The sequence below is a fragment of the Bacillus sp. FSL W7-1085 genome (assembly GCF_038595035.1).
Lineage (GTDB): Bacteria > Bacillota > Bacilli > Bacillales > Bacillaceae > Bacillus > Bacillus altitudinis.
Genome location: NZ_CP152000.1, coordinates 880,001 through 995,343, shown reverse-complemented (window position 1 = coordinate 995,343; position 115,343 = coordinate 880,001). Strand labels below are relative to the sequence as shown.

Below are 115,343 nucleotides of genomic sequence, written 5' to 3'. Positions count from 1 at the left end.
AAAACCCAAAGTTTCCTCTCTTTATTCCATATGAATGTAACAATTTATTTTTTTTCTTGAAAACCATTGATTTTTATCCTCAGGAAGAGTAAATTATCTTGAGATATTCAATTAGTTTTTTTGAGATTGGAAGGATGAAAAATGAATTGTTGGAAGACCATTAATCTTGAAAAGGATTATGGTTATACGAGAATGATGATTTCAGCCATATGTCTGACTGTATTTTTTTTCATTATGGCATTTTTATGTTTTCAACTGACTCATCCTGAAACGAGGCTCAGCAGTCACAATGCACCGCTTTTTATCGTGCTTTTACTTGCGACATTGCTTGTCCACCGCGTGGTTCACTTGATCCCAGTCATGAAACATAAGAAAAAAATGACGTTATTTAAACGAAATTGCTGGCAGCGCGTGCCTAAGAGAGTGATGCTTTTCTCACTGCTCAGCCCGTTTTGTGTCATCTCACCTGTTTACTTTGTTTTAGGAATGGCATTTCCAATGTACGCACACTATTTTATCATGATCGCAAGTATTCATGCAGGCTATTGTTTGCCTGACTTTTTATTTGCTTGGAAACTGCTAAAAGCGCCAAAATCATGCATCATTGATCAAGCCCAAGACGAGTTTGATATTTTAGTTGACCCAACTTCCTCATCATGAGGTTTTTAAAGCCAACTTCTATCTTTTTCATAAAAAATTTGGTAATGTAGTATGGGAATAGCATAGAGAGGGGGGATCTCCGATAGTTTTATTTTACTTCATCGTCTTTGCCGCGTTTATTGTGTATTCAATAAACAGGCTTACTAATACATTATGCCTTGTCAGAGAGATTCCTGAAGAACGGCAAGATAAGGTGTTTCGCTTTATCAATGTATCGATACTGATCTTACTGATCTCATCATTTGTTGAAATTACCATATCTATTTAAGATCAAAGCAAAAGCTGCCTGTTTGATGGCAGCTTTTTGTGTATGATGATCTATTAGTAAATCCAAGATGCACCGATAATGATCAATAAGATGAATAACACGACGACTAGTGCAAAACCGCCAGCAAAGACTTCTCCTCCCATGTGAAAACACCTCCTGCCAGTTCTTCCTCTGTTCTAAGCTCAGTGTATGCAGAAAATTTTAAAACGTTTAGGCACTTGTCATCGTTTTAAAAAAGAACCGCCCGCACGCATGGCAGGACGGCTCCTTTCTGTCACAGCGATTTAATTAATAAAGATATGCTGCACCAACGATGATCAGCAAAATGAATAGCACGACCAATAAAGCAAACCCATTAGAATATCCTGCTCCCATATAATTCAGCCTCCTTTTTGTGATCAATATATGTGTATGTTGGTCGCAAAAATTTGACTAGACGAATGCCCTCCCATTTGCATTTCTTTTTACAGCATGTCACAATATGTTATGATACAAGCAATGATAAATAAATTGGAAAGATTAGGAGTGTTTTTTGAATGAAAAAAATGGCTTTAGCAGCTGTAACAGCAGTAAGTGTTTTAACTCTTGGCGCATGCAGTAGCGGTGACAAAGAAGTGATCGCAACAACAAAATCAGGAGATGTCACAAAAGAAGAGCTTTATACAACACTTAAGAAACAAGCAGGTGGAGATGCTTTAAACCTACTTGTTCAACAAAAGGTTCTTGCTGACAAATACAAAGTATCAGATAAAGAAATTGATAAGAAATTGGAAGAATATAAAAAGACACTTGGTGAAGATCGTTTAAAACAACTTCAAGATGAATTCGGAAAAGATTACATCAAAGATCAAGTAAAATATGAGCTGCTGACTCAAAAGGCTGCCAAAGCTAACATCAAAATCACTGACAAAGAAGTAAAAGCATATTACGATGACCTAAAAGGAAAAATCCGCGCAAGCCACATTTTAGTTGCTGACAAGAAAACAGCAGATGAAGTAGAAAAGAAATTAGATAAAGGCGAAAAATGGGATGACCTTGTATCTGAATATTCAACTGACACTGCTTCAGCAGCACAAGGCGGCGATGTAGGCTGGTTTGCAAAAGAAGGCCAAATGGATGAGAACTTCAGTAAAGCTGCCTTCAAACTAAAAGTAAATGAAATCAGCAAACCAGTAAAATCTCAATTTGGTTACCATATCATTAAAAAGACCGAAGAACGCGGTAAATACGATGACATGAAAGCAGACTTGAAAAAAGAACTGCTTGATCAAAAACAAGCAGACAACAATGAAATTCAAACGATCTTAAACAAATTGGTGAAAGATGCTGATGTGAAAGTAAAAGATAAAGAACTTGAAAATACATTCAAAGAAAAATCTGAGCAAACCACACAACAAACACCAAACCAATAATGAACGAAAAACCCCTCTACATGAACTTGTAGAGGGGTTTTTTTATTCTTATTGATTATGCAATCGAATGGTCCTCATGCTTCGCCGTTTCCTGGGATCGTTTCATTTGCTGTCCTTGACGTCTACGCTCTCTCTCCTGCTCCATTCGTTCGATAAAGATTTCTCCCTCTTTTTCAATAAAGGATTGATCAATCTCTTGCTCCTCTTTGGCTGTCGTCATTAATTTATAGGCACAAAAGATAATACCAATGATACATGCATATACCCACCATGGAAAAAATAACATTGTCTTCGCCTCCTTTTTCAGGACTAATCTCTCTTCCTTTGTGTTACATGCTTATGCGAAAAGAAGACAAGTTATGAAAAAAAACGCCCGCATCAAACGGGCGTTTTATCATGAGGATTCATTGTGAAAGGTTGGTTTATAAAACGAACGATTCTCTAGTGCAAAAATACGCTCTGTATATTCTCCTGGCTTCACATGCTCAAGCGCACGATCCATCATGTTCATTTTTGCATCTAAATTATCTATATAGTGGAGAATTTCGGCTTCCTTCACCATTGGTGGTTTAGGACTGCCCCACTCCCCTTTTCCATGATGACTCAGCACTAAATGCTGCAGAATCAGAATTTCCTCAGAATCAATGCCAAGCTCCTCTGCGGCTTTCGCAATTTCTGTCACCATAATAGAAATGTGGCCAATTAAGTTCCCTTCTACTGTATATGTGGTGGAGACAGGACCCGAAAGCTCTTTGACTTTCCCTAAATCATGTAGAATGATCCCTGAATATAAAAGATCTCGATCTAGTGATGGGTATAGATCAACAATGGATTTCGCTAAATGAAGCATCGATACCACGTGATAGGCAAGACCCGAAACAAACTCGTGATGGTTTTTCGTAGCTGCTGGGTAATCAGCAAATTCCTGTCCATATTTCTTCAGCAAATGTCTTGTGACACGCTGAATATTAGGGTTTTTCATATCAAAAATATATTGCATGATGGTATCCATCATATCGTGCTTTGGAATAGGAGCTGTTTCTAGAAAATCATCAATGCGGATTTGCTCGTTTTCAGCAACAGGACGTATATTCCTAAGCTTCAGCTGATTCCTTCCGCGATAATGATGAATATCACCTACTACCTTCACAATGGTTTGCGCAGCATATGTGAGTTCATCGTTCTGCTTTGCATCCCATAGCTTCGCCTCAATATCTCCACTTTGATCTTGAAGAATTAACGTTAAAAATGGTTTGCCATTACTCGCAATCCCTTTAGTAGATGATTTAATTAATAAATGCAGGTCAACTTGTTCGCCGACGTCATAGGTCATGATCCCTTTAGCCATTCAATAAATGCTCCTTCCATGTTTCTGCTCATATAAGTATAACATAAGTCATAATTTGTCAATCATTCCACTGCTAAGCTCGTAATCTGCCCGTCTTCCGCTGCTTGTTTCATATAATGATGACAAGTGAAATAAAACAGCTGTGTTTCAAAACGAGTGAGTTCACTCATCAGCTCCAGCACCCTGTCTAGACGGACATGATCAAAGTGAACGAAACTGTCATCCATCATAAATGGGAGCTGACAATCTTGCTGGTGGGACAAAGCAAGTGCAAAACGAATCGAGAGATAAATTTGCTCACATGTTGCTTGTGAAAGCTCCTCCGGGCGGAATAGGCGTCCATCCCTCCGTTTCACAATCAGCCGGTCATCTTCGGCAGAAAATAAAATCACTTCATATCGATCATTCGTTAACGGCTGAATAAATCGGGAAGCTGTTTGGAGGAGTGCTGGTAGCCTCGTTTCTTTATGCTCATTGAGTTTCTCTCGAATGACGGAACGAACGAGCTGAATAGCCGCCCATTTTTTCGCTAGATGCTTTGCCTGCTCCTGCTCTACAGCAAGCTGATGAGTCAAATCAGACACTGTACCTGATGCTTCTATTTGGCGTATTTCTACTGCTAATTCTGCCAAGCGTTTTTTCATATTCGTCACATTCTCTTGCATGTCATTCAGATGTCTTTTTGCTTGTGCACACTGCTCCTCAAGGGTGCGTAAACCTTTACGGACAATGACCTCTTCCTCATCTATATAACCGCTTTTGTGTAGCTCTTGGTTCAGCTGCTGCAAATTGTACAGCCGCTCCCGGTATTCTTTGGATAGATGAGATAGGACATGATAATCTTCTTTTGACGCTGCTTCTACTTTTCGAAAAAGCTCGTCCGTTTGTTTTTCATAATATTGAACTTCTCCTTCTAATGTTGTCAGCTGCTGCTCTACATGTTGAATGGATACGTGCAATGTCTGACGTTCTTTTTCTCTTTTTTCCTCATCTTTCAATATCTCTTGAAAGGCTGAGATATTCTCTTGAATGGTCCCTTCTTTTCTTTGAAGGAGACTCATGAGCGCTGAAACTCTTTGCTCGTAGGTCGATTGCTGCTGTGTGAGCATCTCTATTTCCTTGTTAAGCGCCTCATATGCCGCTGTATTCGCTTTTAATTGTTTCAAGATATGGAAAGCTTCCACAAGGAATGAGAGCTCTGAGGACAAACCCAGCTGCCTTCTCATATCTTCTACTTGTTGCTGTACAGGTTCCAGTTCCCGCTCCCAGTCTTCATATTGCTGTATCATTCTTTCGTATAAAAGCTCCTTTTGCTTCACTAGCGTTTCAGCTGAAGCTGTTTGAACTTGAAAGGAATGATAGGCGTTACTGTCGTTTGCTTCCTTCATCTGAGTCTGTTTAAGTACTGGATAAATAGCGATCAAGACAAAAACGGAAAATCCTGCAAACAGCAACGTCACCCAGCTCTCTGCTAAAACGAATAAGACCGTGAGAATGACAGCACATAGCACGAACATCAGCGGGAATAACCACACTCTGGAATGATTCTGTTTCACTGTAGCCCTTGTGCCCCTGACATCTTCTGCATCTTGCTGTTTAACGGGCTGCTCCTTTAATCCTTTTAGAGCGGTTTCCGCTTCTTCCAGCTCATGTCTTGCATGATCAAACCGGTCATCGAGCTGCGTTTTCCTATCCATTAAACGAACGTATTGGCTCACAGCCTCTTTTAATTCCCACTCAAAGTCAAGTGAATCATCCAGCTGGTCAAGCTTGATTGGACGCTGCCACTTCAGCTTCGCTGATGCTTCTTCTATTTTTTGTTTCAAAGAATTCTGCTCTGTTTTCCCTTCTGCTAAGCGTTTCTTCACAAGTTCAGCATCAGATGATTCAGCTATGACTCGCTTCATCTCCAATACCGTATCCTTGTCATAGAGTGGCTGAACTTGCGTGAGCGACGTTTGCAAATGATCTAATTTTTGTTTCAGTGCCGTCACTTGCGCCTTTTTTGGGTGAAGGTGTGATTCTAATTTATCAAGTTCATGTGCGGTTTCCGGTCTAAACCTTTTGACTCGTTCTGGATAACTAGCCAAATCTTTTTTTAACTCTATCTTGTTTTCTATCATAGGATAAAGTCGAATATGTTCCGTCAAAAGCTGAATCTCTTCTTTAGTCTGTCTCATTTCATGCTGAAGCATTTCTACCTTCTCGGTTAATTCAGCTTGTTCTTTTTTCTTTTCCATATAACGACTTTCTACCAATTTGGCCTGTTTCAACTTACCTGACAGCTCTTTTACATGATCAAGCTGCTGATTTAATTCAGGCTTACGTCCATTCGGTTTAAAAAGCTGCTCCTGCTGTTTTAGCAGCCTGCTGTCCATTTTGGATGCCGCATCTGAGCCAAACAAACTTGAAAAGAGTAGAAATTCCCCTATTTGATCTTGATTTAATGCTTGTACATTTTGCAGACCAAACACGTCAAAAGAATAGATCGATTGGTATAATCTGCGATCTGTTCCCTTTAACATCGCATGTAGAAACGCTTCATCTTTCACTTCACCATTTGGCAGCAACACCTGAGCTTGGCCGCCATGATCAGATGTTCTTTCAATATGAATCTCACCTAATTCCTCATCTAAACATGTAAGAGACCCGCCATAAAATGAGCCATGCTTTGGCTTATACATATGGCTTTTGGAAAAACCAAATAACATCGATTCAATAAACGCCTTCAATGTCGTTTTCCCCGATTCATTCAGGCCGTAAACTAACTGAAAACCGTCATCAGAAAAGTGGAAGGTTTGATTGGAAAATTTCCCGAAATTCGCAATATGGAGTGAACGTATTTTCATCATGCCTCTCCTTCTCTCATAAATGCTTCAGCTGTTCTGCCAGCAGCCTTTGTGCCTCTTCTTTAATATCGATCTCGTCCTCTTTTGTAAAAGCTCTTCCTGCCTTTCTATAGGTTGGATGACGCTTGATCGGTGAAAGCAGCTCATCATACGCATCAAACTCGGCAATTTCTGCTGTTAGTTCTGTCAAAAAAGAATCTTCTGGATAGACGGCATCTTCATGTGTCCGGCAGTCAATCGACATCACCCAAACGAACAAGTCTTCATCTTCCTCCTGTTCATGAAGAACAGCCATCAGCTCCTCAAGCACTTCAAGCTGCGTGAGCTCCATATAAGCAGGAGCATCGCCAGTTAGTTCGATTTTCACAAAATGAGGAACACCTCTCTCTTTCAGTCCACTCATCTTTTTGTCCACAAGTATTACAAGATCGGTCATATGAGCGGTATGTGTGATATCTATTGTCAATGTCTCAAAGATGACATCTGAACAGCTCATAAACTCCGCTCTTTGAGCATCTTCAGATAGGTAAACGACATAACAGCCTTTCTCTCCTGTTTCTTTTATATGTCTTCCTTGCACGTTTCCAGGATAGATCACCATTGGGTCTTCATGCAGAAGAGCCCGCTTATGAATATGTCCAAGCGCCCAATAATCAAAATCCCGCGCTAGAAGCTGCTGAAGCTGAAATGGTGCATACGCATCATGCCCTTCTTGACCTGCTAATGTGCCGTGAAGCATTGCAATATGATAGGGGGCATTTGTTGTTTTTTCATAATAAGGTGTCATATTTTCATGGACAGCTCGCTCTTTGTAGCTGAACCCGTAAATACTTGCCACAAGCTGACCTTCTCTATAAAAGGCTTGCTCACTTGGCGTACTGCTCAAAAAAACGTGAACATTCTCTGGCCACTCAATTGGTGTCCATTCACCACCTAAATGATCATGATTACCATAAATAATAAACACTTCAATCCCGTGTGATTGTAGCTGAAGAAACTGATTTCTTAAAAAAAGCTGTGCTTTTAGGCTGCGATTCGATTCGTCAAATATATCTCCGCTCAGCAGCATAAAGTCTACTTCTCGATCAATCGCAAGTTCAAACATGTTCTTGGCACTTTGAAATGTACTTTCTTTCAACCTCTTAAAAATTCGGTTCGGTATATTGGACATTCCCGCAAACGGACTATCTAAATGAAGATCTGCGGCATGAATAAAAGTGAGCTTCGTCAAACGTCTATCTCCTTGTACGTTACTGTAGTTGTCCATATTTTATCACGCCGTTTTTACGAATGCACGTTCTATCGCTCTCATTCTAAAAAACACATTTTTAGGGGTGAAAAAAGAGGTTTTAACTTCCTCCTTGTATAATTCATTAAAAAACAAGAAGAAAGGGAAGATCAGAGATGGAGAAAACCTACTATTTGACTGTATTTGATTCGTCAGGTGAAACCTTATTAAACGAAAAAATCACCACAGATAGTGATGAAAAAGCAAAAGAATTAGGACGTCATCGTTTAATCGAACAACAATACACAAAGCATTCTCACCGGCTCGTAAATGATGCAGGTAAACTTCTTTTATTTGAACGTTAAAAAAGCCGGCATCTGCCGGCCATTCATTCTTCTATTTAATGAAACACAGGACGTCTTTTTTCCAAAAATGCTTGAACACCCTCCTGATGATCACGGCTTTGTCTCAGTCTAGCTTGTGCAGCACGCTCTTTTTGAAGAACGGCTAACAGCTGTGATTCTGACTGCTGAAAATAAATCATCTTTGTTTCAACAAAGGCTTGAAGTGGCATATTTAAAAATGGCTTGACGCACGCTTTTTGATACGTATCCACCTCATCTTGAAACACGCCGTCTGCAAGGCGAAGCTTGAGCGCTTCTTCAGCCGGTAGCTTTTGTCCGCTCCAAATCAATTGTTTAGCGGTTTGTTCACTAACTCTTTTGGTGAGGAAAAAATGCCCTCCGCCATCTGGGATTAACCCGATTCCATTAAAGTTCATGGCAAGTTTAGCATCTTGATGCATAAACAAATAGTCACAGCTAAGGGCAAAGCTAAAAGCAAGACCAGCCGCTGCCCCGTGGACAAGTGCAATCGTCACTTTTTTCATACTGGCTAAAGAAAGTGTAATTCCCTCGATCAAATCCATCACGCGATGAAAATCTTCTTCACGATCTTGCTTTAGCATCATGCCAATATCTCCGCCTGCTGAAAACCCTTTGCCCATCCCCTTGAGTACAACAATTTTTGCGCTGCTCTCACTCGCTGTATCACACGCTTCCTTCAATTCAGCAAACATGTCAACATGAAACGAATTATACGCTTCAGGTCTATTGAAAACGATTTCAAAAATATCCCCGTCTACCTGACAATTGATATATGTCATCATCCATTCCCCCTCTTTCTTTTCAAGCTCATGACTTACTTCAATTTCCATCAAGTAATTCCTTTTCCTCTACACAAAAAATTTCAAGATCAACTGATACTAAAATAAGCATAATTGTTGAAACGAGAAATATATTTTTATATAGTAAAATAAGAAATAAAACATCATTTGAAAGGGGGAGGATGATTGATAAGAAGTTCCATATGTATATTGATTAGCTGCATCGTCATGTTTTCTCCCTTTTCAAATGTCGTTTTTGCTTCACAAGCAGAAGCGAGCACACCCAGCCTGATTTCTCCATCGATTTATGATGAAGAAATCAACGCTGTGAAGACACCTCCATTTTCAAAAAAACATGCATCATCTCTTCTGTTAAAACAGAGGTTATCAATAGGCGCTTCAAAAGCTTTTCTTGTAAAGTTTGCATCAACCACAGCGTTATCTATTGATTTATGTTTTTTAGAAATGAAGTGTGCAATCCCCATTATGTACCAATCAAATTACCTCGACTGATTCATTTTATTTCATCCGTACTCACTATATGAAAAACAAAACCTATCATATTCGGAGGGATAAAATGAACATTAAAGAAAATGATCTTCCTGGGATTGGAAAGAAATTTGAAATTGAAACGAGAAATAGAGAAAAGATGACGATTGTGATTCATGATGATGGCAGACGGGAGATTTATCGTTTCGACGATGAAGATCCAGATGAAGTACTGTCCACCATTTCTCTCGATGATGCTGAAGCCCGGCAAATTGCTGCCATTATTGGCGGTATGGTGTATAAGCCGCAAGCACTTGAAACGATTGAAATGGCGTTCAATGATTTGATCATTGAATGGTTTAAGGTAGAAAAAGACGCAAAAGCGGTTGGACATACACTCGGCGATTTAGATGTGAGACAAAATTATGAAGTCACCGTCATTGCGATCATTAAACATACAAATGAAAAATTACTCAACCCCGGTGCCGATTCGATTATTCAAGCAAATGATACGATGGTCATTTCAGGCGAAAGAAAACACTTGAAGCGATTGATACGTGATTTTCTTTCTAGAGGGGGAGAGTGATGAATGGATCATTTAGTCTTTGAAGTTGGAACGGCGCTTATTCTCATCGCCATTGCCAGCTTAATCGCCAATAAAATTAAATTTTCTATCATTCCTTTTCTCATTGTCCTCGGGATGATTGTTGGTCCGCATGCACCAACCATCGGGATCATTGATTTGAAGTTTATCGAGAGCACCGAGATTATTTCGTTTTTTGGTAGAATGGGTGTCCTGTTCCTTCTATTCTACCTTGGGCTTGAGTTCTCTGTCGGCAAACTCATAAAATCGGGTAAATCCATTGCAGTCGGCGGATCTATTTATATTTTGATCAACTTTAGCTTAGGATTGCTTTATGGGTTTATCACAGGCTTTGGATTCCTTGAAGTCCTCATTATGGCAGGCGTTATCACCATTTCATCCAGCGCCATTGTCGCCAAAGTCCTTGTCGATTTAAAACGGACAGCGAACCCTGAAACAGAGTTAATTCTTGGGATTATTATGTTTGAGGATATTTTTCTCGCCGTCTATTTATCTGTCGTATCCGGTCTTGTCCTTGGAGATGCCACGTCCGTTGGCGGTGCCTTATTATCTATTTTAATCGCTTTTGGTTACATGATGATTTTCTTTATCATCGCACGTAAGCTACCAAAACTATTAAACAAACTATTCGATATCCGTTCAAATGAAGTATTTATCATTGTCATTTTTGCCGCTTTGTTCTTCGTGGCTGGTTTTTCAGAGACGATTCATGTCGCAGAGGCCATTGGCGCTCTCTTACTCGGTCTTGTGTTTTCAGAAACAGAGCACTCAGACCGCATTGAACATCTCGTTGTTCCTTTTAGAGATTTCTTTGGCGCCATGTTCTTCTTCAGCTTCGGATTGAGTATTGATCCATTTACATTAGGAGATGCCTTCTGGCTTGCGATCGGCGCTGTCATTCTCACCTTAATTGGGAACTTCACCGCCGGGATGTTTGCTGGAAGAAGAGCCGGTTTCTCTCATAAAGCTTCTTCTAATATTGGATTTACCATCGTATCAAGAGGAGAGTTTTCCATCATTGTAGCCGAACTTGGGATTGCAGGCGGGCTTGCCGCTACATTGAAGCCATTTGCTGCATTATATGTATTAATCCTTGCGATTTTAGGACCGCTAGTGACGAAAGAATCAAAGCGTATCTATCAAATCCTAAACAAAATCTTCAAATGGAAAACTGAAAAACCAAAAGTAAAAAGAGAAACAACCATTTAATTGAAAAGGGCCCAGTGCTGGGGGCCCTTTTTTTATATCTATTCAAATTGCTGAAATGCTGTTTCTTGCTTCACTTGTTCTTTCGTATCCCCGCGAATGGTTCGGATGACTTTCTGATTGCGGTAGATCGATAATTTTAAATTGGTCGCCGCTGTTCCATGAGAGTGATCGAGGTTCGTGAATGTAAAGAAATGATGAGACCGTTTGTCTTTAAACACAAGCCTGAAGTCGTCTGTCACTTTAAAATGCTCATCGCTTTCCCATTCAATCAATGGTTCATATGCGCTAAACCATTCCGGAATATTAGGCGTATATCCTGTAGCCAATACCACATGATCGGCTGTCATTTTCTTTTCTTTCTTGAGCTGCCATTGTTTCAAATGCAGCTCTAACTGCTGCTCATCCTCCATATGTATCGCTTCAAGCTCAGTCATTGGCTGAATGAGTACAGAAGGCTCTTCTCCTGAAACGGAGCGATGGTACAATTCCTGATAAATACGAGAAAGCGTCGATGCATCTATGCCATTCCTTAATCCTGCCAGTCTAGGCAATGTGTTCATCCGTTCTTCATAAGGAAGGGAATGAAAATATTCAACATACTTAGGTGTAAATAGCTCCTGACCAAGCTCCGCTGTCTCTAGTTCTCTAAATTCACTTGAACGTGTAAACCACGAAAGCTGCTGTCCTTTCTTCTGATGCTGAAGCAGGTCTAAGAAAATTTCAGCTGCACTCTGACCTGAACCAATCACCGCCACCGTTTCAGCTTCATGAAGTTCTTTTTGTTGATCTACATAACGACTGCTATGGGTCACATGCGGCAACGCAACTTCTGGCACATCGACAGGAATCATCGGCTTGCTTCCAGTTCCAAGGACGACATGCTTTGCACGATATTCAGAAAGCGCCCCATCTTTCAACCGCCGAACTTTTACAAGATACCCGTCTTCACAGTCGGTCACTTCTTCCACCTTCATCCCGAACTGACAGCTATCTAATTCACCTGCAACCCATGATAAATACTCATTGAATTCTCTCCGGGGGATATCAAATTGTTCAAATGTATAAAATCGGTGAAGCCTGTTTGATTCATGTAAATAATTTAAAAATGTATACTTGCTACTTGGATTAGCCATTGTCACAAGGTCCGCTAGAAAGGAAACTTGTAAGTCCGTTCCTTTGATGAGCATACCAGGATGCCAAGCAAATTCGGTTTCCTGTTCAAAAAAACAGCATGTCACATCTTCATACTCCTCTAATAAAGCGGCCAATCCTAAATTTGCTGGCCCAATCCCAATTCCGATCACATCCATCATATGTACACCTGCTTTACCTTTTTACCCCCTATATACCCTTTTACAAATGAAAAAAACACTGCGTCACCGCAGTGTTTACATGTGAGAAACAAATAATGACTCAAGAAACTGAATCTTCTCTTCCGTATAGTGCTCATAACGATCATTATAAGACTTTGGATCTTTTGGATTGGCATACTGCGTAATTTTTCCGGTTCGCGGATCAATGAATTTACTCGCAGCGCCGCATCCAATGCCAATGATCGTCTGCACCTCTTCCATAATGATAATATTATACAAACTTTCCTGTCCATCTAACGAATACCCGACATTTTCGAGATTCCCCAAAATGTTTTTTTGTCTGTATAAATAGTACGGATGATAGTCATGTGCTTTTGTCCAAGCAACCGCTTCATCCATCATACGTGTGATCTCTTCTCGGTCTGCCACTTGATACTTTTCCTTATTGCGGGTCATTTCAGACGCTCTCTTAAAGGAAAGGGTATGCACCGTTAAAGATTCAGGCTTCAGTTCTTCTGTCTGCTGCAAGGAATGTTGGAATTCCTTTAGCCCTTCTCCTGGCAGCCCAATGATTAAGTCCATGTTAATATTATTCATGCCATACTGCCTTGATAAATGATACTTCTCAATCGTTTCTTCCACACTATGGTGCCGGCCAATCGCTTTCAATGTTTCATTCTCATATGATTGCGGATTGATACTAATCCGGTCAATATGATAACGGTTGAGCACTTCCAGCTTATCAGGTGAAATCGTATCAGGTCGTCCCGCTTCTACAGTGACTTCCCGAATATGTTTCACATCTGGAAAAGAGCGATACATCTCCTCATACAGCAAATCCATTTCTTCTGCTGTAATACTCGTTGGAGTACCTCCGCCAAAATAAACAGTCGTCACTTTAATCCCATGTTCCTTTAACCATTCGCCCATTTTTTGCATCTCATAATGCAGCCCAAAAAGAAACGTTCCCACTCTTCCAGCTTGTCCTTGAATGGCATAAGCAGGGAACGTGCAATAAGCACATTTTGTTGGACAGAAAGGAATACCGATATAAATACTCACTTCCTCCTGTAGATCGTACAGATCTGGAATGGCTTTGATTTGACGATCAACAATTTCCTGCATCAAATTGATCTTTTCATCATGAATCAAGTAATCGCGCTTTAACGCTGCATGTGCTTCTTCCTTTGTCATGCCTTCTCTTAGCATCTTATGAAGTAATTTCGTAGGGCGTATCCCCGTAAGAATCCCCCATTTTTGCGTCATTCCTGTATATTCCTGAAGCAGATGTAAATAAACAGACAGCACAGTGTTTTTGATTTGCTTCCAGCGCTCTTTATCGTTCAAGCCCTCCGGCATCTCTCTTGTAAAACAACTCGTCATATCTGATCCAGCAATATGGCCAGAAGCCTCCACCATACCGCCAGTTTCTTTCCAATCAAACACCATAACCAGGCCATCGTTTGCTTCACCTGAATCAAACAGCACTTCACTATCTTCCTCGAATAAATTGGCTATATTGACAAGCGGTCGATGAAATCGTTCATTAGACAGCCCTTTAACTAAAATTCGCATCATATCACCTTTATCTTCAAACTTGTTTCATTTTACAAAATTCATCTAGGAAAAGCAATGAAGAGAACAGACGAAGGCCCTTCCATTTCTTAATAGACAGGGCCTTCACTATATTATCGTTTAATATCAAATTGATGTAAAAAACCTTCCCTTTGCTGCATTCTAAAGTATTCTTTGATCATATAAGCAACACCCTGTTCATCATGAGAACGTGTCACCCAATCGGCTTTACGTTTGACCGAAAGAGGTGCATTCCCCATCGCAACGCCTAAGCCAGCTAACTCAAGCATCGGGATGTCGTCTGTCCCGTGACCGATCACGACCGTATCTTCTAATGTAAAACCTAGTGCTGAGGTTAAAAGAGAAAGTCCTGCTTCTTTCGATACCCCTTTGCATACAATGTTCATTTTCTCATCACTGATCTTAATCAGATCAACAGATGGGAATGCTTGTTGAATGGTTGTGTGGATTTCAGGCTGAAGTGCTGCCGTCGAATACACTTCAATGACAGGTGTGCTAACCGGTTCATCCATGAGCATATCACTTAATGATTCAACAAATTGAACGGGATAGAAAATTGGATCAGACGGATGAATCAACGTTTTTCCCATCAGTTGAGACTGTGTTTTTTTCCGATTGCCGATTGAGAATTTTTCATGTAACAAGCGAACATTACAATCAAAGCTTTCAAGGATCTGCACAAGATTAAATGTTTTCTCTTCCGTTAATTTCTTCACATGGAGCGGCTCATCAAGCTTATCAGCGATAAATGCACCACTATGCGTCACAAGAGTTGAAGTTGGTATTTTCAACGCCTTGGCAATTTTTTGTGCAGATCGAAAATGACGGTTGGTGACAATCGTCACGTAAACCCCTTTTTTCTTAACATATTCCACAGCTTCTTTTGTAGCGGAATGGATTTTCCCATTGGAACGAAGCAACGTTCCATCTATATTGAGTGCAAGTAGCTTTTTTGACACTGAGGCATCCCCCTTCTTGATGACTGTACTTACGATGAGGATATGCCCTAGCTTAGCGCTTTAGAACATGCAGTTGAAGCAGCCCTTGTTTTATGCCTCAATCGCAAATAAAAAAAGCCTACCCCTAGGCTTTTTTTTATGTATGGTTTGGATGCGTAACAATGGCGTGATGAAGCTCCCCATGATCCCCTCATCTTTCACACACCAAAGCATTGCTTATATCATATCCCCTTATGCTTTGCTTTTCTCCCAGAAGCGCTTCTCTCTCATTTGGCTCATCGCCGTAAATCCAAAGTGGAACGCACCCAATTCATCACGATAGCGCTTTTTGAAAGCACTTTCAATAAGTATTATCGCAGAATTTACGAGCTTCGACAACCCTTTTTTTAAAGATATACAAGCGGCGATATGAATGAAAAAAAGGGCGAATATGATCGCCCTTTCAATTAATTTTCTTCAGTATTTCCATAAAGCTCTTCAAGAGGCTTCATGATAATTTTATTTAATTCACCGATGAGAACACTTACGCGTTGTTCTGCTTCCATCAACTGAGAGATTTTATCGTGCTGCTGCACAAGTGCAACCGTTTTTTGCGCTTGCTCTACTTCTTCTTGTGTAATCTCTTGCCCAGTCATTTGTTTTTGTTGAAGGTTTACTTGAATGTCACGGAAGTTCTCAAACATTCTTTTAGAGGATTCATCCCCGTTTACCTCATCATAAAGATTTCTTAACGCTGAATATTCTTCGCTATGACGCAGTGCTTTTTCAAGGTCATATGCAACATCATAAAGATTTACAGACATGTTATGTCTCCTTTCTATCCGTTATCACCGATATGGATCGGCGGACACCACTCCACTATAACAAACTATGGCTTTCGTTTCACATATATACAATAAATTCACCGAAATTTCTCGATCTTGCCTTAGAATAAGGTGACAAAAATCGCTTGTACAGCACCGATCAATCCACCTAAAAGACCACCTAAAAATGTGATCATCTTCAGCTCCTTATTAGATATGCTGATCACAAGCTCTTCCATTTTTTCAAGCGGGAAACGTTCAATTTGTTCACGAATAATTTCTTCAAATTGGAGCTTTGCGAGCAGTCCCTCAAGCGCATTAGATGCGGCTTCAACCCCTTTATCAATGAGAGATGGAGCAAATTTGGTCTTAAGATCATCCGCTACTGCACTGATGTAAACTCCTACTGGTCTATCTAACAGCACCTTTGTAGAAAAATGTGAAAGCAATTGCTTTTTCACACTAAATAGAAGCTCCTTCACATTCCATTTTTCATCAAGCTCATGTAAAGAAAATTGCTTTACCTTGTCCCATTCTTGAACAAGTAAATCTGATAAAAACCTTTTTGTCTCTGCATTCTTTAAGAACTTCATCATTTCAGGATGTACGCGATCAATTAAGCTTGAATTCCCTAAAAACATTTGGACCATACTGCCAAGCATTCCTCGTTCTTTTAAGAAATCATCTATCATATGACCGAGTCTTGCTTTTCCCTCATCACTTTCAAAATAATGAATGCCTCTCTTTAAAATATAATCTGCGGCATCTGGAATTTTTGATGCAATCTTATTTTCTACATCCTGTGGCAACAGCTCAGACAATGTTTGCTGATCATACTTTTCAAGCAGTGAGTGGAGCTTATGATCAGTCCACTGATGAAGCCATGCGTCAGCTCTAACGTCAGCCTGTGAAAAACCGTATTTTTCTAACATGGAGAAAACCGTCATTTCCATATTAGCACCTTTATCAATATATCGGTGCACTGTCCGCAATATCTCTTGCTTTGCCTCTGATGATTCAAATCGTTTTTTAATACCCTCTGGCGTTAGTAAATGCTCCATCACCATGACGCCAACCTGCTTGGCTACTTCATCTCTTCTTTTAGGAATGAGACCCGGTGTAAATGGGAGCTGCTTCCCAAATAAATAATATGGCTTATACGGACGAAAAAGCATTTTAATCGCGAGATGGTTTGTTGCTGCCCCTATCACTGCACCTATCACAATCATAAAGATAAACGTTGTGAATATATCCAAAGTCGTCATCTACCTTTCAAACAACACCTGAAGTTTATTGTTTTTATCTATACGTATTATAGTTGTTGTCAAGAGTCCAAGCAAATGAAGCATTCAATGTGACATATGAGACAACGATCTGTCGTAATGATATAGGAACGCCAAGTTTATGTAAAATCAACAAAAAGTGTTTTTCAGATGTTAAAAAAAGAATTTGAAAAGTAGGTGTTGTTTCATGACGTCAACGCTCGGCATTGTCACTCTTTCTCCGAAGCATGAAGAAGCATTCACACATCAGCTTGCCAAAGCAGCCTCTTCTTTTGATTTAGAAGTTGTTCGTTTTTCACCTCTAGATTTAAAGCCTGCTTCAAATATCATTCACGGTCAAAAATTTAAGACTGGCAAAGGATTTGAAGCGTCAGAATTTCAGATTCCTGACTTGATTTATGATCGTTGTCTTTATCAGCATGACGCACAATCTAAAAAAGCAAAACCTATCATGAATTGGTTAAAGAAGTATCCAAAAACCCTTTTTTTGAATACTGGAATTTCAAATAAAATGCGGCTATTCGAGCAGCTCCGTCTCCTCCCTTCTTTACAACCATATTTACCTGTCTGCTCTCTATTGACAAAGCCTTCAGACCTTCTCAACTTGGTCAGAAAGGGCGGATATTGTAAAATACAGCCGCTTTCTCAACAGCACGCAGCACCCTCTTGCTTCATTTCTTTAAGAGACAAATCACTCATTACTGTGCAGCTAAACGCTAAGCAAATCATCACCTTTTCACATTCAGAAGAGGTTGAGCGTTGGTGCAAAAAGTATATCGGCCGATCTTTCCTTCAATTTTTTAACACGAATGATCAAAAAGACGTTATATTCAATGAAATTAGGATTTTTCTTATAAAAAATTCACCAAATCAATGGAATAGCATGGGAATTCATACAAAACCATCAGTAGAAAACAGCCTTTTAAGCAATACACAAAATTCCATTCATGTGGTAGCCTTTGATCACTATTTAAACTCATTAAAGCCACACATCAAGGAGCTGTTGTTAGATGATATTGCCTCCATTCAATCATCTCTTCCAGCGTTTATAGACAAAACTTTCTCACCGTGTATTGAATTCGCTATAGACTTGCTTCATACAAATGAAGGCAGGCTTTTCATCTCAAATGTAAGATCAAAGCCAGGACGATCCTCTTTTTTAAAAGCTTACCCTGAGAGGGAGAATCAATTGATTCAGACCATACTTGAACATGCCAAATCGATGATGGCTGAAGAAAAGGAGGTTCCTTATGAAGAGAAAACGCTACATCATCGCTCCTCATTCAGCAAGTGAAAAAACAGTATATCTCCCTGCTCAGTTTAAAGAGCAGGAGGCAATTTTATCTATTGCTTTAGGTTCTTGTTTAGTAGATGATTTCGCCATTTCCTATCATCATCAATCTCAAATGATTTTATTATCAGAAGACCTTTATCGCGCTTTACTCATTCCATACAAAACGAAAGCTGATGTCATATTAGTTCAACATACACTCTATATAGGACCTCTCATCGGCATTTTCACTGCAGGATTCGAACAAAATACAGCACCTTTAGGCGCAAGATCTTCCTATTTTATGAAATTGCTGCAATCTTGCAGGCAGCATGCTGGTTTTGCATATCTTTTTGGTACTCATTCTATCGATTGGGATAAAGGAATAGTAGAAGGTTTGCTTTACCAAGAGGAGCGCTGGGTAAAAAAGCAGATGCCCCTCCCATCCGTTGTTTATGACCGGCTGCCTAATAGAAAGGCTGCTCAGTCGGCATTCATTCAAGAAACAAAACGAAAACTCACTCAAGATTACGATATCCCTTGGTTCAATCCTTATTTTTTTAATAAATGGGACATTCATGAACAGCTATTAACAGATGAAAAAACAAGCTCTTTCTTGCCACATTCTATACGATTAGATCCTGTTGATGCTTTAAATAAAATAGAAACACTCCTTCATCTGCATCATGTCATTTATTTAAAACCAACAAACGGCAGTCACGGAGACGGTATTTATCAGTTAAAGAAGGCGGAAAACGGGATCACTGTCTGCTCAAATAAAGGGAAATCCACTTCATATCATTCCGTAGACCATTTCGTGAAAAAACTGCGGGAAGATTGTGCAATTCAAGACTTGATTGCACAACAAGGCATTGAGCTTCTTCAAATAGACAATCAACCACTGGATTTTAGAATTCATACGAATAAAAATAAGTATGGTCATTGGACTGTTACAGCCGCTGCTGGAAAAGTTTCAGGAGATCACACTGTCACAACCCATCAACTGCATGGTGGTTCAGTAAAAACACTGTATGATATCTTTCCTGATGCAGAGAAACGTTTGAAGGTTTTGCAAGAGCTCTCTGATACTGCCCTCGCACTTAGTCGTGTGATAGATGAAAAAATGCCCGGTCTGATTGGGGAAATTGGTTTTGACTTAGGTATTGATCACTTAGGTGCTATCTGGATGTTTGAAGCCAATTCTCGTCCAGGCCGCGAGATTTTTCTGCATGCACCATTGAAAAACTCAGAATGGCTGATTGGGAAAAGAATCGTTGAATACGCATCTTACCTAACACAAATGGCTCTTACTCCTATAGACCATGCAAACGCCTACTGATGTTTTCTTTTCATGTCTCTGAAATCTGTGCTTTCCCTATGCTCTTTTCATCAGATGAGATACAATAAAACCAAGTTCAAGGTTGTTTCCGTATTGTCGTGTGTATTTATTGTTTCATCAATAAAAGCAAGGAGGCAATGATGATATGATTTCTCATTTTCAATGGAAACCTCTCTTTAAAAAAGCGCAATTACCTGGCTGGAAAATATCCTTTTTTCATAATGGTTCACACTATGAAGGCATTTATCACAAAACGGGTGATATTGAATGGGGCTCTCAGCTTCCGCCTCATGAAGTTGAGCCAACCTTAAAAGAAGAAATCCACGAATTAATGCTATTCCATGTGTATGATTAAACTGTTTAAGGAGCCTCGCCATGTTAGAAAAACTAAAACTTGTTTACGGACACCATATCATCAGTTCACCAACAAATGATAAACAAATTCTCTGGTATCAAACAGACGAAGGCGAAATTTTTGGAGTAAACAAAACGGAGCTAACAGAAAGGGAAGCGCTTCTTCTCAATTCATTCCTCACACCAATTGATGTACCTCATACGCAGGAAACGGAAGAAGAACAGAAATGGTACAGCTATCTCTTTGAAAACAAATCAATCACCATCGATCAATCCGTCCGTGTTTATTTTTTCAAAATGGATCACCAAGCAGAACAAAGGCAGCAAATAAAAGAGGCTGTGAACAGCAGCCTCGAACATATTCATTTCATATGGACAGGCACTGAAACAGCTATGCTCATTCAAACAAACGCTACATCAGAAAATGGTCAACTTGAACAGCTACATGATTTGTCTCAAGCCATCACAAGTGATTTTTTAACAGACGTTATCTTCATGCAAGGACAGCTGCATTTGCCGAATGGAAATTTAAAAATGAGATTATTAAATGAACATCAGCTCTTTTTATGGCATCTGAAGCAAGGAAAACTTAGGTCAGGGGTTGCAACATTTTATCAATGTTTACCTGCTTTCATTCGCCACGATACAGACATGGTTTCTGCCGCTATTTCAGATGCATTTATAGAAACAATCTTTGATCGGGACGTTTACCGGACTCTCACGACCTATATGCAGTGTAATTTAAATGCATCGCAGGCAGCAAAAGCGTTATATGTTCATCGAAACAGCCTCCAGTATCGGATTGATAAATTTATTGAACGGACAGGACTAGATATACGGCATTTTCAAGAAGCGTCAGCTGCTTATTTCATGATGAATCTTCTCGATCTTTCTTAAATGATCCTATCATGAGCACCTTGCCTAAAAATGAAAATAAGATGTTGTGCACGTTGTCCATTTACAGACACCCTTCCTTTTTATACACTTCATTTATAAGTAAAGCGCTTTCAAAAAGGACTGGGAGGCTACCACCTATGGCTGAAATGATGCTAAATCAAATTTATAAAGTGTACGATAACAAAGTAACAGCAGTAGATAACTTTAATCTACATATTGAGGATAAAGAATTTATTGTGTTTGTTGGTCCATCTGGGTGCGGAAAATCAACAACCCTCCGCATGATTGCAGGCCTTGAAGAAATTTCACAAGGGGATTTTCTATTAGACGGCAAGCGAATGAATGATGTGGCACCAAAAGACCGGGATATTGCGATGGTTTTCCAAAACTATGCCTTATATCCTCATATGAATGTGTACGATAATATGGCTTTTGGATTAAAGCTTCGAAAATTTCCTAAAGCAGAAATTGATGAGCGGGTACGAAACGCTGCAAAAATATTAGGGCTTGAACAATACTTAGATCGAAAACCTAAGGCATTGTCTGGAGGTCAAAGACAGCGTGTTGCACTTGGAAGGGCCATTGTACGCGATGCAAAAGTCTTTCTTTTGGATGAACCTCTCTCTAATTTAGATGCTAAGCTTCGTGTTCAGATGCGTGCCGAAATTTCTAAACTTCATCAGCGGCTGCAGACGACATTCATCTATGTCACACACGATCAAACAGAAGCCATGACAATGGCTACTCGGCTTGTTGTCATGAAAGATGGCTTTATTCAGCAGGTTGGCGCACCAAAGGATGTGTATGAAAACCCAGAGAATGTCTTTGTAGGAGGATTTATTGGCTCTCCAGCGATGAACTTTTTTACAGGAAAACTGTCTGACGGAGCCATTGCCATTGGGAATACGCACATTCGTATACCAGAAGGAAAAATGAAAGTATTACGCAGTCAGGGCTATATCGGAAAAGATGTGATTCTAGGCATCAGACCAGAAGATTTCCATGATGAGCCTGTGTTTATAGAGGCTTCTGAAGGAACAAAAATTGAAGCAAACGTAGAAGTGGCTGAATTAATGGGAGCCGAAACGATGCTTTATTCTTCTCTCGCTGGTCAAACGTTTATTGCACGTGTTGATTCTCGCACAGATATTCAGGCAGGTCAGACGATCCCTCTTGCCATTGATATGAATAAAGCGCACTTCTTTGATACAGAGACTGAGCTGCGCATCCGCTCAGCTGAATAAGAAGACGTTCCACAAACCATCACCATTGGGTGGTGGTTTTTTGTATGTGAAAACAACATTTACCATGTTCTTTTTCCGTATTTTTTTTTCGTAGCGAACCATAATATTTAGTACAAAGCAGTTACCGCATTGGGTTTCGCCAAGTGGCAAATGACTTGGTCATTTCGCTGGTGCGACTCCAGCAAACCCAACCAAAAAAATCTTATATAAAAAGGAGATTCACATCATGGCAAATTCTAATAGTTCAAATCAATTACTAGTTCCTGGAGCAGCGCAAGCAATCGATCAAATGAAATACGAAATCGCTTCTGAGTTTGGTGTAAACCTTGGAGCAGAAACAACAGCTCGTGCTAACGGTTCAGTTGGTGGAGAAATCACGAAACGTCTTGTATCTTACGCTCAGCAAAACCTTGGCGGAACAAAAGCTTAATTTCATATCTGGATCATAGAAGGCACCTCTTATGGTGTCTTCTTTTTTTGGTTTTATCCCTCACCGATTCCTTTTGAATTCATATGATGTATTAGAAAGGAGCGGATCTTCATGGACATTATTTCAGGTGTGAATTTTGAACTTCTACAATTTGTCGGTCTCTCTCTATTATGTGAATATGCTCATAGTATTCGGTCCTTTCATCTTTATAAAAAAAGCATGACATAAAACTGTACCATTTTAAGTTCTTTTCACTTATAGTATGTAGTGGAGGGATCGATCAGATGAAAATAGCTCTTTTCGGTGCTCATGGACGTGTAGGACAAGCATTTCTTCGTTTCGTAAAAGAAGATGATCGTTACATGGTTCGCTCGTTAATTCGGACAAACCGGGAAGAAATGCTTGCGGGTATGTTTCAAGTCACCGGCAATTCCAGAAATCAAGAGGATGTGCTTGAAACAATTAAAGGATCAGATATTGTCGTGAGCTGTCTATCAACAGATGGTGATGATACTTTATCTGTTTCAACGGAGCATATCGTACAAGCCATGAAGCAAACAGGAACATCAAGAATTATAACGATTGGCACTGCGGGGATTTTGAAAGCAAGGCAGCAGCCTGAGCTTTACCGCTTTGAAACAAATGAATCAAGGCGAACCACTTCCCGAGCTGCTAAAGAACATGCCAAAGCATTTGAAATTCTTCAATCAACTGAACTAGATTGGACAATCATTTGCCCAACCTATTTACCAGATGGAGAAGTGACACGGTCATATCGCTATGAAAAGAATTTTCTCCCTATAGATGGACAGAAAATCTCAGTTGAAGATACCGCACACTTTTTGTATCAGCAGTTAAACTCAAAAGAATTTGTGCATCAACGTGTTGGTATCGCCTATTGATGGAAACACACCCAATGTAGCCAGAGAAATTCAAAAAGTCGAGGTGAAAATCACCTCGACTTTTTAATATGAGTATAAAAATAGATTAAATTGAACATTCCAAAAAATCAATTAAAGAGTAATCCAGCCTGACTTTGAATGAACTCTTTTTACTACACCTTTTCCTGTAACAAATCTAATTCTTTTTCCTTTTACTTTGTACTCAATGAAAGGCAATTGAACATCTATAAGATCATATTTTTTATTCTTAGTTAAAAAGTCTTCTAAATACCCCATTTGCCAATATCCATTATATACCATATTTTTAAGAGTACCTCGAGCACTAGGAGCTAAGGTAGTTATTAAACCAGACACTCCCGCAACTACTCCTGCAGGTGTACTAGTTACAAATACCAATCCAAGTACAGTCGCACTTGTGCCTAGTGCATCTTTTAGCTTGCTGTAATCTTTTTTATTAAATCCTTTATCAAAAATATTACGCTGAGCAGATGTCATTTTTCTAACTTGGCTTAAATTAAGAGTAACCCTTGCAGCATATTCTGAAGAATCAATATTACCTAAAGCATGAACTTGTCCAACCTGATTAGCAGTCTTAAATGATTGAATTTGTGATGATAAATCCGTTTTTGTCTCAACTACTTGTTTCTTTGGTACTTTTTGTTCAGCTGCTGATGCAGATGATGTAATTTCACTAAATCCAGAAATAATTAATGTTGTTGCAGCAATCAAGATGACGTTCTTAAATAACCTTTTTCTACTCTTCATATTCAATCCTCCTGTTTTTTGATACAAGAATATAATATCACAAATAAGAGAAAATCATATATTTTTGGATAAAAAAACTAAAAAATATATATAAAAATTCATTAATTAACCATTTTACATATCTTATTTCACATATGTGATATTGATTCATAATTACAAAAATATATATTCCTATTAATATTAAAGTTACTTGAGTTTCACCACTGAGAAAAGCCTCTTTCAGTTGAAAGAGGCTTTCTATATTAAAATACTTAATCAGCCGCTCGTCACAGCTCCCTTTTGTAATTCGTACATTTGCGCATACAGTCCGCCTTGCTCCATGAGCTCTTCGTGGCTGCCGCGCTCGACAATCTCACCCTTTTCTAACACCAAAATCATGTCAGCTTTCTTAATAGTAGATAATCGGTGCGCAATGACAAAAGTGGTTCGTCCTTCTTTGACGACATCCAGTGCCCGTTGAATGATGGCTTCTGTTTCTGTATCAATGTTAGCCGTCGCTTCATCTAGAATTAAGATCGCTGGATCGTATGCCAGTGCACGGGCAAATGAAATCAATTGACGCTCCCCAGAGGAAAGAGTACTCCCCTTTTCAACAACTGGTTCATCAAAACCTTCAGGCAAATGCTTTAATAGTTCTGCTGCGCCCACTTGCTTTAACGATGTTTCAATCGTTTCTCTTTTAATGTCTTCATTTCCCAAACTAACATTGGATGCGATCGTTCCAGAAAATAAATAAGGATCTTGCAGTACAATGCCCATTTGTTTACGCAGCGTTTGGCGCGACTGATCATAGATGCTTTTTCCATCAATGAGGATGTCCCCATGCTGAATATCATAAAAACGTAGCAGCAAATTCATGATCGAACTTTTCCCAGAACCGGTATGTCCAACGAGTGCTACCGTCTGACCTTTTTTCGCCTCAAAGGTGATGTTCTTTAATACATTTTTCCCTTCATTATACGCAAAGGTAACATCCTGAAATTGGACGTGTCCCTCTAGTTTCTTCTGAATTGGTTCTTCCACTTCAGTACCTGGCTCATCTAATAATCGAAAGACCCGTTCAGATGAAACCCTGGCTAATTCTAATCTAGAGAATTGATTCACAATGCCTGTAATCGGCTGGAACAAACGATTTAAATAATCGACAAATGCATAGAGCACCCCAATCGACACAATGCCCGTCGCACTTAAGGACGCGCCGCCAAAATACCAAATGAGTGCGACATATGCTAAGTTCCGAAGCAGATTCACCAAGTTATGTGAAAGCAGTGAATTTAAATGAAGCATCTTTCGCTGATATCGAAAGTGATTGTTATTCAGCTCATCAAATTCTTCTTTCGTTGCTTGTTCATGTCGAAATGCTTGAATAATCGTCATTCCTTGAATGGCTTCATTTAGCTTGGCATTAATTTCACTAATGATGGAACGAATGCGGTGATTGTAAACCGACGCAAACTTTCGATAAGTCATCGACCATAGGAAAATAATCGGAACAGCCACTAAACAAATGAGCGCCAGCTTCACATTTAATAAAAACATGGCTGTATAAATGCCAATCATGTAAATGGCACTTGTAACGAAATTCGCTAGTACTGTAACATATAAATCACGTATGGTTTCTGTGTCATTCGTAATCCGCGCGACAACCTTTCCAGCCGGTAAATTATCAAAATACCGAATCGGAAGCGTTTGAATATGTTCAAATACATCCACTCGCATTTTTTGAATAATGCGATTTGCAATACGCTGGAGTAAATAGTGCTGCCCATATTGAAAGAAAATCGCAATGACGAGCATCCCAAAATAAAATAGAACAAGCTGTACCAAACCACTGATTTCCGGCTGATAAAAAGCAAAGATTTCCTCTTTGGATAAACGCTGTACCTGATACGTCTCACGCTCGCTCCCATTTTCAATGGTGAGCTGATCCCCTTCTATTGTCCGGCTCCCGTCAAATCGAATCGGTTCATTCACAAAATAGTACCCAAATCCGACTTGCACGACATTGATTTGCTTTCCAGCTTCATTTTGATTCTGTAGCCGGTCACTTCTTATATAGTTATTTCCCTGGTAATAAACCGTTTTATCTGTTTTTTCATTTACCTCAACATACGGTTTTTCTACACCTAAAATATGATCATCAATCATTTTTTTCCCAATGAAAGGTCCTGTCAACTCAGCACCAACTGCAATGATCAGAAAGATCAAAGCAACAGACAATACTTTTTTATACAGGAGTGCATAGGCAAGAAGTCTTCTCCCTGTTGTCATGCCTCATCCCCTCCTTCCAGCTGATTTGTCAGCTGCTGACGCAGAAATTGCTCTTTATACCATCCATCTTGCTGAATAAGCGCTTGATGGGTTCCCTTTTGAACAATACGTCCTTCTTCCATGACAAGAATGAGATCCGCATGCTCTACAGCTGATAGACGGTGGGTTGTAATAAATGTCGTTTTTCCATGACGATTTTGTCTTAAATTCTCTAAAATAGCCGTTTCTGTTTTTGCATCAACTGCAGATAACGAGTCATCCAAAATCAAAATGTCTGGATCAATTAATAAAGCACGTGCAATGGAAATCCGCTGCTTCTGTCCTCCTGACAGCGCCACTCCCTTTTCTCCAACCATGGTTTCCAAGCCTTCTGGTAAAAGGCGTAAATCCTTTTCAAAGTAAGCATCTTTAATCGCTTGTGCTAATTCAGCTTCTCTTGCGTCTCTATGACCGAAACGCATATTCTCTTCTACACTTTTTGAGAAAAGGACATGATCTTGCGGAACATAGCCAATCCATTGGAACAGTCGATCCAATTCAATGTCCTCAATTGGAACACCTGAAAGCAAGATCTTCCCATCACCTGTCGGATACTGACGAAGAAGCTGTTTGACAATCGTTGTTTTTCCGCTTCCCGTTTTTCCTGTAATACCAATCGTTTGCCCTTTTCGTACAGTAAAGGAGACATCCGTTAGATTATCTTTAGAGGAAGTTGGATACCTAAATGTCACATGTTCAAATTGAATATCGCCAGGCTCTTGTAATCTTTTTGGCTTGGCTGCGTCAGTTACATCCGGTTGATAACTGAGTGTATGATTCAACCGGTCTAATGAGGCATTTCCTCTTTGCATGATATTAATCAATTCACCAATGGCAAACATTGGCCAGATCATCATCCCCAGATAGACGTTAAATGCGACAAGCTCACCAATGGTTAAATCACTTTGGAACACAAGATATGCGCCGTAACCGATACCGATTAAATAACTGATCCCCACAAGCAATTTCACCGTCGGCTCAAACAATGAATCAATGATCGCTACTCTCATATTTTTTTGAAAAACATCATCTGTCATTTCTCGAAAGCGATTCACATCTTGTTTTTCCTGTACAAAAGACCGAATCACCCGAACGCCGGCAACTGATTCTAATACACGATCATTCATATCACCAAATGCATCTTGAGCGACTGTAAAGCGTTCATGAATTTTACTGCCATAAAACGCTATCAAAATCGCCATCAACGGCATCGGGATAATGGCCATTAAAGTTAATTTCCAGCTGATCGTCAACCCCATCGTAAAAAAGATCATCAGCATGTAAGCAGTGGAATCGACTAATGTTAAAACGCCAAAGCCCGTTGTTAAAGCCACAGCATTCAAATCATTTGTACCTAGCGCCATTAAATTTCCGGTTTTTTTCTTTTCATAAAAGGTGGGTGTCATCTTAAGTAAGTGGCGCATTAATTTTCCGCGCATCACACGCTCCATGACATTCGCGCCACCAAATAACTGATACATCCAAAAGTAGGTGAGTGCATAGACACTGACACCAAGTAAGCAAAAAATGGTTACGTAAAATAAGATACTGGATGTTGTAAATTGACCCGACCAAATGTCATCAACTGCTTGACCTAGATACCTTGGTGGCAGCATTTCAAGCACATTCACAATGAGCAGCAGCGTAATGGCGATTGTATAGCGCCTCCACTCTTGTTTAAAGAACCAGCCTAATTTCACAAATACTGAAAACATGTTTGTCTCTCCTTTTAAAGCTAGCCGCTTTCTATATTTTCCTGATTGTCACCTTGTTTCGTTTTTTGAACTTTTGTCATTTGTCTTGCCTTTGGCATGTTCACATGCTTTCACTCCTCTTCATTTAGTTGTTGATGCATTCCATTATTTCGAGATGCGAAATGTATACAACAAAAAAAGAGGCAACCAGCTAACTGGTACGCCTCTTTTATACATGATAAAAAGGCGCATGTTGACAAATACGCAACATACGCCTTGATTCATCCGATCAATTGGAACATACGAGTCCCTTTTCAATGACCAATGAAGGTGTAATTGTCACGTGAATCAACCCATTCATGCAGTTTGATTTCATTCTTCCAATGATGTTGCACATGACATTTCCTCCTTTTGGCTCTTGAATCTTTTTTTATCTTATAGTGGCTGTCACCATTTTGTCAATAAATATTTTTCAATAAATGAAATTTTCTAACAAAAACACAATCGTTTTCATGTGTATCTTTTTCTCATAACGGGTATACCATGAACGTATAGACTCCTTTTGAAAGGAATGAGGACATTGTTTCAAGCTGATCGGATGGTCGTTGCGTTTGATGGACATGAAGACAGTAAGAAAGCATTAAAGAAGGCAATCGCTTTAGCCAAAACGTTGAATGCCAAGCTGACCGTTGCCTACGCTCATGATGGGAAATCCAGCAGACAGGTGTTTGATGCACCTCGCCCAATGACTGGCGGCGCTTATATCGGAGGCGGCATGGCAGACCTTCAAACACCTCCTGTGTATGTACCTCATGATGAACAGCAAAGTCCCTTGATTTTTGAAGATCATACAGAAGAGGTCGTTGCAGAAGCAAGAATGCTGTTAAATGAAGAGCAGTTTGAAGCTGCGATTGAAATTGTTGAAGGGGAGCCTGCAGAAGCGATTATCGAATACGCTGAAGAGATTTCAGCAGACCTCATCGTCATGGGAGCACGTGACCAAAGCAGATTGAAAAAAATGCTCTTTGGCAGTGTGAGTGAAAAGTTATCGTCCAAATCAGATATACCTGTACTGATCGTGAAATAAATGTCATCACAAAAGGCTGTAAACATTAGTTTACAGCCTTTTTCCTTTTACGAAGAAATAGATGCTTCGCTTTCATGCTTAATTTTTTTCTGGAACCCTTCCTGTACACGCTTCGTGATCTCTCCTGGAACACCTTCCCCAACTGGCTGACCATCTATCTCTACAATTGGAATCACTTCAGCTGTCGTTGAACTGATGAAAATTTCCTGTGCATGCAAAAGTTCGTCTTTACTCATGCGGGTTTCTTCCACACGACATCCTTCTTCCTGACAAACCTCTAGCAGCTTTCTACGTGTAATGCCGTTTAAAATCAGGTTATTTGCTGGGTGTGTACGAATGACACCGTCAATGACGGCATATACATTCGAGGACGTCCCCTCTGTCACAAAGCCGTCTCTTATTAAAATCGCTTCAAACGCACCAGCTTCAGACGCTTTCTGCTTTTCCATGACGTTATATAAAAGGTTTAAGCTTTTAATATCACATCTTAACCAGCGAAGATCTTCAGACAATAGAGCTTTCACACCAGCTGTCTGCTCTTGAATAGGCTTTTTCACTTGAAATGTATATGCCGTAATCTGAGGGGTAAGTACACCATATTGATGTTTACGAGGTGCGACGCCTCGCGTGACTTGAATATACACGCCGCCATCAATCACTTGATTATCTGCGACTAGCTTCTTCAAATTCTCTTCCATATCGGATACTGTACCTTGCAGATGAATGCCGATTTCCTTTGCACTCTTGAATAGACGCTCAGTATGCTCTTTTAATGTAAACAAAGTCCCATTATATACGCGGATGACCTCATAGACTCCGTCGCCAAATTGATAGCCTCTGTCTTCAATATCAACATGTGCATCTTTTTTTTCAATAAAATCCCCATTGTACAATACTTTCATATGGAATCTCCCCTTCGCTTTGCTTAATGGTTGAATCTGATGCTATCTTAGCGGATAAATGTAAACGTTTCAATGATTATTCAGAATTATTTCATATCCATTTGACTGGATAACCTTCTATTGTAACAAATATAGATTCATAACCAAAAAGATTCCAATTTTTTAGCATCTTCTATATTCATAGGCTCTTTTTTCCTGTATACTTACTCCATATGAGCACGACAAAAAACAGCGAAAAAAGACAGAATCCACTACATGATTCGACACAAACTACTGATTTATTGGAGCGATTGTAATGCAACGGGTTACGAAAAAACAGACACCTTCAAACACGATGCTGCTCTCAAAGGCGATTGGTCTAGTCATCCTGATATTGATCCTTTTTTTCATTTGGGATATGTCTAAAACCAATATGCAGGCAGCAGATCAACCGAATGAAGTGTCTGCGAGCAGTCCATTTCGAGACACAAGTACAAGTCTGAAAGCAAAAGATGATTCGCCAAAAACATTAGATGCACATTTTAAGATCAATCCAAACAAACATGTAACGGATCAAACGATCTTTTTGACCTTTGATGATGGCCCTTCTGCTACATCAAATCAGCTGTTAGATGTGCTAAAGTCACAGCAAGTGAAGGCCACATTTTTTATGCTCGGGCCGCAAATCAAAGAACACCCAGCAGCTGTGAAAAGACTTCATCAAGAAGGTCATCAATTAGGACTTCATGGCATCACGCATGATGTGAAACGCTTTTATCAAAAAAGTGATTCTCCTGTAAATGAAATGAAAGAAGATCAACGTATATTGGCTTCTGTTACTGGTGAATATACACATCTTGTGAGAACACCTTATGGCAGTTCTCCAAACTTAACAGACCAGCAAAAAACACGTTTAAAACAAAAAGGCTTTGTATACTGGGACTGGACCATTGACAGTCTTGACTGGAAATATAAAAGCTCAAAATATGTACCAGAAGTATTAAATCAGCTGCAGGTACTTGAAACCAAGTACCCGAAAGAGCCAAAAATCATCTTAATGCATGATCAGCCAGCTACTGCAAAATACTTAAACAGTCTGATCACACAATTAAAGGCGAAGGGCTACACGTTTGAAGTCCTTGATGAAACAATGAAGCCACTTCAACAATAAAGCAAACCCGCACCTATTGGATGCGGGTTTTTTATGATTTATAAAGCATTCACAAGCTCGCCAATTCGTTCGTGAAAGACAAGATCAAACAGCGGATCGAATTCCGTTTCACTTAAATTCATCATGACCTTAAAGATGGAAGGATGATGAGCAGCATCTTCTGGAATATATCGGGCTGGTGCCACTTCTAAGGACGTTCCCATGACGAGTAGCATGTCCGTTTGCAGGAGCGATTTCTCCACTTGATCAAAGTGCTTCACCATGTCCCCAAAAAGGACAACATCTGTTTTAAGTACTCGTCCACATGTACGGCCGTCTGATGAAATCCGCTCACAAACCGGTACCTCTTCTTGTAATAAATAAGGCAGTTCGTATGTTGACCCGCATGATGGACATGTAGCTGTTTGAATGGAACCATGCAGTTCATACACATGCTGGCTTCCCGCTTTTTTATGCAGACCATCGATATTTTGCGTGAAAATATCCACGCGTTTTCCTTGCTTTTCTAAATTGGCTAAAAAAGCATGTCCAGCGTTTGGCTCGTACTCTCCACTCATCTTCATTTGAAACAATTCTTTGAATTTCGGCCAAAATTGATGCGGATGTGATAAAAAGTAGGACCGGCTCATTGCCTCCATGCGAGAAGTATCTTCTGTCCATAGTCCACCCGTTGATCTAAAATCGGGAATTCCCGATTCTGTGCTCATCCCAGCACCTGAAAGGACTGTAATATGTGAGGCCTTTGATAATCTCTCTCTTAGCGCTGCCACTTTTGTTTGATCCAACCACCATTCCTCCTTTATTCACCGAGCTGTTTCTCACCTTTTTGTTTCATATAAATGGTCTGTCCAGGGAAAGCAAATTCTACCCCTTCTTCATGGAAAATATCAATAATGCGATAGTTAATATCCTGCTTAATATCCAGGTTTTCAGACCAAGCCGTTGTGTTTGTATAAAAGTTAAAGAATAAGTTTAAATAGCTGTCTGCCAGCACATCGAAATTCACCATAATCGTTTCCTTATGAACCCCATCATGATCATAAAGCATTTGCTTCAGACGTTTGATGCACTTATCAATGTTTTCTTTCGGTGTATTGTAAGATACGCGAACGGAGAACGTAATTTGACGTTTATTCATTCTCGTCCAATTTGTGATCGGCTCCTTTGAAAGGGTCGAATTTGGCACGGTCACCACCGCTTCAGCAGGTGTTCTAAATTTTGTGCTTCGGAAGGTAATGTCCTCTACAGTCCCAAGTACACTTGGAGTCTCTACAAAATCGCCCATTGTAAAAGGCTTCTCTGTAATAATCACAATTCCTCCAAAAAAGTTCGCCACTGTATCCTGCGCAGCGAGCGCAAAAGCAAGACCACCTAGGCCAAGCCCTGCCACAAGTCCGTTCACATCATAATTAAATTCTTGTGCAATGACGCTAATACTCAGTGCAATAATCATAAACCGAAGAACCTTTGATAAAAATGGGGCTAAAATATCATCCATCTCTAATTCAAATTTTGAATTCACTTTTTGAAATAAGAAGGAAGAAGCTGCGGTTAGATTACAAAGCCCCCACGTCAGCATCAAAATAATAGAAGATCTATACAATTTGACAATGACATCCATATGGTGCTCAAAGTATGGGGCTTGTCTTAACGCAAAATATAAACCTAGTGCCACAAAAAACAGTCTCGCAGGTTTTTCAAACGCCACGACAATTTGGTTAATGACTTCGGTTTTAGACCGATTTGTCAGCTTAAAGAGCAGGTGAAACAAGTATTTCGTAAATACTTTTCGAAGTAATAAAAAAAGCAATAAAATACAAAGGCTAATGCCTATTTGGATCGCAATATCGACTGTAAAATATGTATCCATCCATTTTTGTGTAAACATCTCTGTCTCTCTCCTTTAAAACAATCCTCTCTAGTTTATAATATAACCTTCGTTTATGTCCTCTCTTAAATGTCTGACCTCTATATAAAAAGCCTCGGGACCTATCCCGAGGCATGATGTTCAATTATGAAATTTTGGCTTGAGACATATCGACGGGCAGCAAACTACTTTTTCTTCTGAGCCTGATCAAGGAGAGTCGCTTTAAACATTTCAGCATCCGTTTCGACCTTAATACGTTCTTCCACTCTAATTCTCCCTTTACCCAATCATCTCGCCTCCTTTTCATCATTATAAAACATCAGAATTTTCAGTCAACATGACGAAAGCACTAATATTTTGACGAACGCTGACGATTTGGACAAAATTGATCGAAGAAAAATTGATGTAATTCAGGTTTACTCAATCAAAGCTTGCTCTATTCCTGTAAATTTTTCAAAATGATACATCAAGCTTTTTCGGTACATGAGGTTCCATGATAATACGGCGCTCTTCTTCTCCATATAGTAAAGAAGGAAAACCACCAAAGCATTTGATATGATAAGACCAGAACTTATGTCAGGGAGCTGGAGCAAGTGTATATTATCGCACATAGAGGGTCATCAAGCGCAGCCCCAGAAAATACAATCGCTGCGTTTGATGTAGCTGTCGAGCAAGGAGCAGATTATATTGAATTAGACGTACAAATGACAATGGATCAGCACGTCGTCGTCATCCATGATGATACCGTTGAGCGAACGACGAACGGAAACGGCTTAGTCAAAAGCTATACACTTGATCAGTTGAAAAAACTGGACGCAGGAAGCTGGTTTGACCAACAGTATACGAATGAACGAATTCCAACATTACAAGAAATTCTTGAAAGATACAGTCAGCGGATTGGGATATTGATCGAGATCAAACACCCAAAACGGCAGATAGGAATCGAAAAGGCCGTTGTCGACATCATCAATCGGTTTGCCTATTCTCGTCATATCATCATTCAATCTTTTGATGTTCATGCACTACAAAGAATCAAAGCATTCGCCCCTTCTCTTCGCACAGCTTTGATTATCAAGCCTGATGCATTTAAACTAACGAAACGAAAGTTAACGACATACAGCTCGTTTGCAAATTGTCTTAATATGAAGAAAACGATGATCAATAGATGGTGGATAGACCGCATCCACACATTCGAGATGGATGTGTTTATATGGACTGTAAAAGATCAAAAAACAGCGGATCGAATCAAAAAATATCCAATTGATGGTGTGGTAACCGATAACCCGCTATTTTTTCAAAAGGAGAAATGATGCAGATGAAAACTTATTTCGCCGTTTTTATCGGTGGATTGATTGGTACACTTTGCAGATATGAACTAAGCCAAACTGTCATCAGCCAGACATTCCCCTATGCAACGATGATTGAAAACATTTCCGGCAGCCTGCTTCTTGGTTTTGCGACAGGATACTTTCTATTTCAGAAAGGAAAAAAATATCTTGCAGCTTTGATTGGAACAGGGTTTTGCGGCGGGTTTACGACCATGTCCACCTTTTCTAAAGAGACAGTTCTTCTGTTACAGGCAGGGCAGTTCAATTTAAGTATGATGTACATCCTGCTCTCAGTCATTGCTGGAGTAGCCGCTGCTTTAGCAGGCCTGATCCTTGCTGAACGGCTCTTTCATCAAAATAAGCAGCAGAAAGGAAGCAGATAAATGATTGTTTTTTGTACAGCTGTAGCTGGAGGGATCGGTAGTGCATGTCGTTTCTTCATCAGCCAAACAATCCAGAAAACTCCATCCCATGCCCTTTTCCCGTACAGTATTATTTTCATTAATTTATTAGGTGCAGCCGGTTTAGGTTTTCTCACAGGCGCTGTAACGTCCAATCATCCACTGCTAGTGATCATAGGAACTGGTTTTTTTGGCGGCTTTACCACATTCTCTACGTTTAGTGTAGAATCTGCGACGATGCTGATGCAGCGTCAAATAGGAAAGCTTGCTGCCTATTTACTTGTGACAATCATCGGCTCTTTATGCCTTTTTGCGGCGTTTTATCAAATAGGACAACTTCTGTTTTAAATATCTGTGATGGCAGCTAGGCTGATGAGCAGTTGATCCATCAGCTGGCGCTTCATTAAAAATAGTGTCTTCTCACTATAGCCGATTTCGATTGCACATTTTGCCATGCGCCAATCTCGAAAATACTTATAATCAATGAGCTGCTGCTCTATTTCATCCAATTCTTTTAAAGCCGTTTCAATACAAGCAACAATCAGTTCATACTGACTTTTCTGCTCTTCTAATTTTTGACGTGCCATATGATGATGTTGGAGAGAACTTCGCTTTTCAAGCTGTCTTTCAATATTTAAAATGGCTGCTTGATAGTTCTTGAAATTTTTTAAATGAAACTCAATACGTTTCATTGAGGTTTTTTTCTCCGCGATACTTGCTGTTTCATACCAGAGCATGTCCATCCCCCTTTTACGAACGTTTGTTCTTATTATATACGAACATATATTCTCAAAAAAGAGGCTAAATACCTAAAAAAACCTTGAGCTTATTTTTCGCTCAAGGTCATTTCATTTACTAACAGCGGCTCTTTTATATCAAGCCCTGTGCGTGTATTTTCTTTTTCTGATGATATGACGCCTTTTTTCAGGTCGATCTTTTTCACATAGCGTCCATCCATCTCCAAGACCTTCATCCGAATATCATCAAGATAAATGGATTGTCCTTCTCGGATATCAATGTTCTCATTTAAGATTAGCCCGCCTATCGTATCAATTTCTTCATCATGATATGACATTTCGATCAAATCTTGAACTTCCTCTAATCTCACTTTTCCATCTAATATATAATGATGCTCCGCTCTCTTTTGAATGACCGGCTGCTCATCTTCATCGAATTCATCTCGAATGTCTCCAACAATCTCTTCTAAAATATCCTCCGTTGTGACAAGTCCAGATGTCCCGCCATATTCATCCGTTAAAATCGCCATATGCATTCGATCGCGCTGCATCTTGACGAGAAGCTCTTGAATTGGAATCGTGTCAATCACTTCAATCACTGGATAAATATAATCTTGAAGCTTCAGTTGATCTTTTTCTCCTAGATACACAATATCTGCAAAGAGCTGCTTTTTGTTGAGCATGCCAATGACATGGTCTTTATCCCCTGAAAACACGGGGAAGCGTGTGTACTTTTCCTTTGTCATGATCGCCAGTATTTCGTCTAACGGCATATCTTCTGGAATTGCACAAATTTCTCTTCGCGGTATCATAATTTCTCTTGCGATTCGATTATCAAAATCGAATATCTTGTTCATATAATTATACTCTGATGAGTTGATTTCCCCATTTTTTAAGCTTTCAGATAATAAAATCTTTAATTCCTCTTCGGAATGGGAATGTTCTTTTTCAGACCCCATATCGATACCCATCATTTTCGTTAGTACACGGGCTGACCCGTTCAACACATAAATGAAAGGGTACATAAGGATATAAAATGCATGCAGCGGTCCTGACAGCCAAAGCGTCATTTTTTCTGCCTTTTGTATGGCAAATGTTTTTGGTGCAAGCTCGCCAACAACTACATGCAAAAAGGTAATAATAGAGAACGCAAGTGTTGCTGAGATCAGGCTGATTGCTGAATCAGGAATGTTTGTCAAACCAAAACCTCGAACTAAAAGTTCTTTTACTGCCGGTTTACCGATCCACCCTAAACCAAGGGATGTCACTGTAATACCGAGCTGACAGGCTGACAAATATTCATCTAGCCTTGATGTCACCTTTTTCGCCATGATAGCCTTTTTGGACCCTTCGGCAACAAGCTGATTAATTCTTGAACTTCTCACCTTTACAATGGCAAATTCAGATGCAACAAAGAAAGCTGTTAAAGCAATCAAAACTCCGACTATACTCAGATTAACAATATCGTCCATTTAACCTTGCTCTTTCTTAGAAGAACAAGGAGTCACCTCCTGATTGATGATGTTGTCTTTTGCAAAACGGTTAACTGATTAAATAAGACTACTTTGAGGGCCCCACTTAACCACCTCCGGTTCACGTAAAATCCGTCTCTCTACATATATATGAAACGGTATTCATTTTATCTTACCATAAATAATCTGAAAATTCCTGTATCGCTACAGTATTTTAGAGATGACAACCTAAATTGATGGAAATGCCCTTTGTTTCTTCATATTGGCAGGAAATCTGAACAATTATCTTGTATTTCAGACTCGAATTATATTAAACTATTTTCATAAACTATAACGTGACGGTTAGGAGGAGATGTTCAGATGGGGCTGAGAAAAAGTATCGTATTGGTGAACTAGCACAGATTGCACAGGTGACGAAACGAACTGTAGATTATTATACGAATCTAGGGTTGCTTGCGCCTGTTAGATCTTGCTCTAATTATCGTTATTACGATGAACATGCTTTAAAACGATTACAATTAATCGTTCTTTGCAAACAGCAGAGATTGGCTCTTTCTGACATCAAATCCAGATTAGATGAACAATTCCCTTCTCAAAAGGAAGATCCTGATGAACTTGTCCATTTAACCTCTGATATCGATCGGATGAATGAGCATATGGACCGCATTTTGGTACGTTGTAAGCAGCTTCAGCCAGAACAACGTGAAAAATTAAAAGAACAGCTTACACCTGAGAAGATGACGGCTGTCCAATCATTTTTACTGCTGTTAAGTTAAAATTTTTACTAAACAGGAGGTGTTACCTTCGTTCTCAAAGTCAGAACGAAGGCCTTAATTGGACATAGTTAATTTACTTATAGTTGCTTTGCTTATAGCTTTAACCGCATTTTTCGTTGCATCAGAGTTTGCGATCATTCGCTTAAGAAGCTCAAGAATTGATCAGTTAATCGCAGAAGGTAATAAAACAGCAGTTGCTGTCAAGCATGTCACGACTCACCTTGATGAGTATCTGTCGGCCTGTCAGCTCGGTATTACCATTACCGCCCTTGGGATTGGTTGGTTAGGGGAAGAAACAATTGCACACATGCTTGCTCCACTATTTGTAGAGCTGTCCATTCCTCAATCAGCTAGTTCTATTGTCACTTTTATTATTGCGTTTAGTATTATGACGTTTTTACACGTCGTGGTTGGAGAGCTTGCACCAAAAACACTCGCCATTCAAAAGGCTGAGCAAGTGTCCCTTCTATTTGCTAGACCGCTTATGATTTTTTACAAAGTGATGTTCCCTTTTATCTGGGTATTAAATGGATCTGCTCGTTTGTTAACAAAAGCGTTCGGTCTTCAGCAAGTTTCTGAGCATGACATGGCGCACTCTGAAGAAGAATTGCGGATTATTTTATCAGAGAGCTATAAAAGCGGCGAGATTAACCAGTCTGAATTCAAATATGTGAATAAAATTTTTGAATTTGATGACCGTCTGGCGAAAGAAATTATGATTCCTCGTACCGAAGTTGTCAGCTTCCCGCACGATATTACCATTGAGGAAATGCTGAAAGTGACCAAGGTCGAGAAATATACACGTTATCCAATTGAAGATGGCGATAAAGACAACATCATCGGTGTTGTGAATATTAAAGAAGTACTCACTGCATGTATTAGTGGTGAATGTTCCACAAGTGATACGATCGAACATTTTGTAAACCCGATTATTCATGTAATTGAAACAGTTCCTGTTCATGATCTACTGCTTAAAATGCAGCGTGAGCGAGTACACATGGCCATTTTATCAGATGAATATGGCGGTACAGCAGGACTTGTAACAGTTGAAGACATCCTTGAAGAAATTGTCGGTGAGATTCGTGATGAATTCGATATTGATGAAATCAACGAAGTGCGTAAATTGGGAGAAGACCACTACATCTTTGATGGAAAGGTCCTTGTAGATCAAGTTAACCTGCTACTAGGTATTCAGCTTGATAACGAAGAAGTCGACACAATCGGCGGCTGGTTCCTTACACAAAAATATGAAGTCGAGAAAAATGACGCGATTCGTGAACAAGGCTATGAATTTATCATTAATGAAGTCGATGGACACCATGTGGCATACATCGAAGTCAAAAAACTAAACGAACAACTATTAGAAGCAGCTGAAGAAGGCGCTTCTTAAGAAAAAAAACGACCCTTGCCTAAGCAAGTGGTCGTTTTCTTTATCCCTTTTCGATTAACTTAGCTTCAAGTTCTTTGATTCTTGTGTTTAATACTTCTGTCATCGCACCTAATCTTTCTTTTGGCGGCAGATGATCAAATTCAGACTGCTCAATCGGTTCACCAATGATTAAGCGCATTTTCCCCTTCTTAAAAAGGCTTTTTGCATTAGAAGGTCCTTTGTACGCTGCTGGTACGATTGGTGATTTGCCGAGCTGCGCAATCGTAACTGCCCCTCTTTTTAAAGGAACATCTTCCGTTGTACGTGTGCCGCTTGGAAAAATCCCCACGATCTTTCCCTCTTTTAATAATTTAATGGGCGTTTTAATACTGCTTGGCCCAGGATTCTCTCGATCAACTGGAAAAGCATGAATCCTCTTTAAAAATCCGCCGATCCATTTATTTGCAAACAATTCTTTTTTCGCCATGTAGTGGATCTCAAACGGAAGAATTCCTGCGCCTAATGCAAGAACATCCACAAAACCCTCATGCGTACAAGCAATGACAAACCCCCGGTCTGTTGGCAGATTCTCTTTTTGATATACTTTGATTCCGCCTCGGAGAGCAAAAAATGCTTTGACGGTATAGCCTGAAAATTTATACATAGTGCACTTCCTTTGTTTGAAGAATGAAGGATTTGTTTCTATTATAACAAATTTTTTATTACCTGGTACTAAAAATTTTCTCCTGCTGATAAAATAGAGACGGTTCACTAAAATCATCTTTTCACTTAAGATGACCGCTCCTTCTGTATTCAAGCATGTGTTTTTAGGAGAGAATAGAGGGAGAAATGTGTCCAAAATTGTCGTTTTTTGAGTTTTTTTCCTGATTTGTTCTATTGAAAACACTTTATAAATGATGCAAATTTCGCTATGATAAGGAGAAATGATTTTGATTCGGGTGAAAGAGATGAGTAATGTACGGCCTATGAGAAGTTTCGTGCAACTTTATGCCTTTCTTATGCGTGTATAACATAGAGGGGAGAAAAATCAGTGACGATCGATGAAATTTATCAAATGTATATGAACGATGTTTACAGGTTTCTGCTCTCCATGACAAAAGACAAACATTTGGCAGAGGACTTATTGCAGGAAACCTTTATGCGTGCTTATATACATATTCATTCCTACGACCATAGCAAAGTGAAACCTTGGTTATTTCAGGTGGCACGAAATGCTTTTATTGATTATGTCAGGAAACATAAAAAAGAAGTGACCATATCGGATGATCTCATTGGCGGCCTTTTACAAACGTCTGTACAAAGTCCTGCTGAACAGATTGAAATAAAAGAAGTTCTCAACATGTATTTGGAGCAGCTTCCAGATAACTACAAGGAAGCGTTGACATTGTATTATTTAAAAGAACTGAATTACAAAGAAGCATCCAAGGTCATGAATATTACTGAAGCAAATTTTAAAAGTGTTTTATTTCGTGCAAGGCAGCGCCTAAAAGCACTATATAACAGAGGTGTTAATGATGAATGAAGAGTTTAATAAGCGATGGGAACAATATAATAATGGCGAGATGAATGAAGAAGAAATGATGGCGTTTGAAGAAGAGCTCGAAGAAAATGAAAAACGCTTAAGCCAAGAACTGAATGACTCAGATTGGACAGACTTCTCCATCAGTCCTGAAAAACAAAAAGCCATTTTACAATACGGAAAAAGAAAGTCCTATTTACGTATTTCTGTGCTTGCTGTCATATCTACACTGATTATTTTACCGCTTTGTACACTAGGTAGTTATCTATACTACGGCGTTGGCGGAGCAGACAGTAAAGGCAATCATTTTATGGAAACGGCCGCTGTAACAGTCGCCCTAACAAAACCGAATGTCGCCATTGATATGAAGGATTTAAAAGGGCAAGTCAAACTGTTTGGTATGAACACAGAACTTAAGCTACAAAAACAAATTGGCAATAAAACAGAAGCCATCGGCAGTGAACAAATCGAAATGTTTTTCGATAAATTAAAACAGCCTACGATCTCTTATTATGGAGACAGCGCACGTAATACGGAGGATTTCTTTACGCACCCTTCGTCTCAGGCAGATACATCTAAAAAACAAACACTCACTACTTTAGACAAGCTGCCTGAAGGAACAGTGAGTGAAGTGTATGTATCCTATGACAAAGCATACACACCGAAAGACGTGTATTCATTTGCTAAAAAATATGATATGAAAGTGCTTTGGAATGCGATAAAGACAGAAGATTCATTAAGTGGAAATCAGCGTCCAATCGGTTACCCCGGGAAAGACTCTGAATTTTTAAAAGAGCTTCAGCACACATCAAAAACAGAGGTTGATCAGTTCAAAGATGCCCTCGCCTATGTCAACCAGCATCCAACCTGGGCAAAAACGATCTCTGGCAGACCTGAACTTGACCTCTCTAACCGAATACGCTACATCAATCAAAATGGTGTCACGGTTTACGGTTCTGTTGTCACAGGTCCTTCTAAAGAAATAGAGAAATTTGTGAAGACAAAACGCATTAAAACGGCCAAAGTGAGCGAGGTGGAATTATGGAATTGGTAAGAATTTTTAAAGAGCATAATGTGTTTGGCTGGATTTCAGTCGGCACCGCTATTTTATCGCTGCTCATGCTGAACCTCGCCATTATTAGCAATGTGACATTTTATTCGTTTCAAATGCTTCCTTTTGCAATGGCCGCAGTTCCATTCGGTGTGATTGAACTGTTCATTAAAAAAGGCCGCACTGGACCAGGTTTCCTAGGCGTCGTTCTGAATATTTTTGTCATCGTTTGTGTCTATGCGATCGTCTCGATTGATGTCGATCTTCAATTAGGTTTTTAATACTAAAAAGCCAGTCATACTTGACTGGCTTTTTCTGTACACTCTTATTTTTTGTTTAATTCGGAGTGCTTTCTTGAATATAAGAAATAGACAACAAGCCCAATGGCAAGCCAGATTAAGAAACGAACAAATGTGATGGTGCCAAGCTTATAAATGAGCAGTCCGCAAGATAGAATAGCCAAGATTGGAATGAGCGGCACTGCGGGGCATCTGAATGCTCTCGGTAAATCAGGCTGTGTTTTTCTCATGACAATGACAGCAACTGAAATCAAAATGAAAGCTGAAAGTGTTCCGATGTTCACTAGACTTGCCAACTCATCAAGCGGAATGAATCCACCCATTAATGCTGACAATGTCCCAAAGAAAAGAGTATTGATATAAGGTGTTTTATGTTTTGGATGAACCTTTGAAAGAACCTTTGGTACCAAGCCATCACGAGACATGGCAAACATGACACGTGTTTGGCCGTACAGCATGACAAGCATGACCGTGGTCATCCCTAAAATCGCCCCAACATCTACAATACCCGCCACCCAATTTTGACCGGCTACTTGTAAAACAAGAGACACTGGATGGGATACTCCCTCAAAGTTCATAAATGGAACAATGCCTGTCATGATGGCACTGACTACCACATACAACATGGTACAAATCAATAAGGAAGTGATGATTCCTCTTGGCAAGTTGCGGGATGGATTTTTTGTTTCCTCTGCCGCAGAAGCAACTGCATCAAATCCGATAAATGCAAAGAATACGAGAGCTGCTGCACTTAACACACCTGAAGTTCCAAAAGGAACGAATGGTGTCCAGTTTTCAGGTTTTACATATTTCACAGCGACTAAAATAAAGAGCAGAATCACCGCAATTTTCATAATGACCATGATGTTGTTGACTCGTTTTGATTCTTTAATACCGAAGTACAGCAAGAAGGTGATGATCATTAAAATAATAAATGCAGGAAGATTAAAATATGTCACTTGACCCTTTAAACCACCTGGTGCTGCTGTTAATTCAACCGGTATATGAATCCCTATCCCATTTAAAAACGACACAAAGTAGCCTGACCAGCCTGCTGAAACGGCACTAGCGGCTAGCATATATTCTAATATCAAATCCCAGCCAATGATAAACGCTAAAAATTCTCCCATAGATGCGTACGTAAATGTATAAACAGATCCTGATACTGGCACTGTGGAAGCGAATTCCGCATATGACAATGCCGCAAATAAACATGCAAGACCTGCAATCACAAATGATAAAACAAGTCCTGGTCCTGCTGTGACGGCGCCTGTACCTGTCAGAACAAATATCCCTGTACCGATAATCGCTCCAATACCAAGCATCGTTAAGTCAAATGAACCTAATTCCTTTCTTAACGCTTTTTCCCCTTGTGTTGCCGCAATTAGCTCTGAAATGCTCTTCTTTCTAAACAACGAATTGCTCATACCATCACTCCCAAAACTTAGTATCCGTCTAAAGACGCCACCACTTCGTAATTCACTTTATTTTCTGAATATTTAGATTTAATTTAGCGCAATAAATTGGTGGCGTAAAATTATTATATATGAAAATTAAAAAATGAAAACACTTTTTTTCAAAATAGAGTGAAAATTCTTATTTATCAACAAAATACTTGTCAATATTCATGGTAGATTTTCTTCAATCTTTATTCAAATCATAGCTTGGCCTCTTCTATTTATTATACAACATACAAAATTATACTTTTTTGATATAATTTTTATAAAGTGAAAATAAAATTGTTCTTTTGATAACTTGTCTTCACTTTTGCTTATTTAAAAGCCTTTAGACTCATAGAGAGCTATGATAAAGGACTGTTTTAGCTGCGCAAACGATATACAAAAAAAAGAGACTGCCTAGTAAGCAGTCTCTTAAGATCCATTATTAATTTACAAATGTCTTTGCGCCAAGGTAAATTGGCTTCCAATAGCTTGAAGTCATATCGCTGATCGTCACACCATCAGAAGCAGCGTGGATAAACTTGTTGTTCCCAAGGTAGACACCCATGTGAGATGGGCCAGATTTATAGGTTGTAAAGAAGACAAAATCTCCAACTTTAGGTGTTGAGACGCTTTTCATTGATCCCCAAAAACCTTCAGTCGTTTGTCTTGAAATCTTTGTTTGTTTGTTAATGATATACCACATAAAACCGCTGCAATCAAAGCCTTTCGGTGTCGTTCCACCCCATTTATATGGTGTACCGTTTTGTGCTTTCGCATCTGCTACGAGTTTAGACGTATTTAAAGAAGAAGTAGCAACTGTTTTTTCTTTGACAGGTGTTGGTTTCACTTTGGATGTCTTTTTCACTTTCAGCTTTTGTCCAATTTTAATCAGATCTGTTTTGAGTTTATTTAACGATTTCAGCTCTTTCACTGTCATTCCATATTTTTTGCCGATTTTAGATAAAGTATCACCTTTGACAACTTTATGAGTGGCTGTCGTTGAAGACGCTTTTACTTTTGTTGTTGTTTTTGATGTTTTCGTTACCTTTTTTGAAGAAGTACCATTCACTTTTAAGGTTTGTCCAACATAAATCGTGTTAGATTTCAGTTTATTGTCTGATTTAATCTTACTCACGGTTGTTTTGTATTTTTTCGCTAGAACAGAAAGAGAGTCACCTTTTTGAACCTTTACTGATTGTGCTGAGGCAGCTCCGGCAAATAATGTCGTCCCAAGTAGAACTGCACTTGCAGCTGTGATCAATTGTTTTTTCATTTGTTCCTCCTGTATGTATCTATCGTGATCCGAATTTTTATCTACTTTCTATTATAAGGATCGAATACCAGAAGAAATAGTCTTGACTTCCTACGACATTATGCTTATTAATTCGGCAAAAAATATTTTTTTTTAGGGTTCTTTTTATTTCATTTTTATTACACAATCATGACAAATCAAATGCATCTTGTCATAGATAAATCATACATTCATTTCTCTTTTTGGTTCATTCTATGTAAAGTGGACCTTTACAATTTTAAAGTGAACTTTACGGTGCTGTCATTTGGAATCCACACTTCTGTTCTACCATTGTAAACGTGAGAGCGATACATAAACAATGAGGAGGCAAAATGAATGAGTGTGTTGAAAAGCTCGAAAACGAAAATAGCTGCAATCGCAGCCGCATCAGTGTTATCGATTGGTATTTTTTCAGGAATTGAATTTGGACAGGCTGACAAAGCTGAGGCTAAAAAGAAACCAAAAAATGACGTACAAAATGTGATCGTGCTCATTGGAGATGGCATGGGAACACCTTACCTTTCAACTTACCGCTCATTTAAACACAACGGTGATCTTTCCAAGCAAACAGCGTTTGACCCTTACCTCACTGGCATGCATAAAACATACCCTGATGATTCTAAAAGTAACATTACTGATTCAGCAGCAGCTGGGACAGCCATGGCAACTGGTCAAAAGACATACAACAACGCCATTGGTGTAAACAAAAATGGCAAAAAACTAAAAACAGTATTGGAAGAAGCAAAACGCAAAGGAAAGTCTACTGGTCTTGTCGTCACATCTGAATTAACCAATGCGACACCTGCTGCGTATGCCGCCCACGATGTTTCTAGAAAAAACACAGCAGCCATTGCTGATGATTTCTTCGATGAGAAAATTGGCAAACAGCATACAGTCGATGTCATGCTTGGCGGAGGACTGATCGATTTTGTCCGCAAAGATCGTGATTTGACGAAAGAATTTCAAAAAGCAGGCTATCGTTACGTAACCAATAAAGCGGACTTACAAAAAAACAAACAGCAAAAATTGTTAGGCATTTTTGCTGACGGTGGTCTCGATAAAGCAATTGATCGTGATAAAACGACCCCTTCATTGCAAGACATGACATCCTCAGCCATCAAACAGCTGTCTAAAAACAAAAAAGGATTTTTCCTCATGGTTGAAGGCAGTCAAATTGACTGGGCTGGACATGACCACGATATTGTCAGTGCGATGAGTGAGATGAAAGATTTTGAAAAAGCATTTGAAGAAGCCATTCGTTTCGCAAAAAAGGATAAAAATACGTTAGTCATCACGACAGCAGATCATTCAACTGGCGGCCTTTCCTTCGGGGCAGACGGCTCGGGCAGCTGGGATTATCAGCCTGTCAAAGCAGCAAAAAAAACACCTGATTTCATTGCAAACAAAATTGTAGGGGGTATGAAGGTCGAGACTGCGCTCAAACAATACATCGACCTTGATTTCACAAAAGAGGAAATCGCCTCTATTCAAAAGGCAGCTGAAACAAAAGATCCTGTTCAAATTGATGATGCCATCGAAAAAGTCATCAATACAAGGTCTCATACAGGCTGGACCACATCGGGTCATACAGGGGATGAAGTACCATTTTATGCTTATGGGCCAACAAGCGAACAGCTAAAAGGGCTCATGGAAAATACAGATCAAGCGAAACACATTTTCAAACTGCTGAAAAACCAATAAAGTGCTAATCACAAAAAAAGATGTCTATTCGTAGACATCTTTTTTGATTATTAAGTGAGATACTTCCTATGAACCCCTTTTCCATCGTATGAAAACATCACTTCTTTTCCTTCAAGAACTGACTCGATGTGCACACTTCTTCCCCATAGCTGATACAAATATGGAAGCACCTTTTCTAAGTATTTGAGATCGAGCTCAATGCCTTCATACCAATGTTTAATATAGAGTTCATTGTTTTTTAAATAGTCGCCATCGATGACTGTCAAATACGGAAAGCCGCCATTGACCCTCATGCTGACTAGCTGATCACGGACTGCCTTCCATTCTTTATCAATGACTTTATAGTCTCTCCCCTGCTTTTGAAACAAGTACAAATCTTCCCTCATCACAAGGTCTTTCGTTAAGTAATTTCGAATAAAAGAAATGTCTGATTCAATTTCCCGCACTTCAAACATTTTGCTGCGACCCGACCCTTCCGTCACTCCTGCTTTTTTTAATTCCTCGCATGGATGATCGTAGCGCTCTTCAATATCTTCAAAAATCTTCAGCCCTAAATAGTAAGGATTGATTCCTGTCTTAGATGGCTGCACGACACCTGCATTTAATTTGGCAAATTCAATCGATTCACTTGAATCTAAATCAAGTTCACGCATAATCCGCTGGTGCCAATACGATGCCCAGCCTTCATTCATGATTTTCGTTTCTAGCTGTGGCCAAAAATAGAGCATTTCCTCTCTCAGCATCGTCAGCACATCCCGCTGCCAAGGCTCTAGCTCCCGGGAGTGTGCCTCGATAAAGAGCAATATATCTTTTTCTGGCTTTGGGGGGAATTGCTTGATCGTTTTCTTTTTCTCACGTGTTTTCGGTTCATCCATTCCCCACAAATCATCATATGGCGTTTGACGTTTTGGTTTGTCCTCTTCATATTCATCTTCATCGTCGAGATTCCAGCTTAATTTTGAACGAACAAGCGACGGATCAATATGCTCCTGCAATGCCAATACAGCATCTAAAAAGGACTCGACTTCTTTTGTACCGTGGATATGTTCATATTCTTTAATTCGCTCTGCTGCCGCTGACATACTTTCCACCATATCTCGTTTTGTGTTTTGGAAACGGCAGTTGTTTTTAAAGAAATCGCAGTGTGCCAAGACATGAGCCACAATTAGTTTATTTTGAACAAGCGAATTGTTATCAAGGAGAAAGGCATAGCAAGGATTTGAATTAATCACCAGCTCATAAATTTTGCTTAATCCTAAATCATAATGAAGCTTCATTTTGTGAAATTGCTTTCCAAAGCTCCAGTGGCTAAATCGTGTTGGCATGCCATATGCACCGAATGTATAAATAATCTCCGCGGGACAGATTTCATACCTCATCGGATAAAAATCCAGACCAAATCCTTCTGCAATTTCTGTAATTTCATCAATGGCTCGTTGTAAAAGACGCTTTTCAGATACGCTCAAGGAAACCATCCCTCCTCATCGGACTTATCCCTACTATATGAGCGTACCTAATAAAACATGATGTTCAGCCAGTTGTTTAGACGACTTCCATCTCTTTCATGGACTGCCCGCCGAACGCTTCAAAATGGATATTCTCTTCCGGAATGTCCAACGCTTTTAGAATAAGGATCATTTCCTGTGTAAATGCTGGGGAACCGCAAACATAAAATTGGCCTTTTCCTTCACCAATGACTGATTGAAGGAAAGGTCGGTCAATCCGCGTAGCCACCTTCTCAACCAGCTCACTCTTTACACTCTTTTCAAATTGTTCGTTACAAAGGATAATACGCCCCTCTGGAGATGAAGTGAGGACGTGTTCAAACTCTTGTTCAAAAGCAGTTACATCCTCTAGTCTGTCTGCATGAATCATCGTGAATGGCTGATTGTTATGCGACGCTGTTTTCACTAAACCAATCATTGGTGTGACACCAGAACCGGCACTAATCAAATAAACGGGTTCTTTTGTATCATCTTGCAAACAGAACATTCCCTGCGGCATACTCACGTGAAGAACATCGCCTTCTCTCATTTCATCATGCAGGAATGTGGAGACATGCCCATCTCGTTTCACTGTAATGCGATAGTAAGATGGGTGATATTGATCTGATAAACTGTATTGTCTGCTGCATACATAGGCTTCACCCGGCATATCTACCTGCAACGTAATGTATTGACCAGCTTCATACATTGGTAGCTCAGATTCATCCTCTGGTACTAAATAAAAGGAAATGAGTGATGGAGATTCTTGTTTCTTTTTCTTCACAATAAACGGTTTGACATCTGCCCATCCACCAGTTTGTTTCACATTTTCAGCCATCATTTCTGCCTCAATGGTGATGAATATATTCGCAATGATGTCATATGCAGCCTTCCAAGCCAACAATGTGTCATCTTCCTCTGATAACCCAAATACCTCTTTCATTGCTTCAAGAAGGTGATATCCGACGATTGGGTACTGCTCTTTTTTCACCATGACACTGACATGCTTATGGGCAATTTGTTTCACAGCAGGAAGCAAGTCTGCCAAGCGGTCAATGTGCAGTGCAGCTTGATAGAGTGTTGCGGCAAGCGCCTCTGGCTGGCTTCCATTCATGAGATTTGTTTTATTAAACTGATTGAGTAGCTCTGGATGCTGTCTAATCATATTTTGATAAAAAACTGTCACAAGTTTTGTTCCCTCAGCTTTTAGAAGAGGGGCTGATTGTTTAATGGCATTCATTTGATCTGTGGATAACATCGTTATTCCTTCTTTCAAAAGATGTATTTCAAATACATCTTTATCGTAATGGAAGACAACGTATAAAAGCAATATTTATAATACATGTTTTAAATGTTGTCACATTTAGCACTTTCTCGAACAGTTTTTGTCTAAAATGTGTTACGATGATACAAAACTCTATTAGGTTTAGAGGTCGTCCAAATGAAACTTACGAATTATACAGATTTCTCATTAAGGGTACTCATTTATTTAGCTTCGAGAGAAAACAATGAACTGTCAAATATTCAGCAGATTGCCGATATTTATGGCATTTCGAAAAATCACCTGACAAAGGTAATTTACCATCTAGGAAAACGTGGTTATGTAGAAACGATCCGCGGAAGAAATGGTGGGATTAGGCTGGGGAAAAGCCCAGAAAGCATTAATATTGGTGAGGTTGTCCGCTATACAGAGGATGATTTAGTCATGGTTGAATGCTTTGATCCGAAGAAAAACAGCTGTATTATCTCCCCGATTTGTTCATTAAAGCACGTACTTCATGAAGCACTCACTGCTTATTTACGCGTTCTTGACCAATACACATTAAATGATTTAACACAAAACAAAGATGCTCTAAGAGAGCTTCTGCTCTAAGGCGAAAGAATTTATTTCTTTCGTCTTTTTCTTTACCTCCTTGTAATAATAATTTATTTAAAATTATTATAAATAAATATTGACTATCATGTTTGATTCAATATAATTAGGGTATATAGATTGCTAGAAACCATTTTTTGTTTACAGGAGGAGAAAAAGAATGACAAATTCTAATCATAAAAATTTGACAACGAATCAAGGCGTGCCAGTTGGCGATAATCAAAACTCTAGAACTGCTGGTCACAGGGGACCTTCATTTCTTGATGATTACCATTTGATTGAAAAACTTGCACACTTTGACCGTGAACGTATTCCAGAGCGTGTCGTTCATGCAAGAGGCGCCGGCGCTTATGGTGTATTTGAAGTAGAAAATAGCATGGAGAAACATACAAGAGCAGCCTTCTTAAGTGAAAAAGGAAAACAAACAGACGTTTTTGTCCGTTTCTCAACGGTTATTCATCCTAAAGGTTCGCCTGAAACATTACGTGACCCTCGCGGCTTCGCTGTCAAATTTTATACAGAAGAAGGCAACTATGATCTAGTTGGGAACAACTTGCCGATCTTCTTTATTCGTGATGCACTCAAATTCCCTGATATGGTTCACTCTCTCAAGCCAGATCCTGTAACAAACATTCAAGATCCTGACCGTTATTGGGATTTTATGACGTTAACACCTGAATCCACTCACATGCTCACATGGCTCTTCTCTGACGAAGGTATTCCTGCGAACTACGCTGAAATGCGCGGTTCTGGTGTTCATACGTTTAGATGGGTAAACAAATACGGAGAAACAAAATATGTGAAATACCACTGGAGACCATCAGAAGGCATTCGCAATTTATCGATGGAAGAAGCTGCAGAAATTCAAGCAAACGACTTCCAGCATGCGACAAGAGACTTGTATGATCGTATTGAAAAAGGAAATTATCCAGCATGGGATCTTTACGTTCAGCTTATGCCGCTCAGTGATTATGATGAACTAGATTATGATCCATGTGATCCGACGAAAACGTGGAGCGAGGAAGATTATCCGCTGCAAAAAGTGGGCCGCATGACACTGAACCGCAATCCAGAAAATTTCTTTGCTGAAACAGAGCAATCTGCTTTCACGCCAAGTGCCCTAGTACCAGGAATTGAAGCATCTGAAGACAAACTGCTTCAAGGTCGTCTGTTCTCTTATCCTGACACGCAGCGTCACCGCCTAGGTGCAAACTACATGCGCATCCCAGTGAACTGTCCTTATGCGCCTGTTCACAATAACCAACAGGATGGCTTTATGACAACAACTCGTCCAAGCGGTCATATTAACTATGAACCAAACCGTTATGACGATCAGCCAAAAGAAAACCCTCACTACAAAGAAAGTGAACCGGTTCTTCACGGTGACCGTATGGTGAGACAAAAAATCGAAAAACCAAACGATTTCAAACAAGCTGGAGAAAAATATCGAAGCTACTCTGAAGAAGAGAAACAAGCATTGATCAAAAACTTGACAGCTGACTTGAAAGACGTAAATGAAAAAACGAAATTACTTGCGATCTGCAACTTCTATCGTGCAGATGAAGATTATGGACAGCGTTTAGCGGATTCACTCGGTGTGGATATTCGCTCATATCTTCAAGGAAGCATGAAATAGATCTTCTTTTCAGCTGGAGCACCTCTTTTTAAAAGAGGTGCTTTTTTATAACCGAAACACGTTAATACTAATCAAATGACCCGTCACCGGATGAAAATAAATTTCTGCATGTGCTGCAAATCGTGTGGAGCCTTCCTTCACGGTCACGCGAAACACATCTTTTGTTTGATCTTCATTCACTTGTGTACGTCCAATGTAATGATAATCGTTTAAAGCGGCGCCTTCATATTCATCTTGCAAGGCAGTATACGCAAGCCTTTCCCAATTCTCTGCTGGCTGCACAGCTGCTTGTGAAGATGGATGAATCATGAGACTGCCAAATAAAACAATTCCTGCTGCAAAAAGCATCCATAATTTCGGGTGCATGATATCAATATTCTCACTTTCATGTCTATTTTGTTTAGGTTTTGCTGGTTGGTTCTTTTTCATACATCAAGCATTTATTCAGCCTATAATTCCCGGTACCCTGTTTATGCAGACACCAACTTTTCCCCTGAAAAAGTCGATCTGATCCGAGCAAACTAAGTAAGACTTCTCAAGGGAAAGGAGAAGGTTTAATGAATGTGGCAGATTATGATAAGGCACTTTATTATACGCATCGCTCGCAATGGGATAATTTACTTATTCTTATGGTCCGTACGCAAGATGATTTGCTCTCGAAACGTATTGAGCATTTCTTACATGCGTATCAATTTAACCGGAACGATGCAGATGTTGAAAAATGTTTATATGGACTCCTGCAGTATATTGACCATGCTTCAGAGGCTGCCGTTGCTGAAGCATATGCTGAACCGATGTACACATAAAGAAAAAGGCTGATTTTCTTTCAGATTGTTGACATAGGGCTAGAATGAACTTTATTTTAGCTCTTTGTTTTCACCCTTTTACTGACCGCCTTTCATAAAGAAGAAAAGACTTCATGAGAAATACTCATGAAGTCTTTTGAAATGTCCACCATGACTGTTACAACAGCTCTTTCGGCTGATTTTTTTGATAATCTACCGCATATAGAGCGGCCTGAGTTCGATCTGCCAGCTCTAACTTTGATAACACATGAGACACGTGAGTTTTCACAGTCTTTTCAGAAATAAAAAGCGATGAGGCAATTTCTTTGTTACTTTTCCCTTTTGCGATTTCAAATAAGACATCACGTTCTCTATTGGTCAGTTCGTTCATCAATGCCCATTTCTGCTCTTTAGGTTCAGTTAGATGCTGGACAAGAAAAGCTGTAATATGACCATCTAGCTGGTACGTACCATTTTGCACCTCAATCATTGTCGTGAGAAGCTTTTCAGGTGCTACATCTTTGAGCTGATAAGCCTTTGCTCCCGCTTGGATAGCAGGGATCACATAGTCCTTATCTGCATAGCTTGTCAGAATGACAATGCGGACATCCGGCATATCCAGCGTCATTTGCTTTGTCGCCTCAATCCCATTCATTACAGGCATAGAAAGGTCCATCAAGACAATGTCAGGCTTTGTCTGCCTCACTACCTGTAGTGCCTCTTCTCCATTGGATGCTTCACCAACGATGTCTACATCTGGCTGGGTTTGCAAGAAAAAGACCAGCCCTTTTCTGACAATGTGATGATCATCTGCAATGACTACCCTCATGACAATCCCTTCCTTTCTTGAGAAAATGGTACTTTCACATCAATCGTCGTTCCCTTCCCTAGCTCAGAATTGATGCAAAATGTACCTCCTGCTCTTCGGATACGGTCAGCCATCCCTTTCAACCCAAATGAAGGAAGACTCATTTGTTCATCATACTGAAATCCCTTTCCCTGATCGATGATTTTCATACCAAACGTGTCTCCTGATTGCTCCAGTTTGACCTCTACTTTCTCAACGCCCGCATGCTTTTGGCAATTATTTAGAGCTTCTTGGCATACGCGAAATAAGGTTTCGTGCTTTGAATGATCTATTTCCATACAGCCTGATAAAGACAATGAACAATTTAGACCTAAAAGCTGTGCATACTCTTCAATCGCTGTTGTAAATCCTTTTTCAAGCCCTTTTGGTCTTAACTGCCAGATGAGTGATCGCATTTCAATGAGGGCATCTTGTGATAAATGCTGAATAAAATCAATCATTTCACCTAATTTTTGATCACTTGTCATTTGACGCGCTGCCTTTGCAGTCAAACTCACGGAAAACAGCATTTGATTCACAGAATCATGTAAATCCTGCGCAAGCCGGTTTCGTTCTTCTAAAAGTGCATGCTGCTGCTCATTTTGCACAAGCTTCATGCGCTGAATAGCCGTACCAATTTGCAGTGCAATACTTTCAAGCAGATTCAGCTCCTCCTGTGTAAATGTGACCTTCCCTTTTGCCGCCACATTTAATAAGCCAAACGTACGCTTACATGCTTGGAGCGGAACGGTTGCATGATGGGTAATTCCTTCTGTATCTCCAAGCTTTTGCTCAATCGCCGTTTCAATCCGTTTACAATTGATGATATTGGTAGCTGATTGCAGTGAGCCTTTCGTGTAGCGGTTGATGCAATAGCAATCGTTTTGACACATCAATTGCTTTCGATCCTTTGCCAACGCTTCAGGTAAGCACACTTCTGCCATTAGTTCATACGATCCGTCTTCTTCTATAAAATAAATCCATGCTGTTTGAAAGCCTGTCACTTCCATAAGCATATGAAGCACTTCATGAAGCGTTTCCTTCATTTCCATCCCTTCATTTAGCTTTTCAGCAATTTCTTTTAACGTTTTTAATGTTTTGACTTTTTCTTGGTAATCTCCCATCGTGTGTACCCCCGGCTTTTACTGCCTCTCTTATCAATATGTTGATTATACCATGAGCATCTGTGCGGCTCTTTCTCAAAAAGGATGATTTTTTCTCATCCTTTTGACTGAGAAAAAGCCATCATGCATGACATGATGGCTTTGTGATATTTTATTTAGCTGTTTCTTCCACAATGTCATAGACGACTTTCATGACTTCTTCTGATAAGTGTTTCAGCTTTTCTTCGCTGTCTGTTAAAGATGTGCCTTTGACTGCAATATAAAATTTGACTTTAGGCTCCGTACCAGAAGGTCGTAAACAAAACCATGAGCCATCTTCAAGGAAATATTTCAGGACGTTTGATGCCGGCAGATGAATCGTTTCTTCTTTCTTTTCAGCCACAAGGTGCCTTTGACTTGATTGATAATCCTCAATGACCGTAATGCGCTGACCAGCGATAGAAGCTGGCGGGTTTGATCTAAAGGTATGAAGAATAGCAGAAATCTGCTCTGCTCCTACTTTCCCCTTTAAGGTTAATGACTTTAACCCTTCTCTGTAAAATCCAAATTCCTTAAAAATATCAACAAGCGCATCATATAATGACTTGCCTTGTTTCTTATAAAAGGCTGCGACTTCAACTGCTAATAATGCCGCTTGAACTGCATCTTTATCTCGTGCAAAATCACCGATCAAATAGCCGTAGCTTTCTTCATAGCCGAATTGAAACGTGTATTCTCCGCTTTCCTCGAACTGCTTGATTTTTTCTCCGATAAATTTAAAGCCAGTGAGCGTATCAATCGTGTCAGCTCCAAATGCTGAGGCAACAGCACGCCCAAGCTCACTTGTCACAATCGTTTTCATCACAACAGGGCGAGGCGGCAGCTGACCTAGTTTTTGTTTTTCAGATAATAAATAATGAAGTAGTAAGGCGCCTGTTTGGTTGCCGGTCAAAACGGTAAATTCACCATCATGATTTTTCACAGCGATACCTAATCGATCTGCATCTGGATCTGTCGCAATCAAAATATCAGCATTTTGCTTTTCGCCAAGCTTGATGGCGTATTCAAAAGCGGCATGCTCCTCTGGATTTGGAGACGTAACCGTCGAGAATTGCGGATCTGGTTTTTCCTGTTCAGGTACAACCGTCACATGCTTATAACCAAAGGCCTGAAGTCCGTTTCGGACAGGTTTATTCGCCGTCCCATGAAGCGGGGTAAACACCACTTTGACATCGACTTCTTTTGCAAGCTCAGGGTGCACACGAATCGTTTTTAATTTTTCCATATACGCTTGATCGATTTCTTCACCAATCATGCGGATCAAACCATTTTGCTTCAATACTTCTTCTGATTCCACTGAAATGGCTAATTCATTTTCGATGGCATCTACTTCTTTAATGACTTGATCTGCTTCAAATGGGGGCATTTGGCCTCCATCTTCTCCATAAACTTTATAGCCATTATATTCTGGCGGATTGTGACTTGCTGTCACAACAATCCCTGCAAAGGCATTCAGTTCTCGAACTGCAAAAGAGAGTTCTGGTGTCGGACGCAGTTCGTCAAATACGTATGTTTGAATGCCATGTGAAGCAAGTGTTTTGGCCGCTTCCATCGCAAATTCAGGAGATTTATGGCGTGAATCATAGGCAATGGCGACGCCTCTTTTTTTTGCATCCTCTCCATGTGCTGCAATATACGCAGCAAGACCAGCAGATGCTTTTCGAACAGTGTAAACATTCATTCGGTTCGTTCCAGCACCAATTTCTCCGCGCATTCCTCCAGTACCAAACTCAAGGTTTTTGTAGAAGCAGTCTTCAAGCGCTTGATGATCATCTTGATGTGCCTCCAGCCATTCCCTTAGTTCAGTATCCAGGTGCTTCTCATTGATCCAACGCTCATAATTCGTAATCCAACTCATGTTCGTCCTCCCAGTTCTTATCATCAATAAAATAATATCTACTGTTATTTTATATGGAATTATCCTTTATGTCATGTTATATCATGAACATATGAAAAAACGATGTACAAAATAAAAAAAGCCGATACACGATCGGCTTTTTACTTATTCAGCATCAAGCGGTACGACTGCTTCATGGAATAGTCGGTCTAATTCAGTTTGATGTTTCTGTTTTGTCGCTTCATCCCAGCCAAAACGATCTGCCATATAGTCAACAACAGGCTGTGCATACGTTTTTGCCCAATTGATATTAAATAATAGGCTGCCTGTTCTTCTCAAGAAGAAATCGACAGGTGTTACAGCCAATTCTTCTTCGATCGCATAGACAAGTTCAGCCAACACATATGCGGGAATGTTTCGTTTGTCTGCTTCCCCTTGAAGCTGCTCCACACGCTTGAAGACATTGCTGACGTTTGAGCCATATTTCTCAGCTAATTTTTGTGCAATCGGTTCTGTCAAACCAATGGATGCTCCTTCTGCCGTTTTCGCTTGAACAAAGGATGCCATATTTTTTGAACCGCCTACATGTCCGCCTGAAATTGGCATATGTTTCGTTTTACATGGTCCGAAATCTTTTCCAGTTTCCTCTTTAAGTCCATCACGTACAAGATTCACAATGTGTTCAGCCATTTTACGGTAACCTGTTAATTTACCGCCAGCAATCGTGATTAAGCCTGAAGATGATGTCCATACCTCATCCTTACGAGAAATTTCTGAAGGATCTTTTCCTTCTTCATGAATGAGTGGACGAAGACCAGCCCAGTTAGATTCAACGTCTTTCTCTGTAATATGAAGATCTGGGAACATATATTGAATGGCTTTGATCACGTAATCACGATCTGCTTTTGTCATACGCGGATGTTCCAGCTGTTTTTTGTAAACTGTATCTGTTGTTCCCACATACGTTTTTCCTTCTCTTGGAATCGCAAAGACCATTCGTTTATCAGGTGTGTCAAAGTAGATTGCTTGTTTTAATGGGAAAACAGATTGGTCAAATACTAAGTGAATTCCTTTAGTATGCTGTAAATGTTTCCCCTCTTTTGAGTGATCCTTGTCTCTTAGCTGATCGACCCAAGGACCAGTCGCATTGACAATCTTCTTCGCATATACGTCGTATGTTTTTTGCGTCATCACATCTTCAATGACAACACCGACAACTTTGCCTTTATCATAAATAAATTCTTTTACTTTCGCATAGTTGACCGCTTCTGCCCCGAATTTCACAGCCTCTTTCATGACTTCAATTGTCAGGCGTGCATCATCTGTACGGTATTCAACATAGTAGCCCCCGCCTTTTAAGCCATCCTTTTTCACAAGTGGTTCTTTTGCAAGTGTTTCTTTTGCACTTAGCATACTTCTGCGTTCACTATGCTTAACGCCAGCTAAAAAGTCATATACTCTAAGTCCGATTGAAGTTGAAAACTTACCGAATGTCCCGCCTTTATGCATCGGAAGAAGCATCCATTCTGGCGTTGTCACATGAGGACCGTTTTCGTATACGATGGCACGCTCTTTACCGACCTCTGCGACCATTTTCACTTCAAATTGTTTTAAATAACGAAGTCCGCCGTGTACAAGTTTCGTTGAGCGGCTAGACGTACCTGCTGCGAAGTCCTGCATTTCCGCAAGACCGACACGCATTCCGCGTGAAGCCGCATCAAGTGCTGTACCTGCGCCTGTAATACCCCCACCAATGATAAACACATCATATGGTTTTTTTGTCATGTCCTGAAGCATTTGTTCTCTTTCTAAGCTAGAAAAAGTCATCTCTTGTTCCTCCCATGTTGTACGGTAAAGAAAAAGAGACCGCAAACACCCAAAGCGTATTTCTACACTTCGGTGCTTGCGGTCTCTCCAGTTCTCCAACCGTTCTATTAACTTACTTGAAGTATACCATACTTTTTGTTTATTTGAAAGCTTGAGCTGCTTTTACAGCCTTTTTCCACCCGCTGTATAACGAGTCACGGCTGTCTTCTTCCATTTTAGGTTCAAAGCGCTTGTCAAGGTTCCATTGTTTTGCAATGTCTGAACGGTCGTTCCAGAAGCCAACTGCTATTCCCGCAAGATAGGCCGCACCGAGTGCCGTCGTTTCATTAATTTCTGGACGTTCTACTGGTACATCGAGCAAATCACTTTGGAAGCCCATTAAGAAATCATTCTTTACAGCCCCGCCATCGACACGTAATGTTTTAAGTGAGATGTTTGAATCTTTTTCCATCGCATCTAAAACATCTTTCGTTTGATAAGCAAGTGATTCTAACGTTGCACGAACAAAGTGCTCTTTAGAAGTACCGCGTGTTAAACCGAATACAGCGCCTCGGACATCACTATCCCAGTATGGTGTGCCTAAACCAACGAATGCTGGTACGACATATACGCCGTCTGTTGACTCAACGCGCTTAGCATAAGCTTCACTGTCTTTTGAGTCTTTAAACATTCTAAGTCCATCACGCAGCCACTGGATCGCTGAGCCAGCAACGAAAATACTTCCTTCTAAAGCATATTCAACTTTGCCGTCAATGCCCCATGCAATCGTCGTTAACAATCCATGATCTGACTTAATTGCTTTTTCCCCTGTATTCATCAACATGAAACATCCTGTACCATATGTGTTCTTCGCCATTCCTTCTTCAAAGCAAGCCTGACCGAATAACGCAGACTGCTGATCTCCTGCCGCTCCTGCAATCGGAATATTTTTACCGAAGAAGTGATAGTCTGTTGTTTCACCATAAATGTGTGATGATGGTTTGACGTCTGGCAGCATGGAAGCTGGAACACCTAAAATATCAAGTAGTTCTTCATCCCATTTCAGATCGTAAATATTGAACATTAACGTTCTTGATGCATTTGAATAATCTGTCACGTGTGATTGACCGCCAGTCATTTTCCAAATGAGCCATGTATCGATTGTGCCAAACAGCAAGTCACCATTTTCTGCTTTCTCACGAGCACCTTCGACATTGTCTAAAATCCATTTCACTTTAGTACCTGAGAAATAAGCATCAATGAGTAGACCCGTTTTATTTCTAAACGTTTCATCGTGCCCTTGCGCTTTTAGCTCATCACATATACCAGATGTTTGTCGTGACTGCCAAACAATTGCATTGTAAACGGGTGCGCCTGTATGTTTATCCCAAACGACAGCTGTCTCACGCTGGTTCGTAATTCCGATACCGGCGATTTGATCTGCTTCAATTCCTGATTCGATTAAAGCAGTTGAAATAACTGATAGAACAGAGCTCCAAATTTCATTTGCATTGTGTTCTACCCAGCCTGGGTTCGGAAAATATTGATTGAATTCCTTCTGAGCTGTATGGGCAATTTTACCTTCTTGATCAAATAAGATCGCTCTTGAGCTTGTTGTCCCTTGATCTAATGCGAGAATATATTTTTCTTTTGCCATGATGTTTTCCTCCCCTTACATACTTTCATTGACAGCATTTGTCTGGTTTTTCGTAGAAACATAGAGTCCTAACAATACCACAACTAAAATAACGCTTACAATCCAAAAGGCTGGTGTGACGTTCGCTTTAAAGGCTGCATTATAGAAAACACCGCCAAATGCACCGCCCAAAATTGGACCAACAACAGGAACCCAAGCATATTTCCAATTTGATGGACCTTTACCTGGAATCGGCAGAATGGCATGTGCGATTCTTGGACCTAAATCACGTGCAGGGTTAATTGCGTAACCAGTTGTACCACCTAATGAAAGACCAATTGCGACAATTAAGAAACCAACAATCAGCGGATTGACTCCGTCTGCAAATTTATTTGCACCAATCGCTAAAATTCCTACCACCAATACAAATGTACCAATGACTTCACTGAGCACGTTTGCAAAAGTATGCGGAATCGCAGGACCAGTTGAGAATACGCCTAGTTTTGCACCTGGATCGTCTGTCGCTTTCCAGTGTGGTAAGTAATGTAAGAAGACAATAATAGCTCCGAGTAATGCGCCAAGCATTTGACCGACAATATACAATGGAACATCAGCCCAAGGAAAACTTCCTTCTAATGCAAGACCTATTGTCAGCGCCGGATTTAAATGTGCACCGCTAATTCCTCCAGTGGCATAAGCTGCAATCGCTACTGCAAATCCCCATCCGAAAGCGATTACAATCCAGCCGGACTGGTAAGCGAGCGATTTCTTTAAACTGACTGCCGCACACACACCGCCTCCGAAAATAATCAGAAGCATTGTACCAACGACTTCACCCCAAAATGGTGTCATGAAAAATTCCTCCTCTGGTTCAGTTGCCATCCCCTATAAATGTGTAGAAAAGATAAAGAAAAAAGATCCACAACAAACATACTTTACATCAGGGTCATTTGTCACCTAGTAAAGCGTCGTTGTGGATCTCCGTTTCTCCATCACATGATATTAACTTAGTGCTATAGTAACAGAGGATGAAAACGTTGTCAATCAATTTTCACATTTTATCTTTTTCACTTTTGGAACGCTTTCCAAAGCTCTGTATTCGATGTGGTGACAGCTGTCGCCCCTGCTGCAAGTGCCCTTTCTACATCTTCTTTTGTTCGGATAAATCCTCCTGCAAATATTGGTATTCCAGCTCTTTCGCGCACTTCTGTAATTAAATCTGGCACGACACCCGGCAATACTTCAATAAAATCTGGACGATGTTTCCCGACAAACTCCATGCTTTTTTCCATCGCACTTGTATCAAGTAAAAACATTCGCTGGATGGCATATACCTTTTTCTGCTTGGCTTTTACTATGACAGAAGACCTAGTAGAAATAATGCCAGCTGGTTTCATTTCCTGACAAATAAATTCCGTTCCGTACTCATCATGTTTGATTCCGTGAATGAGATCGACATGGACAAACATTTTTTTATGATGCGCATTCGCCTCATTCATGATGCCCTTAAGCCGCCCTAAGTGAACATCCAGTAAGACCCCATATGTAAATGGACTTTTTAAAAATTCCTCAAATTGCTTCATATTGCGAACAGCAGGTAGAATGGGTTGATCATGAAAACTCATATGCCGTCTCCTTCTCGTGTGTATTGGTTCTATCTTCTCCTTACAGTAATAGAATCGCATGTTTTTTTCAATACACCTAGTGTACCCATTGACCATTCAGCCTAGCAGATCGATTCAGACCTGATCCTTTCAGGGCATAGAAAAAAGCAGAGAAATCTCTCTGCTATAATTGCGCCATGCTTTCTTTTAAAGTATGAATAATGAATGAGGCGTCTTCATCAGTGATATTTAGCGGTGGTGCGAGCTGTGCCACGTTATTATAGCCAGCCACTGTATCGCCATTTTTCCCGATGATCAATCCTCGTTTTTTACATTCTGCAATCAATTGACCGACTACACTTGGATCAGCTGGCTTTTTTGACGCCTGATCCTGCACAAGCTCAATCCCAAACAGCAGGCCTTTTCCTCTCACATCACCGACAAATGGATGCTCTTTTAACTCTTGCAAACGTTCGAGCATGTCTTGGCCAAGCGTGCCTGACCGCTCCACTAATTGCTCGTTTTCCATGATGTCTAGGTTAGCAAGTGCCACCGCACAGGAAGCAGGGTGACCGCCAAATGTATTCACATGCCGTAGCCTGTCATACGTATCTTCTCCTGCATACGCTTCATAAATGTCTCGTTTCACGCACGTTGCAGATAGCGGTAAATATCCACTTGTGATCCCTTTTGCCATGGTGATGATATCTGGCTTCACTTCCTCATGCATAAATCCAAACCGCTTTCCTGTCCGGCCAAATCCGCAGATGACTTCATCTACAATGAGAAGCGCTCCATGGGCTTCACAGATATCTTTGACCTTCTTCAAATACCCTTTTGGCGGCATTAGGATACCTCCGCCCGTAATGATCGGCTCCATAATGACCCCAGCTATCGTCTCACTTAGTTCCCACGTCATGGCCTGATCTATTGCCGCAGCACTCGCCAGATTCTCTTGATCCTCAGGATGACGATACATATCAGGCGGTGCGACATGGATAAACCCCTGCCCTAACGGTTCATATTTGTACTTACGCTGCGCTTGACCCGTTGCGGCTAGAGCTGCTGCTGTGTTGCCATGATACGATCGATATCGGGAAATAAATTTTGTGCGTGTACTCTCTCCCTTTTGCGCATGATATTGTTTGGCAATTTTAAATGCCGCTTCATTCGCTTCAGAACCACTGTTAGAAAAGAAGATCACATAGTCCCCGTCTAGCCATTCATTGAGCTTCTCAGCCAGCTGAATCGCTGGCACATGGCTTTGTGTCAGTGGGTAGTAAGGCATCGTATTTAATTGCTTATACGCCGCTTCTGCAAGCTCTTTACGTCCATATCCGGCATTTACACACCACAGTCCTGACATTCCGTCTAAATAACGATTTCCATGAATATCTGTCACCCATGCGCCTTCTGCCTCATGAATCACCATACTTTCATTTTCTTTGTTTGTCCCTTTCATATGATGCCAAATGAACTGATCATCTTTCGCCTGAAGATCTTGTGCGTTATGTGTTTTCATCTTCCCACGCCCCCATGTATCCGTTTTCATCATAAAAGAAACTTAAACCGGTCCTGCATATGACCTCTCCATTCATTATATGGATAAAAAGTGAGGCATATGAAACTGAAACAAGACCGCTCGTGTCGTTACTCTCATTATAAAAAAGGGGCCAGACACATTACATTAGACAGATCGTCAACTGATTGAAAAGAACCATGAGACACTCTACTTGATCCCTTAGCAAATCTAACATATACCATTAATGGCGATTCCCCTGTAAAAATTCATAAGCAAGGATCGCAAATTCAAGCGCTTGACGTTTTGGCGCTTGCATCATATCCTCACCAAGTAAAGCATGAAGCTTATCCAATCTGTGATAAAGCGTCTGCCTCACAATATAGAGCTGGCTTGCGGTTTCTTTTTTAGAACCGTTTGTCTGTAAAAAGATATTCAGCGTCTGATAGAGCCTGCCGCTATTTTGTTTATCATATAAAATCACCGGCTCTAAATACTCTTTCACCATGCATTCTAATAACCCGCTTTCTTTCATGACAGGCATCAACCGAAGCATATGTAAATCTTGATAAAATGGGCTTTTTATCCGTTGCGGCATCACTTTCTTTAAATGCAGCACTTCTTTCGCTGCTTGAAAACTTTTTCTCATGCGCTGAAATTGCTCACAATATGAACCGATTCCATAATTGATGGCTGCCTCGCCGGGCTTCTCACGGTCATATAATTGCGTGATGTCGTTTGCCGCTTTTTCTGCACGCTCTTTCCAGTCCTCAACTTTTCTTGTATTCAATAAAATAAATAAGGTTTGTCCTTGATGCTCGTACACAATCAAATAGAAACCAGCACGCTGAAAAATAGAACGGCAAGAGACAAGAAAATAAAGATTCCCTGCGATTTCTTCTATTTGGTGGTTTTTTTGAAAGAGCATCACCACACAGCCGGTCGGTTTTTTCAGTCCTTCTGTTTCCTCAAGGTGTTCTATGATTTCTCTTTCTGTATGCTCTTCATGAAACCATTTTTGCAGCCATTCATTCTCTTTTGTCTTCTTCAGCTCTTCTGTATACAGCTCTCTTAAAGTTTGCTGGGCAAGGGCATTCGCTCCTTTATCCATCACAAGCAGTTCAAATTCCGAGAGCGTGTTCGATTGATGAATGAGGACGAGGTCTGCAAAGGTTTGTTTGAGTGCAAGGACTTGTTTTTGCGTCACTTCATATCCTTTTGGTAATGAAGCATACTGCAAATAATTCATCACAAGCTCTTCTGTTTGTTTGGATGAATCACATAAAATAATCGGCTCACCTTGAACAGGGATCAGCAGTAGTATCCCTCTCACGTGCTGATACACTTGATCCAAAATATCCATCTGCGGATGAGGAGTCAATAAAAGCTCATTCAACTTGGACGACAGTGTTTCTAAATCCGCCATCATCTGATACTGACGCTCAATCATCATCGTATGGAGATGCTGTGTAATATTGACGAACTTCACTTCTTTTGTAAACAGAATAAGCGGAAAATCACGTTCTTCTGCATAAACAATCAGTTCTTCCGGTACATCAAACCGGAGCGGTACAAATTCAATACATAGTCCAGCCGCACCTGAGTCAATCAACTGCCTTAAAAACGCCTGAAAGACTTCCAATTGATCATGGAAGCCTGCGGCCGTCGTTAAGATCAGCTCGCCTCCGTTTAACAAATCCTCTACAGCAGGCACTTCAAGTACATGTACCCATTTTACCTGCCGAAACAATCCCTTTTCCCCAGCTAACACTTTCGCATGCGTAAAATGCTTCGTTTTTAACACATCACTTACTTGAAAATGAACATCTACATTCATTCATAAGTCCCCCTTTGTTTGCCGTCCCCTATCCCAGAGGGTGCATGGATAAAATCCATAATAAAACAGGTAAAGTCACAATACTTAAAATCGTACTGAGAAACGTCGTGCTTGAGACAAACTCAGGCTTCGTTCGAAATTGCACAGCCATCAGCGTTGTATTCGCCGCTGTCGGCATCGCTGCAACTAAAATCATAATTTGTTTCACCAAATCATCTACAGGTAAAATAAGTGTAAAACCAAAGGCGATGAGAGGTGAAATAAACAGCTTGAGCAGCACCGCATAGGAAATATTGCGATAATCCACTTGTTTAAAAGAAATCACTGCGAGCTGCATACCTAAAATCAGCATAATCGTTGGTATCGCTGCATCCCCGACCAGCTGAACACCTGTCATAAGCTCTTTAGGTAATGAAAGGTCAATGAGCTGAAATAATAAACCAAGAAGAGCCCCGTAAGCAACCGGCATACGCAGCACTTTTTTTAGAACGACCTTCAAGTCTCCCGCGTCCTCTCCACCTTTTGCTGCATAATACATGCCGATCGTACTCATGACGAGCTGCTGAAGGACCATTAGCACAATCGCAATATCTAAACCAGCTGCTCCAAAAACAAGAAGGACAACAGGTGTGCCGTAATTTCCATTATTCATAAATGCTGATGACAAAATCATGGCACAATACGTTTCATTCGAATACCCGTAAATTCGAGATAAAATGAAGACACATAAAACAAGTGAAAGACAAAGCCCTACGACAAATATTGATAAGTACACATAGTCCATCGATACTTTATTTTGATAAAAGGTTTCAAACGCAAGAAATGGTGACATTAAATATAAAGACATTGATGAGAGCGTATGTATATCAAAACCAATTGTCTTCTGCCCAATATACCCTATAAGGAATATGCCGAACACTGGCATTAAGACAAGTAAAAACTCCATGCAGCACCTACTTTTCTCTAGATGAATTCCTTATTTTTTACCCTCTTATCATACCACTGATCATCAATAAAAAAGAAGCACCCTTATGAAAGGTCGCTTCTCTCCTCATCCATATAAAACACTTCCCATAAATGACCATCACGATCCTGAAAGCTCCAGCCATACATGAAATCATGGTCTTGTTTTTCCTTAAACGGTGAACCACCAGCTGCGATTGCACGCTCTACAAGCTCATCAACCTCTTCCCTCGTCTCGACCTGTAAAGAGATAATGACCTCTGCGCCATTTCTGGCATCTACCAATTCCTTCTCTGAAATGGATTGGAAATGCTTAAGTGATAACAGCATGACTGTGATCGTCTCATTCATCACAAAACAAGCAGCATGTTCATTCGTCAGTTCTTGTTGAAAGTCAAAACCCAGCTGTTCAAAGAAATCCTTTGACTCATTTACATGCTTAACCGGCAAATTGATATACAGATGTTTAGATTCTCGCCCCATATCCCTCTCCCTTTGTAAAACATCATTTCCATTCAGTATATTCGTCTTTTCATTTGGCATCCCTTTGTCGCATGAAAAAATAAGCGGTAAGCCTCATTACCTTATTTTAACAAAAATATATAATAAATCTCGTGCACAATACTAAATGAACTAGGAGGTTTTCTTAATGAAAACAATCGCAAAATCTTTGATGCTCTCCACCTCTGTCCTTTTATTCGCTTCACCTATTACACAAACAGCTGATGCTGCATCTATTCAAACGAAGCAGGTGACAGCAGAAAGTGATTTTCAGCTTCCTTCAACAACAGACACCATTAAACAAAACATCGAACAATCTTTCCAAAAACAAGAAAAGTGGCTACAAAAATTAGAAGTGATTGCCGGACAAGAAAAACGTGAACAATTTGAACAGTTTTTCAACCAGCATGTAGGACCTGATTTAAAAAATCTTTTAGAAGAGCCTGCTCTTACATGGAAACAAGTAGAAAAAACGATTTATCAATCTCTTGTCAAATCAGACGTTCCATTTTTAGCTGCCAAAAGCATTGCCCACTTTGCTACACTCGCATTAAAGAAAATGTAAACATAAAGAAAAGCGCCTCGCATAATTGCGGGGCGCTTGTTTTGGTTATTTCTTATATTCAATATGGTACACGTCTCTTCTTCGGTCTTTCAGCTGACGAACCGTCCCATCTTGACGCTGTCTTCTTAATATTTCTAAGTCGACATCACCGACAACCACCATTTCAATATTCGGGTTGCATTCCCCTACAATGCCATCTCTTGCGAATTCAAAATCAGATGGTGCAAAGATTGCTGATTGTGCATATTGGACATCCATGTTTTCTGTTTGCGGAAGGTTTCCGACCGTTCCAGAAATGACCGTATATATCTGATTTTCAACCGCTCTCGCCTGCGCACAGTAACGTACTCGTAAATAGCCTTGACGGTCTTCTGTACAGAATGGAGTGAAAATAATTTTCGCTCCTTTGTCAGCTGCAATTCGAGCAAGCTCAGGGAATTCAATATCGTAGCAAATTTGGATCGCAATTTTACCGCAGTCCGTATCAAATACCCGGACTTGGTCACCAGCTGAAATCCCCCACCATTTTCTTTCATTCGGCGTGATATGCAGCTTATATTGCTTTTCAATCGTTCCATCACGTCTAAATAAATAGGCGATATTATAGATTTTCCCTTCCTCTTCAACGAAATGAGAACCACCGATGATATTAATGTTGTACTTGACCGAGAGATCTGTAAACAAATTGATGTAGTCCTCGGTATATTCTGTGATCCGCTGCACTGCTAGACTTGGTGATCTCTCTTCTAAATATGACATAAGCTGCGTTGTAAAGATTTCCGGGAAAACGGCAAAGTCAGCTGACGCATCTGATGCCACATCCACGTAATACTCCACTTGATTCATAAACTCCTCAAAGGAATGAATTTGCTTCATTGCATATTGAATGACACAAATTCGTACTGGGAACGCCGATTTATAATATCTTTTCGATTGCGGGCGATAATCGACATTGTTCCATTCCATTAGCGTTGCGTACGTACTGGAAGCTTTATCATCCGGCAAGTAATTCGGATTGATCCGCATCAGGCTAAATTCATTTAACAGCTGAAAAGATAGCACAGGATCATAAATTTGGTGCAACATGACTTGCTCTACATATTGGCGAGGCGTCATTTCCTCTTGATATTTATGATAATTCGGGATACGTCCGCCAATGATGATGCTTTTTAAATTTAATCTTCTCGCTAAGTCTTTTCTTGCTTCGTATAAACGATGACCGATTTTCATCCGGCGGTACTCAGGACTGACCATTACTTCAATTCCGTACATATTCATCCCATCTGGATTATGGTTTGTGATATATCCATCATCTGTGATGTCCTGCCATGTGTGACGATCATCGTATTCATCAAAGTTTATTAATAAACTTGAACATGAGCCAATGATTTCTCCCTCGAATTCCGCACAGAACTGGCCTTCTGGGAAATGTTCAAGGTGGCTTTCAAGGTGCTCTTTTTTCCAAGGGTCCATGCCTGGAAAGCATACCTCTTGCAATGCAATGATTCGGTCGATATCTTCTTCTCTAATATTTCGAATCACCATTCTTTTTTCAAATCGCGTTAAATCTAGTTTTTCTGCCATGATGTATTGCCCCCTTACTGATCCTCTTTTTCAAGCTGATGGAATAGCTGGAGCAATTCGATTTCAGCCATGGATTCTAATCTCGCATCATATTCTTCAAACTGCAGTGTGCTCGTCACTTTATTTGGCACGATGACACATTTCATACCCGCTCGTTTGGCAGCGATTGACCCATTCACAGAGTCCTCAAATGCCACGCAATCTTTTGGCTCAACGCCTAAGCATTGTGCGGTTTGCAAATAAAGTTCTGGGTGAGGTTTCACTTCTTCCACATCGTCTGACGTGCGGATACATTCAAAGTAATCGAAAAGTCCAATTTGTTTCAGGTGATCAGACACCCATTTATAATCTGAGCTGGAAGCAAGTCCAATCTTAATTCCAAGCTCCTTTGCCGCTTCTAAATAAGCTTCTACACCAGGTCTTGCTGCTTCGTCCTTCATTCTCTTTTGAAAACGTGAACGCCGGTCTTCTGTGAGTGCCTCATGATCTAATGTCTTCCCTAACTGCTCTTCCAAATATTCAAAAGGCTTAAAACCTGCCTGCGTTCCAATCACATTTCCCCATACAGACAGAGGCAACTCCGATTCATGCTCCGCAAACATTTCCTGCAGAACCTCATATTCATGTGTTTCTGTATCTAAAATTAATCCATCAAAATCAAATATAATCGCCTTTACCAAAGAGGCCACTCCTTTTTTCCGAAAGTCTGAAATATCTTCCATACTGCTATCATATCGTGAATAAAATTGACTTTCAAAGATGAATGTCTGCTAAAATGATTATGTATAAAAGGAGCCTGCATCGTTTTGTCAGGCTCCTGTCATGTTCGATTCTTTCTGCAAGAGATCCAAGCGCTCCGATTCGTGGAGAATAGACATTGTTGAAAAAGAGCGGAATTGGTATTACAGATCTTGAAGGTTTCTCCGTTCCCTTAAAAATAGTATGTGCGACGACCTTGTAAGTTAACAAGGAAGTTCACACCAACTTTTACGCATTTTGAAGGTGACGGCCTGCAAAATCATCTAAATCAAACGGGAAAGAAAAGCCGCACGCATTAACTTGTTCACGGTTGAGTTCAAATAACTCACGATCTCGTTTTGTGATATGTCGCTTCGGCTTTAAAATAATGGTATGTAATAGCTGAAGACCTGATAAGATACGAAAAGCATCATCCATTGTCCCGTTATACACACCATCAATGAATGTAAGCGGGGGTTGTTTTTCCTGCGCTTCTCCATTGACAGAATGGGATAAGAGATCTTCAATTTCCTTTGATACTTCTTCAATTGCCTGCTCTTGAAGGTCTGTCGCAGCTTTCATTAATCTCACGTGGCATCTACCTCTCTGTCGTTATTACTCCATTCAGAATAGCACAGAAAAAAAGTCATTCGCTAAGGTAAGTGTTTCCTATATATACCCAAAGAGAGGACGAATATCATGATCATAAAAGGACACATGCTCTCCCTAAAAGTAGGTGAGCAGCAAAATGGCATTTCCTTAAGTCAATTTTTAAAAGACGAAGTGTCTGCCTCTAAACCAATTATCCATTTTTGGATGGAGCACCAAAAAGTCCGTCTCAATCAAAAACCTGCCCACCATGCTGCAAAAGTGAGTACAGGTGATCAGATTCTCATTGATTTATTTGAGACGGAAGAAAGTGATGTGACGCCAGAATACGGTGAATTAGAGGTACTCTTTGAAGACGAGCATTTATTAGTTGTCCAAAAGCCTGCTGGAAAGCCGACGCATCCAAATGAAAAAGGACAAACAGGTACGCTGGCGAACCTAGTCGCTTTCCATTTTCAAGCAAATGGAGAAGAAAAGCGGGTCAGACATATACATAGGCTGGATCAAGACACAAGCGGCACCGTTATTTTTGCCAAACACAGGTTGGCACATGCTGTACTCGATCAAATGCTTTCAAAAAAAGCGATTAACAGAACGTATCTTGCCATCGCACAAGGACTGTTTAAGAAAAAGAAAGGAACGATCCAAGCAGCCATTGGACGTGATAAACACCATGCCGTCAGAAGGAGGGTTTCTCCTACTGGTCAAAGCGCCAAGACTCATTATGAGGTCTTCCATCTCAATAAACGTTTACAGATGACGGCCGTTAAGCTGCGATTAGAAACAGGCAGAACGCATCAAATTCGGGTCCATCTTAGCAGTCTCGGGCATCCTTTAGCTGGCGATACATTATATGGCGGGAAGCGTGACCTGATAAACAGATGCGCCCTTCATGCCAAACAAGTAGACATGAACCATCCATTCACAGGTGAAAAGCTGACGATAGAAGCACCGCTTCCACCTGATATGGCTGAATTAATGGACAATATGTAGAAAAAAGAGCCTGATCATACAGGCTCTTTTGACGTTAGACAGATGCTCTTTTCGCATAAATAATGTACCGCTCTGGTGCGTTGCCGACAAAATGAAATGGATAGCATGTGGTTAACACAAGCTCTTCCTTTTTATTTTGTAAGGTAATAATGGATGTATCGTGCTGATCCACAATTTTCGTATGCGTAATTTCATAAACAAACTCGCCATACGGTACAGTGATTTTCAGCTGATCCCCAATATCCAGTTCACCAGTCCGGCGGAAGACCGTATCCCTGTGTCCCGACAAAACGATTTGTCCATTTTGATCAGGGTAATAACTGCCTTTGTAATGACCGACGCCTTTGGCAAGGTCGTCCGCATCTGTCCCTTCAACAATCGGCAAATCGGCTTTTAATTTCGGAATGGTCAGGATGCCAGAGGCTTTCCCCATTTCAGGTGAAAATTTTTCCTTTGTCATCCCTTGATCAGTTTCTACGACCTTCTTTGCTTCCTCTAAAGAATGTGCTGTTTGTAAGTGAGTAGAAGCGATTTGCCAGATTCCCCAGCCAAGCACCACAATCCCCGCTGACATGACAATCACTGCAAGCCATTTTTTCATGCGTTAACTCCTTTGTCTTTGCTGATGATTCTTTAGCTTGCTGCTGCCTTTTCTTCTTGTTTCGCTTGTTGAATTCGGCCCTCTTTTTGATACACAATAGAAGCTCCCTCGAAGCTTTTTACAAAAGCGACCGTTGCTTCTAAATCTTCTGGGCCTGTTTCCGGATTTTTCCCTAGCCGCCCAATCGGTGCATACTTACTTCCAGTGGCAGTCGCCATGAAGTTGTTCACTGTGAGTGTATACGTTTTATCGAAATCAACGGAAGAACCATCAGGCAGTTTTAAGTCGACTACTTTATATGTTAACGGATTGTACGAATAAGAAAAGCCTGAAATGCTATAATCCGGTCCAAATTGAGGAGATATTTGAGCTTCAATGATATCAACTAAATCTTTCCCCTTGATGTCCAGCTTCACTAACACATTTCCAAATGGCTGAATATTAAAGAGGTCCCCCCAAGTAATGGGTCCTTTTTCGAGATTTTGTCTGATGCCGCCACCATTCATCATGGCAAAGTCACTTTTCATTGAATATCTCATGCCATCCGCAATGAGATTGCCAAGTGGTGTATCACCATCATTTGAATAGCCGCCCTCCATCTTGACCCCTGCTTCTCCAACCACCTCACTAATAATCGGCTCCACTTCTTTTCCGTAATGAGCTAAAATGTCCGCTGCCTCCTGATCCTTTTCAATACCAGCCTGGTCTACATACTGGATCTTTGCACTCTTTTTGACAATATCTTTTGTTTTCCTGTCAAGTGTGACATTGACTTCTCCAATTGCCTTTCCGTATTCAAAGGCTTGGACAATTAATTTTCCATTCACCTCTCCATTGACCACTTCGTGATTATGGCCAGCGAAAATGACATCGATTTCGTCATCACCTTCTTTGGCCAGCCTTGCACTTTCTCCAGTAATGGTATCACCATTTTGAGAGGCGGTCATATGAGCCAGAACTGCGATCGCTTTAATCCCTTTTTGCTTTAATTCCTTCGTTGCTTCATTGACAGCTTGGACTTCATCAGTAAATTGAATGTCTTTAATTCCTTCTGGCATGACCATACCTGCCGCTGATGTTGTCACAACCCCGATAAAAGCCACAGGAATTCCTTCGACATCCATGATTTCATAGGCCGGTAAAAGTGGTTTGCCAGTATCCTTGTATTCACAGTTTGCACAAACAAGCGGGAAGTTCTGCCCATCATATCCTTTTGTGCCTTTCGGGTGATCTCCACCTTTTAAGATTCGTAATAGTTCGTCTACACCTTCATCAAACTCATGGTTGCCAACTGTCCCAACGTCAAAGCCGATGTTCTCCATTAGTTCAACCGTTGGTTCATCTTGTAAAAGAGAAGATATTGGCGAGCTTCCGCCTATCATATCTCCTGCATGAACTGTCAGTGTATTTTTTTGCGCAGCTTGCTTTTGTTTTATATAAGCCGCCACATAATCCATCCGTCCATATGTTCCTTTACTGCCATCACCTTTTACATCCAGCTCATATTGCTGATCAATTTTCCCATGCAAATCATTCATGCTTAAAATGGTTAATGGGACTTCACTAGATGATTCTGACGCCTGATATCCAGCCTGCTCTGCCTCTTCTTTAGAAGCAAAAAAGACACGTTTATCTACATCGATCTCATTCCAGCTGTCAGGTGATACGTAGGTTTTTGCAGATGAATCCCCCACATAACGTGTGAGCCCTTTTTTCTGCTCGCGTGCTCTAAATTCAAACGGCTGTTCTAACAGAGGATCTTCTTCATTCCAAATACCAAGCCCTTTTTCCTTGGCATCTTTCACTGCTTGCTGGAACATCTGATACTCTTTTTCATCTCCAACAGGCCAGATGAAATAAGTAGGGGCATATCCTTTTTTCACAAGCTCTAGGTTCGTATTCAGCCCTTTTTTGGTTTTGACTTGAGCTAAAAGACGTCCATATCCATCCTTTGCTTCCGGGCCAATCTTTAATGTGACTCGATCACCACTTGAAAGAAGCGTTTTTAAATAATCCGTTGCTTTTTGTCCAAAGCGCAGCTGGTTTTGATCTAATTCATTCTTTGGCTTGTGGTAGGTTTCTGGTGTGTCCATATTCACGAAGCGTACCTTTGTTGTGCCGAGCACAGGCTTCTTCAAATGAATGGTATCTCCATCCACAACACGATCTACCGTTGCCTCATATTCTTTTTTGATTTTTGGCGGCTTTGGCTGGTACTTCAGCAATTTGACATCGGTTTTGTGTCTTGGAAGTACTTGCAGCGTATCATATCTGCTTAAAACGCCAGTAAACTCATACCATTTTCCGGTCTTCACTTGATCAATGGCACCCGTATCAACCATGACTCTAAGGACTGTGCTATGATATTTTTTATCAATGATGACCACATTGTATCCACCGCCAGCTGGCTGATCTGGCGCTTGTTCTACATAGCCTTTTACCTTCACTAATCTTCCTTCATATTTGCTTGCTTGATCCGATTCCAATTGTTTAATGGAAACTTTCTTTGGCGAAGGCAATGGCTGATTCACAGCATCTATCTTCAGACGATCTTGATCTGGCACAATTTCAACGAGCCCTTTATAAGTCGTTACCTTGCCAGTCACCGTGACCTTCATGCCTGCTTTCAGTTCTGGAAAATTCTTAGGCTGCGCAGAATAAATATTGAGACCAGCTGTTTTGTCTTGAATATATGTTGATAGTTTCCCATTCCCTATAGCGGATTGATCTGCTGTTACGATTCCGCTCACCGTTACCGTTTCTCCTATCAGTTTTCGGGCTTTTTTTATGTTCATCGGCTTTGTTTGTTTCCATAAAGTCTCCTTTTTCTCAGAAGAAAACGCCTCAGCTGTCATCATACTAGGCAGTAAAGATTGCAGACTAAATATCACCAAAATCAAACAACAGACCATTCGAACGGATTGTATACGTTTCATTAGATTTCTCCCCTTTGAACTTCATCTCTTCTAGTGTACAAAGCAATTATTAAGACTGGATGGATTTCATGTAAAACTGATCTCAATTACTTGGAAACGTAATAATCACACGTGTCCCTTCAAAGCTTTTGCTCTCAAAACGAATGGTACCGCCATGGCTTTCAATAATCTTAATGGTCATCATTAATCCAAGACCCGTGCCTTTTTCTTTCGTTGTGTAAAAAGGTTCACCTAATTTCCCAATCTCATCTTCTGGTATGCCCTTTCCTTGGTCTTCAAATATCAGCATCATTTGGTCGTTTTTCAATAATGAAGTCACTTGGATCACACCTGTTACTCCATCCATCGCTTCAATTCCATTTTTAAGAATGTTAAGGAACACTTGTTTTAGTTCATTTGGAATGCCTTGAATATGTGGCAGTGAGGGCGCCAGATTCTTTTGAATCGACACTCCTTTTAAGACCGCCTGAGATTCAACGACCATAATGACTTCTTCGAGCAGAAGATTCACATTCACCGGTTCAAATTTAACAGATTTACTTCTAGAGAGCACAAGGAATTCGTTAATAATAGACTCAAGCCGATTAAACTCTGACATCATCACATCGGCATAATCCTTCTGATACTTTTTACTTTGAATCATTAGCTGTAAAAAGCCTTTTAACGACGTAAGTGGGTTACGTATCTCATGGGCAATACCAGCTGCAAGCTGTCCAACTGCTGACAGCATTTCAGACTTCATCAGCATTTTCTCAGACTGTTTTTGACTTGTAATATCCTCTGAAACCCGCATGACAGTAGACTGCATTTTGTCAGGGTCATCGATTCGGTGTAAAGAGACTCTTTCCCATCGCTCACGCCCTGATAAGTCCTGAAAATACAGCTCACCTGTCCAGCTACCCTCTCTTAAACACATGTCCCATTGTTTCGCTAGATCATCACATTGACACAACGCATAATAGACAGAAAAAATATCTTTTCCGATCAAGTCATATTCATGCTGTTGTACAAACTGACAAAAGCGCTGGTTGACACACTGAATGACACCTTCTCCTGTTGCAACCACAATATGAATATGGCTGTTATCAAGTGCTGTCACCGCAAGATGAAGAGCCTGCTTCAATTTCGTCATTTCGGTCATTTTGATCCAGGTCATCACTGCTCCCTCGCGATCTTGATCATAGAAAGGCGTCAAATGAACCGTGAATTGTTCTCCTTCGTTCGTTTCAATTTCACGTTCGATCACGCGCCTATCTGAAATGACAGATTGAATATCATGATAGAGCATTTCCTTCGATAACTTCTTCACCATCGACTGAAACGTTTGCTGGTGCCGGGTTTGAGCTGAAGTGAATAAAGAGGTAGCTGAAGGAGTGTGATAGCGAATATTCATTTCCCGGTCCACAAACAACGTGGCAAGTTCTGGCTTCACAGACGGCCGGTACAGTTCTTCTCTTGTCACCTTTAAATTGTTTATAATATTAATAAAATGCTCGTTTGTTTTCTCGCGCACTTCTATTTGCTTGTTTTTTTCTTTTAATTGAGCCCTTGCTTCTTGCTCCTTTTGTTTGACCTCATTGAGCTCGTTTTCTAAATCGACAATTCGCTGTTGATAAACCGAATTCTGCTCTAACATCCCTTTGTCCCTGCCGTTCTTTTGATTTTTTCCTCTCTCACTCTTCCGAATGAGAATGACGTATACTCCTTTAAAACGGCGATCAAAATGTTTCACTGTAAAATCTGCATACTGCTTTCTTCCATTTTCCGAAATGAGGACATGTTGAAAAACAACCTCAGTCTCTTCAGTCCATACCTTTTCAAAGCTTTGACTTAGTATCTCTTTCATATAATCAGGGGTTACATATTCACATAATTCATCTGAGACTTCTGCATGCGCTAAGAAAGAATAGGCACCGTTTGATATCGCGAGGATTTTCTCGCAATCGTCTATGATGAAACATGCATCATACTCCTGCTCTACTTCTTTCATATATTGGACAGCTCGTTCTTTTAACTCCGTATGACCTGCATTGTATTTAGGAACGTTTGAGTGGGTGTAAATGTTCCACTTTTCATTTAACAAATGAAATAAACGAGGGATATTGGGTACCTTTTCATTCGGTCCTAATATCAACATCCCTTGATCCTTTAGTGCATATTGGAATCGAGATAAGACTCGTTTTTGTACTTCTGGCTGGAAGTACATCAGAACATTTCGGCAACTGATAAAATCGAGGTGGATAAAAGGTGAATCGATCAATAAATTGTGAGGAGCAAAGACTATATGTTTTCTAAGCGACTGCTTCACAATAAAAGCGTCACCTTTTTTTTCGAAATATCGCGCCCTCCATTTTTCTGGCATCCGTGCCATAGACTCAAGCGAATAAACACCTTTGCTTGCACTTTGGATGGCTTTCCGATTGATGTCTGTTGCAAACACTTGAAGTTCAATGGACACTTGTCTTCGTTTCATTTCTTCTAAAAATAACATCGCAAAAGAATAGGCTTCTTCACCTGTAGAACATCCTGCAATCCAAATGCGGCATCGAGATTTCCCATTTTTCAATGTATTATCAATGATCGACGGAATGATGTGATGTTCACATACTCGAAAGGCTTCCATATCTCTAAAAAAGGAAGTCGTGCCGCTTAAAAGCTGTACATGCAGGCGATCAAGCTCATCTGGTTCTCTCTCTAATAAACGATCGTACTCGGACAATAAGGAGATCGATTGGTTCGCACTCCTCATTCTTTTTTGAATGACAGAGAGCAGTCTGCGCTTCTCATAGGTTGAAAATGCAATTCCTTTATGCATTTCAAGACGTTCAATGATTCTGATCAAAACAGGGTCTGCAACATCTGTATGCGGAACGTTGATGATGTTGGCTATATATGACGCAAGTGCAGAAGGGTCTTGAAATGTTTGATGATACATACGATCAAACCCACTATTTGTCTCACTGCACGATATGGCTGTACCGCCTTGCTCAACGATTTGAAGTAAACCACTTCCTACACAATAGCCTTTTTGAAAAAAGATCGCATAGGCCTCTTCCTTTTGCACATTGGCAAGTGACTGAAACAACGAATTTACAGCACACGCCTTGTTCGTAGGAGGCTGCTCTGTTATGTGTAGCCGTTTGTCTTCTGTCAATGTCATAGCTGCATGCTGCGGACAAACATAAATCGTATTTTTCATGACTTTCTCACCATGCTTAATCGGCTTTGCCCGGTAGCCAATCGGTAAAACAAGTGCTTCCAAATCAGTTACACAATCGCCTGTCACATGATTTTGCACAACAATAAAAGAGGCATTTAATTCATGCGGAAATGATTGAAAAAAAGCCTCAAGATGATGCTGTTCAAACGGCGAAACACCGATGCCAATCACTGGTGCCTGCACATGTTCGTCTTCTATCAAACGATTAATGATTTTGTCCTGCATCTGGTACCCCCATGTTCATTCGTCTGATACATTTTTTCGACAAAAAGGAAGAAAACCCTCTAATTGTAAATAATGTTTTTTGCATGAAAGGAGGAAAACTTCCTCACATTAAAACAGACTGTATAAACAGAAGGAGGATTCTTTATGCAAAACGATCAGCAACCAAACGTTCAAGGACATGTCCAGCAGCCCCAATTCAATCATGGCGGGCATGAGTTATTTGATTTACATGAGGTATTAGCAGGGACCATTAATATTTTGGATCAATACATGATCTTTCGACAATTTATCCAAGATCCCGTATTATCCGACATGTTAGATCGACAATATCAATTTGTATTGTCCCAGTACAACGTCACGGTAGATTGCTTTTCTACTGGTCAAAAGCCTAGTGAAGAAACATCTACTTATATGATGAAAGAACAGACACAGGTGACATACGGAATAAAACCATCTCAGCCTAAGAAGCCTAATCAATCAATACAGGATGTAAAAGATGCGGGAATTACAGGGCATATGCTTGGTCTCGTGAAATCTCATGCTGGATTACTCTCAATGACTGCATTAGAGGTCACAAACCCTGTGGTGCGACGTGTGCTTGCAGCGCAAATCCCGAACTTTATTGAAATGGCGTATGAAATTTTCTTATATCAAAACAAACATAGCTATTATCAAGTTCCGCAGCTTACAGCTCAAGATATGCAGGCGATGACGTCTACATTTGCCCCTATGCAGGGACAAGTGCAGATGCCGCCAAGCAAAGCCAATCAGCAAAAACCGCTTCATTAACCAAAAACAACGGCCGACCTATTTACAGGTCAGCCGTTGTTTCTTTGATAATTCAGTTTAAATTGCTCTTCAAAATCTGTGAGACGTTGTCCTGTCGCTTGTTCAAATCCTCTATCAAAACGACTAGTTTTCGCCGTTTCCTCCATGATCTCATGTATGACATCTCGTCCATAAAGCTGCACAAGCTCATAGATCATATAGTAGCTTTGTAAATAAACATCTGTCTCATACGTCGTGCGAGATTCTTGCCAGTCTTGATCAGAATAAAGAGATTTAAAAGGAATGACGTCAAACCGTTCAGACGTGGCGTTCAGCACATCATAGGCCGTCCATTCTGCTGTTCCTTCATGGAACCAAAGGGGAAAGACGACTGGAGATACATTGTATGCATGCACCTTTTCATAGAAAACAAAATGGGCATACTCATGAATGAATAACGTGTTGAAAAAGTATAAAGGCAGTGTCTCTTTCTTCAACAATTCTTCCCGTTTATCTGGGTATAATCCAATCATATGATCAACATCAGAATAAAAACCTGTAATATGCTTGATACCGGCAAATTGCTCAATCGTCTCTTTATCATCAAAATAAATGATATCTAACGGTTTGTCAGCTTCATACTGAAACACTGACATCGTTCTCTTCTTTGCCTGTTCCAGCGCTTCTATGGTCAAATCGACAAAGGCGCCCTCATCCTTTGCATAGTAGATTCGAATATGTTCATAGACTTGCTTATTGAGTCCTTCCGTTAAGACCGTTTTAGGCGAAGAATGCTGCTCTAGATATTGCTCTGCCAGCTGGAATCCTACATAAATCAAGTACGCAGTGAACGCATAAAAAATCAAACCTGCTGCAATCATTCCGCTTACAAGTTTTTTATGAATTAATGACGGTTTTGCTTTCATTTACTCCCCACCTGAATTCATCCTGCAACCTCTTTCTCTCTATGAAAAAACAAAGATCAACAAGAGGTGATATATTTTTTACTTTATGCAGTCAGGTGCGCAAGGTGCGGTTCCAAACAAAAAAGCCGCATATGACATACGGCTTTTGTCGTAGCTATTTTGATTCAGGGAAGACACGTCGAACCGTTTCAGTAAACTCGTCGAAGAATCCTGAAATTGGCTCTCCACTTCTAATACGTTTTCCGTACCCTGCCATACGATCGACAAAGTCTGGATTAGCAGATACATACACATTATCAATTTGTTGATCCGTCGATTTGACTTTGTCAGAAATTTTCTTTTTCAAATCGTCTGTTACATCTCCGCTTTTATTGCCTTCAAGCACGACAGCAACAAATGCATTTTTCCCTGTGACAAGTACGTTCGCTGTTTTCACTTCAGACATGTTGGCAACAAGCTCTGATGCCTTATCTGCCACTTTCACCTTCTGAGGTGTTTGCACATTTGGTTGATCCTGTCTCATGTTGTCGTTCTTATATGTGACATTTTCGTACTGTCGTTTCATTGTTCCTCTTCGTTCATCGCCTTGGTTGTTCATTCCACACCCAGCAGTGATCAATGTTGGAACGAGTAATAAAGATAGCATCCATTTCTTATTCATCAATTTATTCCCTCCTTTTGCTCATAGGTTTTTCATCCAGCAGACTTTTTATGCACACATCCTCTATTTCAGCAATGAATTCATAAATCAGCCTTGATTGGTCATCCTAAACATGATGAAGAAGTATCATCACGATCAAATGGAGGGATTCGTTTGTTTAAAAAGAGAAAAGGTATGAGTACTGGTGCAATGATCGCAGCATCAACAGCCATCATTGCATTATTTTCACCACTATTACGGAGAAGACTAAGCAGCATGACTCAAATGAATTTGTCCTCAATGATGAAAGGCAAAGATCAACACCAGCATGAGTCATCTCGTCATGAGTCCCATTCGCATTCACGTAAAGACTCAAAAGGCACAGCTGAAGTAGGACAAATGATCAAGCAGGCATTTACCGCTGTCCAGCCAAATGAAACAAGCCAGCATCAAACATCATCAAAAACATACCAAACTCATCAGCCGCCGAGAGAGTCTTACGCCCAGTCTCTTCACATTGATGAAAGTGTCATGAATGTAATGGATGATGAATCTATTCAGCAAGTGCTCAATGACATCGAGCACAAATAACTAAAACAGGAGCCTTTTTTCAGAAAGGGCTCCTGTTTATTCTCCTGAAAAATGCTCTTTCACCATGATGCAGAAGGAAGGCAAGAAGGTGATTTCGATCGTGATAACAAACCGTTCCACACCATCTAATAGTATCAACTGCTCTTTTTCATACTGCCGATCCTTTTTTATTTCTACATGTCGCACAGTTTTAAAGGCATATACTCCTAAAACGGATGCGTCCTTTTTTCGAACAGCCTTCAAAGAAAATTCTTGTACTCCAAGAGACATCGTCACCACAAATCGCTCTACCTCATTCTCAAACCGAAACGTTAGATCTTGATATTCAATGGGCATATCTCGTTCAAATCCTTCATCAGGCCAGGTCTCAAAAAAAGAAAGCCAGTCCGTTCGATCTGGAAATTGTTTTCTCCTCATTTTAAACCCCTCATAAGTGAAATTTTTATTAATTATCTTGTTTCCCCTTTTCTTTTGCAACAAATTTTAGTAATTTTAAAAAGGTGATTTTATTTTGCTAAGAGACCTCTTTATTAATTTAACAATTCTTGTCACTTTCCATTATTTATTGATGCTTGTGTTTAAAGAGAATTTTTTAAAAAAGGAAGACACCCTGCTCAGACAAATTTATAAAGGAATGATTTCTGGGTTACTCGGTGTCCTCTTAATGTTTTTCTCTATTAAAGCAGGACCAGCCATCATCGATTTAAGACATATCCCCCTTATTTTAACGGCATTTTATGGAGGCATTGCACAAACGTTCATTGCAGCCTGTGTGATCATTATTGGCCGATTATTAATCGAAGCCAATGTCGCTTCTTTCATTAATATTTTTTCCATGATATTTATCGCCACAGCTTCTTTTTTAATTGCTGAGCGTCATATCAATCACGTCGTAAAAATGCTGTTATCTATTACCATGAGCAACGTCATAGCGACGATTTTATTTATCATCATCGTCAATGAAAGATCATTTGAACTGCATGCTGCCTATTGGATGTTCTCGTATATTGCCGGTTTATTTAACTTTTATGTCATTGAGCATCAAACAAAAGCGTATCAGATGTTAAATTTGTATAAATTCCAAGCTCATTATGACTTTTTAACTGGTGTTTTAAATAAACGGAAATTCGATGAGATATTAAGTGATGCTTTTTCTCTGAACTTAAAGCAACCTATCCATCAAATGTCCTTGATTTATCTAGACATCGATTATTTCAAAACCATCAATGATCAGTATGGACATCATGAGGGAGATATCGTTTTAAAAGAAATCGGAACAAGGCTAATTAAGAACACAAGAAGCTCTGATTATATTGGGCGAATCGGCGGTGAAGAATTTGCTGTGCTTTTACCGAATTGTTCCGTTGAAAAAACATGGCAAATTGCGGAACGTTTACGAAAAAAAATGGCGGATCAGCCAATTTATTTACAAAACGGAACATCGATTCACATTACGGTGTCAATTGGATGTGCTTATGATGCAGGAACAAGTGAAAACATGAAACAATTACCGATTATTGCAGACCAGGAGCTCTATAAAGCGAAGCAGTCAGGCAGAAACCAAGTGAGCTTTTCTGGACGAAAAAGAGAACACTTAACATAGGCTTTTTCCTCAATTTGTTAGCGCTAATTATTTTTAAAAAAGTTTTCGTATAACAGTTGTTTTTTCCCGCAAACACTGGTAAAGTAAAGGTAATTATTTTTGTTCGTATCATCTTTAAGAAGAAAGTTTTGAAAGAGTTTTCGTCTTTGAAGTTTGTGTAAGAGCAAGAATAGTGAATTTAAGCGTTAAGATCGCTTTAGGAGGAAATTTCATGTTAGAAGGTAAAGTAAAATGGTTCAACTCTGAAAAAGGTTTCGGATTCATCGAAGTAGAAGGTCAAGACGATGTATTCGTTCACTTCTCTGCTATCCAAGGCGAAGGCTTCAAAACTTTAGAAGAAGGTCAATCAGTTTCTTTCGAAATCGTTGAAGGTAACCGTGGACCACAAGCTGCTAACGTTAACAAAGCGTAATTTAAGAGCATCTGCTCTTTTAGCACTTTATAGAGTGAAGGAAAACCGCTCGGCTTTTATGCTGGCGGTTTTTTTGTGCAATAAAAAAAGAGAACCTGACGAGAGGTTCTCTTTTTATTTGTCCTTCTGCTTTAGTTTCTGTAAAGCAGAACGATACATATCATCATTCATTTTCGTCTCTGGTTCTTCTTCTTTGACAGGTGGTTCTGGCTGCTTAAACTTTTGAAGCGCCTGTCTATAGAAATCATCACCTGACGGAGCATCATCTGTCTGAGAAGGCTCTGACGCTTTTTCTTCCACTTCAGGCTCTACAGGTCTCGCCGCAACTTCTGGCTCGCTATGCGGCACGTCAGGATGATTCGATACATCTTCTTTAATCTCTTCCTTCTCGGCCGAAGCGTGTCTGACATTGAACGCTACTAATCCGATAATGACTAGAACAGCAGCTACTAACGCTACAATAATCGTCGCCAAAAGAACCCTCTCCTTATCGCTTAAATGACGCAGTGACTGATGCTACACGTCTTCCTAATGCTTTCCCCAGCTCAATGCCTTCTGCAGAAATCACTTCATCAGAATCAATCGGGCACGTCACACCTGCTCCATAATAAGAGCCGTATAACGCATTTTCTGGAACATTTCCAGGAAGGCCGACCACAAGCATCCCTTGATGGAACATCGGCGTAATCAAATTATGCATCGTCATTTCTAATCCGCCGTGTGTTGTTGCAGTGGTACAGAAAACGGCACCGACTTTATCGATGAGTTTTCCTTCTGCCCATAAATACCCAAGACGGTCAATCCATGTCTTTAATCCAGAACTAATGGTACCAAAGTGACCAGGGCAGCCCCAAATGATTGCATCCATTTGATCAAGCTTGCGGATATCCGCATCTTTCACATGATCAATGAACACTTCAGCGTGCTCTGTTTCACCTGCGCCAGCTGCAATCGCTTCTGCAAGTGCTTTTGTATGGTCACCTTCACTATCGTATACGACATAAATTTTCATGTACGGTCCCTCCACACTTATCTTGCATCTTGGTTTGCTTCCTTAGGTGCTGGAAGCAATGTCATTTCTTGTTTCTTATCCTGCTTTTCTTTTCGCTTTTTATCCTTACGTACATCTCGCAGGAACAAGCTGAGAATCACACCCGCTGCACAGAATAATGTCACCCACATGTAAGCATCATTGATGCCCATCACATTGGAATCGACTTGTGCTTTCGTAAAGAGCTGGGTCGACACATATTTTTGAGCAGCTTCTGCTGTCATGCCCATATGGTGCATCACATTAGAGACAGCCGCTTGGAATGAATTCATAAAGAACGGATCAGCTGTATTCGTTTGATCTGCCATATTGGAATAATGGAATGTCGTGCGATTTGTATAAATCGTCGTGATCAAACTCGTACCGATCGAACCACTGATTTGTCTCAGTGTGTTTGACATCGCTGTACCATGACTGTTTAAATGTTGCGGTAATTGGTTCATCCCAGCAGTCATGACTGGCATCATTAAGAGTGACATACCAAAAGCACGTACTGCATACATGAGCACAATGTGACTATAAGATGTATCAATCGTCAGCCTTGTAAACTCGTATGTGGTAACAACCGTAATCAGCATCCCCACAATGGCAAGTGGACGAGGTCCAAATTTATCAAACAAGATCCCTGAAATTGGGGACATAATGAGCATCGCAAGTGCCCCTGGAAGCATTAATAGCCCCGATTGCAGTGCAGTAAACCCAACGAGGTTCTGCAAGTAGATCGGTAGTAAGAACATCCCAGTGTATAAAGCAACGGTAATAATAATGTTGATAACACTTGATAATGAGAAAATGCTGTATTTAAACACGCGGAAATCAAGCATCGGATTATCCGCTTTTAGCTGTTGGAAAATAAAGAGAATGATCGCAATCGCACCAATGATAATCGTAGATAAAACGATTGGATCTGTCCAACCATCACTTCCCGCTTCACTCACTCCGTATAGAAGCGAAGCAAAACCAACGATCGACAGAATCGCACCAAGAGTGTCCAGCTTGATTTTTTTAGGCTCTACAATATTTTTAAACATAAAGAAAGCCGCGATAATGACAATCGCACCGATTGGTACAAGTCCATAAAACATAATACGCCATGAATAGTGTTCAATAATATAACCAGATAACGTTGGTCCGACAGCTGGCGCAAACATCATCGCAAGACCAAAAATCCCCATTCCTTTCCCTCTGTTTTCTGGAGGGAAAATAAAAAGGATTGTTGTCATGACGAGCGGCTGTAAGATACCGCCACCGACTGCCTGAATCAAACGACCAATCAGCATCGTAGAAAAGTTTGGCGCAATACCGCAAATAAAAGTCCCTAGTGTAAATGAAATCATCGCCACGAGGAATAAGCTGCGCTGGCCAAAACGTGTGATTAAAAACGCAGATAACGGAATGAGCACACCGTTGACAAGCATGTAACCTGTTGTAAGCCACTGAATTGTCGTCGCACTCACATTAAATTCAGTCATTAAATGGGGCATGGCTACGTTCAAAAGCGTTTGGTTTAAAATCGCTACGAACAAACCGGCCATTAAAATGATCAGTAAAGACAAGGAGCCTGCTCCCTGTTTTGTCGCTGCAGGTTGATTTGCCATCTCAGACAACCTCCTTTCATTTTTTGATATCAGTCATCATTAAGATGAAATTTTGACAGAAGCATTCATACCTGGAAGTACTTTGTCAGATGGATTTTTAATTGAGATTTTCACTGCTACTTTTTGTGTCACTTTCGTGTAGTTACCACTTGAGTTTGTTGCTGGCAGCATATTGAATGTTGAGTTTGTTGCATAACCAATTTGTTCAACTGTTCCTTCAAATGTTGTATCAGGATCGCCGTCTACAACGATGTCCACTTTGTCACCTTTTTCAATGTTCTTAATGTCTGTTTCTTTAATATTCGCTGTAATGTAAAGCTTGCTTAGGTCAATCGTTTCACCAAGAACTGTCCCAGGCTGCACTTGTTGGTTGTTTTGTACTTCTTTTTTGACTAATGTGCCATCAGCCACTGCTTTAATGTTTGTTTTTGCTTCTCCTTCAACTTTTGCAACTGTGCTGTCTTTTTGCACTTCGTCACCTTCATTGATGTCCCAGCCTTTGATTTGTCCAGCTGCTGGCGCTGTAATTTGGTACATGTCACCTGTCACTTTTGCTTCATCTGTTTTTACGAAGTTTGTGCTTTCGTAGTAGTAATAAGCACCTCCGGCAATAATGGCAAGAATCACAATAAGGCCAATAATATTCGTTAGCAATAAACGCCCTCTGTTCATGTTTTGTTTCTCCTTTCATGTATAAAAATATAGTGTCATCTGCTTTAGCAAACTTAGAATGCCCATCATCTGACAGATTATGAAACAAGCTCATAGAGCTGCCTGTTTCCCCTTTTTCTACTCCGCTGAAAATGGTGTGCAGCCCATTTATACTTATTGTTCACTTATGAGCAAAAAGCAGAAAAAGAAGAAAAGACAATCGGCATCTTTTTTGAAAAACTTATATTTAACAAGATTAAATATTAATAAATGAAAATTGAAATGTCAAAGAGAAAGTTTTACTTTTTTTCTGGTGATCCCTTCCTTCTCCACACAAAAAACCTTTCAGCCCTTATGCTGAAAGGTTTTTTTGAATGTTCTCTTTAAGAAAGAACTTCTTCCTGCTGAAAAAATTTTTTTAATGCGAGAAAAACGTCTGATTTTTGCTTCAAAATATAATGCTTAAATTTCTCATCCTGAATATGTTTATATGCTGACATTAACGTAGAATGCCGATTATATTGATTCACTTCACCATAACAAAATAAATTGGCTTTTTTCATAATTTCAGAAACGAGCTTCACGCACCGTGCATTATCAGAGGTCAAATTGTCACCATCAGAAAAATGGAAAGGATAAATATTATATCGTGACGGAGGATATCGTTCGTCTATGAGCTCTAGTGCCTTTCGATAGACAGAAGAACAAATGGTTCCCCCGCTCTCTCCCCGAGAAAAGAAGTGCTCCTCGTCTACGACCTTCGCCTCTGTATGGTGGGCAATGAATTCGATCTCGACTGTCTCATACTTTGTCCGCAAGAAACGTGTCATCCAAAAGAAAAAGCTTCTCGCCATATATTTTTCCCAAAGCCCCATACTTCCGCTCGTATCCATCATCGCTAGGACAACCGCTTTTGATTCTGGTTTGGTGACTTCATTCCACGTCTTATACTTAATATCCTCTGGGTAAATGGGATAAAAGGAAGGGCTTCCTGTCATGGCATTTCGTTTAAATGCTGACAGCATTGTTCGTTTTTTATGAATATTACCGGTTAACCCCGTTTTGCGAATATCATTAAACTCAATTTCCTCGACAACGATATCATCAAGTTCCTTTTGTTTAAGATTTGGTAGCTCCAGCTCACGAAATAGCGCTTCCTCTAAATCCATTAATGAGACTTCTGCTTCGTAATAATCATCACCGGCTTGATCTCCAGCACCTTGACCTTTTCCCTGCCCTTGCTTACTGTCAGATCCATCCCGAGCGACCACATCGCCAACCTGGCTGTCTCCATCCCCCTGACCTACATGCTTATTCTTATCATAGTTGTACCGAATTTTATATTCATCTAAAGAACGGATCGGAATTTTGACCACATCTTTGCCATTAGACATGATGATGCTTTCCTCTGTGACAAGATCCGGCAAATTGTTTTTAATCGCCTCTTTGACTTTTTTCTGATGACGCTGCTGGTCATCAAAGCCTTTTCGATGGAGGGACCAGTCTTCCTGAGACACAATAAACTGACTTTTTTCTTGCCGGGACATCCATCCCCCTCCTCACCTTTTTGGACAATTCTTGTACCCATCGATTCCATTATCGTATGCTGCTCGTCAGCGAAATGACGACGATTTCTAAAAAAGACATTACCGGTGCTAGTTTGCGCCAATAATGCCTCCTTCATTTATTAACGATTCAGAAGACTACCTACATATTTTAAGAGTTCGTTTGCACTTGTAGAATTATAGCCATGCTCATCAATCAATCGCGCCACTACTTCATTGACCTTTTTCAACTGTTGCTCATCCGGCGTTTTTGTCGATGTCGTAATTTTCACGACATCTTTCAAATCGGCAAAGAGCTTCTTCTGAATAGCTTCTCGTAATCTCTCGTGAGAATTATAATCAAAGCGTTTGCCCTTTCTCGCATAAGCAGAAATCCGAATAAGGATTTCTTCTCTGAATGCCTTCTTGGCGTTTTCAGAAATGCCGATCTGTTCCTCAATTGAACGCATGAGCTTTTCATCAGGATTCATTTCTTCACCTGTTAACGGATCACGCAGTTTGTTTTTATTGCAGTACGCCTCGACATTATCTAAGTAATTATCCATGAGAGTTTTCGCAGACTCCTCATAGGAATACACAAATGCCTTTTGAACTTCCTTCTTCGCCATATCGTCATACTCTTTTCGTGCGACAGAAATAAAATTCAAATAACGTTCCCGATCTTCACTTGAGATCGATGGATGCTGATCGAGTCCTTCTTTTAAGGAACGGAGGACATCCAGTGCATTGATGGATTCCATGTTCTTTCGAATAATAGTGGATGAAATGCGGTTAATGACATATCTCGGGTCAATTCCGCTCATTCCTTCGTCATGAAATTCCTTTTTCATCTCATCAATATCAACAGATTGGAAACCTTCGACACTTTCGCCATCATACAGTCGCATTTTTTTCACCAAATCGATATCAGACCGCTTCGGCTCTTTCAGCCTTGTCAAAATAGAGAACATCGCAGCTACCTTTAGCGTGTGCGGTGCAATATGAACATCTGAGACATCACTTTCTGAAATCATCTTATGATAAATGCGTTCTTCCTCTGTCACCTTTAAATTATAAGGGATCGGCATCACAATAATTCTTGAGTGTAAAGCCTCGTTCTTTTTATTTGAAATAAATGACCGGTACTCCGTTTCATTCGTATGTGCAACAATCAATTCATCCGCACTTATCAACGCAAAACGCCCCGCCTTAAAATTTCCCTCCTGCGTTAATGAAAGAAGATGCCATAGAAATTTCTCATCACACTTTAACATCTCCTGAAATTCCATCATTCCACGGTTCGCTTTATTGAGCTCTCCATCAAACCGGTACGCACGCGGGTCTGACTCTGAACCAAATTCAGCAATCGTTGAAAAATCAATACTTCCTGTTAAGTCAGCAATGTCCTGAGATTTCGGATCCGACGGACTGAAAGTACCAATGCCGGTCCGTTTGTCCTCTGAGAAAAAGATTCGTTCCACTCTCACATCCTCAATGCGGCCGCCATATTCCTCTTCCAGCCTCATCAAGTTCAAAGGTGATAAATTCCCCTGCACACGTATGCCATATTCTCTATAGAAATCCTCCCGCAGATTTTGCGGAATGAGATGAAGCGGATCTTCATGCATTGGGCAGCCTTTAATCGCATAGACTGCGCCATGATCTGTTAGTGAATACTCTTCAAGCCCTCTTTTCAGCCTTGTGACAAGCGTCGATTTCCCGCCGCTGACTGGGCCCATTAATAATAAAATACGCTTTCTGACATCTAAACGTTTAGCCGCAGGGTGAAAATACTCTTCCACTAGCCTTTCCAATGATTCCTCTAAACCAAAAAGCTCCTGATCAAAAAATTTGTAGGTTCTGACCCCATTCTCCTCTTCAATCCCGCTGTCCTTAATCATATGATAAACGCGAGAATGAGCAGATTGAGCGACAAGTGGATTTTCTTTAATAATATCTAAATATTCGCTGAAGGTGCCTTCCCATTTCAGTCGCTGCTCTTCTTCTCTGTGCTGTTCAATTTTCTTTAAAATATCCATATGAACCTCCTCTTTCAAGATTGAAGCTAGAAATCAGATACTGTTTTACAATCTATGCGGAGGCGTCCTATTACATGCTTTCGTTCTTCAAAATGACGAATTGGCAAACTGAATTGACAACCATCCGCAAGACCCTTCATAATAAAGGAAAAACAGGAGAAAAATGATCTTCATCTCCTGCTTTTCAAGGCGAACTTCACAACATATGAAACCGGCAACGAAGGAACAAAGGGATAAGGGGGAGCTTATATGAGAACGGTCATTATGATGGGCGTCATCATTACGTTTTTAGTATCCATTTTCACAGCTGGCTACGAAGGCAAGCCTGGTAAATGAAAAAAAGGATGTTCCATCAGCGGAACATCCTTTTTCATTTCGTTCATATTTTCAGCACTTACATATTCACTGAAAGCGAGATGGGATCTCGGCTTTTTATCATGTTCTTATATCAAATCTCGGTATTGCTGCTGGCGAAGCGCCTCATACACAAGAATCGCTGCCGTATTCGATAGATTCAGTGAACGAACATGCTCTGTCATTGGTAAACGTAGACAGCGATCCATATTCCGTTCAATCAAATCTTTTGGCAATCCACTCGTCTCTCTGCCAAATACGAAGAAGTAGTCTTCATCTAGCTGCGAGTAATCGAACGTTGTATGCGGCTTTTGCCCAAACTTTGTGATATAGAAAAATTGCCCCTTCGGATGAGCCTCAAACAATTCATCTAATGAATCATGATAGACGACATTGGCATATTTCCAATAATCGAGTCCTGCACGCTTCAGCATTTTATCATCTGTCGAAAAACCAAGCGGACGAATCAGATGAAGTGTTGTATTTGTTGCTGCACATGTTCGCGCAATATTTCCAGTATTAGCTGGAATTTCTGGTTGATATAAAACGACATGAAGTCCCAAAAAAGTTCACCTCTAATTTTCATTTCCGCTCAACATTATACCATTAACTATCCTTCGGAGCATCGTCCAAAATGTGAAAAAACGTATAACGAATACTAGGTGTATAAGCCGTTGAATCTTCATACGACCAGTAACGCATACGACTGTCATACGTTTGTGCATTCACAAGAGGCATTCCGCCTTTATCATGATCAACGACAATGGTTGTATGATTATACCTACCGTCACCCTCAAAATCGTAGCAAATAACATCACCTATTTGAAGCTCCTGCGGCTCCTTGAGCTTCTTCGCTCTCAACCCCGCTTTGGAATTCGTTAAATAATTTTTCATCGAATGTGCCACCGTCCAGCTGTAGCTCCATGTATGTGGACGAACCCACCAGCCAGATCCACGGTTCGGATATCCTCTCGTTGGTGCATTCCCTGCTTTTAGACATTGTGAAATAAAATTCGTACAGTTATCTTCAAAATTTTTATAGGCTGGATTCCGTTTATTCCAATACGTCTCAGCATATTGAACAGCTGCACGCCGGTCATAGTGAAAAGCTCTTCCAAATTGGTCTTCATTTTGGAAGCGCTCATCCACCTGACCTTCCTTTTGTCGTTCTTCTAACATCATCCGATCTTTCACAAGCATGTCGTTATAAAGAAACGCTTCTCTTTTCTCAACCTGTTCCTCTAAATAAAAAGAATCGTCTATATCCTTACAGACATAAGTGAGGTGCGCGAGATATTGTACTTGCTGAGCTCCATCATCTTGAATAGCTGAATCGAGAAGTTTTGCTTTTGCTTTCGCCTTGACAATCTCAACTTGTCTTCTTGCAAACAGCTCTTTCTTTCGCTCCACAGCGTCCACATCAGACATCAGCTGGGGTTGTTTGATCGTACTGCCATTTAATAAATATGCCAGTCTGTCTTCTAACGTTTGTTCTAATAATTGTTTCACACAGACACCACCAAACTTTTTTTAACATCTCTGTTTGGTTCATTCTATGTTCAATGGGAGGTTATTTAGTATTTAAAGGTGTTTGTAACAATTCAATCCCTTTGATGATCTCTTGTTTTGCTTCTTCATCACTTTCCCGCTCAAGGGCTTTTTCCAGTTCTGAAAGCTGCTGACCATCGCCAATTTTACCGATTGCCCAAGCAGCCGTGCCTCGAATGACCGGTCTTGGATCTTTATGCATCAGGTCAACCAAATCTGGCAAAGCAGATGCATCTTTAAAGTGAGCAAGTGCCAAAATGGCATTCCGCTGAATAGGCTTTTTCCCTCGCCATGATCCAGAAACATGACCATACTTCTCTTTAAACTCACGATTGCTGATTGTCAGCAGTGGCTTTAAGAGCGGCTTTGCAATTTCAGGGTCCGGCTCCATTTCAGGATGTAGATGAAAGTCTTTCCCTTTATTAATTGGGCAGACCGTTTGGCACGTATCACATCCATACAACCGATTCCCTATTTTCGAGCGAAATTCGTCAGGTAAAAACCCTTTTGTCTGTGTTAAAAACGAAATACACCTTTGAGAATTGAGCTGGCCTGGATTCACAAGAGCACCCGTTGGGCATGAATCCACACATTTATTACAAGTTCCGCACTGGTCTTCTATTTTCTCATCCGGTTCAAATGGAACATTTGTAATCATCTCAGCCAAATAGACATAAGATCCGAACTCTGGTGTGATAATCATACAGTTCTTTGCACTAAAGCCAATGCCAGCACGTTCGGCTACAGCACGGTCAGACAATTCACCTGTGTCCACCATTGATTTTGTCCGAATATCTTCGTGTTTACTGCGCAAAAATTCTTCAAGCATGTCGAGCTTTTTTTTCAGCACAACATGATAATCAGTTCCCCATGAAGCCCTGCAAAAAATCCCTCTTCTTGCATCCTTTGTACTTCGGGGAGCATCTTTCATTTTGGAAGGGTATGCGAGCGCAATGGCGACAATTGATTTTGCTTTTGGAAGCAGCAAAGCAGGATTTGTTCGTTTTTCGATATCAGGCTCTTCAAAACCGGACAAATACCCTAACGATTCATGTAAGATGAGGCGGTCCTTTAATGAATCAAATGTATCAGCACTTGCAAATCGAATTTTATCGACACCAATTTCATTCGCATATTGAATTAACTCTTCTTTTAATTGTCCAACATGAATCACCTTGCAAACCTCCTTTCTTTGTTTCTTCAGTTGTTTTCAGTATAATACGAGTGTATCATGACCGATTGGAGTGAGTCACTGTGAAGATACAAATGAAAATCTCCCAACCTCAAAGCCCGTCTATCCATGTTGGACAGATTGAATATTCACATATTGAGATAGGAAAATCCCCTCAAATGTTAAAAGGCCGACTGCGACTGTTTCAAGAATCTTTGTTTTTTGAATATGAAGATCAAACTTTGGAAGAAGTACCAGCGATCAAAGAATGGACGAATCTTCTAGAAGGTGTCCCCTTTCTTCCGCTTCTTGCTGATATTCAAAAAGAACAATTTATTGACTCGACCAATTCCGTACAGGATTTGTCGATATTTTTTTCATTAAAATATTTCTTGCCTATCCTTACATTAGATGCCGATCAATTGAAAGGGCCTCTTTCATTATCCAAAAATGAAACTGGTCATATTGAATGGCAGGATGGCGCAGAGCTTAAAGGGTTATTTTCTCAAGCAAGTAAAGCTCAAATTTCTCAAGACACAAAAAGCATTCTTCAAATCATTCTCTTCCCACCATCTATTTCCCGGGAAAAGAGTGAGGCACTTATACAATCCTTGACGAAGATGTTTATACAAATACATGGTGGAGAAAGTAAATATGAACTCATTGAAAAAGCACTGTAGGTCACAGTGCTTTTTACATTATACTGACATAATAAAAAACGCAACACTTCGTTTATCTATGAAACGAAATACTGCGTTATAAACAAAATTATGTATTGGAGCGGGTGATGAGAATCGAACTCACGACATCAGCTTGGAAGGCTGAGGTTTTACCACTAAACTACACCCGCATCAATCTTTTAAAGACAACATCATTGCGTTGACTTTTATTATGTTACAACTTTCTTAACAATTCGTCAAGAGAATATGAAGATTTTTCGTCAAAAAATTTCATATTCTCCATATATATTACGATAGTTATTTGTCTAGCTGCAAATACACCAAATAAGCCTGCTTCACATCTTTTAATTCCTCTTTCAGATTCTTTTCAGAACCTGTTAAACCAGAAAACTCATGGTTCAATCCAGTTGTGATGGTAGTAGAAATTAATTTTTTCTCTCCAGGAGACATGTGAAAAAGATCTGAAGCTGATATCGTTGTGTTTCCTCCCACGTCCTGTTTGAAATCCATGCTAGTCGAGAGTTTCGTTAGTTCGCTTTGCTCTTTATCTTTCCATAAGCTATACGTTACTTTTAACAGATCATCTTTTTCATCTTCTAGCTGGTAGATAAAATTCACACTGTTATCGACGCCATTTTGATGAAGCTCAATGGTGATTTTTTTTGTATCGTCTTTTAATAATTGTCCATCTTTGTAATGCATACCGATCAAGGATACACTTTTATTACTGCCTTTTAGTCCTTTCACTGTCATCGCTTCAAACGGCTTATCTGATAATGCTTCCAAAAGACTTTTTTCATTTTTTGTTAGTTTCATAGGTTCGACAGTTACTTCATCGTGAGTTGCTGTTTCCTTATTTTTCTCTGTTGCAGGTTTTTCTGAGACCGTTTTCTCTGTCGTTGTTGTTTCTGCAGCCTTCTCGCCGCATCCTGCTAATAGAAAAACAGTAAATAAAAGAATGCTCCATTTCTTAATCATTGATATCCCCTTTAGTATTTTTATTCTTTATTATACTAAAATTTGGTTGATTATACAAAAAAAGATTAGGAGTATTCTCCTAATCTTTCGCTTTTTTCTGTTTCATGGCTGATAGGAATGCCACAATGAGAAAACTGACAGCAAAAATGACAACCATATAAATAAAAAAGTTTGGTTTGATTTGGAACGTAAATGCAGACGAACCTTCCATCTCAAAAGCAAGACTGTTAAATAATAATTCATTATTTGTTTTTGATTGAAATAAGTGATAGAACAGAACACCAATGGTCAGCATCGGAAAGCCTAAGAAACCTAGGAAACTACCAACAATTGCACCTTGTTTCATTGCCTGAACGTTCATGATCGTTGTCCTCCCATTCCACCAAGCAATAACTGCTTCATAATAGACTTACCATCCCCCATAAACGGAAGAAGGTAGAGCAATTGAATAAAATACGTGATTGAAAAAATGAAAAACCCTGTCGAAATTGGATTTTCTTTTAGAAATAAAACAGTCACAATGATTCCGGCTGCGCCAATGAGCCCCGGCAAAAGCGGACCAAGCAGTGTAATCCACACCTGTTTTTTCTGAAACGGATCTAAAACAGGCCTCACAAATTTCACAGACATCATATCGCTCGCAAAAAAGCCTTGAGGGCCATCCCGGCCGGCGAACTTCCGATGTGCATACCCATGTGCCGCCTCATGCAAGGCGGTTCCAGTAATTAATCCGAAATAAATAATCGTAAAATAAATCGCAATGGCTGCAATCGATGGATCAGGAATAAATAAAAAGGCGATTCCCGCCATGATCATAAAGAGCACCCAGAAAAAGATGATTTTGCGCGTCACCATCAGCAGAGCCGTACCCAATATGTGAAGAAATGAATGACCCGTGCAGTCAAATCGCTCTTTCATCTTTACTTGATACTGCTTAAAAAATTGACAGAAGGCTGTGACAGTCCGATATGGCGATTGATAATGAATCGACAGCAAGTGATGCTGATTCAGCCCCATCATCAATTGATAAAAATCGCGGGCAATCACAGACTCATCGACCTGAAACAAATCGGCGAGTTCTGCCGTAATACTCGCCTCTGTCCTTTGACCATCCACTTTCGTTAACATATGATATGCACTTTCGTTAATTGGAAGTGAGCTTCCGTACTGCGTATCAATCAAATGCCTTTTTTGTAAAGTCACATATGGCGCAAGTGCCGGCACCCGCTCAATCTTTAGCTTATTGTTAAGAAGTTGAATCATGTGAATACCTCCATGAAAAACCTTTATATATGGCAAAGATGAGCAGACATTCAAATCCTGCCACAAGCAGCCACTGAAGCATTTGACTCGATTCCCCTATCACATAGTTTCCAATAAATACAATCGGAATCATGATTAAAATAAGCGCTCCAAACGAGAAAATACCTGTGTAAGGATTATTTCGATCAAGGGGTAATAAAATACCTACCACATAAAAGAGAGCCGTTGCATTACACAAGACAGCAGCGCCAATCAACACGATCCAGATCTGATCCGGGAGCGTCAGTGTTGTGATCATAAATAAAACAATTTGGATCACACCAACGAGCAAAAGTCCGAGAAACTTATAAAGAGCCACTTCCCATGGCCTTAGACCAAACGTTTTATACATCCCAAGCATACGTTTGTCATTGCCAAATGAATTAAAAGCTGTTAACCCAGCTAGCGCACATAAGACAAAAAAAGCTTCTCCTTCAAAGCGGAAGGCAAACTGATAACGGACAAATAAAATGACAATAAGGAGGATGAGAAAGTTTAAAATATTTTCTTCATTTCTCACTTGTGACTTTATTTCCTTTACAATGAGTGACCACTTTTTCGAAGATGAAAATGGTAGTTTGTGCAGAAAGGTTAACGCTTTTTTCTCAGCCATAATTGGCATTAAAGCAAGAGAAATAAATGCGCCTCCCGCAGATAATGAGATGAAGAGGATCAAAATCGCATAATTCACCCCGTCAGGAGACATCCCTTGTGCCGCTAAGAAAAACGGCGCTGTAAAATACATCAAATGATAATCAAACTGTACATATGATTGCTGTATTTGATTGATGTCAAAATGTGTCATTCCATACGCTACAACTAGCGCTAATAAAACAAATATCGCTGCAAATTTTTGCAACGGTAATTTTAATTTTAGTACGAGTAAATAAGTCACGTTGTAAATGAGCTGAAGCAGCGTTAAGACAAAGAGCGATTGCAGCAGCACCATCAAAAAGAATGTAAGAATAAAGAAAATACCGATCCCTTGTGCAATAAAATTAGGTAAAAGCAAGATCCCGATGAAAAATAAAACAAGCCCTGTCACGACTGTCACCATCGGAATGAAGTAACCAAGACTTTTTTGAAAGGTAGACAGCGGAAACCAGCTGAGCTGCATAGAAAAACGATCTTGTTCAGGTGTTCTGACTTTGATCAGCACAAATAACAAGCTTGTAAAAATGGATGCATTGATTGCCATCGACACAACCAACAACCCAAGTGACCGTTCATCTCCATTTAAGAAAGCCTTCATAAAGACACCCGTAAAACTGTATCCGATGATGGCTCCCATTGTGACTGCAAACAAAAAGAATAAGACCACAATGATTCGCTTCGTTTGAGTATCAAAGAGCTTATACATCTCCTGCTGCCACATTTTAAGCATCATTTTAGAAATGATTAATGATTTCATCAAAATGTGCACCCCTATCACTTAACATTGAAGCTTTCAGAAACACCTGTTCCAATGTGCTTGATTGATACTTTTCTTTTAAGGCTGAAACCGTCCCTTCATCCATTTTATTTCCTTTAGAAATAATGGCGATCTTGTGGCACAGCTCTTCCGCTGAAAGCATATCATGCGTTGAAAGCAAGATTGCACCATGGTGCTCGGCATAACGTTTCATCAGTTTCTTTGTGTTTATAACCGCTTCAATATCAAGTCCTCTAAAGGGCTCATCCATGATCACTAATTGACTCTCAAGCATAAAGGCAGCAATCAGCTGTGTCTTTTTTTTCATTCCATGGGAATAGGTTTCAATCGGTCTTGATAAAGCTGTTTCCATATCAAACAATTCAATTAGTTGATTTCTTCTTTGAATTGTTTTACATTCATACATAGAAGAAACAAAATCTAAATATTCAGCACCAGTCAATGCTTCAGGGAGCAGCAGATCATCTGGAACATAGGCGACTTGTTTTTTAAAGGATGGATCATCATTTGTGACATCCTTGATATGAATGGTTCCTTCTGTATGCTTAATGATGCCAAGTACACAGTTAATCATCGTTGTTTTACCGGATCCATTTGGTCCAGCCACAGCAACGATTTGATGAGGGGCAATTTTCAAATGAAAATCATTGACAGCAGTCACGTTATTTTTATACGTCTTGGTTAAATTCTCGATCGTAAACATATAACCTCCAAGTGTCTGCATATTCTTTAAAAACAGATCAGGCTAAACCGCCCGCCACAGACGGTTTAGCCCTGGTGTCTTATCTAAGAAGTAAAAAGATGAATCCTAAGTATAGCTACTTACATTCAATTTGGACTTTTAAGCCACTTTCCCACTGAACGGCTCCTGTAAAGCTACCCTTGCCGTTTGCTAAACACCAAACTGCTGCTCCTAGAACAACTGTTGCTCCCAATCCAAGAAGGACAGCAACAAATACTAAGAACCAAGCTTGGTCCATAATAGCAGGTTCCATAGTGGAATAGTCAACTTGCGGCGCTGCATAAGTCATACTTTTCACCTCCCAGCTTATGATGATCGTATCATAGGCGTCACACTCCAAACATCAACAGAAGATCCCATTTTTGACCGAACATATTTTCGTGTAAAATGTGACTTTTTATTCAATTATTCATGTTCAACTGTATAAATACTCCCTTTTTTACTATTTTTCACCACAACATAAGAACCACCGAACCCATATATTGTCAATAAATCCATCTTTTTTCTGCCTTTTTTCAAATAGTTCATTTTCATCATCTCTTCTATTTAATCTTTCATTTTTTTGAGATAGAAAGAATTCCCCCGATATATCAGATATAAAAGTCCTAATTATATGTCGTTAACACATCAAATACGACATATTAACTGATAATTCCGACAAAAGAGTGAGCATATTTTCCTTCTTCTCTTGTCTCTTAAAATATGTATATACAAGAAAACCTGTTGGGAAAAAAGCCCTTGCCTTCTTCCACAGCACATATCATTTTACTTGCTTCTCTTTCTATAAAAAAAGCAAAGCAGCCCGACAAGTATGACTGCTTTGCTTTCATTTATGAGGAACTTGCAGCAGAGGCTGTATCAGGAAAGTAATTGTTCCCAATAATTTCACCAGCAGGAACGTGTGGTCCTGCATCACCATTTCTTTTAAATGGGAGAAGCGGGAAAACAAGTTCTGCTAAATAATAAGATTCTTCTAAGTGCGGATAACCAGAAAAGATAAATGTATCAATACCTAGAGACTGATATTCTATTATACGTTCTGCTACTGTATGCGGGTCCCCGACGAGCGCTGTTCCTGCCCCGCCTCTAACTAAGCCAATGCCCGCCCAAAGATTAGGGCTAATTTCAAGCTTCTCTTTATTCCCTTGATGTAATTCAACCATTCGTTTTTGCCCTACTGAGTCCATCCCTTGTAAAGTCTTTTGCGCCTCATCAATAGTCTCTTGATCTAAATGACGAATCAGATGTTCCGCTGCCTGCCAAGCTTCATCTTCCGTTTCCCTCACGATCACATGAAGTCGAATACCAAACCTCACCGTTCTTCCTTCCTTTTCAGCCTGCTTTTTCACTTGTGCGATTTTCTCTTTTACTTGTGCAGGCGGCTCGCCCCAAGTTAAATAAACATCTGTATGTTTTGCAGCGGCTTGAATGCCTGCTTCTGATGATCCTCCAAAAAAAACGGGTGGATGTGGTGTTTGAGCTGGTGGAAATAACAGCCGTCCATTTTGTGTTTGCAGATGCTTCCCTTGAAACTGAACATTCTCTCCTTTCAATAACCTCTTCCATATGGTCAAAAATTCTTCTGCTGCCTCATAACGTTCATCATGAGAAATGAATAGCCCGTCTCCTTCAAGTTCTTCTTTACTTCCTCCCGCTACAACATTGATCAGCAGTCTCCCGCCTGAAAGCCGATCAAATGTGGAGGTCATTCTAGCAGCAACAGATGGCTGCATCAACCCTGGCCGAAGAGCCACAAGAAACTTTAAATGGGTTGTTTCTGCAGCTAAAGCGGCCGCTGTCAGCCATGGATCTTCACAAGATCTACCAGTAGGCAGCAAGACCCCTGTGTACCCAAGCTGATCGGCAGCTTGAGCAATTTGTTTAAAATACGGATAGTCTGCCTGTCTTGCCCCTTTCGAAGATCCTAAATAACGCCCATCCCCATGCGTTGGAATAAACCATAGAATATTCATCATATCGCCTCCTATTATTTTTCACCTTGATAACTTATGCGCCATTTGAGCAATCGCTTTTCTAACAGCCGTACAAATGAATCAGTCATCTTACCAACTACCGCAAAGATGATAATCCCTACAAACACTTTATCCGTTTGCGAGAATTGTCTTGCATCCATAATCATGTAGCCGACTCCACTACTCGACCCCATCAATTCAGCCACCACTAAACCAAGCCAGGCAATGCCTAATGAAAGCCTCACGCCCAGAAGAATATGAGGAAGGGCAGCAGGTAAAATGAGCTTTGTGATATTTTGATACAGATTAAACTCTAAAGCGCGAGCCACGTCGAAAAGCTTGTTATCTACACTGCGAATTCCTAGAAAAGTATTGATATAGATCGGAAAAAAAGCCCCAAGTGCAATCAATAAAATTTTCGCTGATTCATCAAAACCAAACCAAAGAATAAATAAAGGAGTCACCGCTAAATGAGGAACTGTTCTCAGCATTTGCAAGGTCGGATCTACATACTGCTCGGTTTTCCTAGAAAAACCGACACACAGACCCATCGCAAGTCCTAAACCTCCCCCAAGTAAAAACCCGCATATTGCTCTGTAGAGACTGATGTAAAGATGGCCAAACAGCTCACCGGAACGAATCAACTCACGAAAAGATTCCGCAATGACAGTGGGTGCAGGTAGTACAGTAGAAGAAACGATTTGGGAAGCAGCAGCTCCCTGCCAAATCGCAATGAGTAAAGCAGGTAATACAAGTCCTTTTAACATGATGAAGGATGAAGCTTTTCTCCTTTTTTTCTTCATTCGCTCAGTTTTAGTCACAAGGGCTGGGTTAGATGCAGCTTTCATCAACTCTTCTCCTCTTTCAGCATTTTTTCAATAAACGAATTATCTACCACCTGATTGACATCAATCTTCCGCTGAATCGCCTTTGTTTGATATTGAAAATCAGCTGTATGCTGCTGAGCGTTTATGATCTTCTTAGAAATGGGCTCATTGAGCGGCTCTGTATTGTTTAATACTTGTGTCACCACCTTCTGATCTAATTGTTTCAAACGAGCATAAAGTGTAATGGCTTCCTGTTGATGGTCTTTCTGCCATTTCACCGCTTTGTCATATACTTTTAAAAATTGCACCACTAGTTCAGGGTACTCATCGGCAAACTTGGATCTGACAAGTGTGAATCCAGGTGAATATAAATCGGTCGCTTCTCCATTAACCAGTAGCTTTGCTCCCTTTTCTATCGTTTCAAGTGATAAGAACGGCTCCCAGATCGACCAAGCATCAACTGATCCATTTTCAAACGCAGATATTGCCTCATCCGGCTGAAGCTGAATGATCTGAACATCCTTTGCAGATAAACCAGCCTGATCTAATACTTTGTATAAAAAGTCAAAACCACTGCTTCCTTTGGCAACGGCGATTTTTTTTCCTTTTAAATCTTCTACTTTTTGAATCTCACTGTTCTTATTCACTAAAATCCCATTCGCCTTTAACCCATCCTGAGATAAACCAATTTCCTTAAAATCAATACCTGCTGCCTGACCAGCTATAACAGGTGAATTACCAACCTGTGAAAAATCTAATTGATTGGCGGCGAGTCCTTCGAATTGGGGAGGACCACTTTGGAACTCCACCCACTTGACTTTCACACCTTCTTTTTCAAATGATTGCTCAAACCACCCTTTTTCCTTTGCTAAAAGAAGTGGGCTTAGACTTTGCTGAAGCCCAATCCGAATCTCTTTCGGCTTGTCTTCTGATCCATTCGCTGCTTGACCACACCCAGCTAATACAAGGAGGATACCCAGAAAGAGAACGATCCTTTTTTGCCTTTTCATTCAATTTGACCTCCTTAAATTCCTGAGCCATTCGTCAGTAACAGCTCATCTGTTTTCTCAAATTCTGAAAGCACCCTTTGTCTTAAGCTCTGAAAAGCTGTTGACGTTCTATTCCGCGGGAATGGTAAGTTCACGGGAAGGATTTTATGAATTCGGCCGGGTCTTGCTTGTAACAGCACAATTTCATTGGCTAAATAAATGGATTCGTCAATATCATGAGTGACAAGCACCATCGTTGTTCTTTTCTCCTGCCAAATATCCAGCAGTACATCCTGTAAGTGTTTCCGTGTAAATGCATCTAGCGCACCAAAAGGTTCATCAAGCAATAAAATCTCCGGATCACGCAGAAGTGCTCTTGCAATAGCAACACGTTGTGACATCCCGCCTGAAAGCTCATGTGGATAGGCGTGTTCAAAACCTTTTAACCGAACAATTTCAATTAATTCATCCACTTTGCGGCGAACAGCCACCTGTTTTAAATTGAAATTGGCAGCGATATTTTCTTCGACCGTCAGCCATGGAAACAAGCGATGCTCTTGAAAGATAAAGCCCTGTTTCATTCCTGGTTCTACCACACGCCTTTCTCCTATCACGATCTGCCCATCATAATCTGTATCAAGGCCTCCAATCATCTTCAGCAATGTACTTTTCCCGCATCCGCTCGGACCAATCACCGTCACGAATTCACCAGGAACGATGGTGAGCCTTACGTTTTCAAGCACTTGAATGGTTTGTTTGTCTTTCCAAAAAGACTTATCCACAATATCAATGGAAATAGTCATTGCAAGTTCACTCCTCTTTTCATCAGATAAATACACAGAAAGGCCCTTATCCCAAAAGAGAGATAAGAGCCTTCGTGTTGTCCGATCAGCTATTCATATTGAGTTGTTAGCACCATCCTAAATCATATTATTCCTATAAATCAACTATATTTTATAAAATGGTTATTTTGACCTTGTATGCTTTTCATCAATACGATCGTAAATTTCTTCTATTCGTTCTTGATTGCTGTAAATCTCATATTTGTTCCGCTCAATCAAAATGTCTAACGTGATATCCAAATGTTTTCTGTATTTTTTTCGTTTTTTCTTTTTCTCCATCTTCAGCTTCCCTCCTGATTAAAATAAAAAAAGGCCCTTCACTCATGCCTGAGTGAACGAGCCTTCGGTTGACCGATCAGCGATTCTTGTTGGTATTTTCAGTATGCTTATGTTAATACATACTATTCCGACATGTCAACTATATTTATTGTTTTTTCAGATTTATCTAAAAAATGATTGACCGGGCAATAAACAAGATTTATAGTCTTATTAAATATTTCTTATTAAAGTAGTTGGTTTTATCTAACAAAAGGAGGATACACACATGTCAGAAGAACTTCAATTTCGTTTAGAAACAAAAGCAATACACGCAGGTCAAGAACTGGATTCAGCCACCTATTCAAGAGCTGTACCTATTTACCAAACAAGCTCTTTCGGTTTTAGAGATAGTGAGCATGCGGCGAATTTATTCGGACTTCAGGAACCCGGTAATATTTATTCACGTATTATGAACCCGACAAATGATGTGTTTGAAAAACGGATCGCTGAGCTTGAAGGTGGAATTGGTGCACTTGCTGTCTCCTCAGGACAAGCAGCGACCACTTACTCCATTTTAAACATTGCAGGAGCTGGTGACGAAATCGTATCCTCCAGCAGTCTGTATGGCGGCACATATAATTTATTTGCGCATACCTTGAAAAAGCTTGGAATAACAGTAAAGTTTGTGGATTCCTCAAACCTTGAAGAACTTGAAGCAGCCATTACAGATAAAACAAAAGCAGTGTATGCAGAGAGCATCGGAAATCCAAAAGGCGACATTTTACATATTGAAGCCGTATCAGCCATTGCACACAAGCACCACATCCCTCTAATTGTGGATAACACACTTGCAAGCCCTTATTTGTTAAGACCGATTGAATTTGGCGCAGACATTGTCGTCCATTCAGCGACGAAATTCATCGGCGGCCACGGCACATCCATTGGCGGAGTCATCGTCGACAGCGGCAAGTTTCCTTGGGGTGATAGCGATAAGTTCAAAGGCCTGACTGAACCAGACCCAAGCTATCATGGCCTGACGTATACAGAAGCGATTGGCGAAGCGGCTTATATCACAAAAGCACGTGTACAGCTCTTACGTGATCTAGGGGCGGCTTTATCACCATTCAACTCATTTTTACTCTTGCAAGGCTTAGAAACATTGCATCTTCGCCTTGAACGCCACAGTGAAAATGCATTGAAGACAGCTCAATTTTTACAAGATCATCCTCTTGTAGAATGGGTCAGCTATCCAGGTCTTGAAGGCCATGAATCCTTTGAGCTGGCTCAAACTTATTTACCAAAAGGACAAGGTGCCATCCTCACATTCGGCATTAAAGGTGGCAAAGACGCAGGAAAAAAACTCATTGATTCGGTTCAGCTTTTCTCACATCTTGCAAACGTAGGCGACTCTAAGTCACTCATCATCCATCCTGCCAGCACAACGCATCAGCAATTAAGTGAAGCAGAGCAAAAAGCCACAGGGGTGACACCAGAACTTATTCGTTTATCTGTTGGAACAGAAGCGATTGAAGATATTCTGGCAGATCTAGAACAGGCGATTTCAAAAAGTCAGTCTTAACCAAACAAAAAAAGCACACGCCTGTGTGCTTTTTCTTATTGATTAGTGATTGATTAAGCGAATATCTTGGAAGGGATAAAACACGAATGATGTTGTCCCTTGAATGTCACTCTTTGTAAAAAGACCTAAACCATTGCGACTGTCCATTGAGTTTTGGCGATTGTCACCCATGACAAAGTACTTTCCTTTAGGGACTGTAAGAGGACCAAAATCAGGTGTCAACAAGGTGCCATCTGCGGCAGCTTTCTTTTTGTTTGATGCTAAATAAGGCTCCGCCACTTTTTGACCGTTCACATATAGCTGGTCATTTTTCATTTCGATTTTATCACCAGGTAAACCAATCAATCGTTTCACATAGTGAGTACTGCGGTCTTCCCCATCAAGAACAATGATCTGTCCGCGTTTATAATCGCCGAAGTAATCGACTGTTTTATTCACAAACACCCGCTCTGTATCATGCAGTGTTGGTTCCATAGAAGTCCCCTTCACAATATACGGTGCGAATAAAAAGTTGCGAATGATAAAAACAGCAATAAATGCGATTAAGATGGCTTTGATCCAGCCCCATAATTCTGATTTCTTTTTTTGTGTTTTTGTATTTGTTGTCATAAGCTCCTCCTGAAATCCCCTAGGACAAAATGAGTTATCGCCAGCTGACCGCTGACGCCACGCTTGTTTCTCCCTAAATATAAACATATTTTGCCAACAAATCAAGCTGTAAGAGAGAAAAAGGCAAGCACCTTTCTGTGCTTGCCCAAAACTCAGTTAGTTAGCAGAAGAATCCTCTTCTGTCTCTTTGTTTGTTTTACCATAGAAATAATCAGATGGATTCACTGGTTTAAAATCAGATAGCTTATGGAATCGAAGAAGATCCCTGTACAGTACTTTATCTGACAGGCTTAACTGATTATCAACACGGGCTTTAATCGCTTCTGTCTTTTTGTTTTGTTTCACCACTTTACCCGTTTTTGTATCGTAGACCGTATTATCTACAAGGGTATATTTTGGTGTCACATAGTTTCCGTTACGGAATGCAACAGTTTGATCATGCTTCTTAGAGAATAAATCTGTTCCAAAATTCACGTACTCATTTGAATCAATACCTTGTAAGTGAAGAAGCGTTGGCATCACGTCTACTTCACCGCCATACGTATGATTCACGCCGCCTTGTTTCCCAGGGATACGAATCATGAGCGGTACACGCTGATTTTGTGCATTTTGATATGGCGTAATTTCTTTCCCTTGAATCTCACTCATTGCACGGTTATGGTTCTCAGAAATACCGTTATGGTCACCATATAATAGAATCACTGAGTCTTTATACAGACCCGATTTTTTCAAGTCCTTAAAGAATTGTTCTAATGACTCATCCAAGTATCTCGCTGTTTGGAAATAATTATCCACTGTTTTATCGCCAGTTGTTGCCTTAGCGATTGTCGCATCTTTCTCATCTAAATTAAATGGATAATGGTTGGTCAATGTCATTAAGTGTGCATAAAATGGCTTTTTCATTGATTCTAACATTGGGATTGATTCTTTAAAGAATGGTTTATCCTTCAGACCCATGTTTACAAGGTTTTCTTCATCCATGTTGTAATAAGATGCATCGAAGAATTGATCAATTCCCATATGTTTATAAATCGTGTCACGGTTCCAGAAAGATTTATAATCCCCGTGAAGCACTGCACTCGTATAGCCTGCTTTTTGATCTAAGATGGCAGGAAGTGATTGGAAGGTATTTTCACCTTTTGTCACAAACGCTGCACCCTCTGGCAAGCCAAACATACTATTATCCATCATGAGCTCAGCATCAGAAGTCTTCCCTTGACCAGTCTGGTGGAAAAAGTTATCAAAATACGTAAAATCTTCTTTTCCATGAGCTAGTTTGTTTAAAAACGGCGTCACTTCTTCTCCATTTAACTTGTAGTCAATTAAAAATGACTGGAAGCTTTCTAAATGGATTTTGATGATGTTTTTTCCTTTTGCTTGACCAAAGTATTCTGCATTTGGTTTCGCATAGTGAGAGGTCGTATAGTTCACGACATCCGTTAAATCATCACTGCTCGCATTTGCTACCTGCGTTGCATTTTGTGCGGTTTGCACGCCGTCATAAATCGCATAGTTATAAACACCTAAATATTTCACAATATACTTATGATCAAATGTTCTCGTCAATAATTCTGGACGATCTTTTTCAGCTAAGTGTAGGTTAACGAAGAACAGTCCAACACCTGCAGCCACAATCAGCAGTGCGAAAGTTTTTTTCATTTGGAACTTCTTCACTTCTGGTCTCCAAATGACAATGGCAATTAAAATGATGATATCAAGGAAGTACAAAAGGTCATGCGGCTTAATACTTGCTAACACACCGCCGGTCATACCTCCCCCAAGATTACCGGCTTGTTTCATTGTCGGGAATGTTAAAAAATCATCAAAGAAACGATAGTACGCTACATTCGCATATAAAAGTGCGGTCATAATAAAATCAATGACAATTAAAACAATGGCCGATTTACGCCCCTTCAAAAAGAGAGCAAGTCCTAAAAACACGATGGCTGAACTAAATGGATTTAATAAGAGAAGACCCTCTTGAAAAGATCCCTTCACTCCTAAATTAAAGTCCATTTTGTAGGCTGTGTACGATTTTGCCCAAAATAGAAGAACAGCCAAAACAAAAAAGCTATATTTGTTCGCAAATATTTTTTTCATAAAACCTCTTCTTTCTTATTTTCGATCTGATATAAATGAAATCATAAAAAATTTACATTGATTTTGCAAATGTAAATCTTCTGCACCAAGCATTCCGATGCTCTTTTCTCCGCAGGTTACATGTGCTCCTTTAATATAACGAATAAGAAGCATCATAAGTTTCAAAAAAAATACGAGTAAATAAAAGGAAAAATATCCATTTACATTAAATTTACTGCCGCTTCATGTTTCAGAGAATGATGAAGGTTTTGTAAATCACTCAGTACTACTTTACTTTTTTCATCTAATCGTGTCAAAGTAATTATAAAGAAAAGGAAGAATCACCTAGGCTTTTCGACTCACTTAGCCAAATTTATACAAAATCCGAACCGATTTGCTTTTTTATTGTGACTCAACCTCCAGCAATCCATGTATCCTCTCTGTTGCCACAAACCTAAAAAACAGTTTTAAGCAAAAAAAGCTTGATTTCCCCTGCCAATGTACGGTGTGATAAAGGTATAGCTCCATCAAATAAATCAAGCTGGGGGACATCCTATGAAATCAAACAAACAAATCAACATATTTGAACAAAGATTCTCAGAAGAAGTGATAGACATCATGGCTGTTACAGGACCTTCTGGAGTCGGCGCAGGAAAAGCAGGAAAAGAGACTCTTTGGACTGCTTCAATCCCGCTCATTGCATGGAAGGAAAAAGAACGCATCATAACCGAAAAAGTGAGACTGTGCTGGTTAACAGATGAAAAGGGATTACGAGAAAAACAAGCGCAATTACATAAAGAATCTATCGTCACACTTCAAGTACGTAAAGGTGAAGATGAATTCATGCTCGTTTCACTTGTTGATACAGATACTGAAGATAAGGAACTTCAAGAAATATTAGAAGAAGCTCAACAACCTATCTTTTACCACGATGACAAGCTGGGTACCTTTGAATTAGTGAAAGGACTAGACTTATTTGAAACAACCATCAAGTGGGGCAATGAGGAGTGCCTTCTTTACTTCAATCTTGAAGAAGAGGAAGAAATGAATGACTCTCTGAAAACGGCTAGACAACTCGTAGAAGAGCAGACAACATGGGATGCCTCCATGAAGTCATATGCAGCAAATCAGCTGATTGAACTAGCAAAAGATTGGCAGGAACAAGACGACTCCGCTGAACATTCAGAAGAGGTCACACCGGATCAATTTATCAGCCGCATCTCTCTTGAAAGCCTCCATGCTTATCCAAATGGAGAATTCGAAGCCTACTATCATGACGGAGATTTATTTTGGGGACATGTCATCATTGTCTCTGGCAATATGAATGGAACGTTTCAAGATGCACACATTGCTGGCTAAAGAATGGAGGATGGATAAATGAAGATCAAAGCTTTTGACGAATTAAATCAACTAGGAAAAACACCTATTGTAGCCAAAATAGGCGGGTTTCGCCCTGATCCTTCTAAGTACAGCTGGTTTGCTGGTCATTTTTTCATCCAACGTGATAAAGGGTGGCCGGCAGATCAAGATGGAGCTATGATTCCCATTTTACAAATGTATTTACCCGAAGTACCAGGGGGAATGAACGGCTTTGATGAATGTAAGATGATTCAAATTTTCATCAACAAGAAAACCCTTCCGATCGATATCGCCAAAAACGGTGATGGCTGGAAACTCATTGAATATTCATCAATGGAAGGATTAGAAATCGCTGAGACCCCTGAAGAAGTGAAAGGAATTAAGCCTTTCCAGATAGAGTGGCTCGAAGGGGAACAACCGGATTATCCATGCTGGGAGGAAGCTTGGTCATACGTTGACTTATCAGAGGTTAATGAAAGTGAAGAAGCGACAGATCATTTCTTCGAGCATTACTCAAACTACTCGTTCACAAAAATCGGTGGATACGGAGCTTACATCCAATCTCCTCCCCACCAGATGTCAGGAGAATTCATGCTACAAATCGCCTCAGAAGAAAAACCTCGGTTCATGATTGGTGATAACGGCACGATGTATTTCTATTACGACAAAAACAATAAAGAATGGTTCATGCACTGGGATTGTTTTTAAAACCAATTGTATGGAACCATTCCCCTTTCTAAACGTAATAAACGATATGAAGGGGGCCGGTAATATGGGATTCATTTTAGACATCTTCAATCTTGCTCTGTATATCCCTTTTTTACAGGTAGATGAAGATGATATATCACGAAATGCAGCACAGCTAAAAAAATACAGCTGGTTTCAAGCGTTATTAAATGATCAAACGAGCAGAGAGCTGATCATTTATGATCAAGGAGTCCGCCGTGTAATTGGTCAATTTAAGACGAGTAAACTCCATAAGAAACCATACAACATCAGATGCGAACGAAAGGTACAACAAGCCATACACCGTGCCATGTCAAAACATGGAAAGAGCCGCACTTAGCTGTGGCTCTTTTCGTACAAATGTAATAAATCCTTTTGAAGAAAACAATTGACGCTCGGACAACTCTCCCCGTATATTATGTATAAATCCATCTTTTTTTAGAAAAGGGGGCCTCACATGCGCTTGTTTAAGAACTGGAGAAAAAAGCAGCACAAGCAGCCGATTACTTCAGATATGCAAGAAGACAGCATCCCAATTAACTTTTCCACTCTTCCCTTTGGCACAGACACCGTAGATGATTTTTTGTTCAACTTAGACCTAACCTCCAAACTGATAGATCCATACAAAGAAGCAGACACGAACAAATAGAACCTAAACTTTCGTGAACCCTCATCCAATATTGGATGATTTTTTTATACTTAGAGGAAGGTGTACCCCCTATGAAGACATATTATTTCGTCAGACACTGTCAAGCAGATGGACAATCCGAGGATGCGTCTTTAACGCCTCAAGGCATCACACAATCGCATGAACTCGAACAGTTTTTTTCCGGCATTCAGCTCAACCACATCATCTCAAGTCCTTATAAACGAGCGATTCAAACCGCTGAGCCCCTTGCTTATGCCAAACAGATCAAGGTACAAATGGATAAGCGTCTCTCTGAACGTAGGTTAAGCAGTCAACCAATGGAAGATTGGTATGAAAAACTAAAGCTCAGTTTTTCGGACTTGCATATGACCTGTGAAGGCGGAGAATCGAGCCAAGAAGCGATGAATCGCATTGTAGAGGCACTCTATGAACGAATAAAATTTGGAAGAGATCATACTTTATTCGCCACTCATGGCAATATTATGAGCCTGCTTCTAAAACACGCCGATCCTGCAATTGGATTCAAGGAGTGGGAACAACTAAGCAATCCAGATGTCTACATCCTGAAATATTTTAAACCAGACCATGTAGAAATAGAAAGAATATGGCATAAATAAAAAAGGCAGGGTTGACCCCTGCCTTTTTCTTATGAAAAACAACTATTGGTGATAGTAAAATGTCTGTACCCACTCATAGGGCTTCTTACGATCCGCACACCATTTCACAAAACCTCTTGTCTGCGTCTGCTGAAATTCCTTCCAGTCCGATAAAAGCTGGTTATAGTAGACTGCTAGTTTTTCAACATTGCTTTGAACATTTTTATCTTCGATCAGTTTCATGACATCTTGAATCCCTTGAATTCGCTCATGATCTTTCTCATAGGTGCTTAAATAAAGATCTTCATGTATATGATGAAACGAATACCACAAAGCCGAGAAATAGGTTTCGCAAATTTGAACAATCACTCGCTGCTCTTTGCTGCCTCCCATCTCTAATGCCTTCAATAAATAGGGCAGCTCTTCCCCCTGATGCACAAACAAGCCTTGCCAGCGATACGGTCTCACATCCATTGGATCAATATTTTCCCACTCTCGAATAACAGGATGGATCACCCCATGTACCAATGGATACACAAGCAAATGATGACCATCCTCAAAACGTTCAATGTAATCAAACAGCCAAACAACAAATGAACGCCGTGCTGTAAATTCGTTCTTATTCATCTCTTCAACAAAAGACTGAAGAACCTTTAACGCATCTTTACGCAGACCCTGTTCTTTTCTTACACAGTACTGTCTAAAAAGCGGATAATCATGTGAGCGCTCATCTTCAATAATAGTCTGTAATATCGTCTTCATTTGCAAGGTAACAACTCCGCCTCTTTACATTCATTTTATTGAACTATTATAACCAATTGTAACATCCACATGAAACTAGTAAAAAGATGAGTTGTCCTTTTTCTTTTATAAAACCCTTGGCATCCTCAAATCCATTCTTTTCTGTGTTCATGAATGAATTGTATGTCTTTTTGATAATGTTCAAGGTGCCCGTCATGAATCATTTTTTGAAAGGCTCTATCCCCTTCATTCGCTTTTCGCTTCATGTATTGACATAAACCTTCTAAACGCAGCAACACCATGTCCACATAATCTTCTGGTATTTCCTCACCATAAGCTTCAAAAAACAGTTTGACTCTATACTTTATATGGGCTGCATGCTCTAACGAATGATAATTTACGACCTCCCCTGTTTCAGTACGAAAAAACCTACTGAGAGGGACACAAGTATAGAGAGTATATGCAATATCCCAAAGCTTTGGACCAGGGGCGGCTACATCAAAATCAATGATTCCCACTGGCTTTTTATTTTTGAAAATGATGTTGTACATCGCAAAATCATTATGGCACACAACCTCTATGTTGTTAGGGGTATTGTCCATTCGTTCCCAATCGTCTGAAATGGGAAAATCACTAACAGCATCATGATACAGTTTAAGCATTTTCGCTATTTCTTTTAAAGCATTGTGAGAGCACATGTATTCTTTTAAGGGATCATGACCGGCCACACCTTCAATGAAGGACAAGATCTCTCTACCTTTTTCATCAACCCCTAAAAACTTTGGAGCATAGGAGAAATTCTTCTTTTCTAAATGCTTTAGTAGCTTTTGTATATTCATATTGTCTGACTTTACCTCTCTGCGAACCGTATCTCCCGAACGATATACGTTCGAGACATTTCCACCTGTCAATAACTCTTCATGATCATTTTGTTTTTTCATAAATTCTCCCCCCAAAATAGGTCACAATGATGATGCCAGCTAAAGATGTGTATGTACCCACAAATATTCATTTAGTTACACAAAGGTAATTCACTGTTTTATGTGAATGCGCTAATCCATTTTGTTTCCTTATATGGTTAAATGTATCGTACCAAATGTTGCAAATCATCTAAAGTTTATTCTGTTAAAAGTAGTACATGCTCATTCTCTTCTAATAGGATTCTATTTTCATCTAAATAACTCATTTAAACCACAAAAAAACGTTTCACCACGAGGGTGAAACGTTGGGTTCACGGTAAAAACCAAACTTTTAATAGATACCGGTGGCCGGAGTCGAACCGACACTCCGTGATAAATGATTCCAAAAAGGCAAGGTATACCCGCTTAAAGTAAAGCAGCCGTTAATGAAATAAGAATTAAAGTTCTTCTTGATATATTGCTGATTTTATCGGCTTTAAAGTCAAAGGAATTTTAAACTCATGAATACTTTCAATATGATTAAAAAAATGATCTATATCGTCATAATCCATTGACCATTCTTCTACCACCTTTAACTTTTTTAACTCGCTTGTTGGTTTAAATAAAAATTCACAGTGCAGTTGTTCCATGTGAGAATAATCATCTTCTTCATAAATTGTAAACTGACGTACAAAATCAAGATGAAATAGTTCCTCTCTTGTAAAATCATAGACACCACACTGAAATAAAATTTCTTTATCTTCTTCGCCCTCAACGGTCTCCTTTGAAAAAGCCTTAAATGTTTCCCAAACCTTTTTTATCTCATCGGTATCTTCACCGATGCTATCTTTAAGATAACTTTCAGCATTTTTAACCGTAATCATTACAACACCTCCTATGTACAATTGATCCAATCCATCTTCAATTGTCCTGCCCCTTTAGTTTAATCATAAGGTAACCATCAATAAAGTAAAAGTTAATCTCCTTTGAACACAATTTGAAGTATTTTTTTCGTGTGAAAAATCAGCTAAACAACAAATAAAAAAAGCCCTCCTACAATATGTAGAAAGACGTTTTAAACGTTAATATTCCTTAATTCTTCTGTAATTGACGATAATAAAGAATATCTTAAACTAGATACAGTGGCAGGGGTCGAACCGACACTCCAGAGGAACACGATTTTGAGTCGTACACGAACGTCTGAACCCTTGAACCATTGGTATTATGCTATTTATTCAACATTTCTTAAAATAAAGATGCTAACAAATTAGATTTTGCATAGCATATTCCTTCTTATACACTAATACATCCGATGCATTACATGTTACTCGTTTCCCTTGTATATCCCAAGAATGAGATATTTCATCACGAACATACTCATAAGCAAGTTTTGTCTTTTCAATTTCAGTTTGAGCCGGAATAAAAAGTTCATCTGCATTAGACCTAATAATAGGATTAGTATAACTGACTTGGTTTAATTCAAGCAAATAATCTTATGTTTTTTCACTTTCACATATCAAATGCATGAAATTTACCCTCCAATCGATAATTTTTTAACCAAGTTTTTTCATCATTGAAACAATTTTTATACTTAAACCATTTGGCTTATGTACAACTTCCTCATCGTAGATGCTATACCCCACTGAACTATACAATTTTATGTTTCTAATCACGGTCATACGAACTTTGCAAAATATACTAGTTAATTCTTCTTGTACTGCATAATTTTCTAAAAAACTTAATAATTTTTTGGCAATACCATGACCCTGCATTTCTGGAATTACTGATAGTCTATAAAAATATAAACTATCTTCTTTTATTTTAAATCGAACCATTCCAACTGGCTGATTATCAATATAACAAATTAAACTCCTCTCTCCTTCTTTTAAGGCAATTAAAACGGATTGCACAGTTTCCTCCAAAGCACTTGAAGGTGGCACTTCGTCCTTATACTCCATAAATGCCTTTATCATTAAATCATGTATTATCGATGTATCTGATAAATTAGCAAACCTTATCTCCAAATATATGTCCCTCCTTTAACATTCTTGTTTAATGACAGGTACGTACACGATATTTTTATAAGAATCGTATTGAAGATAAATAAAAAACGTTCCTTACAAAGTGTAAGAAACGTTGATTTCATCGTATTTACTACCGATGATATAGATACCGGTGGCCGGGGTCGAACCGGCACTCCGTGAGGAACACGATTTTGAGTCGTGCGCGTCTGCCAATTCCGCCACACCGGCATGATCATTAAAGAGCGCAACTTATAATAAATAAAAAATGGTGCCGAGGGCCGGACTTGAACCGGCACGGTAGTCACCTACCGCAGGATTTTAAGTCCTGTGTGTCTGCCAATTCCACCACCCCGGCAGTCTTTTCAAAAAAGGCGACACCCGGATTTGAACCGGGGATAAAGGTTTTGCAGACCTCTGCCTTACCACTTGGCTATGCCGCCATAATTGGAGCGGAAGACGGGATTCGAACCCGCGACCCCCACCTTGGCAAGGTGGTGTTCTACCACTGAACTACTTCCGCATATCAACTGGGCTAGCTGGATTCGAACCAACGCATGACGGAGTCAAAGTCCGTTGCCTTACCGCTTGGCTATAGCCCAATAATAAAATGGGGCGATTGATGGGAATCGAACCCACGAGTGCCAGAGCCACAATCTGGTGCGTTAACCACTTCGCCACAACCGCCATAGATGTTATGAATCATATAATTGGCAGGGGCAGTAGGAATCGAACCCACACCGGAGGTTTTGGAGACCTCTGTTCTACCGTTAAACTATGCCCCTATGAAAATAAAAATGGTGGAGGGGGGCGGATTCGAACCGCCGAACCCGGAGGGAGCGGATTTACAGTCCGCCGCGTTTAGCCACTTCGCTACCCCTCCACATTTGAAAAACAGTGCCGGCAAGAGGACTTGAACCCCCAACCTACTGATTACAAGTCAGTTGCTCTACCAATTGAGCTACACCGGCAAATAGTGGTGGCTCGGGACGGAATCGAACCGCCGACACACGGATTTTCAGTCCGTTGCTCTACCAACTGAGCTACCGAGCCAAGTATTCTTTTTAAAAAATGGCGGTCCGGACGGGACTCGAACCCGCGACCTCCTGCGTGACAGGCAGGCATTCTAACCAACTGAACTACCGGACCAATAAAGATAAATTTGGTTGCGGGGGCAGGATTTGAACCTGCGACCTTCGGGTTATGAGCCCGACGAGCTACCGAACTGCTCCACCCCGCGACGATATAAAAGATATGGTGGAGGATGACGGGCTCGAACCGCCGACCCTCTGCTTGTAAGGCAGATGCTCTCCCAGCTGAGCTAATCCTCCGAATAAAATGCTGGTATGTATTTCTATAAAAATGGTGACCCGTACGGGATTCGAACCCGTGTTACCGCC

The 115,343-nt window shown here is 40.1% G+C and carries 114 protein-coding genes and 15 tRNA genes (1 of these 129 cut by a window edge); 40 read left to right on the top strand and 89 right to left on the bottom strand.

The window, feature by feature from the left end; all coding sequences use genetic code 11:
* Nucleotides 1-141: 141 nt before the first annotated feature.
* The gene (locus tag MKY11_RS04985) at nucleotides 142-660 is read left to right on the top strand and encodes a DUF3267 domain-containing protein (protein WP_008348895.1); all 519 of its coding nucleotides are present in this window, start codon (nucleotides 142-144) and stop codon (nucleotides 658-660) included.
* Nucleotides 661-742: 82 nt separating this feature from the next.
* Nucleotides 743-928, top strand: a complete 186-nt coding sequence (locus MKY11_RS04980; protein ID WP_072368131.1) for a hypothetical protein — start codon at nucleotides 743-745, stop codon at nucleotides 926-928.
* Nucleotides 929-981: 53 nt separating this feature from the next.
* On the opposite strand, the gene MKY11_RS04975 is transcribed toward MKY11_RS04980, so the two are convergent.
* Both MKY11_RS04975 and MKY11_RS04970 read right to left on the bottom strand, forming a co-directional pair.
* Nucleotides 982-1,071 (bottom strand): YjcZ family sporulation protein, encoded by a 90-nt coding sequence (locus MKY11_RS04975; protein ID WP_034647786.1) that lies wholly within the window; start codon nucleotides 1,069-1,071, stop codon nucleotides 982-984.
* 145 nt (nucleotides 1,072-1,216) lie between these two features.
* A complete protein-coding gene (locus MKY11_RS04970) occupies nucleotides 1,217-1,303 on the bottom strand; it encodes a YjcZ family sporulation protein (protein WP_008361129.1) in 87 nt (28 codons plus the stop codon).
* Between the two features lie 161 nt (nucleotides 1,304-1,464).
* Here MKY11_RS04970 and MKY11_RS04965 point away from each other — a divergent pair, with 161 nt between their 5' ends.
* Nucleotides 1,465-2,340 (top strand): peptidylprolyl isomerase, encoded by an 876-nt coding sequence (locus MKY11_RS04965; protein WP_024719991.1) that lies wholly within the window; start codon nucleotides 1,465-1,467, stop codon nucleotides 2,338-2,340.
* A gap of 55 nt (nucleotides 2,341-2,395) precedes the next feature.
* On the opposite strand, the gene MKY11_RS04960 is transcribed toward MKY11_RS04965, so the two are convergent.
* The 4 genes from MKY11_RS04960 to MKY11_RS04945 all read right to left on the bottom strand — a co-directional run bounded on the left by MKY11_RS04960 (nucleotide 2,396) and on the right by MKY11_RS04945 (nucleotide 7,768).
* Nucleotides 2,396-2,626: a sporulation YhaL family protein gene (locus tag MKY11_RS04960; protein ID WP_017360318.1), complete on the bottom strand. Its 231-nt coding sequence runs from the start codon at nucleotides 2,624-2,626 to the stop codon at nucleotides 2,396-2,398.
* A gap of 108 nt (nucleotides 2,627-2,734) precedes the next feature.
* Nucleotides 2,735-3,688 (bottom strand): 3'-5' exoribonuclease YhaM, encoded by a 954-nt coding sequence (yhaM, locus tag MKY11_RS04955; protein ID WP_007497151.1) that lies wholly within the window; start codon nucleotides 3,686-3,688, stop codon nucleotides 2,735-2,737.
* 62 nt (nucleotides 3,689-3,750) lie between these two features.
* Nucleotides 3,751-6,537, bottom strand: a complete 2,787-nt coding sequence (locus MKY11_RS04950; RefSeq protein ID WP_342501905.1) for an AAA family ATPase — start codon at nucleotides 6,535-6,537, stop codon at nucleotides 3,751-3,753.
* 16 nt (nucleotides 6,538-6,553) lie between these two features.
* Nucleotides 6,554-7,768, bottom strand: a complete 1,215-nt coding sequence (locus tag MKY11_RS04945; RefSeq protein WP_081114751.1) for a DNA repair exonuclease — start codon at nucleotides 7,766-7,768, stop codon at nucleotides 6,554-6,556.
* Between the two features lie 173 nt (nucleotides 7,769-7,941).
* On the opposite strand from MKY11_RS04945, the gene MKY11_RS04940 reads away from it, so the two are divergent.
* On the top strand, nucleotides 7,942-8,130 hold the full coding sequence (locus MKY11_RS04940; RefSeq protein WP_024719988.1) for a YhzD family protein: 189 nt from the start codon (nucleotides 7,942-7,944) through the stop codon (nucleotides 8,128-8,130).
* Between the two features lie 35 nt (nucleotides 8,131-8,165).
* On the opposite strand, the gene MKY11_RS04935 is transcribed toward MKY11_RS04940, so the two are convergent.
* The gene (locus MKY11_RS04935; protein ID WP_081105402.1) at nucleotides 8,166-8,981 is read right to left on the bottom strand and encodes an enoyl-CoA hydratase; all 816 of its coding nucleotides are present in this window, start codon (nucleotides 8,979-8,981) and stop codon (nucleotides 8,166-8,168) included.
* 526 nt (nucleotides 8,982-9,507) lie between these two features.
* On the opposite strand from MKY11_RS04935, the gene MKY11_RS04930 reads away from it, so the two are divergent.
* A complete protein-coding gene (locus MKY11_RS04930; RefSeq protein WP_017366937.1) occupies nucleotides 9,508-10,005 on the top strand; it encodes a cation:proton antiporter regulatory subunit in 498 nt (165 codons plus the stop codon).
* A 3-nt stretch (nucleotides 10,006-10,008) separates the two neighbouring features.
* The gene (locus tag MKY11_RS04925) at nucleotides 10,009-11,232 is read left to right on the top strand and encodes a cation:proton antiporter (protein ID WP_342501904.1); all 1,224 of its coding nucleotides are present in this window, start codon (nucleotides 10,009-10,011) and stop codon (nucleotides 11,230-11,232) included.
* Nucleotides 11,233-11,270: 38 nt separating this feature from the next.
* Here the strand turns inward: MKY11_RS04925 and MKY11_RS04920 are convergent, their stop codons facing one another.
* The 5 genes from MKY11_RS04920 to MKY11_RS04900 all read right to left on the bottom strand — a co-directional run bounded on the left by MKY11_RS04920 (nucleotide 11,271) and on the right by MKY11_RS04900 (nucleotide 17,159).
* Nucleotides 11,271-12,545, bottom strand: a complete 1,275-nt coding sequence (locus MKY11_RS04920; RefSeq protein ID WP_342501903.1) for a SidA/IucD/PvdA family monooxygenase — start codon at nucleotides 12,543-12,545, stop codon at nucleotides 11,271-11,273.
* A gap of 75 nt (nucleotides 12,546-12,620) precedes the next feature.
* Nucleotides 12,621-14,120 carry a coproporphyrinogen III oxidase gene (locus MKY11_RS04915; protein WP_113767243.1) on the bottom strand — a complete coding sequence of 500 codons (1,500 nt, stop codon included), beginning with the start codon at nucleotides 14,118-14,120 and terminating at the stop codon, nucleotides 12,621-12,623.
* Between the two features lie 113 nt (nucleotides 14,121-14,233).
* Nucleotides 14,234-15,100 (bottom strand): Cof-type HAD-IIB family hydrolase, encoded by an 867-nt coding sequence (locus MKY11_RS04910; RefSeq protein WP_024719982.1) that lies wholly within the window; start codon nucleotides 15,098-15,100, stop codon nucleotides 14,234-14,236.
* Nucleotides 15,101-15,546: 446 nt separating this feature from the next.
* Complete coding sequence (locus MKY11_RS04905) at nucleotides 15,547-15,903, bottom strand: YlbF family regulator (RefSeq protein WP_008348927.1); 357 nt, start codon at nucleotides 15,901-15,903, stop codon at nucleotides 15,547-15,549.
* 122 nt (nucleotides 15,904-16,025) lie between these two features.
* The gene (locus tag MKY11_RS04900; protein WP_073415433.1) at nucleotides 16,026-17,159 is read right to left on the bottom strand and encodes a DUF445 family protein; all 1,134 of its coding nucleotides are present in this window, start codon (nucleotides 17,157-17,159) and stop codon (nucleotides 16,026-16,028) included.
* A 214-nt stretch (nucleotides 17,160-17,373) separates the two neighbouring features.
* Here MKY11_RS04900 and MKY11_RS04895 point away from each other — a divergent pair, with 214 nt between their 5' ends.
* From MKY11_RS04895 to MKY11_RS04865, 7 genes are all read left to right on the top strand, one after another.
* Nucleotides 17,374-18,480, top strand: coding sequence for a YheC/YheD family protein (locus MKY11_RS04895; RefSeq protein ID WP_342501902.1), 1,107 nt, complete (start codon nucleotides 17,374-17,376; stop codon nucleotides 18,478-18,480).
* Nucleotides 18,437-19,795, top strand: a complete 1,359-nt coding sequence (locus MKY11_RS04890; RefSeq protein WP_342473963.1) for a YheC/YheD family protein — start codon at nucleotides 18,437-18,439, stop codon at nucleotides 19,793-19,795. The genes MKY11_RS04895 and MKY11_RS04890 overlap by 44 nt, the downstream gene beginning before the upstream one ends.
* Nucleotides 19,796-19,940: 145 nt before the next feature.
* Nucleotides 19,941-20,150 carry a YheE family protein gene (locus MKY11_RS04885; RefSeq protein WP_008348933.1) on the top strand — a complete coding sequence of 70 codons (210 nt, stop codon included), beginning with the start codon at nucleotides 19,941-19,943 and terminating at the stop codon, nucleotides 20,148-20,150.
* Nucleotides 20,151-20,170: 20 nt separating this feature from the next.
* Complete coding sequence (locus tag MKY11_RS04880) at nucleotides 20,171-21,046, top strand: helix-turn-helix domain-containing protein (protein WP_342501901.1); 876 nt, start codon at nucleotides 20,171-20,173, stop codon at nucleotides 21,044-21,046.
* Nucleotides 21,047-21,183: 137 nt separating this feature from the next.
* Nucleotides 21,184-22,290: a sn-glycerol-3-phosphate ABC transporter ATP-binding protein UgpC gene (ugpC, locus tag MKY11_RS04875; protein ID WP_327855360.1), complete on the top strand. Its 1,107-nt coding sequence runs from the start codon at nucleotides 21,184-21,186 to the stop codon at nucleotides 22,288-22,290.
* 226 nt (nucleotides 22,291-22,516) lie between these two features.
* Complete coding sequence (locus MKY11_RS04870; RefSeq protein ID WP_008348940.1) at nucleotides 22,517-22,720, top strand: alpha/beta-type small acid-soluble spore protein; 204 nt, start codon at nucleotides 22,517-22,519, stop codon at nucleotides 22,718-22,720.
* 284 nt (nucleotides 22,721-23,004) lie between these two features.
* Entirely contained in the window at nucleotides 23,005-23,622 is a 618-nt protein-coding gene (locus tag MKY11_RS04865) for an NAD(P)H-binding protein (protein ID WP_039167593.1), read from the top strand.
* A gap of 111 nt (nucleotides 23,623-23,733) precedes the next feature.
* Here the strand turns inward: MKY11_RS04865 and MKY11_RS04860 are convergent, their stop codons facing one another.
* From MKY11_RS04860 to MKY11_RS04850, 3 genes are all read right to left on the bottom strand, one after another.
* Nucleotides 23,734-24,387 carry a hypothetical protein gene (locus MKY11_RS04860; RefSeq protein ID WP_274661008.1) on the bottom strand — a complete coding sequence of 218 codons (654 nt, stop codon included), beginning with the start codon at nucleotides 24,385-24,387 and terminating at the stop codon, nucleotides 23,734-23,736.
* Between the two features lie 255 nt (nucleotides 24,388-24,642).
* On the bottom strand, nucleotides 24,643-26,658 hold the full coding sequence (locus MKY11_RS04855; protein WP_041507522.1) for an ABC transporter ATP-binding protein: 2,016 nt from the start codon (nucleotides 26,656-26,658) through the stop codon (nucleotides 24,643-24,645).
* The gene (locus MKY11_RS04850) at nucleotides 26,655-28,412 is read right to left on the bottom strand and encodes an ABC transporter transmembrane domain-containing protein (RefSeq protein ID WP_342501900.1); all 1,758 of its coding nucleotides are present in this window, start codon (nucleotides 28,410-28,412) and stop codon (nucleotides 26,655-26,657) included. The genes MKY11_RS04855 and MKY11_RS04850 overlap by 4 nt, the downstream gene beginning before the upstream one ends.
* Before the next feature lie 559 nt (nucleotides 28,413-28,971).
* Here MKY11_RS04850 and MKY11_RS04845 point away from each other — a divergent pair.
* Complete coding sequence (locus MKY11_RS04845) at nucleotides 28,972-29,478, top strand: universal stress protein (protein WP_165378801.1); 507 nt, start codon at nucleotides 28,972-28,974, stop codon at nucleotides 29,476-29,478.
* A 47-nt stretch (nucleotides 29,479-29,525) separates the two neighbouring features.
* Here MKY11_RS04845 and dat read toward each other — a convergent pair whose 3' ends face one another.
* Complete coding sequence (gene dat / locus MKY11_RS04840; RefSeq protein WP_024719973.1) at nucleotides 29,526-30,380, bottom strand: D-amino-acid transaminase; 855 nt, start codon at nucleotides 30,378-30,380, stop codon at nucleotides 29,526-29,528.
* Nucleotides 30,381-30,675: 295 nt separating this feature from the next.
* Between dat and MKY11_RS04835 the strand changes: the two genes are divergently transcribed.
* Nucleotides 30,676-31,530, top strand: coding sequence for a polysaccharide deacetylase family protein (locus MKY11_RS04835; RefSeq protein WP_047946620.1), 855 nt, complete (start codon nucleotides 30,676-30,678; stop codon nucleotides 31,528-31,530).
* Nucleotides 31,531-31,568: 38 nt separating this feature from the next.
* Here MKY11_RS04835 and MKY11_RS04830 read toward each other — a convergent pair whose 3' ends face one another.
* The 3 genes from MKY11_RS04830 to MKY11_RS04820 form a co-directional block, all read right to left on the bottom strand.
* Nucleotides 31,569-32,315 (bottom strand): NAD-dependent protein deacylase, encoded by a 747-nt coding sequence (locus MKY11_RS04830; protein ID WP_047946621.1) that lies wholly within the window; start codon nucleotides 32,313-32,315, stop codon nucleotides 31,569-31,571.
* Nucleotides 32,316-32,329: 14 nt separating this feature from the next.
* Nucleotides 32,330-33,418 carry a mechanosensitive ion channel family protein gene (locus MKY11_RS04825; RefSeq protein ID WP_047946622.1) on the bottom strand — a complete coding sequence of 363 codons (1,089 nt, stop codon included), beginning with the start codon at nucleotides 33,416-33,418 and terminating at the stop codon, nucleotides 32,330-32,332.
* 164 nt (nucleotides 33,419-33,582) lie between these two features.
* The gene (locus tag MKY11_RS04820; protein WP_008359843.1) at nucleotides 33,583-33,684 is read right to left on the bottom strand and encodes a YhdX family protein; all 102 of its coding nucleotides are present in this window, start codon (nucleotides 33,682-33,684) and stop codon (nucleotides 33,583-33,585) included.
* A gap of 306 nt (nucleotides 33,685-33,990) precedes the next feature.
* Between MKY11_RS04820 and MKY11_RS04815 the strand changes: the two genes are divergently transcribed.
* Genes MKY11_RS04815 through MKY11_RS04805 form a run of 3 tightly spaced genes read left to right on the top strand, consistent with a single transcriptional unit; the run spans nucleotide 33,991 to nucleotide 35,474 of the window.
* Nucleotides 33,991-34,707, top strand: a complete 717-nt coding sequence (locus MKY11_RS04815; RefSeq protein WP_163116643.1) for a glycerophosphodiester phosphodiesterase family protein — start codon at nucleotides 33,991-33,993, stop codon at nucleotides 34,705-34,707.
* Nucleotides 34,707-35,108, top strand: coding sequence for a fluoride efflux transporter CrcB (gene crcB, locus MKY11_RS04810; protein ID WP_034647784.1), 402 nt, complete (start codon nucleotides 34,707-34,709; stop codon nucleotides 35,106-35,108). The genes MKY11_RS04815 and crcB overlap by 1 nt, the downstream gene beginning before the upstream one ends.
* Nucleotides 35,109-35,474 (top strand): CrcB family protein, encoded by a 366-nt coding sequence (locus MKY11_RS04805; RefSeq protein WP_007497111.1) that lies wholly within the window; start codon nucleotides 35,109-35,111, stop codon nucleotides 35,472-35,474.
* Here MKY11_RS04805 and MKY11_RS04800 read toward each other — a convergent pair.
* Nucleotides 35,471-35,863, bottom strand: a complete 393-nt coding sequence (locus MKY11_RS04800; RefSeq protein WP_024719967.1) for a hypothetical protein — start codon at nucleotides 35,861-35,863, stop codon at nucleotides 35,471-35,473. The two genes, MKY11_RS04805 and MKY11_RS04800, sit on opposite strands and share 4 nt — an antisense overlap.
* A gap of 89 nt (nucleotides 35,864-35,952) precedes the next feature.
* Nucleotides 35,953-37,335 (bottom strand): hemolysin family protein, encoded by a 1,383-nt coding sequence (locus MKY11_RS04795; protein ID WP_342501899.1) that lies wholly within the window; start codon nucleotides 37,333-37,335, stop codon nucleotides 35,953-35,955.
* Nucleotides 37,336-37,670: 335 nt separating this feature from the next.
* On the opposite strand from MKY11_RS04795, the gene MKY11_RS04790 reads away from it, so the two are divergent.
* Nucleotides 37,671-38,111, top strand: a complete 441-nt coding sequence (locus MKY11_RS04790; protein WP_034620022.1) for a MerR family transcriptional regulator — start codon at nucleotides 37,671-37,673, stop codon at nucleotides 38,109-38,111.
* A gap of 58 nt (nucleotides 38,112-38,169) precedes the next feature.
* Nucleotides 38,170-39,501 (top strand): hemolysin family protein, encoded by a 1,332-nt coding sequence (locus tag MKY11_RS04785; protein ID WP_008348975.1) that lies wholly within the window; start codon nucleotides 38,170-38,172, stop codon nucleotides 39,499-39,501.
* A gap of 40 nt (nucleotides 39,502-39,541) precedes the next feature.
* On the opposite strand, the gene MKY11_RS04780 is transcribed toward MKY11_RS04785, so the two are convergent.
* Nucleotides 39,542-40,144, bottom strand: a complete 603-nt coding sequence (locus tag MKY11_RS04780) for a 1-acyl-sn-glycerol-3-phosphate acyltransferase (RefSeq protein ID WP_024719965.1) — start codon at nucleotides 40,142-40,144, stop codon at nucleotides 39,542-39,544.
* Between the two features lie 387 nt (nucleotides 40,145-40,531).
* Here MKY11_RS04780 and MKY11_RS04775 point away from each other — a divergent pair, with 387 nt between their 5' ends.
* Genes MKY11_RS04775 through MKY11_RS04765 form a run of 3 tightly spaced genes read left to right on the top strand, consistent with a single transcriptional unit; the run spans nucleotide 40,532 to nucleotide 42,352 of the window.
* Nucleotides 40,532-41,023, top strand: a complete 492-nt coding sequence (locus MKY11_RS04775) for a sigma-70 family RNA polymerase sigma factor (protein WP_008348979.1) — start codon at nucleotides 40,532-40,534, stop codon at nucleotides 41,021-41,023.
* On the top strand, nucleotides 41,016-42,074 hold the full coding sequence (locus MKY11_RS04770) for an anti-sigma factor (RefSeq protein WP_342468083.1): 1,059 nt from the start codon (nucleotides 41,016-41,018) through the stop codon (nucleotides 42,072-42,074). The genes MKY11_RS04775 and MKY11_RS04770 overlap by 8 nt, the downstream gene beginning before the upstream one ends.
* A complete protein-coding gene (locus tag MKY11_RS04765) occupies nucleotides 42,062-42,352 on the top strand; it encodes a hypothetical protein (protein WP_008348984.1) in 291 nt (96 codons plus the stop codon). The genes MKY11_RS04770 and MKY11_RS04765 overlap by 13 nt, the downstream gene beginning before the upstream one ends.
* Nucleotides 42,353-42,396: 44 nt before the next feature.
* Here MKY11_RS04765 and MKY11_RS04760 read toward each other — a convergent pair whose 3' ends face one another.
* Both MKY11_RS04760 and MKY11_RS04755 read right to left on the bottom strand, forming a co-directional pair.
* On the bottom strand, nucleotides 42,397-43,797 hold the full coding sequence (locus MKY11_RS04760; protein ID WP_024719963.1) for an amino acid permease: 1,401 nt from the start codon (nucleotides 43,795-43,797) through the stop codon (nucleotides 42,397-42,399).
* 457 nt (nucleotides 43,798-44,254) lie between these two features.
* Nucleotides 44,255-45,085: a C40 family peptidase gene (locus MKY11_RS04755; RefSeq protein ID WP_007497097.1), complete on the bottom strand. Its 831-nt coding sequence runs from the start codon at nucleotides 45,083-45,085 to the stop codon at nucleotides 44,255-44,257.
* Nucleotides 45,086-45,439: 354 nt separating this feature from the next.
* Here MKY11_RS04755 and MKY11_RS04750 point away from each other — a divergent pair, with 354 nt between their 5' ends.
* Nucleotides 45,440-46,804 (top strand): alkaline phosphatase, encoded by a 1,365-nt coding sequence (locus tag MKY11_RS04750; protein ID WP_058337533.1) that lies wholly within the window; start codon nucleotides 45,440-45,442, stop codon nucleotides 46,802-46,804.
* 50 nt (nucleotides 46,805-46,854) lie between these two features.
* Here the strand turns inward: MKY11_RS04750 and MKY11_RS04745 are convergent, their stop codons facing one another.
* Nucleotides 46,855-48,270: a SpoVR family protein gene (locus tag MKY11_RS04745; RefSeq protein WP_024719961.1), complete on the bottom strand. Its 1,416-nt coding sequence runs from the start codon at nucleotides 48,268-48,270 to the stop codon at nucleotides 46,855-46,857.
* A gap of 76 nt (nucleotides 48,271-48,346) precedes the next feature.
* Entirely contained in the window at nucleotides 48,347-49,546 is a 1,200-nt protein-coding gene (locus tag MKY11_RS04740) for a globin domain-containing protein (protein WP_342501898.1), read from the bottom strand.
* A gap of 183 nt (nucleotides 49,547-49,729) precedes the next feature.
* Here MKY11_RS04740 and MKY11_RS04735 point away from each other — a divergent pair, with 183 nt between their 5' ends.
* Nucleotides 49,730-50,161 (top strand): Rrf2 family transcriptional regulator, encoded by a 432-nt coding sequence (locus MKY11_RS04735; protein WP_041507532.1) that lies wholly within the window; start codon nucleotides 49,730-49,732, stop codon nucleotides 50,159-50,161.
* A 160-nt stretch (nucleotides 50,162-50,321) separates the two neighbouring features.
* Nucleotides 50,322-51,797: a catalase gene (locus MKY11_RS04730; RefSeq protein ID WP_045034838.1), complete on the top strand. Its 1,476-nt coding sequence runs from the start codon at nucleotides 50,322-50,324 to the stop codon at nucleotides 51,795-51,797.
* A gap of 45 nt (nucleotides 51,798-51,842) precedes the next feature.
* Here MKY11_RS04730 and MKY11_RS04725 read toward each other — a convergent pair whose 3' ends face one another.
* Entirely contained in the window at nucleotides 51,843-52,106 is a 264-nt protein-coding gene (locus MKY11_RS04725) for a YqzG/YhdC family protein (RefSeq protein WP_224562989.1), read from the bottom strand.
* 248 nt (nucleotides 52,107-52,354) lie between these two features.
* Here MKY11_RS04725 and MKY11_RS04720 point away from each other — a divergent pair, with 248 nt between their 5' ends.
* Entirely contained in the window at nucleotides 52,355-52,603 is a 249-nt protein-coding gene (locus MKY11_RS04720) for a YhdB family protein (protein ID WP_008349000.1), read from the top strand.
* A 157-nt stretch (nucleotides 52,604-52,760) separates the two neighbouring features.
* Here the strand turns inward: MKY11_RS04720 and MKY11_RS04715 are convergent, their stop codons facing one another.
* From MKY11_RS04715 to MKY11_RS04665, 11 genes are all read right to left on the bottom strand, one after another.
* Nucleotides 52,761-53,411: a response regulator transcription factor gene (locus MKY11_RS04715; RefSeq protein WP_007497084.1), complete on the bottom strand. Its 651-nt coding sequence runs from the start codon at nucleotides 53,409-53,411 to the stop codon at nucleotides 52,761-52,763.
* Entirely contained in the window at nucleotides 53,408-54,553 is a 1,146-nt protein-coding gene (locus MKY11_RS04710; RefSeq protein ID WP_041507534.1) for a GAF domain-containing sensor histidine kinase, read from the bottom strand. The genes MKY11_RS04715 and MKY11_RS04710 overlap by 4 nt, the downstream gene beginning before the upstream one ends.
* 151 nt (nucleotides 54,554-54,704) lie before the next feature.
* Entirely contained in the window at nucleotides 54,705-56,450 is a 1,746-nt protein-coding gene (locus tag MKY11_RS04705) for a phospho-sugar mutase (protein ID WP_268357609.1), read from the bottom strand.
* A gap of 144 nt (nucleotides 56,451-56,594) precedes the next feature.
* Nucleotides 56,595-58,256, bottom strand: coding sequence for a glycerol-3-phosphate dehydrogenase (gene glpD / locus MKY11_RS04700; protein WP_274661013.1), 1,662 nt, complete (start codon nucleotides 58,254-58,256; stop codon nucleotides 56,595-56,597).
* Between the two features lie 139 nt (nucleotides 58,257-58,395).
* The gene (gene glpK, locus MKY11_RS04695) at nucleotides 58,396-59,892 is read right to left on the bottom strand and encodes a glycerol kinase GlpK (RefSeq protein WP_268372505.1); all 1,497 of its coding nucleotides are present in this window, start codon (nucleotides 59,890-59,892) and stop codon (nucleotides 58,396-58,398) included.
* A gap of 15 nt (nucleotides 59,893-59,907) precedes the next feature.
* A complete protein-coding gene (locus tag MKY11_RS04690) occupies nucleotides 59,908-60,723 on the bottom strand; it encodes an MIP/aquaporin family protein (protein WP_274661014.1) in 816 nt (271 codons plus the stop codon).
* A gap of 215 nt (nucleotides 60,724-60,938) precedes the next feature.
* Nucleotides 60,939-61,496 carry a glycerol-3-phosphate responsive antiterminator gene (locus tag MKY11_RS04685; RefSeq protein ID WP_017360356.1) on the bottom strand — a complete coding sequence of 186 codons (558 nt, stop codon included), beginning with the start codon at nucleotides 61,494-61,496 and terminating at the stop codon, nucleotides 60,939-60,941.
* A 163-nt stretch (nucleotides 61,497-61,659) separates the two neighbouring features.
* Nucleotides 61,660-62,997 (bottom strand): aspartate aminotransferase family protein, encoded by a 1,338-nt coding sequence (locus MKY11_RS04680; protein ID WP_047946631.1) that lies wholly within the window; start codon nucleotides 62,995-62,997, stop codon nucleotides 61,660-61,662.
* Nucleotides 62,998-63,238: 241 nt separating this feature from the next.
* Nucleotides 63,239-64,831, bottom strand: a complete 1,593-nt coding sequence (locus MKY11_RS04675; protein ID WP_274661015.1) for a PucR family transcriptional regulator — start codon at nucleotides 64,829-64,831, stop codon at nucleotides 63,239-63,241.
* A 28-nt stretch (nucleotides 64,832-64,859) separates the two neighbouring features.
* Nucleotides 64,860-65,777, bottom strand: coding sequence for an AEC family transporter (locus MKY11_RS04670; protein ID WP_007497064.1), 918 nt, complete (start codon nucleotides 65,775-65,777; stop codon nucleotides 64,860-64,862).
* An 83-nt stretch (nucleotides 65,778-65,860) separates the two neighbouring features.
* The gene (locus MKY11_RS04665; RefSeq protein ID WP_024719950.1) at nucleotides 65,861-66,277 is read right to left on the bottom strand and encodes a VOC family protein; all 417 of its coding nucleotides are present in this window, start codon (nucleotides 66,275-66,277) and stop codon (nucleotides 65,861-65,863) included.
* A 166-nt stretch (nucleotides 66,278-66,443) separates the two neighbouring features.
* Here MKY11_RS04665 and MKY11_RS04660 point away from each other — a divergent pair, with 166 nt between their 5' ends.
* Nucleotides 66,444-66,860, top strand: coding sequence for a hypothetical protein (locus tag MKY11_RS04660; protein ID WP_024719949.1), 417 nt, complete (start codon nucleotides 66,444-66,446; stop codon nucleotides 66,858-66,860).
* 45 nt (nucleotides 66,861-66,905) lie between these two features.
* Here MKY11_RS04660 and MKY11_RS04655 read toward each other — a convergent pair whose 3' ends face one another.
* The 3 genes from MKY11_RS04655 to MKY11_RS04645 all read right to left on the bottom strand — a co-directional run bounded on the left by MKY11_RS04655 (nucleotide 66,906) and on the right by MKY11_RS04645 (nucleotide 69,773).
* On the bottom strand, nucleotides 66,906-68,444 hold the full coding sequence (locus MKY11_RS04655; protein ID WP_007497061.1) for a bifunctional GNAT family N-acetyltransferase/carbon-nitrogen hydrolase family protein: 1,539 nt from the start codon (nucleotides 68,442-68,444) through the stop codon (nucleotides 66,906-66,908).
* 14 nt (nucleotides 68,445-68,458) lie between these two features.
* The gene (locus MKY11_RS04650; RefSeq protein WP_017366913.1) at nucleotides 68,459-69,124 is read right to left on the bottom strand and encodes an HAD family hydrolase; all 666 of its coding nucleotides are present in this window, start codon (nucleotides 69,122-69,124) and stop codon (nucleotides 68,459-68,461) included.
* Nucleotides 69,125-69,431: 307 nt separating this feature from the next.
* Nucleotides 69,432-69,773, bottom strand: a complete 342-nt coding sequence (locus MKY11_RS04645) for a DUF5365 family protein (protein ID WP_024719947.1) — start codon at nucleotides 69,771-69,773, stop codon at nucleotides 69,432-69,434.
* Nucleotides 69,774-69,881: 108 nt separating this feature from the next.
* On the opposite strand from MKY11_RS04645, the gene MKY11_RS04640 reads away from it, so the two are divergent.
* Nucleotides 69,882-70,784 carry an RluA family pseudouridine synthase gene (locus MKY11_RS04640; RefSeq protein ID WP_024719946.1) on the top strand — a complete coding sequence of 301 codons (903 nt, stop codon included), beginning with the start codon at nucleotides 69,882-69,884 and terminating at the stop codon, nucleotides 70,782-70,784.
* 34 nt (nucleotides 70,785-70,818) lie between these two features.
* On the opposite strand, the gene MKY11_RS04635 is transcribed toward MKY11_RS04640, so the two are convergent.
* The 3 genes from MKY11_RS04635 to MKY11_RS04625 all read right to left on the bottom strand — a co-directional run bounded on the left by MKY11_RS04635 (nucleotide 70,819) and on the right by MKY11_RS04625 (nucleotide 77,766).
* The gene (locus MKY11_RS04635) at nucleotides 70,819-71,385 is read right to left on the bottom strand and encodes a class D sortase (protein ID WP_025207002.1); all 567 of its coding nucleotides are present in this window, start codon (nucleotides 71,383-71,385) and stop codon (nucleotides 70,819-70,821) included.
* 32 nt (nucleotides 71,386-71,417) lie between these two features.
* Nucleotides 71,418-74,321: a 5'-nucleotidase C-terminal domain-containing protein gene (locus MKY11_RS04630; RefSeq protein WP_342501897.1), complete on the bottom strand. Its 2,904-nt coding sequence runs from the start codon at nucleotides 74,319-74,321 to the stop codon at nucleotides 71,418-71,420.
* An 82-nt stretch (nucleotides 74,322-74,403) separates the two neighbouring features.
* On the bottom strand, nucleotides 74,404-77,766 hold the full coding sequence (locus MKY11_RS04625) for a CheR family methyltransferase (RefSeq protein WP_342501896.1): 3,363 nt from the start codon (nucleotides 77,764-77,766) through the stop codon (nucleotides 74,404-74,406).
* 144 nt (nucleotides 77,767-77,910) lie between these two features.
* On the opposite strand from MKY11_RS04625, the gene MKY11_RS04620 reads away from it, so the two are divergent.
* Nucleotides 77,911-78,555: a spore coat protein gene (locus MKY11_RS04620; protein WP_217967405.1), complete on the top strand. Its 645-nt coding sequence runs from the start codon at nucleotides 77,911-77,913 to the stop codon at nucleotides 78,553-78,555.
* Nucleotides 78,556-78,584: 29 nt separating this feature from the next.
* Here the strand turns inward: MKY11_RS04620 and MKY11_RS04615 are convergent, their stop codons facing one another.
* Complete coding sequence (locus MKY11_RS04615) at nucleotides 78,585-79,460, bottom strand: hypothetical protein (protein ID WP_138278319.1); 876 nt, start codon at nucleotides 79,458-79,460, stop codon at nucleotides 78,585-78,587.
* Nucleotides 79,461-79,614: 154 nt separating this feature from the next.
* Nucleotides 79,615-80,121 carry a YhcN/YlaJ family sporulation lipoprotein gene (locus MKY11_RS04610; RefSeq protein WP_008349054.1) on the bottom strand — a complete coding sequence of 169 codons (507 nt, stop codon included), beginning with the start codon at nucleotides 80,119-80,121 and terminating at the stop codon, nucleotides 79,615-79,617.
* Between the two features lie 153 nt (nucleotides 80,122-80,274).
* Here MKY11_RS04610 and MKY11_RS04605 point away from each other — a divergent pair, with 153 nt between their 5' ends.
* A complete protein-coding gene (locus tag MKY11_RS04605; RefSeq protein WP_041507545.1) occupies nucleotides 80,275-80,691 on the top strand; it encodes a hypothetical protein in 417 nt (138 codons plus the stop codon).
* A 36-nt stretch (nucleotides 80,692-80,727) separates the two neighbouring features.
* On the opposite strand, the gene MKY11_RS04600 is transcribed toward MKY11_RS04605, so the two are convergent.
* Nucleotides 80,728-81,108: a hypothetical protein gene (locus tag MKY11_RS04600; protein WP_342501895.1), complete on the bottom strand. Its 381-nt coding sequence runs from the start codon at nucleotides 81,106-81,108 to the stop codon at nucleotides 80,728-80,730.
* Between the two features lie 94 nt (nucleotides 81,109-81,202).
* Between MKY11_RS04600 and MKY11_RS04595 the strand changes: the two genes are divergently transcribed.
* Together MKY11_RS04595 and cspB are read left to right on the top strand one after the other, a co-directional pair.
* Complete coding sequence (locus MKY11_RS04595; RefSeq protein WP_039169236.1) at nucleotides 81,203-82,294, top strand: diguanylate cyclase; 1,092 nt, start codon at nucleotides 81,203-81,205, stop codon at nucleotides 82,292-82,294.
* Between the two features lie 211 nt (nucleotides 82,295-82,505).
* The gene (cspB, locus tag MKY11_RS04590) at nucleotides 82,506-82,706 is read left to right on the top strand and encodes a cold shock-like protein CspB (protein ID WP_008349061.1); all 201 of its coding nucleotides are present in this window, start codon (nucleotides 82,506-82,508) and stop codon (nucleotides 82,704-82,706) included.
* Nucleotides 82,707-82,820: 114 nt separating this feature from the next.
* Here cspB and MKY11_RS04585 read toward each other — a convergent pair whose 3' ends face one another.
* The 9 genes from MKY11_RS04585 to queG form a co-directional block, all read right to left on the bottom strand.
* Nucleotides 82,821-83,180 (bottom strand): hypothetical protein, encoded by a 360-nt coding sequence (locus MKY11_RS04585; protein ID WP_017360371.1) that lies wholly within the window; start codon nucleotides 83,178-83,180, stop codon nucleotides 82,821-82,823.
* Between the two features lie 13 nt (nucleotides 83,181-83,193).
* Nucleotides 83,194-83,718 (bottom strand): NAD(P)H-dependent oxidoreductase, encoded by a 525-nt coding sequence (locus MKY11_RS04580; RefSeq protein ID WP_135009116.1) that lies wholly within the window; start codon nucleotides 83,716-83,718, stop codon nucleotides 83,194-83,196.
* Between the two features lie 17 nt (nucleotides 83,719-83,735).
* On the bottom strand, nucleotides 83,736-85,355 hold the full coding sequence (locus MKY11_RS04575) for a DHA2 family efflux MFS transporter permease subunit (RefSeq protein ID WP_041507548.1): 1,620 nt from the start codon (nucleotides 85,353-85,355) through the stop codon (nucleotides 83,736-83,738).
* Between the two features lie 39 nt (nucleotides 85,356-85,394).
* On the bottom strand, nucleotides 85,395-86,027 hold the full coding sequence (locus MKY11_RS04570; protein WP_007497037.1) for an HlyD family efflux transporter periplasmic adaptor subunit: 633 nt from the start codon (nucleotides 86,025-86,027) through the stop codon (nucleotides 85,395-85,397).
* A 362-nt stretch (nucleotides 86,028-86,389) separates the two neighbouring features.
* The gene (yhbH, locus tag MKY11_RS04565; protein ID WP_007497035.1) at nucleotides 86,390-87,553 is read right to left on the bottom strand and encodes a sporulation protein YhbH; all 1,164 of its coding nucleotides are present in this window, start codon (nucleotides 87,551-87,553) and stop codon (nucleotides 86,390-86,392) included.
* 140 nt (nucleotides 87,554-87,693) lie between these two features.
* Nucleotides 87,694-89,589, bottom strand: a complete 1,896-nt coding sequence (locus MKY11_RS04560; RefSeq protein WP_017360374.1) for a PrkA family serine protein kinase — start codon at nucleotides 89,587-89,589, stop codon at nucleotides 87,694-87,696.
* A 443-nt stretch (nucleotides 89,590-90,032) separates the two neighbouring features.
* The gene (gene trmL, locus MKY11_RS04555; protein WP_003211950.1) at nucleotides 90,033-90,506 is read right to left on the bottom strand and encodes a tRNA (uridine(34)/cytosine(34)/5-carboxymethylaminomethyluridine(34)-2'-O)-methyltransferase TrmL; all 474 of its coding nucleotides are present in this window, start codon (nucleotides 90,504-90,506) and stop codon (nucleotides 90,033-90,035) included.
* A gap of 43 nt (nucleotides 90,507-90,549) precedes the next feature.
* Nucleotides 90,550-91,452, bottom strand: a complete 903-nt coding sequence (locus tag MKY11_RS04550; RefSeq protein ID WP_056705061.1) for an amidase domain-containing protein — start codon at nucleotides 91,450-91,452, stop codon at nucleotides 90,550-90,552.
* 61 nt (nucleotides 91,453-91,513) lie between these two features.
* On the bottom strand, nucleotides 91,514-92,662 hold the full coding sequence (queG, locus tag MKY11_RS04545; protein WP_041093435.1) for a tRNA epoxyqueuosine(34) reductase QueG: 1,149 nt from the start codon (nucleotides 92,660-92,662) through the stop codon (nucleotides 91,514-91,516).
* 83 nt (nucleotides 92,663-92,745) lie between these two features.
* Between queG and MKY11_RS04540 the strand changes: the two genes are divergently transcribed.
* Nucleotides 92,746-93,342 carry a hypothetical protein gene (locus tag MKY11_RS04540; protein ID WP_327872153.1) on the top strand — a complete coding sequence of 199 codons (597 nt, stop codon included), beginning with the start codon at nucleotides 92,746-92,748 and terminating at the stop codon, nucleotides 93,340-93,342.
* Between the two features lie 96 nt (nucleotides 93,343-93,438).
* Here the strand turns inward: MKY11_RS04540 and MKY11_RS04535 are convergent.
* The 13 genes from MKY11_RS04535 to MKY11_RS04475 all read right to left on the bottom strand — a co-directional run bounded on the left by MKY11_RS04535 (nucleotide 93,439) and on the right by MKY11_RS04475 (nucleotide 102,706).
* Nucleotides 93,439-93,512: transfer RNA gene (locus tag MKY11_RS04535), tRNA-Gly, on the bottom strand.
* 127 nt (nucleotides 93,513-93,639) lie between these two features.
* Nucleotides 93,640-94,320: a hypothetical protein gene (locus MKY11_RS04530; protein WP_047947127.1), complete on the bottom strand. Its 681-nt coding sequence runs from the start codon at nucleotides 94,318-94,320 to the stop codon at nucleotides 93,640-93,642.
* 79 nt (nucleotides 94,321-94,399) lie between these two features.
* Nucleotides 94,400-94,681, bottom strand: a complete 282-nt coding sequence (locus tag MKY11_RS04525) for a hypothetical protein (protein WP_008349089.1) — start codon at nucleotides 94,679-94,681, stop codon at nucleotides 94,400-94,402.
* Complete coding sequence (locus tag MKY11_RS04520; RefSeq protein WP_342501893.1) at nucleotides 94,678-95,583, bottom strand: PqqD family peptide modification chaperone; 906 nt, start codon at nucleotides 95,581-95,583, stop codon at nucleotides 94,678-94,680. The genes MKY11_RS04525 and MKY11_RS04520 overlap by 4 nt, the downstream gene beginning before the upstream one ends.
* Entirely contained in the window at nucleotides 95,567-97,033 is a 1,467-nt protein-coding gene (locus MKY11_RS04515) for a hypothetical protein (protein ID WP_047947125.1), read from the bottom strand. The genes MKY11_RS04520 and MKY11_RS04515 overlap by 17 nt, the downstream gene beginning before the upstream one ends.
* A complete protein-coding gene (locus MKY11_RS04510) occupies nucleotides 97,011-97,757 on the bottom strand; it encodes an ABC transporter ATP-binding protein (protein WP_041507552.1) in 747 nt (248 codons plus the stop codon). Before MKY11_RS04510 ends, MKY11_RS04515 begins: the two co-directional genes overlap by 23 nt.
* A gap of 115 nt (nucleotides 97,758-97,872) precedes the next feature.
* Nucleotides 97,873-98,085 (bottom strand): hypothetical protein, encoded by a 213-nt coding sequence (locus MKY11_RS04505; RefSeq protein WP_003211695.1) that lies wholly within the window; start codon nucleotides 98,083-98,085, stop codon nucleotides 97,873-97,875.
* A gap of 116 nt (nucleotides 98,086-98,201) precedes the next feature.
* Complete coding sequence (locus MKY11_RS04500; RefSeq protein ID WP_268381612.1) at nucleotides 98,202-98,324, bottom strand: hypothetical protein; 123 nt, start codon at nucleotides 98,322-98,324, stop codon at nucleotides 98,202-98,204.
* A gap of 302 nt (nucleotides 98,325-98,626) precedes the next feature.
* Nucleotides 98,627-99,769, bottom strand: a complete 1,143-nt coding sequence (gene ssuD, locus MKY11_RS04495; RefSeq protein WP_135009120.1) for an FMNH2-dependent alkanesulfonate monooxygenase — start codon at nucleotides 99,767-99,769, stop codon at nucleotides 98,627-98,629.
* A gap of 14 nt (nucleotides 99,770-99,783) precedes the next feature.
* Nucleotides 99,784-100,572, bottom strand: a complete 789-nt coding sequence (locus MKY11_RS04490; RefSeq protein ID WP_234712545.1) for an ABC transporter permease — start codon at nucleotides 100,570-100,572, stop codon at nucleotides 99,784-99,786.
* A gap of 44 nt (nucleotides 100,573-100,616) precedes the next feature.
* On the bottom strand, nucleotides 100,617-101,606 hold the full coding sequence (locus tag MKY11_RS04485; RefSeq protein ID WP_041507555.1) for an aliphatic sulfonate ABC transporter substrate-binding protein: 990 nt from the start codon (nucleotides 101,604-101,606) through the stop codon (nucleotides 100,617-100,619).
* Nucleotides 101,607-101,620: 14 nt separating this feature from the next.
* On the bottom strand, nucleotides 101,621-102,388 hold the full coding sequence (locus tag MKY11_RS04480) for an ABC transporter ATP-binding protein (RefSeq protein ID WP_041507556.1): 768 nt from the start codon (nucleotides 102,386-102,388) through the stop codon (nucleotides 101,621-101,623).
* Nucleotides 102,389-102,550: 162 nt separating this feature from the next.
* Nucleotides 102,551-102,706 (bottom strand): FbpB family small basic protein, encoded by a 156-nt coding sequence (locus MKY11_RS04475; RefSeq protein ID WP_034647783.1) that lies wholly within the window; start codon nucleotides 102,704-102,706, stop codon nucleotides 102,551-102,553.
* A 265-nt stretch (nucleotides 102,707-102,971) separates the two neighbouring features.
* Here MKY11_RS04475 and MKY11_RS04470 point away from each other — a divergent pair, with 265 nt between their 5' ends.
* Nucleotides 102,972-104,264 (top strand): homocysteine synthase, encoded by a 1,293-nt coding sequence (locus tag MKY11_RS04470; protein WP_019743963.1) that lies wholly within the window; start codon nucleotides 102,972-102,974, stop codon nucleotides 104,262-104,264.
* 42 nt (nucleotides 104,265-104,306) lie between these two features.
* Here the strand turns inward: MKY11_RS04470 and lepB are convergent, their stop codons facing one another.
* Nucleotides 104,307-104,873: a signal peptidase I gene (gene lepB / locus MKY11_RS04465; RefSeq protein WP_039170157.1), complete on the bottom strand. Its 567-nt coding sequence runs from the start codon at nucleotides 104,871-104,873 to the stop codon at nucleotides 104,307-104,309.
* A 156-nt stretch (nucleotides 104,874-105,029) separates the two neighbouring features.
* Nucleotides 105,030-106,973: an LTA synthase family protein gene (locus MKY11_RS04460; RefSeq protein ID WP_178929966.1), complete on the bottom strand. Its 1,944-nt coding sequence runs from the start codon at nucleotides 106,971-106,973 to the stop codon at nucleotides 105,030-105,032.
* Nucleotides 106,974-107,507: 534 nt separating this feature from the next.
* Here MKY11_RS04460 and MKY11_RS04455 point away from each other — a divergent pair.
* The 5 genes from MKY11_RS04455 (at nucleotide 107,508) to MKY11_RS04435 (ending at nucleotide 110,303) form a co-directional block, all read left to right on the top strand.
* Nucleotides 107,508-108,311, top strand: a complete 804-nt coding sequence (locus MKY11_RS04455) for a DUF2262 domain-containing protein (protein ID WP_251211252.1) — start codon at nucleotides 107,508-107,510, stop codon at nucleotides 108,309-108,311.
* An 18-nt stretch (nucleotides 108,312-108,329) separates the two neighbouring features.
* Entirely contained in the window at nucleotides 108,330-109,019 is a 690-nt protein-coding gene (locus MKY11_RS04450; RefSeq protein WP_100325463.1) for a DUF1963 domain-containing protein, read from the top strand.
* A 64-nt stretch (nucleotides 109,020-109,083) separates the two neighbouring features.
* A complete protein-coding gene (locus MKY11_RS04445; RefSeq protein WP_281201520.1) occupies nucleotides 109,084-109,377 on the top strand; it encodes a hypothetical protein in 294 nt (97 codons plus the stop codon).
* 117 nt (nucleotides 109,378-109,494) lie between these two features.
* A complete protein-coding gene (locus tag MKY11_RS04440) occupies nucleotides 109,495-109,686 on the top strand; it encodes a hypothetical protein (protein ID WP_125589203.1) in 192 nt (63 codons plus the stop codon).
* Nucleotides 109,687-109,757: 71 nt separating this feature from the next.
* Nucleotides 109,758-110,303: a histidine phosphatase family protein gene (locus MKY11_RS04435; protein ID WP_335352871.1), complete on the top strand. Its 546-nt coding sequence runs from the start codon at nucleotides 109,758-109,760 to the stop codon at nucleotides 110,301-110,303.
* Nucleotides 110,304-110,345: 42 nt separating this feature from the next.
* Here MKY11_RS04435 and MKY11_RS04430 read toward each other — a convergent pair whose 3' ends face one another.
* From MKY11_RS04430 to MKY11_RS04345, 18 genes are all read right to left on the bottom strand, one after another.
* The gene (locus MKY11_RS04430) at nucleotides 110,346-111,050 is read right to left on the bottom strand and encodes a hypothetical protein (protein ID WP_024719922.1); all 705 of its coding nucleotides are present in this window, start codon (nucleotides 111,048-111,050) and stop codon (nucleotides 110,346-110,348) included.
* A 119-nt stretch (nucleotides 111,051-111,169) separates the two neighbouring features.
* The gene (locus MKY11_RS04425) at nucleotides 111,170-111,964 is read right to left on the bottom strand and encodes a phosphotransferase (protein ID WP_024719921.1); all 795 of its coding nucleotides are present in this window, start codon (nucleotides 111,962-111,964) and stop codon (nucleotides 111,170-111,172) included.
* A 416-nt stretch (nucleotides 111,965-112,380) separates the two neighbouring features.
* Nucleotides 112,381-112,806, bottom strand: coding sequence for a hypothetical protein (locus MKY11_RS04420; protein ID WP_144678986.1), 426 nt, complete (start codon nucleotides 112,804-112,806; stop codon nucleotides 112,381-112,383).
* A gap of 669 nt (nucleotides 112,807-113,475) precedes the next feature.
* On the bottom strand, nucleotides 113,476-113,946 hold the full coding sequence (locus MKY11_RS04415; protein ID WP_024719919.1) for a GNAT family N-acetyltransferase: 471 nt from the start codon (nucleotides 113,944-113,946) through the stop codon (nucleotides 113,476-113,478).
* Nucleotides 113,947-114,092: 146 nt separating this feature from the next.
* A tRNA-Leu gene (locus tag MKY11_RS04410) sits at nucleotides 114,093-114,174 on the bottom strand.
* Nucleotides 114,175-114,212: 38 nt separating this feature from the next.
* Nucleotides 114,213-114,301: transfer RNA gene (locus MKY11_RS04405), tRNA-Leu, on the bottom strand.
* Nucleotides 114,302-114,315: 14 nt separating this feature from the next.
* Nucleotides 114,316-114,386: transfer RNA gene (locus MKY11_RS04400), tRNA-Cys, on the bottom strand.
* Nucleotides 114,387-114,391: 5 nt separating this feature from the next.
* A tRNA-Gly gene (locus MKY11_RS04395) sits at nucleotides 114,392-114,466 on the bottom strand.
* 7 nt (nucleotides 114,467-114,473) lie between these two features.
* Nucleotides 114,474-114,545, bottom strand: a tRNA-Gln gene (locus MKY11_RS04390).
* Nucleotides 114,546-114,554: 9 nt separating this feature from the next.
* Nucleotides 114,555-114,630 (bottom strand) — tRNA-His (locus tag MKY11_RS04385).
* A gap of 24 nt (nucleotides 114,631-114,654) precedes the next feature.
* Nucleotides 114,655-114,728: transfer RNA gene (locus tag MKY11_RS04380), tRNA-Trp, on the bottom strand.
* A 13-nt stretch (nucleotides 114,729-114,741) separates the two neighbouring features.
* Nucleotides 114,742-114,826: transfer RNA gene (locus tag MKY11_RS04375), tRNA-Tyr, on the bottom strand.
* A 15-nt stretch (nucleotides 114,827-114,841) separates the two neighbouring features.
* Nucleotides 114,842-114,914, bottom strand: a tRNA-Thr gene (locus MKY11_RS04370).
* 6 nt (nucleotides 114,915-114,920) lie between these two features.
* Nucleotides 114,921-114,996: transfer RNA gene (locus MKY11_RS04365), tRNA-Phe, on the bottom strand.
* Nucleotides 114,997-115,015: 19 nt separating this feature from the next.
* Nucleotides 115,016-115,092, bottom strand: a tRNA-Asp gene (locus tag MKY11_RS04360).
* A gap of 14 nt (nucleotides 115,093-115,106) precedes the next feature.
* Nucleotides 115,107-115,183 (bottom strand) — tRNA-Met (locus tag MKY11_RS04355).
* Between the two features lie 15 nt (nucleotides 115,184-115,198).
* Nucleotides 115,199-115,274 (bottom strand) — tRNA-Val (locus tag MKY11_RS04350).
* Nucleotides 115,275-115,306: 32 nt separating this feature from the next.
* Nucleotides 115,307-115,343, bottom strand: a tRNA-Glu gene (locus tag MKY11_RS04345); it runs 38 nt beyond the window's last position.

Bases quoted from the DNA above. Each gene is read 5' to 3' on its own strand.
- yhaM (WP_007497151.1), bottom strand. From the start codon at position 3,688: ATGGCTAAAGGGATCATGACCTATGACGTCGGCGAACAAGTTGACCTG.
- MKY11_RS04970 (WP_008361129.1), bottom strand. From the start codon at position 1,303: ATGGGAGCAGGATATTCTAATGGGTTTGCTTTATTGGTCGTGCTATTC.
- MKY11_RS04715 (WP_007497084.1), bottom strand. From the start codon at position 53,411: ATGAGGGTAGTCATTGCAGATGATCATCACATTGTCAGAAAAGGGCTG.
- MKY11_RS04530 (WP_047947127.1), bottom strand. From the start codon at position 94,320: ATGATTAAGAAATGGAGCATTCTTTTATTTACTGTTTTTCTATTAGCA.
- MKY11_RS04455 (WP_251211252.1), top strand. From the start codon at position 107,508: ATGAAATCAAACAAACAAATCAACATATTTGAACAAAGATTCTCAGAA.
- MKY11_RS04500 (WP_268381612.1), bottom strand. From the start codon at position 98,324: ATGAACTATTTGAAAAAAGGCAGAAAAAAGATGGATTTATTGACAATA.
- MKY11_RS04680 (WP_047946631.1), bottom strand. From the start codon at position 62,997: ATGAAAACACATAACGCACAAGATCTTCAGGCGAAAGATGATCAGTTC.
- MKY11_RS04505 (WP_003211695.1), bottom strand. From the start codon at position 98,085: ATGACTTATGCAGCGCCGCAAGTTGACTATTCCACTATGGAACCTGCT.
- crcB (WP_034647784.1), top strand. From the start codon at position 34,707: ATGCAGATGAAAACTTATTTCGCCGTTTTTATCGGTGGATTGATTGGT.
- MKY11_RS04725 (WP_224562989.1), bottom strand. From the start codon at position 52,106: ATGATTCATCCATCTTCACAAGCAGCTGTGCAGCCAGCAGAGAATTGG.
- ssuD (WP_135009120.1), bottom strand. From the start codon at position 99,769: ATGAATATTCTATGGTTTATTCCAACGCATGGGGATGGGCGTTATTTA.
- MKY11_RS04490 (WP_234712545.1), bottom strand. From the start codon at position 100,572: ATGAAGAAAAAAAGGAGAAAAGCTTCATCCTTCATCATGTTAAAAGGA.
- MKY11_RS04730 (WP_045034838.1), top strand. From the start codon at position 50,322: ATGACAAATTCTAATCATAAAAATTTGACAACGAATCAAGGCGTGCCA.
- MKY11_RS04520 (WP_342501893.1), bottom strand. From the start codon at position 95,583: ATGATTCAACTTCTTAACAATAAGCTAAAGATTGAGCGGGTGCCGGCA.
- MKY11_RS04690 (WP_274661014.1), bottom strand. From the start codon at position 60,723: ATGACACCATTTTGGGGTGAAGTCGTTGGTACAATGCTTCTGATTATT.
- MKY11_RS04630 (WP_342501897.1), bottom strand. From the start codon at position 74,321: ATGAAACGTATACAATCCGTTCGAATGGTCTGTTGTTTGATTTTGGTG.
- MKY11_RS04950 (WP_342501905.1), bottom strand. From the start codon at position 6,537: ATGAAAATACGTTCACTCCATATTGCGAATTTCGGGAAATTTTCCAAT.
- MKY11_RS04880 (WP_342501901.1), top strand. From the start codon at position 20,171: ATGTTAGAAAAACTAAAACTTGTTTACGGACACCATATCATCAGTTCA.
- ugpC (WP_327855360.1), top strand. From the start codon at position 21,184: ATGGCTGAAATGATGCTAAATCAAATTTATAAAGTGTACGATAACAAA.
- MKY11_RS04435 (WP_335352871.1), top strand. From the start codon at position 109,758: ATGAAGACATATTATTTCGTCAGACACTGTCAAGCAGATGGACAATCC.
- MKY11_RS04740 (WP_342501898.1), bottom strand. From the start codon at position 49,546: ATGTTATCCACAGATCAAATGAATGCCATTAAACAATCAGCCCCTCTT.
- MKY11_RS04985 (WP_008348895.1), top strand. From the start codon at position 142: ATGAATTGTTGGAAGACCATTAATCTTGAAAAGGATTATGGTTATACG.
- MKY11_RS04935 (WP_081105402.1), bottom strand. From the start codon at position 8,981: ATGGAAATTGAAGTAAGTCATGAGCTTGAAAAGAAAGAGGGGGAATGG.
- MKY11_RS04660 (WP_024719949.1), top strand. From the start codon at position 66,444: ATGAAAACAATCGCAAAATCTTTGATGCTCTCCACCTCTGTCCTTTTA.
- MKY11_RS04580 (WP_135009116.1), bottom strand. From the start codon at position 83,718: ATGAAAATTTATGTCGTATACGATAGTGAAGGTGACCATACAAAAGCA.
- MKY11_RS04860 (WP_274661008.1), bottom strand. From the start codon at position 24,387: ATGAAGAGTAGAAAAAGGTTATTTAAGAACGTCATCTTGATTGCTGCA.
- yhbH (WP_007497035.1), bottom strand. From the start codon at position 87,553: ATGTCCCGGCAAGAAAAAAGTCAGTTTATTGTGTCTCAGGAAGACTGG.
- MKY11_RS04760 (WP_024719963.1), bottom strand. From the start codon at position 43,797: ATGAGCAATTCGTTGTTTAGAAAGAAGAGCATTTCAGAGCTAATTGCG.
- MKY11_RS04940 (WP_024719988.1), top strand. From the start codon at position 7,942: ATGGAGAAAACCTACTATTTGACTGTATTTGATTCGTCAGGTGAAACC.
- MKY11_RS04675 (WP_274661015.1), bottom strand. From the start codon at position 64,831: ATGAATGTAGATGTTCATTTTCAAGTAAGTGATGTGTTAAAAACGAAG.
- MKY11_RS04615 (WP_138278319.1), bottom strand. From the start codon at position 79,460: ATGAAAGCAAAACCGTCATTAATTCATAAAAAACTTGTAAGCGGAATG.
- glpD (WP_274661013.1), bottom strand. From the start codon at position 58,256: ATGACTTTTTCTAGCTTAGAAAGAGAACAAATGCTTCAGGACATGACA.
- MKY11_RS04825 (WP_047946622.1), bottom strand. From the start codon at position 33,418: ATGTTTACACAAAAATGGATGGATACATATTTTACAGTCGATATTGCG.
- MKY11_RS04570 (WP_007497037.1), bottom strand. From the start codon at position 86,027: ATGAACAGAGGGCGTTTATTGCTAACGAATATTATTGGCCTTATTGTG.
- MKY11_RS04705 (WP_268357609.1), bottom strand. From the start codon at position 56,450: ATGAGTTGGATTACGAATTATGAGCGTTGGATCAATGAGAAGCACCTG.
- MKY11_RS04655 (WP_007497061.1), bottom strand. From the start codon at position 68,444: ATGGCAGAAAAACTAGATTTAACGCGATTTGAAAAAAGAATGGTGATT.
- MKY11_RS04805 (WP_007497111.1), top strand. From the start codon at position 35,109: ATGATTGTTTTTTGTACAGCTGTAGCTGGAGGGATCGGTAGTGCATGT.
- MKY11_RS04440 (WP_125589203.1), top strand. From the start codon at position 109,495: ATGCGCTTGTTTAAGAACTGGAGAAAAAAGCAGCACAAGCAGCCGATT.
- MKY11_RS04865 (WP_039167593.1), top strand. From the start codon at position 23,005: ATGAAAATAGCTCTTTTCGGTGCTCATGGACGTGTAGGACAAGCATTT.
- MKY11_RS04510 (WP_041507552.1), bottom strand. From the start codon at position 97,757: ATGTTTACGATCGAGAATTTAACCAAGACGTATAAAAATAACGTGACT.
- MKY11_RS04560 (WP_017360374.1), bottom strand. From the start codon at position 89,589: ATGGATATTTTAAAGAAAATTGAACAGCACAGAGAAGAAGAGCAGCGA.
- MKY11_RS04480 (WP_041507556.1), bottom strand. From the start codon at position 102,388: ATGACTATTTCCATTGATATTGTGGATAAGTCTTTTTGGAAAGACAAA.
- MKY11_RS04835 (WP_047946620.1), top strand. From the start codon at position 30,676: ATGCAACGGGTTACGAAAAAACAGACACCTTCAAACACGATGCTGCTC.
- MKY11_RS04930 (WP_017366937.1), top strand. From the start codon at position 9,508: ATGAACATTAAAGAAAATGATCTTCCTGGGATTGGAAAGAAATTTGAA.
- MKY11_RS04445 (WP_281201520.1), top strand. From the start codon at position 109,084: ATGGGATTCATTTTAGACATCTTCAATCTTGCTCTGTATATCCCTTTT.
- MKY11_RS04635 (WP_025207002.1), bottom strand. From the start codon at position 71,385: ATGAAAAAATGGCTTGCAGTGATTGTCATGTCAGCGGGGATTGTGGTG.
- MKY11_RS04975 (WP_034647786.1), bottom strand. From the start codon at position 1,071: ATGGGAGGAGAAGTCTTTGCTGGCGGTTTTGCACTAGTCGTCGTGTTA.
- MKY11_RS04485 (WP_041507555.1), bottom strand. From the start codon at position 101,606: ATGAAAAGGCAAAAAAGGATCGTTCTCTTTCTGGGTATCCTCCTTGTA.
- MKY11_RS04420 (WP_144678986.1), bottom strand. From the start codon at position 112,806: ATGATTACGGTTAAAAATGCTGAAAGTTATCTTAAAGATAGCATCGGT.
- MKY11_RS04710 (WP_041507534.1), bottom strand. From the start codon at position 54,553: ATGGGAGATTACCAAGAAAAAGTCAAAACATTAAAAACGTTAAAAGAA.
- cspB (WP_008349061.1), top strand. From the start codon at position 82,506: ATGTTAGAAGGTAAAGTAAAATGGTTCAACTCTGAAAAAGGTTTCGGA.
- MKY11_RS04905 (WP_008348927.1), bottom strand. From the start codon at position 15,903: ATGTCTGTAAATCTTTATGATGTTGCATATGACCTTGAAAAAGCACTG.
- MKY11_RS04780 (WP_024719965.1), bottom strand. From the start codon at position 40,144: ATGTATAAATTTTCAGGCTATACCGTCAAAGCATTTTTTGCTCTCCGA.
- MKY11_RS04920 (WP_342501903.1), bottom strand. From the start codon at position 12,545: ATGATGGATGTGATCGGAATTGGGATTGGGCCAGCAAATTTAGGATTG.
- MKY11_RS04470 (WP_019743963.1), top strand. From the start codon at position 102,972: ATGTCAGAAGAACTTCAATTTCGTTTAGAAACAAAAGCAATACACGCA.
- MKY11_RS04965 (WP_024719991.1), top strand. From the start codon at position 1,465: ATGAAAAAAATGGCTTTAGCAGCTGTAACAGCAGTAAGTGTTTTAACT.
- MKY11_RS04425 (WP_024719921.1), bottom strand. From the start codon at position 111,964: ATGAAAAAACAAAATGATCATGAAGAGTTATTGACAGGTGGAAATGTC.
- MKY11_RS04685 (WP_017360356.1), bottom strand. From the start codon at position 61,496: ATGAGTTTTCATGATCAACCCATTCTACCTGCTGTTCGCAATATGAAG.
- glpK (WP_268372505.1), bottom strand. From the start codon at position 59,892: ATGGCAAAAGAAAAATATATTCTCGCATTAGATCAAGGGACAACAAGC.
- MKY11_RS04620 (WP_217967405.1), top strand. From the start codon at position 77,911: ATGCAAAACGATCAGCAACCAAACGTTCAAGGACATGTCCAGCAGCCC.
- MKY11_RS04625 (WP_342501896.1), bottom strand. From the start codon at position 77,766: ATGCAGGACAAAATCATTAATCGTTTGATAGAAGACGAACATGTGCAG.
- MKY11_RS04525 (WP_008349089.1), bottom strand. From the start codon at position 94,681: ATGAACGTTCAGGCAATGAAACAAGGTGCAATTGTTGGTAGTTTCCTA.
- MKY11_RS04670 (WP_007497064.1), bottom strand. From the start codon at position 65,777: ATGGAGTTTTTACTTGTCTTAATGCCAGTGTTCGGCATATTCCTTATA.
- lepB (WP_039170157.1), bottom strand. From the start codon at position 104,873: ATGACAACAAATACAAAAACACAAAAAAAGAAATCAGAATTATGGGGC.
- MKY11_RS04475 (WP_034647783.1), bottom strand. From the start codon at position 102,706: ATGGAGAAAAAGAAAAAACGAAAAAAATACAGAAAACATTTGGATATC.
- MKY11_RS04735 (WP_041507532.1), top strand. From the start codon at position 49,730: ATGAAACTTACGAATTATACAGATTTCTCATTAAGGGTACTCATTTAT.
- MKY11_RS04750 (WP_058337533.1), top strand. From the start codon at position 45,440: ATGAGTGTGTTGAAAAGCTCGAAAACGAAAATAGCTGCAATCGCAGCC.
- MKY11_RS04890 (WP_342473963.1), top strand. From the start codon at position 18,437: ATGAAGAGAAAACGCTACATCATCGCTCCTCATTCAGCAAGTGAAAAA.
- MKY11_RS04720 (WP_008349000.1), top strand. From the start codon at position 52,355: ATGAATGTGGCAGATTATGATAAGGCACTTTATTATACGCATCGCTCG.
- MKY11_RS04870 (WP_008348940.1), top strand. From the start codon at position 22,517: ATGGCAAATTCTAATAGTTCAAATCAATTACTAGTTCCTGGAGCAGCG.
- MKY11_RS04575 (WP_041507548.1), bottom strand. From the start codon at position 85,355: ATGGCAAATCAACCTGCAGCGACAAAACAGGGAGCAGGCTCCTTGTCT.
- MKY11_RS04925 (WP_342501904.1), top strand. From the start codon at position 10,009: ATGGATCATTTAGTCTTTGAAGTTGGAACGGCGCTTATTCTCATCGCC.
- MKY11_RS04610 (WP_008349054.1), bottom strand. From the start codon at position 80,121: ATGAATAAGAAATGGATGCTATCTTTATTACTCGTTCCAACATTGATC.
- MKY11_RS04795 (WP_342501899.1), bottom strand. From the start codon at position 37,335: ATGGACGATATTGTTAATCTGAGTATAGTCGGAGTTTTGATTGCTTTA.
- MKY11_RS04640 (WP_024719946.1), top strand. From the start codon at position 69,882: ATGATCATAAAAGGACACATGCTCTCCCTAAAAGTAGGTGAGCAGCAA.
- MKY11_RS04770 (WP_342468083.1), top strand. From the start codon at position 41,016: ATGAATGAAGAGTTTAATAAGCGATGGGAACAATATAATAATGGCGAG.
- MKY11_RS04850 (WP_342501900.1), bottom strand. From the start codon at position 28,412: ATGTTTTCAGTATTTGTGAAATTAGGCTGGTTCTTTAAACAAGAGTGG.
- MKY11_RS04885 (WP_008348933.1), top strand. From the start codon at position 19,941: ATGATTTCTCATTTTCAATGGAAACCTCTCTTTAAAAAAGCGCAATTA.
- dat (WP_024719973.1), bottom strand. From the start codon at position 30,380: ATGAAAGTATTGTACAATGGGGATTTTATTGAAAAAAAAGATGCACAT.
- MKY11_RS04800 (WP_024719967.1), bottom strand. From the start codon at position 35,863: ATGCTCTGGTATGAAACAGCAAGTATCGCGGAGAAAAAAACCTCAATG.
- MKY11_RS04665 (WP_024719950.1), bottom strand. From the start codon at position 66,277: ATGGGGCGAGAATCTAAACATCTGTATATCAATTTGCCGGTTAAGCAT.
- MKY11_RS04515 (WP_047947125.1), bottom strand. From the start codon at position 97,033: ATGAAATCATTAATCATTTCTAAAATGATGCTTAAAATGTGGCAGCAG.
- MKY11_RS04915 (WP_113767243.1), bottom strand. From the start codon at position 14,120: ATGCGAATTTTAGTTAAAGGGCTGTCTAATGAACGATTTCATCGACCG.
- MKY11_RS04895 (WP_342501902.1), top strand. From the start codon at position 17,374: ATGACGTCAACGCTCGGCATTGTCACTCTTTCTCCGAAGCATGAAGAA.
- MKY11_RS04765 (WP_008348984.1), top strand. From the start codon at position 42,062: ATGGAATTGGTAAGAATTTTTAAAGAGCATAATGTGTTTGGCTGGATT.
- MKY11_RS04460 (WP_178929966.1), bottom strand. From the start codon at position 106,973: ATGAAAAAAATATTTGCGAACAAATATAGCTTTTTTGTTTTGGCTGTT.
- MKY11_RS04855 (WP_041507522.1), bottom strand. From the start codon at position 26,658: ATGACAACAGGGAGAAGACTTCTTGCCTATGCACTCCTGTATAAAAAA.
- MKY11_RS04450 (WP_100325463.1), top strand. From the start codon at position 108,330: ATGAAGATCAAAGCTTTTGACGAATTAAATCAACTAGGAAAAACACCT.
- MKY11_RS04960 (WP_017360318.1), bottom strand. From the start codon at position 2,626: ATGTTATTTTTTCCATGGTGGGTATATGCATGTATCATTGGTATTATC.
- MKY11_RS04755 (WP_007497097.1), bottom strand. From the start codon at position 45,085: ATGAAAAAACAATTGATCACAGCTGCAAGTGCAGTTCTACTTGGGACG.
- MKY11_RS04600 (WP_342501895.1), bottom strand. From the start codon at position 81,108: ATGAGGAGAAAACAATTTCCAGATCGAACGGACTGGCTTTCTTTTTTT.